Annotated in this window: 111 protein-coding genes, 2 tRNA genes, 1 other RNA gene and 2 pseudogenes; 58 read left to right on the forward strand and 58 right to left on the reverse strand. The window is 63.7% G+C overall.

The window, feature by feature from the left end; translation table 11 throughout:
* The 10 genes from JAO75_RS24660 to JAO75_RS04080 form a co-directional block, all read right to left on the reverse strand.
* On the reverse strand, positions 1–289 hold a 289-nt coding region (locus JAO75_RS24660), incomplete at its 3' end, for a hypothetical protein (RefSeq protein ID WP_210340162.1).
* Positions 290–296: 7 nt separating this feature from the next.
* Positions 297–1523, reverse strand: coding sequence for a phosphopentomutase (locus JAO75_RS04040; protein WP_199046897.1), 1227 nt, complete (start codon positions 1521–1523; stop codon positions 297–299).
* 41 nt (positions 1524–1564) lie between these two features.
* Positions 1565–2560: a cation diffusion facilitator family transporter gene (locus JAO75_RS04045; RefSeq protein WP_199046899.1), complete on the reverse strand. Its 996-nt coding sequence runs from the start codon at positions 2558–2560 to the stop codon at positions 1565–1567.
* Positions 2561–2577: 17 nt separating this feature from the next.
* A complete protein-coding gene (locus tag JAO75_RS04050) occupies positions 2578–4206 on the reverse strand; it encodes an ABC transporter ATP-binding protein (RefSeq protein WP_199046901.1) in 1629 nt (542 codons plus the stop codon).
* Complete coding sequence (locus JAO75_RS04055; RefSeq protein WP_199046903.1) at positions 4203–5366, reverse strand: ABC transporter permease; 1164 nt, start codon at positions 5364–5366, stop codon at positions 4203–4205. Before JAO75_RS04055 ends, JAO75_RS04050 begins: the two co-directional genes overlap by 4 nt.
* 1 nt (position 5367) lies before the next feature.
* Entirely contained in the window at positions 5368–6483 is a 1116-nt protein-coding gene (locus JAO75_RS04060; protein ID WP_199046906.1) for a microcin C ABC transporter permease YejB, read from the reverse strand.
* Positions 6483–6851 (reverse strand): DUF4260 domain-containing protein, encoded by a 369-nt coding sequence (locus tag JAO75_RS04065; RefSeq protein WP_199046908.1) that lies wholly within the window; start codon positions 6849–6851, stop codon positions 6483–6485. Before JAO75_RS04065 ends, JAO75_RS04060 begins: the two co-directional genes overlap by 1 nt.
* Before the next feature lie 39 nt (positions 6852–6890).
* Positions 6891–8756 (reverse strand): extracellular solute-binding protein, encoded by a 1866-nt coding sequence (locus JAO75_RS04070; protein ID WP_199046909.1) that lies wholly within the window; start codon positions 8754–8756, stop codon positions 6891–6893.
* Positions 8753–10597, reverse strand: a complete 1845-nt coding sequence (locus JAO75_RS04075) for an ABC transporter substrate-binding protein (protein ID WP_199046910.1) — start codon at positions 10595–10597, stop codon at positions 8753–8755. The genes JAO75_RS04070 and JAO75_RS04075 overlap by 4 nt, the downstream gene beginning before the upstream one ends.
* Before the next feature lie 262 nt (positions 10598–10859).
* A complete protein-coding gene (locus JAO75_RS04080; RefSeq protein ID WP_199046911.1) occupies positions 10860–11609 on the reverse strand; it encodes a c-type cytochrome in 750 nt (249 codons plus the stop codon).
* Positions 11610–11879: 270 nt separating this feature from the next.
* Between JAO75_RS04080 and JAO75_RS04085 the strand changes: the two genes are divergently transcribed.
* Genes JAO75_RS04085 through JAO75_RS04095 form a run of 3 tightly spaced genes read left to right on the forward strand, consistent with a single transcriptional unit; the run spans position 11880 to position 14004 of the window.
* Positions 11880–12623: a 3-deoxy-manno-octulosonate cytidylyltransferase gene (locus JAO75_RS04085; RefSeq protein ID WP_199046912.1), complete on the forward strand. Its 744-nt coding sequence runs from the start codon at positions 11880–11882 to the stop codon at positions 12621–12623.
* On the forward strand, positions 12620–13474 hold the full coding sequence (locus JAO75_RS04090; RefSeq protein WP_199046913.1) for a prephenate dehydratase: 855 nt from the start codon (positions 12620–12622) through the stop codon (positions 13472–13474). Before JAO75_RS04085 ends, JAO75_RS04090 begins: the two co-directional genes overlap by 4 nt.
* Entirely contained in the window at positions 13471–14004 is a 534-nt protein-coding gene (locus tag JAO75_RS04095) for a GNAT family N-acetyltransferase (RefSeq protein WP_199046914.1), read from the forward strand. Before JAO75_RS04090 ends, JAO75_RS04095 begins: the two co-directional genes overlap by 4 nt.
* Before the next feature lie 662 nt (positions 14005–14666).
* Here the strand turns inward: JAO75_RS04095 and nudC are convergent.
* A complete protein-coding gene (gene nudC, locus JAO75_RS04100) occupies positions 14667–15569 on the reverse strand; it encodes an NAD(+) diphosphatase (RefSeq protein ID WP_199046916.1) in 903 nt (300 codons plus the stop codon).
* 14 nt (positions 15570–15583) lie between these two features.
* Positions 15584–15994: an HIT domain-containing protein gene (locus JAO75_RS04105; protein WP_199046918.1), complete on the reverse strand. Its 411-nt coding sequence runs from the start codon at positions 15992–15994 to the stop codon at positions 15584–15586.
* Between the two features lie 243 nt (positions 15995–16237).
* Here JAO75_RS04105 and ffs point away from each other — a divergent pair.
* The 4 genes from ffs to recR all read left to right on the forward strand — a co-directional run bounded on the left by ffs (position 16238) and on the right by recR (position 19136).
* Positions 16238–16334: signal recognition particle sRNA small type (ffs, locus tag JAO75_RS04110), an RNA gene on the forward strand.
* A 29-nt stretch (positions 16335–16363) separates the two neighbouring features.
* The gene (locus JAO75_RS04115; protein ID WP_199046920.1) at positions 16364–18187 is read left to right on the forward strand and encodes a DNA polymerase III subunit gamma/tau; all 1824 of its coding nucleotides are present in this window, start codon (positions 16364–16366) and stop codon (positions 18185–18187) included.
* A gap of 15 nt (positions 18188–18202) precedes the next feature.
* Positions 18203–18523, forward strand: a complete 321-nt coding sequence (locus JAO75_RS04120; protein WP_199046922.1) for a YbaB/EbfC family nucleoid-associated protein — start codon at positions 18203–18205, stop codon at positions 18521–18523.
* Positions 18524–18530: 7 nt separating this feature from the next.
* Complete coding sequence (recR, locus tag JAO75_RS04125) at positions 18531–19136, forward strand: recombination mediator RecR (protein WP_199046924.1); 606 nt, start codon at positions 18531–18533, stop codon at positions 19134–19136.
* Here recR and JAO75_RS04130 read toward each other — a convergent pair whose 3' ends face one another.
* Positions 19137–20723: a sensor histidine kinase gene (locus JAO75_RS04130; protein ID WP_199046926.1), complete on the reverse strand. Its 1587-nt coding sequence runs from the start codon at positions 20721–20723 to the stop codon at positions 19137–19139.
* A gap of 152 nt (positions 20724–20875) precedes the next feature.
* Between JAO75_RS04130 and dapD the strand changes: the two genes are divergently transcribed.
* The 3 genes from dapD to JAO75_RS04145 all read left to right on the forward strand — a co-directional run bounded on the left by dapD (position 20876) and on the right by JAO75_RS04145 (position 23583).
* On the forward strand, positions 20876–21721 hold the full coding sequence (gene dapD / locus JAO75_RS04135; RefSeq protein ID WP_199046928.1) for a 2,3,4,5-tetrahydropyridine-2,6-dicarboxylate N-succinyltransferase: 846 nt from the start codon (positions 20876–20878) through the stop codon (positions 21719–21721).
* A 4-nt stretch (positions 21722–21725) separates the two neighbouring features.
* Positions 21726–22889 carry a succinyl-diaminopimelate desuccinylase gene (dapE, locus tag JAO75_RS04140; protein WP_199046930.1) on the forward strand — a complete coding sequence of 388 codons (1164 nt, stop codon included), beginning with the start codon at positions 21726–21728 and terminating at the stop codon, positions 22887–22889.
* A gap of 103 nt (positions 22890–22992) precedes the next feature.
* Positions 22993–23583 carry a hypothetical protein gene (locus JAO75_RS04145; protein WP_199046932.1) on the forward strand — a complete coding sequence of 197 codons (591 nt, stop codon included), beginning with the start codon at positions 22993–22995 and terminating at the stop codon, positions 23581–23583.
* Here JAO75_RS04145 and truA read toward each other — a convergent pair.
* From truA to def, 4 genes are read right to left on the reverse strand one after another with little or no spacing between them, the layout of a single operon-like run.
* The gene (gene truA, locus JAO75_RS04150; protein ID WP_199046934.1) at positions 23575–24324 is read right to left on the reverse strand and encodes a tRNA pseudouridine(38-40) synthase TruA; all 750 of its coding nucleotides are present in this window, start codon (positions 24322–24324) and stop codon (positions 23575–23577) included. The two genes, JAO75_RS04145 and truA, sit on opposite strands and share 9 nt — an antisense overlap.
* Before the next feature lie 2 nt (positions 24325–24326).
* Positions 24327–24821 carry a GNAT family N-acetyltransferase gene (locus JAO75_RS04155; protein ID WP_199046936.1) on the reverse strand — a complete coding sequence of 165 codons (495 nt, stop codon included), beginning with the start codon at positions 24819–24821 and terminating at the stop codon, positions 24327–24329.
* Between the two features lie 8 nt (positions 24822–24829).
* Positions 24830–25762, reverse strand: coding sequence for a methionyl-tRNA formyltransferase (gene fmt / locus JAO75_RS04160; protein WP_199046938.1), 933 nt, complete (start codon positions 25760–25762; stop codon positions 24830–24832).
* Entirely contained in the window at positions 25759–26277 is a 519-nt protein-coding gene (def, locus tag JAO75_RS04165; protein ID WP_199046940.1) for a peptide deformylase, read from the reverse strand. The genes fmt and def overlap by 4 nt, the downstream gene beginning before the upstream one ends.
* 198 nt (positions 26278–26475) lie before the next feature.
* Between def and JAO75_RS04170 the strand changes: the two genes are divergently transcribed.
* The gene (locus JAO75_RS04170; RefSeq protein WP_199046941.1) at positions 26476–27663 is read left to right on the forward strand and encodes a DNA recombination protein RmuC; all 1188 of its coding nucleotides are present in this window, start codon (positions 26476–26478) and stop codon (positions 27661–27663) included.
* 104 nt (positions 27664–27767) lie between these two features.
* Entirely contained in the window at positions 27768–28271 is a 504-nt protein-coding gene (locus tag JAO75_RS04175) for a YciE/YciF ferroxidase family protein (protein WP_199046942.1), read from the forward strand.
* Between the two features lie 60 nt (positions 28272–28331).
* Here the strand turns inward: JAO75_RS04175 and JAO75_RS04180 are convergent, their stop codons facing one another.
* The 8 genes from JAO75_RS04180 to rpmH all read right to left on the reverse strand — a co-directional run bounded on the left by JAO75_RS04180 (position 28332) and on the right by rpmH (position 35497).
* A complete protein-coding gene (locus JAO75_RS04180) occupies positions 28332–29072 on the reverse strand; it encodes a pyrimidine 5'-nucleotidase (RefSeq protein ID WP_199046943.1) in 741 nt (246 codons plus the stop codon).
* Positions 29073–29264: 192 nt separating this feature from the next.
* Complete coding sequence (argB, locus tag JAO75_RS04185) at positions 29265–30170, reverse strand: acetylglutamate kinase (RefSeq protein ID WP_199046944.1); 906 nt, start codon at positions 30168–30170, stop codon at positions 29265–29267.
* Between the two features lie 129 nt (positions 30171–30299).
* Complete coding sequence (locus JAO75_RS04190) at positions 30300–30668, reverse strand: DUF423 domain-containing protein (RefSeq protein ID WP_199046945.1); 369 nt, start codon at positions 30666–30668, stop codon at positions 30300–30302.
* Positions 30665–31330, reverse strand: a complete 666-nt coding sequence (yihA, locus tag JAO75_RS04195; protein ID WP_199046946.1) for a ribosome biogenesis GTP-binding protein YihA/YsxC — start codon at positions 31328–31330, stop codon at positions 30665–30667. The genes JAO75_RS04190 and yihA overlap by 4 nt, the downstream gene beginning before the upstream one ends.
* Positions 31331–31397: 67 nt before the next feature.
* Positions 31398–32924, reverse strand: a complete 1527-nt coding sequence (locus JAO75_RS04200; protein WP_199046948.1) for a CYTH and CHAD domain-containing protein — start codon at positions 32922–32924, stop codon at positions 31398–31400.
* A 133-nt stretch (positions 32925–33057) separates the two neighbouring features.
* Positions 33058–34917 carry a membrane protein insertase YidC gene (yidC, locus tag JAO75_RS04205; RefSeq protein ID WP_199046950.1) on the reverse strand — a complete coding sequence of 620 codons (1860 nt, stop codon included), beginning with the start codon at positions 34915–34917 and terminating at the stop codon, positions 33058–33060.
* Entirely contained in the window at positions 34910–35341 is a 432-nt protein-coding gene (rnpA, locus tag JAO75_RS04210; RefSeq protein WP_199046952.1) for a ribonuclease P protein component, read from the reverse strand. The genes yidC and rnpA overlap by 8 nt, the downstream gene beginning before the upstream one ends.
* Before the next feature lie 21 nt (positions 35342–35362).
* On the reverse strand, positions 35363–35497 hold the full coding sequence (rpmH, locus tag JAO75_RS04215) for a 50S ribosomal protein L34 (RefSeq protein ID WP_027314822.1): 135 nt from the start codon (positions 35495–35497) through the stop codon (positions 35363–35365).
* Between the two features lie 269 nt (positions 35498–35766).
* On the opposite strand from rpmH, the gene JAO75_RS04220 reads away from it, so the two are divergent.
* From JAO75_RS04220 to JAO75_RS04240, 5 genes are all read left to right on the forward strand, one after another.
* Positions 35767–36561, forward strand: a complete 795-nt coding sequence (locus tag JAO75_RS04220; protein WP_199046954.1) for a VTT domain-containing protein — start codon at positions 35767–35769, stop codon at positions 36559–36561.
* A complete protein-coding gene (locus JAO75_RS04225; RefSeq protein ID WP_199046956.1) occupies positions 36561–38015 on the forward strand; it encodes a dihydrolipoyl dehydrogenase family protein in 1455 nt (484 codons plus the stop codon). Before JAO75_RS04220 ends, JAO75_RS04225 begins: the two co-directional genes overlap by 1 nt.
* Positions 38016–38023: 8 nt before the next feature.
* Positions 38024–39460 carry a sensor histidine kinase gene (locus tag JAO75_RS04230; RefSeq protein ID WP_199046959.1) on the forward strand — a complete coding sequence of 479 codons (1437 nt, stop codon included), beginning with the start codon at positions 38024–38026 and terminating at the stop codon, positions 39458–39460.
* 105 nt (positions 39461–39565) lie between these two features.
* Positions 39566–39642 (forward strand) — tRNA-Arg (locus JAO75_RS04235).
* A 290-nt stretch (positions 39643–39932) separates the two neighbouring features.
* Positions 39933–40238: a YidH family protein gene (locus JAO75_RS04240; protein WP_199046961.1), complete on the forward strand. Its 306-nt coding sequence runs from the start codon at positions 39933–39935 to the stop codon at positions 40236–40238.
* A 59-nt stretch (positions 40239–40297) separates the two neighbouring features.
* Here JAO75_RS04240 and JAO75_RS04245 read toward each other — a convergent pair whose 3' ends face one another.
* The gene (locus tag JAO75_RS04245; RefSeq protein ID WP_199046963.1) at positions 40298–40465 is read right to left on the reverse strand and encodes a hypothetical protein; all 168 of its coding nucleotides are present in this window, start codon (positions 40463–40465) and stop codon (positions 40298–40300) included.
* A gap of 143 nt (positions 40466–40608) precedes the next feature.
* Here JAO75_RS04245 and JAO75_RS04250 point away from each other — a divergent pair, with 143 nt between their 5' ends.
* Positions 40609–40875: a GlsB/YeaQ/YmgE family stress response membrane protein gene (locus tag JAO75_RS04250; RefSeq protein ID WP_199046965.1), complete on the forward strand. Its 267-nt coding sequence runs from the start codon at positions 40609–40611 to the stop codon at positions 40873–40875.
* A 61-nt stretch (positions 40876–40936) separates the two neighbouring features.
* Here JAO75_RS04250 and JAO75_RS04255 read toward each other — a convergent pair whose 3' ends face one another.
* A complete protein-coding gene (locus JAO75_RS04255; RefSeq protein WP_199047365.1) occupies positions 40937–41188 on the reverse strand; it encodes a YgaP-like transmembrane domain in 252 nt (83 codons plus the stop codon).
* 148 nt (positions 41189–41336) lie between these two features.
* On the opposite strand from JAO75_RS04255, the gene JAO75_RS04260 reads away from it, so the two are divergent.
* Complete coding sequence (locus JAO75_RS04260) at positions 41337–41831, forward strand: YciE/YciF ferroxidase family protein (protein ID WP_199046967.1); 495 nt, start codon at positions 41337–41339, stop codon at positions 41829–41831.
* Positions 41832–41904: 73 nt separating this feature from the next.
* Here JAO75_RS04260 and JAO75_RS04265 read toward each other — a convergent pair whose 3' ends face one another.
* The 3 genes and pseudogenes from JAO75_RS04265 to JAO75_RS04275 all read right to left on the reverse strand — a co-directional run bounded on the left by JAO75_RS04265 (position 41905) and on the right by JAO75_RS04275 (position 43611).
* Positions 41905–42102 (reverse strand): hypothetical protein, encoded by a 198-nt coding sequence (locus JAO75_RS04265; RefSeq protein ID WP_199046969.1) that lies wholly within the window; start codon positions 42100–42102, stop codon positions 41905–41907.
* Between the two features lie 37 nt (positions 42103–42139).
* A pseudogene (locus tag JAO75_RS25455) lies at positions 42140–42780 on the reverse strand (acyl-homoserine-lactone synthase).
* 87 nt (positions 42781–42867) lie between these two features.
* On the reverse strand, positions 42868–43611 hold the full coding sequence (locus JAO75_RS04275) for a helix-turn-helix transcriptional regulator (protein ID WP_199046971.1): 744 nt from the start codon (positions 43609–43611) through the stop codon (positions 42868–42870).
* A gap of 98 nt (positions 43612–43709) precedes the next feature.
* On the opposite strand from JAO75_RS04275, the gene JAO75_RS04280 reads away from it, so the two are divergent.
* The 9 genes from JAO75_RS04280 (at position 43710) to JAO75_RS04320 (ending at position 49158) form a co-directional block, all read left to right on the forward strand.
* Positions 43710–44102 (forward strand): helix-turn-helix domain-containing protein, encoded by a 393-nt coding sequence (locus tag JAO75_RS04280; protein WP_199047366.1) that lies wholly within the window; start codon positions 43710–43712, stop codon positions 44100–44102.
* 99 nt (positions 44103–44201) lie between these two features.
* On the forward strand, positions 44202–44732 hold the full coding sequence (locus JAO75_RS04285; RefSeq protein ID WP_199046973.1) for a hypothetical protein: 531 nt from the start codon (positions 44202–44204) through the stop codon (positions 44730–44732).
* A gap of 11 nt (positions 44733–44743) precedes the next feature.
* Complete coding sequence (locus tag JAO75_RS04290) at positions 44744–45136, forward strand: phage holin family protein (protein WP_199046975.1); 393 nt, start codon at positions 44744–44746, stop codon at positions 45134–45136.
* A complete protein-coding gene (locus tag JAO75_RS04295; RefSeq protein ID WP_210340163.1) occupies positions 45133–45555 on the forward strand; it encodes a DUF3618 domain-containing protein in 423 nt (140 codons plus the stop codon). Before JAO75_RS04290 ends, JAO75_RS04295 begins: the two co-directional genes overlap by 4 nt.
* A 21-nt stretch (positions 45556–45576) precedes the next feature.
* Positions 45577–46305, forward strand: a complete 729-nt coding sequence (locus JAO75_RS04300; protein ID WP_199046979.1) for a hypothetical protein — start codon at positions 45577–45579, stop codon at positions 46303–46305.
* A 397-nt stretch (positions 46306–46702) separates the two neighbouring features.
* A complete protein-coding gene (locus JAO75_RS04305) occupies positions 46703–47056 on the forward strand; it encodes a response regulator (protein WP_199046981.1) in 354 nt (117 codons plus the stop codon).
* Positions 47057–47104: 48 nt separating this feature from the next.
* On the forward strand, positions 47105–48145 hold the full coding sequence (locus JAO75_RS04310) for an apurinic/apyrimidinic endonuclease family protein (RefSeq protein ID WP_199046983.1): 1041 nt from the start codon (positions 47105–47107) through the stop codon (positions 48143–48145).
* A 79-nt stretch (positions 48146–48224) separates the two neighbouring features.
* Complete coding sequence (locus tag JAO75_RS04315; protein WP_199046985.1) at positions 48225–48677, forward strand: response regulator; 453 nt, start codon at positions 48225–48227, stop codon at positions 48675–48677.
* A 184-nt stretch (positions 48678–48861) separates the two neighbouring features.
* Complete coding sequence (locus tag JAO75_RS04320) at positions 48862–49158, forward strand: SWIB/MDM2 domain-containing protein (RefSeq protein ID WP_199046987.1); 297 nt, start codon at positions 48862–48864, stop codon at positions 49156–49158.
* A 22-nt stretch (positions 49159–49180) separates the two neighbouring features.
* Here JAO75_RS04320 and JAO75_RS04325 read toward each other — a convergent pair whose 3' ends face one another.
* On the reverse strand, positions 49181–49795 hold the full coding sequence (locus tag JAO75_RS04325) for a hypothetical protein (protein ID WP_199046989.1): 615 nt from the start codon (positions 49793–49795) through the stop codon (positions 49181–49183).
* A 112-nt stretch (positions 49796–49907) separates the two neighbouring features.
* Between JAO75_RS04325 and JAO75_RS04330 the strand changes: the two genes are divergently transcribed.
* Together JAO75_RS04330 and JAO75_RS04335 are read left to right on the forward strand one after the other, a co-directional pair.
* Positions 49908–50771 (forward strand): D-amino-acid transaminase, encoded by an 864-nt coding sequence (locus tag JAO75_RS04330; protein ID WP_199046991.1) that lies wholly within the window; start codon positions 49908–49910, stop codon positions 50769–50771.
* A gap of 52 nt (positions 50772–50823) precedes the next feature.
* On the forward strand, positions 50824–51177 hold the full coding sequence (locus JAO75_RS04335) for a hypothetical protein (RefSeq protein WP_199046993.1): 354 nt from the start codon (positions 50824–50826) through the stop codon (positions 51175–51177).
* 5 nt (positions 51178–51182) lie between these two features.
* On the opposite strand, the gene JAO75_RS04340 is transcribed toward JAO75_RS04335, so the two are convergent.
* Both JAO75_RS04340 and JAO75_RS04345 read right to left on the reverse strand, forming a co-directional pair.
* Entirely contained in the window at positions 51183–52190 is a 1008-nt protein-coding gene (locus tag JAO75_RS04340) for a coiled-coil domain-containing protein (protein WP_199046994.1), read from the reverse strand.
* Positions 52191–52363: 173 nt separating this feature from the next.
* Complete coding sequence (locus JAO75_RS04345) at positions 52364–52966, reverse strand: DUF1134 domain-containing protein (protein ID WP_199046995.1); 603 nt, start codon at positions 52964–52966, stop codon at positions 52364–52366.
* A gap of 159 nt (positions 52967–53125) precedes the next feature.
* On the opposite strand from JAO75_RS04345, the gene JAO75_RS04350 reads away from it, so the two are divergent.
* Positions 53126–53773 (forward strand): HAD family hydrolase, encoded by a 648-nt coding sequence (locus JAO75_RS04350; protein ID WP_199046996.1) that lies wholly within the window; start codon positions 53126–53128, stop codon positions 53771–53773.
* On the opposite strand, the gene JAO75_RS04355 is transcribed toward JAO75_RS04350, so the two are convergent.
* Positions 53756–54589, reverse strand: coding sequence for a 3'(2'),5'-bisphosphate nucleotidase CysQ family protein (locus JAO75_RS04355; protein ID WP_199046997.1), 834 nt, complete (start codon positions 54587–54589; stop codon positions 53756–53758). The genes JAO75_RS04350 and JAO75_RS04355 overlap by 18 nt on opposite strands.
* Before the next feature lie 172 nt (positions 54590–54761).
* Between JAO75_RS04355 and chpT the strand changes: the two genes are divergently transcribed.
* Positions 54762–55403, forward strand: coding sequence for a histidine phosphotransferase ChpT (chpT, locus tag JAO75_RS04360; RefSeq protein WP_199046998.1), 642 nt, complete (start codon positions 54762–54764; stop codon positions 55401–55403).
* An 80-nt stretch (positions 55404–55483) separates the two neighbouring features.
* On the opposite strand, the gene ctrA is transcribed toward chpT, so the two are convergent.
* Entirely contained in the window at positions 55484–56185 is a 702-nt protein-coding gene (gene ctrA, locus JAO75_RS04365) for a response regulator transcription factor CtrA (RefSeq protein WP_114944720.1), read from the reverse strand.
* Positions 56186–56702: 517 nt separating this feature from the next.
* On the opposite strand from ctrA, the gene JAO75_RS04370 reads away from it, so the two are divergent.
* On the forward strand, positions 56703–57092 hold the full coding sequence (locus tag JAO75_RS04370; protein WP_199046999.1) for a flagellar export protein FliJ: 390 nt from the start codon (positions 56703–56705) through the stop codon (positions 57090–57092).
* Positions 57093–57144: 52 nt separating this feature from the next.
* Here the strand turns inward: JAO75_RS04370 and JAO75_RS04375 are convergent, their stop codons facing one another.
* Positions 57145–57768 carry a GNAT family N-acetyltransferase gene (locus JAO75_RS04375; protein WP_199047000.1) on the reverse strand — a complete coding sequence of 208 codons (624 nt, stop codon included), beginning with the start codon at positions 57766–57768 and terminating at the stop codon, positions 57145–57147.
* 173 nt (positions 57769–57941) lie between these two features.
* Between JAO75_RS04375 and JAO75_RS04380 the strand changes: the two genes are divergently transcribed.
* Complete coding sequence (locus tag JAO75_RS04380; RefSeq protein WP_199047002.1) at positions 57942–58955, forward strand: lysylphosphatidylglycerol synthase domain-containing protein; 1014 nt, start codon at positions 57942–57944, stop codon at positions 58953–58955.
* Positions 58956–58978: 23 nt separating this feature from the next.
* On the opposite strand, the pseudogene JAO75_RS04385 reads toward JAO75_RS04380, so the two are convergent.
* Together JAO75_RS04385 and sciP are read right to left on the reverse strand one after the other, a co-directional pair.
* Positions 58979–59164: pseudogene (locus JAO75_RS04385) on the reverse strand (helix-turn-helix domain-containing protein); the annotation flags it as partial.
* Positions 59165–59437: 273 nt separating this feature from the next.
* A complete protein-coding gene (sciP, locus tag JAO75_RS04390; protein ID WP_114187418.1) occupies positions 59438–59713 on the reverse strand; it encodes a CtrA inhibitor SciP in 276 nt (91 codons plus the stop codon).
* A gap of 354 nt (positions 59714–60067) precedes the next feature.
* Between sciP and mnmA the strand changes: the two genes are divergently transcribed.
* From mnmA to JAO75_RS04410, 4 genes are all read left to right on the forward strand, one after another.
* Positions 60068–61225 (forward strand): tRNA 2-thiouridine(34) synthase MnmA, encoded by a 1158-nt coding sequence (mnmA, locus tag JAO75_RS04395; protein ID WP_246742362.1) that lies wholly within the window; start codon positions 60068–60070, stop codon positions 61223–61225.
* 22 nt (positions 61226–61247) lie between these two features.
* Entirely contained in the window at positions 61248–61889 is a 642-nt protein-coding gene (locus JAO75_RS04400; RefSeq protein WP_199047004.1) for a class I SAM-dependent methyltransferase, read from the forward strand.
* A gap of 122 nt (positions 61890–62011) precedes the next feature.
* Positions 62012–62218, forward strand: coding sequence for a hypothetical protein (locus JAO75_RS04405; protein ID WP_246742363.1), 207 nt, complete (start codon positions 62012–62014; stop codon positions 62216–62218).
* A gap of 191 nt (positions 62219–62409) precedes the next feature.
* Positions 62410–62486, forward strand: a tRNA-Met gene (locus tag JAO75_RS04410).
* A gap of 204 nt (positions 62487–62690) precedes the next feature.
* On the opposite strand, the gene JAO75_RS04415 is transcribed toward JAO75_RS04410, so the two are convergent.
* A complete protein-coding gene (locus tag JAO75_RS04415; protein WP_246742376.1) occupies positions 62691–63134 on the reverse strand; it encodes a helix-turn-helix domain-containing protein in 444 nt (147 codons plus the stop codon).
* Positions 63135–63207: 73 nt separating this feature from the next.
* Here JAO75_RS04415 and JAO75_RS04420 point away from each other — a divergent pair, with 73 nt between their 5' ends.
* Positions 63208–64581 carry an MFS transporter gene (locus JAO75_RS04420; RefSeq protein ID WP_199047006.1) on the forward strand — a complete coding sequence of 458 codons (1374 nt, stop codon included), beginning with the start codon at positions 63208–63210 and terminating at the stop codon, positions 64579–64581.
* A gap of 57 nt (positions 64582–64638) precedes the next feature.
* Here the strand turns inward: JAO75_RS04420 and JAO75_RS04425 are convergent, their stop codons facing one another.
* Positions 64639–65694, reverse strand: a complete 1056-nt coding sequence (locus tag JAO75_RS04425) for an ornithine cyclodeaminase (RefSeq protein WP_199047007.1) — start codon at positions 65692–65694, stop codon at positions 64639–64641.
* A 3-nt stretch (positions 65695–65697) separates the two neighbouring features.
* Positions 65698–66648, reverse strand: coding sequence for an arginase (rocF, locus tag JAO75_RS04430; RefSeq protein WP_199047009.1), 951 nt, complete (start codon positions 66646–66648; stop codon positions 65698–65700).
* A gap of 124 nt (positions 66649–66772) precedes the next feature.
* Between rocF and JAO75_RS04435 the strand changes: the two genes are divergently transcribed.
* Both JAO75_RS04435 and JAO75_RS04440 read left to right on the forward strand, forming a co-directional pair.
* The gene (locus tag JAO75_RS04435; protein ID WP_199047011.1) at positions 66773–67210 is read left to right on the forward strand and encodes an Lrp/AsnC family transcriptional regulator; all 438 of its coding nucleotides are present in this window, start codon (positions 66773–66775) and stop codon (positions 67208–67210) included.
* 81 nt (positions 67211–67291) lie between these two features.
* The gene (locus JAO75_RS04440; protein WP_199047013.1) at positions 67292–67684 is read left to right on the forward strand and encodes a RidA family protein; all 393 of its coding nucleotides are present in this window, start codon (positions 67292–67294) and stop codon (positions 67682–67684) included.
* Positions 67685–67715: 31 nt separating this feature from the next.
* On the opposite strand, the gene JAO75_RS04445 is transcribed toward JAO75_RS04440, so the two are convergent.
* Positions 67716–69233, reverse strand: a complete 1518-nt coding sequence (locus tag JAO75_RS04445) for a sensor domain-containing diguanylate cyclase (RefSeq protein WP_199047015.1) — start codon at positions 69231–69233, stop codon at positions 67716–67718.
* A 292-nt stretch (positions 69234–69525) separates the two neighbouring features.
* Here JAO75_RS04445 and JAO75_RS04450 point away from each other — a divergent pair, with 292 nt between their 5' ends.
* The gene (locus JAO75_RS04450) at positions 69526–69714 is read left to right on the forward strand and encodes a hypothetical protein (protein WP_199047017.1); all 189 of its coding nucleotides are present in this window, start codon (positions 69526–69528) and stop codon (positions 69712–69714) included.
* A 60-nt stretch (positions 69715–69774) separates the two neighbouring features.
* Here JAO75_RS04450 and JAO75_RS04455 read toward each other — a convergent pair whose 3' ends face one another.
* Positions 69775–70509, reverse strand: coding sequence for a TerC family protein (locus JAO75_RS04455; RefSeq protein ID WP_199047019.1), 735 nt, complete (start codon positions 70507–70509; stop codon positions 69775–69777).
* Between the two features lie 338 nt (positions 70510–70847).
* Between JAO75_RS04455 and JAO75_RS04460 the strand changes: the two genes are divergently transcribed.
* Complete coding sequence (locus tag JAO75_RS04460; RefSeq protein WP_199047021.1) at positions 70848–71444, forward strand: hypothetical protein; 597 nt, start codon at positions 70848–70850, stop codon at positions 71442–71444.
* 74 nt (positions 71445–71518) lie between these two features.
* Here the strand turns inward: JAO75_RS04460 and JAO75_RS04465 are convergent, their stop codons facing one another.
* Together JAO75_RS04465 and JAO75_RS04470 are read right to left on the reverse strand one after the other, a co-directional pair.
* Entirely contained in the window at positions 71519–72124 is a 606-nt protein-coding gene (locus tag JAO75_RS04465; RefSeq protein ID WP_199047023.1) for a 3'-5' exonuclease, read from the reverse strand.
* A gap of 55 nt (positions 72125–72179) precedes the next feature.
* Positions 72180–72446 (reverse strand): hypothetical protein, encoded by a 267-nt coding sequence (locus JAO75_RS04470; protein WP_199047025.1) that lies wholly within the window; start codon positions 72444–72446, stop codon positions 72180–72182.
* A 171-nt stretch (positions 72447–72617) separates the two neighbouring features.
* Between JAO75_RS04470 and JAO75_RS04475 the strand changes: the two genes are divergently transcribed.
* Positions 72618–72998 carry a rhodanese-like domain-containing protein gene (locus JAO75_RS04475; protein WP_199047027.1) on the forward strand — a complete coding sequence of 127 codons (381 nt, stop codon included), beginning with the start codon at positions 72618–72620 and terminating at the stop codon, positions 72996–72998.
* 91 nt (positions 72999–73089) lie between these two features.
* Here the strand turns inward: JAO75_RS04475 and JAO75_RS04480 are convergent, their stop codons facing one another.
* Positions 73090–73590, reverse strand: a complete 501-nt coding sequence (locus JAO75_RS04480; RefSeq protein ID WP_199047029.1) for a lytic transglycosylase domain-containing protein — start codon at positions 73588–73590, stop codon at positions 73090–73092.
* Between the two features lie 221 nt (positions 73591–73811).
* Positions 73812–75026 (reverse strand): polysaccharide lyase family 7 protein, encoded by a 1215-nt coding sequence (locus tag JAO75_RS04485; RefSeq protein ID WP_210340164.1) that lies wholly within the window; start codon positions 75024–75026, stop codon positions 73812–73814.
* An 813-nt stretch (positions 75027–75839) separates the two neighbouring features.
* Between JAO75_RS04485 and JAO75_RS04490 the strand changes: the two genes are divergently transcribed.
* The 11 genes from JAO75_RS04490 (at position 75840) to JAO75_RS04540 (ending at position 95953) form a co-directional block, all read left to right on the forward strand.
* The gene (locus tag JAO75_RS04490) at positions 75840–77150 is read left to right on the forward strand and encodes a nucleotide sugar dehydrogenase (protein ID WP_199047033.1); all 1311 of its coding nucleotides are present in this window, start codon (positions 75840–75842) and stop codon (positions 77148–77150) included.
* Between the two features lie 55 nt (positions 77151–77205).
* Positions 77206–78663 carry a glycosyltransferase gene (locus tag JAO75_RS04495; protein WP_343234550.1) on the forward strand — a complete coding sequence of 486 codons (1458 nt, stop codon included), beginning with the start codon at positions 77206–77208 and terminating at the stop codon, positions 78661–78663.
* Positions 78664–78693: 30 nt separating this feature from the next.
* Positions 78694–79899 (forward strand): PilZ domain-containing protein, encoded by a 1206-nt coding sequence (locus JAO75_RS04500; RefSeq protein ID WP_199047037.1) that lies wholly within the window; start codon positions 78694–78696, stop codon positions 79897–79899.
* Positions 79900–79952: 53 nt separating this feature from the next.
* Positions 79953–81371: a mannose-1-phosphate guanylyltransferase/mannose-6-phosphate isomerase gene (locus tag JAO75_RS04505; RefSeq protein ID WP_199047039.1), complete on the forward strand. Its 1419-nt coding sequence runs from the start codon at positions 79953–79955 to the stop codon at positions 81369–81371.
* Positions 81349–85089, forward strand: coding sequence for a right-handed parallel beta-helix repeat-containing protein (locus tag JAO75_RS04510; protein WP_199047041.1), 3741 nt, complete (start codon positions 81349–81351; stop codon positions 85087–85089). The genes JAO75_RS04505 and JAO75_RS04510 overlap by 23 nt, the downstream gene beginning before the upstream one ends.
* Before the next feature lie 7 nt (positions 85090–85096).
* Positions 85097–86194 carry an alginate lyase family protein gene (locus tag JAO75_RS04515; RefSeq protein WP_199047043.1) on the forward strand — a complete coding sequence of 366 codons (1098 nt, stop codon included), beginning with the start codon at positions 85097–85099 and terminating at the stop codon, positions 86192–86194.
* Positions 86194–89124: a tetratricopeptide repeat protein gene (locus tag JAO75_RS04520; protein WP_199047045.1), complete on the forward strand. Its 2931-nt coding sequence runs from the start codon at positions 86194–86196 to the stop codon at positions 89122–89124. The genes JAO75_RS04515 and JAO75_RS04520 overlap by 1 nt, the downstream gene beginning before the upstream one ends.
* Before the next feature lie 72 nt (positions 89125–89196).
* On the forward strand, positions 89197–92049 hold the full coding sequence (locus tag JAO75_RS04525; RefSeq protein ID WP_199047047.1) for a tetratricopeptide repeat protein: 2853 nt from the start codon (positions 89197–89199) through the stop codon (positions 92047–92049).
* 58 nt (positions 92050–92107) lie between these two features.
* Positions 92108–93457: a tetratricopeptide repeat protein gene (locus tag JAO75_RS04530; protein ID WP_199047049.1), complete on the forward strand. Its 1350-nt coding sequence runs from the start codon at positions 92108–92110 to the stop codon at positions 93455–93457.
* A gap of 397 nt (positions 93458–93854) precedes the next feature.
* Positions 93855–94637, forward strand: coding sequence for a LuxR C-terminal-related transcriptional regulator (locus JAO75_RS04535; protein WP_199047051.1), 783 nt, complete (start codon positions 93855–93857; stop codon positions 94635–94637).
* A 578-nt stretch (positions 94638–95215) separates the two neighbouring features.
* The gene (locus JAO75_RS04540) at positions 95216–95953 is read left to right on the forward strand and encodes a response regulator transcription factor (protein WP_199047053.1); all 738 of its coding nucleotides are present in this window, start codon (positions 95216–95218) and stop codon (positions 95951–95953) included.
* An 84-nt stretch (positions 95954–96037) separates the two neighbouring features.
* On the opposite strand, the gene JAO75_RS04545 is transcribed toward JAO75_RS04540, so the two are convergent.
* From JAO75_RS04545 to JAO75_RS04570, 6 genes are all read right to left on the reverse strand, one after another.
* Positions 96038–97678 (reverse strand): GMC family oxidoreductase, encoded by a 1641-nt coding sequence (locus JAO75_RS04545; protein WP_199047054.1) that lies wholly within the window; start codon positions 97676–97678, stop codon positions 96038–96040.
* Positions 97679–97747: 69 nt separating this feature from the next.
* Entirely contained in the window at positions 97748–98668 is a 921-nt protein-coding gene (locus tag JAO75_RS04550) for a branched-chain amino acid ABC transporter permease (protein ID WP_246742377.1), read from the reverse strand.
* A 58-nt stretch (positions 98669–98726) separates the two neighbouring features.
* Positions 98727–99614, reverse strand: coding sequence for a branched-chain amino acid ABC transporter permease (locus JAO75_RS04555; protein WP_199047056.1), 888 nt, complete (start codon positions 99612–99614; stop codon positions 98727–98729).
* Positions 99615–99620: 6 nt separating this feature from the next.
* Entirely contained in the window at positions 99621–100328 is a 708-nt protein-coding gene (locus JAO75_RS04560) for an ABC transporter ATP-binding protein (RefSeq protein ID WP_199047057.1), read from the reverse strand.
* Positions 100321–101079: an ABC transporter ATP-binding protein gene (locus JAO75_RS04565; protein WP_199047058.1), complete on the reverse strand. Its 759-nt coding sequence runs from the start codon at positions 101077–101079 to the stop codon at positions 100321–100323. Before JAO75_RS04565 ends, JAO75_RS04560 begins: the two co-directional genes overlap by 8 nt.
* A gap of 125 nt (positions 101080–101204) precedes the next feature.
* Positions 101205–102413, reverse strand: coding sequence for an ABC transporter substrate-binding protein (locus tag JAO75_RS04570; RefSeq protein WP_199047059.1), 1209 nt, complete (start codon positions 102411–102413; stop codon positions 101205–101207).
* Positions 102414–102716: 303 nt separating this feature from the next.
* Here JAO75_RS04570 and JAO75_RS04575 point away from each other — a divergent pair, with 303 nt between their 5' ends.
* Positions 102717–104207, forward strand: a complete 1491-nt coding sequence (locus tag JAO75_RS04575) for an NAD-dependent succinate-semialdehyde dehydrogenase (protein ID WP_199047061.1) — start codon at positions 102717–102719, stop codon at positions 104205–104207.
* Positions 104208–104261: 54 nt separating this feature from the next.
* On the opposite strand, the gene JAO75_RS04580 is transcribed toward JAO75_RS04575, so the two are convergent.
* Positions 104262–105062, reverse strand: coding sequence for an HAD-IIB family hydrolase (locus JAO75_RS04580; protein WP_199047063.1), 801 nt, complete (start codon positions 105060–105062; stop codon positions 104262–104264).
* A 202-nt stretch (positions 105063–105264) separates the two neighbouring features.
* On the opposite strand from JAO75_RS04580, the gene JAO75_RS04585 reads away from it, so the two are divergent.
* Positions 105265–106518 (forward strand): glycerate kinase type-2 family protein, encoded by a 1254-nt coding sequence (locus JAO75_RS04585; protein WP_199047065.1) that lies wholly within the window; start codon positions 105265–105267, stop codon positions 106516–106518.
* Positions 106519–106537: 19 nt separating this feature from the next.
* Here JAO75_RS04585 and JAO75_RS04590 read toward each other — a convergent pair whose 3' ends face one another.
* The gene (locus JAO75_RS04590; RefSeq protein WP_199047067.1) at positions 106538–107218 is read right to left on the reverse strand and encodes a sensor histidine kinase; all 681 of its coding nucleotides are present in this window, start codon (positions 107216–107218) and stop codon (positions 106538–106540) included.
* A gap of 450 nt (positions 107219–107668) precedes the next feature.
* On the opposite strand from JAO75_RS04590, the gene JAO75_RS04595 reads away from it, so the two are divergent.
* Complete coding sequence (locus JAO75_RS04595; protein WP_199047069.1) at positions 107669–107845, forward strand: CsbD family protein; 177 nt, start codon at positions 107669–107671, stop codon at positions 107843–107845.
* A 44-nt stretch (positions 107846–107889) separates the two neighbouring features.
* Here the strand turns inward: JAO75_RS04595 and JAO75_RS04600 are convergent, their stop codons facing one another.
* Genes JAO75_RS04600 through JAO75_RS04610 form a run of 3 tightly spaced genes read right to left on the reverse strand, consistent with a single transcriptional unit; the run spans position 107890 to position 109885 of the window.
* Entirely contained in the window at positions 107890–108120 is a 231-nt protein-coding gene (locus JAO75_RS04600; RefSeq protein ID WP_199047071.1) for a sulfurtransferase TusA family protein, read from the reverse strand.
* Positions 108117–108746: a molybdenum cofactor guanylyltransferase MobA gene (gene mobA, locus JAO75_RS04605; RefSeq protein WP_199047072.1), complete on the reverse strand. Its 630-nt coding sequence runs from the start codon at positions 108744–108746 to the stop codon at positions 108117–108119. The genes JAO75_RS04600 and mobA overlap by 4 nt, the downstream gene beginning before the upstream one ends.
* An 11-nt stretch (positions 108747–108757) precedes the next feature.
* The gene (locus tag JAO75_RS04610; RefSeq protein WP_199047073.1) at positions 108758–109885 is read right to left on the reverse strand and encodes a P-loop NTPase; all 1128 of its coding nucleotides are present in this window, start codon (positions 109883–109885) and stop codon (positions 108758–108760) included.
* Positions 109886–109988 lie beyond the last annotated feature (103 nt).

A 109988-nucleotide genomic window follows, 5' to 3' on the forward strand; every position in this document is an offset into this window, starting at 1 on the left:
GTTCATCTGCAAAACCTGGCTCAAGGAGCCCAAACGCTTCAAACTTGATCCGGTCCATCAAATGCCGGGACTGAACATCTAGATGCCTTCGGGACTTGTTGAGAAACTCGCACCTGGCTATCTCCGAGTTCTCTTGCTTATAGGCAGCATGAGCCTTCCGGCTGTCCTGTTCGAAGCGCTTGCCCAACTCAAGGGCCTTGAGGCACTCCTGTTGCGTTGCTGCATGGGAGTAGGACGCTGCAAAGACGCTTACAGCCAAGAAAGCAATAAAGAAGACCAATCTGTTCATTCAGCAATCAATCCGGAAGCCAAGATCTCCCACTAATGTAATCTGCAACTTCCAGGTGATGCAATATCGTAGCTCCGATATCGGCAAAGCTTTCCCGCCGCCCGATGGAGCTTGACGGTATTCCCTCTCCGAAGCTCAGGATCGGGACGTGCTCGCGGGTGTGGTCGGAGCCGGGCCAGGAGGGGTCGTTGCCGTGGTCGGCCGTGATGACGACCATGTCGCCCTCCCGCAGGGCGGCCTCGATCTCCGGAATGCGACGGTCGAAGGCCTCGAGGGCTGCCGCATAGCCGGGAATGTCGCGGCGGTGGCCGAACTCGCTGTCGAAGTCGACGAGGTTCGCGAACACGAAGCCGCCGTCCGGTAGGCCCCCCATCGCGTCGATGGCCGCCGACAGGCAGGCGTCGTTGCCGTTGGGCTTGATCTCCAGGCCGGTGCCGCGATGGGCGAAGATGTCGCCGATCTTGCCGACGGTGACGACGGGGTGTCCTGCCTTGGTCAGCGTGTCGAGAATGGTGTCCGAGGGCGGCGGCGTGGCGTAGTCCTTGCGGTTGCCGGTGCGCCTGAAGCCCGTCTCGGGCGTGCCCTGGAAGGGGCGCGCGATCACGCGGCCGATCTTGTACTCGTCGCAAAGCTCGCGTCCGATCCGGCACAGCTCGTAGAGCCGCTCCAGCCCGAAGAACTCCTCGTGCGCTGCGATCTGCAGCACGCTGTCGATGGAGGTGTAGCAGATCGGCTTGCCGGTCCGCAGGTGCTCCACGGCGAATTCCTCGATGATTGCCGTGCCCGAGGCGTGCTTGTTGCCGAGAATGCCGGGCAGGTTGCCGCGCCTGATGAGTTCCGCCGTCAGCTTCTCCGGAAAGGTCGGGACCGTATTGGGGAAATAGCCCCAGTCGAATGTGACGGGGACGCCCGCGATCTCCCAATGGCCGGAGGGCGTGTCCTTGCCTTTGGAGGTCTCGACACCGTAGCCCCAGGCGCCTTTGAGTGCACCTTGCGGCGCAAGGTTCGGCGGCATGCGCCCCGTGGAGGCCTCGCAGGCGAGGCCGAGGCCAAGCGCCGCCATATGCGGCAGATGGAGCGGTCCCTGGCGCAGGCCGGCCCGGTCGCCGCGGCCTTCGGCGCAGGCCTCCGCGATGTGCCCGACCGTGTCGGAGCCGGTGTCGCCATAGGCGTCGGCATCCTCCGCCCCGCCGATACCGACGGAATCGAGCACGATGAGAAGAGCGCGAGGCATGGGTTCCAGTCCTTCAAACCACGGGAATCATGACTGATACGTCATTGCGGCGAAAGATGCGATGCCTCGTCGTGGGGGTGGTGCCCCTCATGGGTGTGCGCGTGTTGCTCCAGCGGGCATTCCGGGCCGTGGCCCTGGGAGCCGGGCCTGTGGATTTCGATCTGCAGGGTTGCGTGCCCGATGCCGAAACGCTCCTTCAGGTCATGCTGCGCCTCCGCCAGAAAGCCATCGCCCGGATGGCCGTCGGGCATCACGAGATGGGCCGTCAGCGCCGTCTCGGTCGTGCTCACCGCCCAGACATGAAGGTGATGAACCTGGGAGACGCCGGGCATCTGCTCGAGCGCCTTCCTGACCTCGGGCACCACGATGGCGCGCGGCACGCCATGAAGGGACAGGGTCAGGGACTGGTTCAGCAACCCCCATGTGCTCCAGAGGATGACGGCCGCGATGACGAGGCTCAAGGCCGGGTCGATCCAGTTCGCGCCTGTCCAGAGGATGGCGAGACCGCCGAGCACGACGCCCAGCGACACGGCCGCGTCCGCCACCATGTGCAGGAAGGCGCCGCGGATGTTGAGATCGTGCTGCCCGCCCATGAACAGGAAGGCCGTGAAGCCGTTCACGACGATGCCGATGCCCGCCACGATCATGACGGTGACGGCAGCGACAGGCGCGGGGTCGATCACGCGCTGCACGGATTCCCACGCGATGCCGCCGACGGCGATGAGCAGGAGCAGGGCGTTGAAAAGCGCCGCCAGGATGGAGCTTGAGCGAAGCCCGTAGGTGAAGCGTTCCGTCGGCGCACGTTTCGCCAGCAGCGCCGCGCCCCACGCGATGGCAAGGCCCAGCACGTCGCTCAGGTTATGCCCGGCATCCGAGAGCAGGGCCATGGAATCGGCCCAGAACCCGTAGGCCGCCTCGATGACCACGAAGCCCAGGTTGAGAGCGATGCCAATGGCGAAGGCGCGGCCGTGGCCTGCCTGCGGCGCATGAGCATGCCCGTGGTGGGGGCCGGCCGAATGATCGTGATGCGCTGCCATGATCCGCCGCCCGTGGCTTACTGGCGAACCGCGCCCGAAGCCGCCGTTTCGAGATTGAAGGCGGCGGCGAACAGAGCCCTGGTGTAGTCGGTGCGCGGCGCCTCGAAAATGCTCTCGGCCGATCCCTCCTCGACGATCTGGCCGTTCTGCATCACCACCACATGGTTGGCGAGCGCGCGCACGACCTTCAGGTCATGGCTGATGAACATATAGGCGAGGTCTCGCTTCTTCTGCAGATCGCGCAGCAGTTCCACGATCTGCGCCTGCACGGACATGTCGAGGGCCGAGGTCGGCTCGTCGAGCATGATGAATTTCGGCTCCAGGGCCATGGCGCGGGCAATGGCGATGCGCTGGCGCTGCCCGCCGGAGAACTCGTGCGGGTAGCGGTCCATAGTGGCAGGGTCGAGGCCCACATCGTGCAGGGCCTTCGCCACCACCTCGCGGCGCTGCGCGTATGACAGGCCCTTGTCCTGGACAAGCAGCCCTTCCTCCACGATCTCCGCAATCGACATGCGGGGCGAGAGGGAGCCGTAAGGATCCTGGAACACCACCTGCAGGTTCTTGCGCATGGGGCGGATGTCGTTGGCGCGCATGCCGTCGATGCGGTTGCCCAGGAATACTATGGGCCCTTCCGACTGCACGAGGCGCAGGATGGCGAGGCCGAGCGTGGTCTTGCCGGAGCCGGATTCGCCCACCACGCCCACCGTCTCGCCCCGGCGCACGCGCACCGATACGCCGTCAACCGCCTTCACATGGCCGACGGTCCGCTGGAAGAAGCCGCGCTTGATGGGAAACCAGACCTTGATGGGACCCGCCTCGACGATCACGGGTGCATCGTGAGGAACGGGATTGGCCCGGCCCTTGGGCTCGGCGGCGAGCAGGCGCTGCGTGTAGGGATGCTGCGGGTTGCCGAAGACCTCCGCGACCGTTCCATGCTCGACGATCTTGCCCTTGAACATCACGCAGACGCGGTCGGCGATCTTGCGCACGATGCCCAGATCGTGGGTGATGAAGAGCATGGACATGTTGAGCCTGCTCTTGAGTTCCGCCAGCAGCTTGAGGATCTGCGCCTGCACCGTCACGTCCAGCGCCGTCGTCGGCTCGTCGGCGATGAAGAGATCCGGCTCGTTGGCGAGCGCCATGGCGATCATCACGCGCTGGCGCTGGCCGCCGGAGAGCTGGTGCGGATAGGCGCCGAGCCGCGATTCCGCCTCGCGGATGCCGACGAGTTCGAGAAGCTCCAGCGTGCGGGCGCGCGCCTCGCGGTCGGAGAGGCCGCGGTGCAGCTTCAGGATCTCGCCGATCTGCCGATCGATGGTGTGGAGCGGGTTGAGCGAGGTCATCGGCTCCTGGAACACCATGGTGATGTCGTTGCCGCGGACTTTCCGCATCTCGTTCTCGTCCGCCGGGATCATGTCCTTGCCCTTGAACAGGATGCGGCCGGAGGGATGATGGGCGGAGGGGTACTGAAGAAGCTTGAGCACCGAGAGCGCGGTCACGGACTTGCCGGAACCGGATTCTCCCACCAGCGCCACCGTCTCGCCCGGCATGACATCGAACGACACCCGGTCGACCGCCAGCATGTCCTGCTCGCCCTGGCGGAAGGCGACGGAGAGGTCCTGAACGGAGAGGAGGGGTTCTGTCATCGGAACGTCTTCCGCGGGTCGAAGGCGTCGCGCACCGCTTCGCCGACGAAGATGAGAAGGCTGAGCATGATGGCGATCACGAAGAAGCCCGCGAGGCCGAGCCAGGGCGCCTGAAGATTGGCCTTGCCCTGCGCCAGCAGCTCGCCGAGCGACGGCGAGCCCGGCGGCAGGCCGAAGCCGAGAAAGTCGAGGGAGGTCAGCGTCGTGATCGAGCCGTTGATGATGAAGGGCATGAAGGTGAGCGTCGCCACCATGGCGTTCGGTAGCAGGTGCTTGAACATGATGGTGGCGTTGGAGAGGCCCAGGGCGCGGGCCGCGCGCACATATTCGAAGTTGCGCGCGCGCAGGAACTCGGCGCGCACCACGCCCACCAGCGACACCCAGGAGAACAGCAGCAGGATGCCGAGCAGCACGAAGAAGCTCGGCGTGATCACGGCCGAGATGATGATGAGAAGATAGAGCGAGGGGATCGCTGTCCAGATCTCGATGAAGCGCTGGAACAGCAGGTCCGTCCAGCCGCCGTAATAGCCCTGCACGGCGCCGGCGAGAACGCCGATGACCGACGAGATGCCGGCCAGCGTCAGGCCGAACAGCACCGAGATGCGAAAGCCGTAGATGAGGCGCGCGACCACGTCGCGCCCCTGGTCGTCCGTGCCAAGCCAGTTCCACTCAATGTCGTTGCAGCCCGTGCCGCCGTTGCGCTCCGCAATCGGTCGGCACTGCTCGTCGGTGAGCATCCAGGTGGGCGGCGCGGGAGCGGGAACGGGAAGGTCGAGGTTGTGCGTGTTATAGGAGAAGCGGACGGGCGCCCAGAGCAGCCATCCGTTGTCCTGGATTTCATTTCGGATGACCGGATCGCGGTAATCCGTCACCGCCAGGAAACCGCCGAACTTCTCCTCCGGATAATCCACGAAGGCCGGGTAGAGCAGCTCGCCCTTGTAGGAGGCAAGGATCGGCCGGTCGTTGGCGATGAGCTCCGCGAACAGGCTGAGCACGAACAGAACTAGGAAGATCCAGAACGACCAGTAGCCGCGCCGGTTCGCCTTGAAGTTCTCCAGCCGCCGCCGGTTGAGCGGCGAGAGCTTGATGAAGCCCTGGCGCGGCAGGGGCGGGGCGACGGGCGAGGAGGCCGGAGAGACGACGGGCACGTTCTCGTTCATCTCACGCCTCCCTTGTCTCGAAGTCGATCCGCGGATCGATCCAGGTATAGGTGAGGTCGGATACGAGGTTCACCGCCAGGCCGATCAGCGAAAAGATGTAGAGGTTGGCGAAGACCACCGGATAGTCGCGGTTGACGATCGACTCGAACGACAGGAGGCCGAGCCCGTCGAGGGAGAAGATCGTCTCGATGAGGAGCGCGCCGGCGAAGAACGCCCCAATGAAGGCGCCGGGAAAGCCTGCGATCACGATGAGCATCGCATTGCGGAAGACGTGGCCGTAGAGCACCTGCCGCTCGGACAGGCCCTTCATGCGCGCGGTGAGCACGTATTGCTTACGGATCTCGTCGAGGAAGGAGTTCTTCGTCAGCAGGGTCGAGGTGGCGAAGGCCCCGAGCGCCATGGCGGTGATCGGCAGAACCAGGTGCCAGAAGTAATCGGCGATCTGCATGTACCACGGCATGAGGGCCCAGTTCTCGGACGTGAGGCCGCGCAGGGGGAAGAACTGCCAAAACGAGCCGCCGGCAAAAAGCACGATCAGCAGGATCGCGAACAGAAAGCCCGGGATCGCATAGCCGATGATAACGATGGCCGAGGTCCAGATGTCGAAGGTGGAGCCGTCCCGCACCGCCTTCTTGATGCCGAGCGGAACCGAGATGGCATAGGAGATCAGCGTCATCCAGAGGCCGAGGCTGATCGAGACCGGCAGCTTCTCCTTGATGAGCTCCAGCACCGAGATGTCGCGGAAATAGCTCTTGCCGAAATCGAAGCGCGCATAATCCCAGATCATCTTGAGGAAGCGCTCATGCGCCGGCTTGTCGAAGCCGAACTGCGTCTCCAGCTGCTTGATGAACTGCGGATCGAGGCCCTGGGCGCCGCGATAGCGGGACGAGGAGGCATCGCCCGCGCCGCCGCCTCCGGCGGACTGGCCTCCGCCGGCCATGTCACCGCCGCCGCCGGTGATGCGCGAGGTGGCGCCTGAATCCTGCCCCTGGAGCTGGGCGATGATGCGCTCCACGGGCCCCCCTGGGGCGAACTGCACGAGCACGAAGGAGATGAGCATGATCCCCAGGATGGTGGGGATCATGAGAAGGATGCGGCGCGCGATATAGGCCAGCATCAAGCGCCTGCTGCTTGCCGGCCGATGCGGCCAAGATGGGTGTCCTTGAAGCCGGACGCGTATTTCAAGCCATATCCCAACATGCGGTCGAACCCGATATGCGCCGCCCAGACGGCCGCGATACCGAGCAGGATAGGGCTCTCCAGCAAAAGACCAAGCCCTGCGAGGAGCGCAGGCCCGAGGGTGGAGTGCAGGGCATTGTACGCCACCGCTCCGAACCGGGGGCCGGCCAAGTAGCCCGCAAAGCTCAGGTCGGGGCTGAAGAACAGGATGGCATAGAGCCACCAGGACGTCCCGGTGAAGGCGAAGGCCCAGCTGGCCAGGATGAAGAGGGCCAGACCCTCGAGGCGCAGAAGCAGGCGGGGCATGTCCGCCTCGTTACGTGTCCCAGCAGCTGTATCCAAGCCTTATCCTCGCCCGATCCGTTTCGCCTTCTCGGCATCGTACCACCAGGTTCCCGGCGCGCCGGAGGCGAAGCGCGGCTTCGTTGCCGGGCGCGAGAACTGGTCCCAGTAGGCGAGCCAATCGCTGGCCCTGTACCACATGGGCACCCAATAATGGCCCGAACGGAGAACGCGGTCCAGGGCGCGGGCCGCGATGGTGACTTCCTGGCGTGACTTGGCGGTGGCGATGGTCTCGATCAGCGCGTCGACGGCCGGATCGTCGATCCCGGCGATGTTCTGCGAGCCGGGCCGCTTGCCGGCGGCCGAGCCGTAGACCAGCCGCAGGCTGTCGCCCGGCGTGGAGGAGCCGCTCAGGTTCCGGCTCGCCATGTCGAAGTCGTATTCCTCCATCCGGCGCTGATACTGGGCCGCGTCCACGATGCGCGAGACCGCATCGATGCCGAGCCGCTTCAGGTTGGCCTGGAAGGGCTGCGTATGGGGCTGAAGGAAGGGCGAGGATTCGAGGAACTCGATCCGGAACGGCTGCCCGTTCGGCAGCTTGAGCACGCCGCCCTCGCGCTTGCAGCCGGCCTCGCGCAGCAGCTCGTCCGCGCGGCGCAGAAGGCGCCTGTCCTGGCCCGAGCCGTCGGAGACGGGCGGCACGGGAGGCTCCGCGAACACCGAAGCCGGAAGCTTGCTGCGAAACGGCTCGAGAAGCGCGAGCTCTTCCGGCGAGGGCGTGCCCACGGCCTTCATGTCGCTGTTCTCGAAGAACGAGCCCGTGCGGTTGAACATGCCGAACATGATGTTGGCGTTCGTCCATTCGAAATCGAAGGCGAGCCCGATGGCCTGGCGAATGCGCGGATCCTTGAAGGCGTCGCGGCGCATGTTGAAGTACCAGCCCTGGATGGTCGAGGGAGCGCCGCTCTCGATCTCCTCCTTCTTCACGCGACCTTCGCGCACGGCCGGAAAATCGTAGCCAGTCGCCCAGATGCGCGACGTGTATTCCTCGTTGAAGTTGAGCGTGCCGTTCTTGAAGGCCTCGAACGCGACCGTGCGGTCGCGGAAATATTCGTAGCGGATATGGTCGAAGTTGTGCTGCCCCACATTCACGGGCAGATCCTTGGCCCAATAATCGGGCACGCGGTCGAACTCGATGAAGCGTCCGACTTCGAAGCGGCCCACCTTGTAGGGGCCGGAGCCGAGCGGGGCCTCGAGCGTCGAGGCCCCGAAGTCCTTGCCCTGCCAGTAGCGCTCGGAGAAGATCGGCATGCCGGCAATGACGAGATGCAGATCGCGGCTGCGCTCCGGCGTGAACTGCACGCGCAGGACCTCGTCTGATTCCGCCTCCGCCGAGGCCAGCTGCGTCAGGAGCTGGGAGTAGAGCGGATGCCCCTTGGTCTTGAGAATGTTCAGAGTAAAGGCCGCATCCCTCGCGGTCAGCTTCGAGCCGTCATGGAAGCGCGCTTCCGGCCGCAGGGTGAAGCGATAGGTCAGCTTGTCGTCGGAGACACGCACGCTCTTCGCCACGAGACCGTAGAGCGCATCCGGCTCGTCGCCGGAGCCCACCATCAGGCTGTCGAAGGTGCTGCCCATGCCGGCGGCGCCGTCGCCCTGCAGCACGAAGGTGTTGAGCGTGTTGAACGTGTCGAAGTTCTGGTTGCCGTAGGTCTGCTTGATCTGGATCGCCAGCGTGCCGCCCTTCGGAGCCGCCGGGTTCACGAAGTCGAAATGCTTGAAGTCGGGCCCGTACTTCAGCTCGCCGAAGCTTGAGAGGCCGTGGGCTTCGGTGCCGCCGGCTTCCTGCGCCCAACCGGCACGCGGCAGCACCGCGAGGGCGGCGGTGGCCACTCCGGTCTGAAGAATGCGACGGCGGCTGAACTCTCTCATCGGGGTGCTCCGGTCTTGGCGGCCTTGGCCTCGTCGTACCACCAGATCGTCGGGAAGGCGGCACCGCCATATCGCGGCATATTGTCGGGATGGCTGTAGCGGTTCCACCGGGCGGTGCGCTGCTTGAGCGACGTCCATTGCGGCACCACGTAGTCGTGCGCCAGCAGCACCCGGTCGAGCGCCTTGGTGGCGGCCACCAGCTCCTCGCGGTCCTTGGCGAAGATCACCCGTTCGATCAGGGCATCGACGGCAGGGTCCGCGATGCCGGCGAGATTCTGCGAGCCCTCGCGGGTCGCGGCCTGCGATCCCCAATACTCGCGCTGCTCGTTGCCGGGCGACAGCGACTGGCCCCACAGGCCGGTGGTGATGTCGAAGTCGAAGGAGCGGGTGCGATTTGTGTATTGCACATCGTCCACCGTGCGCACCGTCGCGGCGATGCCGAGACGTTTGAGCGTGTCTGCATAGGGCAGGAACACGCGCTCCTCGTTGGGGCTGCTGCCGAGCAGTTCCACGCTGAAGACCTCGCCCTTGGCGTTCACGCGGCGGCCGTTCTTGATCTCCCAGCCGGCTTCCTTCAGCAGGCGGTCGGCCTCGCGAAGGTTGGCGCGGATCGCCTCGGGCGAGTCGTTGACCGGGTTCTTGTACGGCGTCGTGAACACGGAAGGCGGAACCTTGTCGCGCACGCTCTCCAGGATCTCCAGCTCCTTGCCCTCGGGCAGTCCGGACGATGCGAGGTCGAGCCCGTAGAAATAGCTCGAGGGCCGCTCATAGAGCCCGTAGAAGATCGTCTTGTTCAGCTCCTCGAACGGGAAGGCGAGATTGAGGGCCCGGCGGACGCGCTGGTCCTTGAACTGGTCGCGGCGGAGGTTCAGCACGAAGGCCTGCATCCGGCCGCTGGCCCGCAGCGGGAATTCCTCAAGCACGACGCGGCCTTCCTGGCGCGCCGGAAAGTCATATCCCGTCGCCCAGTTGCGGGCGCTGTTCTCATAGCGGAAGTCGATCCGGTCAGCCTTGAAGGCTTCGAGCAGAACCGTCGCGTCGCGGTAGTACTCGAATCGGATCTCGTCGAAATTGTTCTTGCCCACATTCACGTTGAGGTCTTCGCCCCAGTAGTCCTTCACGCGCTCGTAGGAGGCGGTGCGGCCCGGCTCGAAGCTCTTGAGGCGGTAGGGACCCGAGCCCAGCGGCGGCTCCAGGGTTGTCTGCGAAATGTCGCGCTTGCGCCCGTCCGGTCCGGTGCCTTCCCACCAGTGCTTCGGCATGACGAGGAGCTGGCCCATGATCTGCGGCAGCTCGCGGTTGCCCTTCTGGTTGAAGGTGAACTTGACCTCGCGCTCGCCCAGCTTCTCCGCCTTCGTCACGTTGGCGTAGTAGAACGCGTAGGTGGGGCTGTGCTCCTTCAGGGCGTTGAAGGAAAAGATCACGTCGTCCGCCGTCACCGGCTTCCCGTCGTGCCAGCGCGCCTCGGGGCGCAGGCGGAACGTCACGGAGGAGTAATCCTCAGGGTACGAGAACGCCTCGGCCAGGAGGCCGTAGGATGCGCTCGGCTCGTCGAGGGCGGATGTGGTGAGCGTCTCGTAGACGAAGCCCAGCCCCTGTTCGGGCGATCCCTTTACGCCGGCCACCACGATATTGAAGCTGTCGAAGGTGCCTTGTGCGCCCAGGCGCACCAGCCCGGCCTTGGGGGCGTCCGGGTTGACGTAGTCGAAATGCTTGAACCCGGCGGGGTACTTCGGCTCGTCCAACAGGGCCGTGCCATGCCGCCACGGCGCCTCCTGGGCTGCGAGCGGGCTGAAGGCGAGGCAGGCTGCCAGAAGGCCCGGCAGAAGGGTACGGATCACAAGGCGTCTCCTGAACGGTGAGGCGTCTGTCTGTTACGCATCGGGGCCGAAAGTGGATCCGCTTCCGGGATCCATCCGACGCTTCCTCATACGGGCGCATTCCGCGGCGCGGCCCATCCGGGCCCGCTTGATGCGCCAGCTACATTTTTGGACGCGGCGAGGCGAGCGCAAGGGATATGGGCCGAAAGGAGAAGCAGAACAAAAGAAAAAGCCGGGCTTTTCGGCCCGGCTCTCCTGAATGTGAACGTAGGAGCGATGCGCTCTACTGGGCCGCGGGAGCGGCGGGCGCTGCAGCGGCAGGAGCCGCAGGTGCGCCCCCGGCGGCAGGAGCCACGGGAGCAGGCGCTGCAGGAGCCGGAGCTGCGGGAGCAGGCGCTGCCGGAGCTGCAGGAGCAGCAGCGGGCGCTCCCCCGGCGGCGGGGGCAGCGGCAGGAGCCTCGGCATTGGCCGGGGCGGCAGCCGGAGGCGCTGCCTCGGCTGCGGGCAGCGGAGGAGCGCTGGGCGAGACCGACTTCAGGTAGGCGATGAGGTCCGCCCGCTCCTTGGCCTGGGCGATGCCGGCGAAGGCCATGATGGTGCCGGGAACGGCCTGCTTCGGGTTCTGGATGAAGGCGTTGAGGGCCTCGTAATCCCAATCGCCGCCCTTACCCTTCAGCGCTGCCGAGTAGTTGAAGCCGGCGTGGGACGCGAGAGCACGTCCGACGACCCCGTGAAGGTTCGGGCCGACCTTGTTGGCGCCGCCCTCCTCGAAGGTGTGGCAGGAGGCGCACTTCTTGGCCGCGGCCTGGCCCTTGGCCACATCGGCGCTGGCGAGAAGAACCGGCAGCGGCTCGGCCGGAGCGGCGGCAGCGCCCGCACCGGCGGCGGCGCCTTCCTCGGGGGCCGGGAGGTCATAGCCCGGGACAGCGGGCCTTTCGGGAGAAAACAGGCCGCCGGCGATGACGTTGACGCCGACCACGAAGAGAAGCGAGGCGAAAACGGCGCCCGCGATCTTATTGGTCTCGATATTCATAAGTGAGGCTCTCCTCGCCTTCGTAAAAGCGGCGAAACCAGCGCAGCAGAAAGGAACCGCAGGCGGGTGCCCGCGTCGGGGCGTTGCTTAGCCGTAGAGATGGGGGTTTGACAATGGGGTTTCCAGGAGTTTTCGCCGCTCTCGTGGTCGCAGCCCGGGTTTGCAACGCACATTCTTCGGTACCGGGTCCGCCGGGACGTGCACCGGGGCCCATGACAAAAGGTCCCTCCCTTGCTAAGCACGCGCAGCTTTCCCGTGAAAACCCGTGCCATGTCCGATCCCCTCGTCCTCATCCCGGCCCGCCTCGCCGCAACCCGCCTGCCCAACAAGCCCCTGGCCGATATCGCCGGCGAGCCCATGATCGTCCATGTGTGGCGCCGGGCCATGGAGGCGGGGATCGGCCCGGTGGCGGTGGCCACCGACGCGCCCGAGATCGCCGAGGCCGTGACCCGCGCCGGGGGGCAGGCGGTCATGACCCGGGCCGATCACCCCTCCGGCTCCGACCGCATCTTCGAGGCTGTGGAAAAGCTCGACCCGGAGGGCAGGCACGACGTGGTGGTGAACGTCCAGGGAGACCTGCCGACGGTCGATCCCGGGGCTATTGCCGCGTCGATCTCGCCGCTCGCCGATGCCGAGGTCGATCTGGCGACCCTCGTCGCGGTCATCGCCCGGGAGGAGGAGAAGACCAATCCCAACGTGGTCAAGATGGTGGGCAGCCCGGTCTCTCCGGGGCGGCTCCGGGCACTCTACTTCACCCGGGCAACCGCCCCGTACGGGGACGGGCCGCTCTATCATCACATCGGCCTCTACGCCTACCGGCGCACGGCGCTGCGGCGCTTCATCGGCCTTGCGCCGTCGCCCCTCGAGCTGCGCGAGAAGCTGGAGCAGCTGCGCGCGCTGGAGGCCGGCATGCGCATCGATGCCGTCGTCGTCGACGATGTGCCGCTGGGCGTGGACACGCCCCATGATCTCGAAAGAGCGCGCGAAATCATCGCGGCCCGGAGGACAGCATGAGCAGGCTTATTTCATTTCAGGGCGAGCTGGGCGCCAATTCGCACACCGCCTGCTCGGAGGCGCGTCCCGACTGGGAGGCTCTGCCGTGCCCGACCTTCGAGGATGCTTTTGCCGCCGTGAACGAGGGGCCGGCAGGCCTCGCCATGATCCCGATCGAGAACTCGATCGCCGGCCGCGTGGCCGACATCCACCACCTGCTGCCGGCCTCGGGCCTGCACATCGTCGGCGAGCATTTCCTGCCGATCCATTTCCACCTGATGGCCATTCCCGGGGCCGATCTCGGCACCGTCAAGAATGTCTACAGCCACGTCCACGCCCTGGGCCAGTGCCGCAAGATCATCCGCAAGCTGGGCTTGAAAGCGCATGTGGCCGGCGACACCGCGGGCTCGGCGCGCGAGGTGGCGGAATGGAAGGACCCGACCCGGGCCTCCCTGTCGCCCCGCATGGCGGCGGACATCTACGGCCTCAAGATCCTGGCCGAGAATGTGGAGGACGAGGCGCACAACACCACCCGCTTCGTCATCCTGTCGAAGACGCCGCAATGGGCGCCCGCCGGAAACGGCCCCACGGTCACGTCCTTCGTGTTCCGCGTCCGCAACCTGCCGGCCGCCCTCTACAAGGCGCTCGGGGGCTTTGCCACCAACGGCATCAACATGACCAAGCTCGAGAGCTACATGCTCGAAGGCGAGTTCCTGGCCACGCAGTTCTACGCCGAGGTCGACGGCCATCCCGAGGACGCCAACCTCAAGCGCGCGCTCGAGGAGCTTGAGTTCTTCTCCCGCGAACTGCGGATTCTGGGCGTCTACCCGGCCGATCCGTTCCGGGAGAAGATCAGGGAAGCGGCGGAGTGACGATCCGCATCCGCGACGCCGTTGAGGCCGATGTGGAAGGGATCGCCAGGACTCACGTTCAGGGCTGGCGCGAGTCCTACAAGGACTTCCTTTCACCGGAGGCCCTCGCGGGTCTATCCGTCGAGGAGCGGGTGCAGATGTGGCAAAGGGCACTGGCTGAGCCGGAGCCACGGGCCAGGCTTCTCGTGGCTGAAGCCGATGACGGCGAGATCGTCGGCTTCATCCGAGGCGGGCCGATCCGGGGCAAGGGGCCTGAGCTTCTCGGGACCGGGGCCGAAATCTATGCTGTCTACCTGCTCGACAAGGTCAAGCGGCAGGGCATCGGCCGCAGTCTGATGCGTGGTGTGTTCGACCATCTCGCCGCCCACGGCCTTCGTTCGGTCGGCCTGTGGGTCCTGAAGGACAATCTCGTGGCGCGCCGCTTTTATGAGGCGCTCGGCGGCACAGCCGGAGCCGAGCAGTCTTTCGACTTGCGCGGGCAGATGGTCACCGAGGTCGCCTATCGGTTCGAGTTGTCCCCGCAGGGCTGAGCTCGCTCCGCCAGCTTGCAGGAATGGCACCCTTGCAATCCCGATACTCTCCCCGTCATCCCCGGACTTGTTCCGGGGATCCACGTCTTTGCTGCCCACCCCTCGCCCTCATCCTGAGGAGCAGCCGTAAGGCTGCGTCTCGAAGGATCGTCCAGAGAGCACTGGAGCCTCCTTCGAGACGGCGCTGACGCGCCTCCTCAGGATCAGGGTGAGGCTTGTGCGATCCGTAGACGAGAATGGCGCGAACCCTCTCCCACAGAGGGGAGAGGGAAGGCGGTGCATGTTCTCTTTTCGTTCTTGACAGCGGCCTCAATCTTAGCTATAACGTTCCCTTAGATCTGCTCCTGTGAGGGGCGCGCTCGCGAGGCGTCGCAGTGTGGGAGCAGGCACGGTCCCGCCGCAGGGCTCGCACCCCTGTGATCGCGGGTGGCCGATCCTGGCTCAGACCAGGTCCGCTGAAACAAACCGTGCGCGAAGAGGCAGTCTGGCTCTTCCATTCACCATCACACAGCGAGCCGGGCTACCCGACGCGCCACCCTCGACAACCCTTCAGGCTCGCAGCGCAAGCTGCGGGCCCACAGGTGCTGGCTCTTTGACAGATAGGAGAGCGTCATCCCGGACGAAGCGTGAGCGCAGATCCGGAATGACGTTCTTCGAGGGGCCTATTCCTTCACCCATTCCCGGATCAGGTGGTTCGCGATCGCAATCGGGGCCGGCGCCAGGAACTGCTCGTGGGTGCCCTCCAGCATGCTGCGGATGTCGTCCTTCGAGAACCAGCGGGCGTCCTCCAGCTCCTCGCCGTCGAAATGGATGTCGTCGGTAAGGGCCTCGCCGATGCAGCCGATCATGACGTTCGACGGGAAGGGCCAGGGCTGGGAGGCAAGGTAGCGCACCGCGCCCACCCGGATGCCGGCCTCCTCGAAGGTCTCGCGGCGCACCGCGTCCTCGATGGTCTCGCCCGGCTCCAGGAAGCCCGCGAGGCACGAATACATCTTCTCCGGAAAGCGCGGCTGGCGGCCCATCAGGCATTTGTCGCCGCGGGTCACCAGCATGATGACCACCGGGTCGGTGCGGGGGAAATGCTGCGCTCCGCAGGCCGTGCAGTCGCGCCGGAAACCGGCCTGGGCTGCTTGCGTCGGGGCGCCGCAATTGGCGCAGAAGCGGTGGCGGCGGTGCCAGTCGAGCAGGGATTTCGCCGTGGCGAGAAGCCCGAGTTCCTCGGCCGGCACCAGGCCGCGCATGGCGATGGAGCGCAGGTCGGCGGTGGCGAAGACCGGATCGTCCTGGAACAGCTCGGCCGCCTCGGGCGGCGCCAGGGTCGCCAGCACCGGGCGGTCGTTCAGGGTGCCGAGGAAGATCTGTTCGTGATGGGCGGGCAGGCGCCCCAGGATCGCGGCGGGCAGGAGGCTCGTTCCCGGCTCGCCTTTCTGCAGGATGGGCAGGTCGCCGGCCAGAACCACCATGGCGGTCCAGGGGTTCGCCGCCGCATTGGCGATCGCCTCCGGGTCCCGCTCGGCGCTGTGGCGGACGAGCGGGTTCGTGATGTAGGCGATGGGTCGGGTCATGAATCGATCCTGGCTCAGGCCGCCGCGAAAAGAGTGGCGGCGCGCTCGATCAGGGCGCTGGCCGCATGGGGAGGGTAGGGATTCCGGGTGCCGTGCCCCCAGACGGGACCGGGCCAGGCGGGATCGGAGCGGAAGCGCCCGATCACATGGACATGGAGCTGCGCCACGATGTTGCCGAGCGCGCCCACATTTACCTTGTCGGGCTGCGAGAGCTTCAGCATCACCCCGGTGGCGATGCGGATCTCCTGCATCAGCTGGGCCGACTGCTCCTCGGAGAGGTCCGTCAGCTCGCTCACGCCCTCGATGCGCGGCACCAGGACGAACCAGGGAAAGCGTGCATCGTTCAGGAGCAGGACCGAGCAGAGGGCGAGGTCGCCGACCGGGATCGTGTCGGCTTCGAGCCGGGAATCGAGCTGGAATGTCATGGCGCTATCTAACCGAGCCCGCGGCATCCTGTCAGCCACTGTCGGCATGAACCTCGCGTGTCATCCTCAGGCCGAGCGAAGCGAGGGAAGGGGATCCACCTGCACGCTCAGCGCCATGGCTTCCCTTCCCCTCCGCTGCGCTCCGGCCGGGAATGACACTGAAGCGCTGTGGAGACCGGGGACGGCGGCCAAGGCGGTCGTTTCCAACTTGCGTTTCGAAACCGATGCCCTCATATAGCCGGTGGGAGGTTGGCGAGGGACGTCTCACTCGCCAACCGGGTCAGGTCCGGAAGGAAGCAGCCCTAACGAGACCGAACGGGTCTTCGTCCAGCCTCCCACCTAAAAAGTTTCTCCAAAGCCTTGCAGTCGATGGACGATACCACAGCCGGCACGCCCCTGAACGACGAGCCGGCCCTGCCGGGCTTCCCCGCCGCGCCCGCACCGGCGGCCGCGCCGTCCTCGCCCTACCGCGTTCTCGCCCGCAAATACCGCCCGCGCACCTTCGACGACCTGATCGGCCAGGAAGCGATGGTCCGCACCCTCTCGAACGCTTTCGAGACCGGCCGCATTCCCCAGGCCTGGATGCTCACCGGCGTTCGCGGCGTCGGCAAGACCACCACGGCCCGCATCCTGGCCCGCGGCCTGAACTACCAGAAGCCGGACGGCTCCGGCGCGCCCACCATCCACATGCCGGAACTCGGCGTGCATTGCGAAGCCATCATGGAATCGCGGCACGTGGACGTGCTGGAGATGGACGCGGCGTCGCACACCGGCATCGACGACGTGCGCCAGATCATCGACGGCATCCGCTACTCGCCGGTCTCGGCCCGCTACAAGGTCTACATCATCGACGAGGTCCACATGCTCTCGGAGAAGGCGTTCAACGCCTTCCTGAAGACGCTTGAGGAGCCGCCGCCGCACGCGAAGTTCATCTTCGCCACCACCGAAATCCGTAAAGTGCCCGTCACCATCCTGTCCCGCTGCCAGCGCTTCGACCTGCGCCGCATCGAGGCGGACAAGCTCGTGGCCCATCTCGGTCGCATCTGCGACGCCGAGAGCGTGAAGGCCGACCCGGAGGCGTTGGCCGCCATCGCCCGTGCGGCGGAAGGCTCGGCGCGCGATTCCCTGTCCCTCATGGACCAGGCCATCGCCCATGGCGCCGGCGTGGTCACGCCCGACACCGTGCGCGACATGCTGGGGCTTGCCGACCGCAGCCAGGTCATCGACCTGTTCGAGGCCATCATGCGCGGCGACGTGCCGGCGGCCTTCGCGGGATTGCGCTCGCAGTACGATGCCGGCGCCGACCCGGCCGTGATCCTCTCCGATCTTGCGGCCTTCTCGCACATCGTCACCCGCCTCAAGCTGATCCCGGAAGCCGCCAGGGATCCCGCGCTCTCCGAGATCGAGCGCGCCCGCGGCACGGATTACGCCGGAAAGCTCTCGGTGCGCACCCTGTCCCGCGCCTGGCAGATTCTCCTGAAGGGCATTCCCGAGGTTCAGTCGTCGAACCGGCCGATTGCCGCCGCCGAGATGGTGCTCGTGCGCCTCGCCTATGCGGCCGACCTGCCGACGCCCGACGAGGCCCTGCGCGCCCTGAAGGACGGGGCTCCGCTGCCCGCAGGCGGCCCGGCTCCCGCGCCCTCGCGGCCGTCCGGCCCCGCCACCTCCGGCACCATGGCGCTCGCGACTTCGCAGGCCCAGCCGCAGCCGCGCCCTCAGGTCCCGCAGGCAGAGCCGACCATGCGCCTGCGCCGCTTCGAGGACGTGGTGGCGCTCGCCGGCGAAAAGCGCGAGATCGTGCTGAAGGCGCAGCTCGAACGCGACGTGCGCCTCGTGCGCTTCGAGGAGGGCCGCATCGAGCTCAGCCTTACCGAGACCGGCAGCCGCACCATCGCCAACGATCTCACCCGCGCCCTCCAGCAATGGACCGGCGAGCGCTGGATGGTGGCGCTGTCTTCCGAAGAGGGGCAGGCGACCCTGCACGAGAAGGCCGTGGCCGCCGAGCGCGAGCGCAAGGAGGGGGCTGCCAACCATCCCCTCGTTCAGGCGGTTCTCTCCAAGTTTCCCGGCGCGCAGATCGTGAACGTCATCGAGCGTTCCGAGAAGGCGGGCGAGGATGCCGAAACCGAGATCCTCGGCGAGGAGGATGCCGCCGCGGCCCACGAAGCCGAGGAAGACGACGATCTCTTTTAAGCGAAGGATACGGTCATGAAGGACCTCATGGGACTGATGAAGCAGGCTCAGGCGATGCAGCAGAAGCTGCAGGACGCCCAGGCCGAGCTCGATACGCTGGAAGTCGACGGCACCGCCGGCGGCGGCGTCGTGACCGTGAAGGTGACCGGCAAGGGCAGTCTCAAGTCGATCAACATCGATCCTTCGCTCATGAATCCGGACGAGAAGGAGATCCTCGAGGATCTCATCGTCGCCGCTATGAACGATGCCAGGTCCAAGGCCGAGCGCGCCGCCCAGGAGCGCATGGAGAGCATCACTAAGGGCCTGCCGCTGCCTCCGGGCATGAAGCTGTTTTGAGACATCCATGGCCCAGCACGTTGCCGGTCCCGAGATCGAGCGCCTGATCCAGCTGCTCGCCCGCCTGCCGGGCCTGGGGCCACGCTCGGCGCGGCGCGCGGCGCTGCATCTCATCAAGAAGCGCGAGACGCTGCTCAATCCGCTGAGCGATGCCATGCGCATCGCCAACGAGCGCATCGTCGTGTGCTCGTCCTGCGGCAATGTGGATACGTCGGATCCCTGCACCATCTGCCGTGATGCCAAGCGCGATCTCTCCATCCTCGTCGTGGTGGAGGATGTGTCCGATCTCTGGGCGCTCGAGCGCTCTGGCGCCGTCAATGCCAAGTACCATGTGCTGGGCGGCGTGCTCTCGCCGCTGGACGGCGTGCGCCCCGAGCATCTGAACCTGGAGCGTCTCGTTGCCCGCGCTTCCGAGCCCGGCGTCTCCGAGGTGATCCTGGCGCTCAGTGCAACGGTCGATGGACAGACCACGGCCCACTACATCACCGAACTGCTCGCGCATCTGCCGGTGAAGGTGACGAAACTCGCCCATGGCGTGCCGGTCGGCGGTGAGCTCGACTATCTCGACGAGGGCACGCTCTCGGCAGCGATCCGCCAGCGCACCTCGTTCTGATCACGCCGGAATGTCGAGCCGGAACACCGTGCCACCATCGGCCGTGAGGCTGAACTGGCCGCCGAGCTGCTGGGTGAAGGAGCGGATGAGCTTCATGCCGAGCGATGAATCGCTCTCCGGCGCGCCGGTGACGCCTTTGCCGGTATCGCGCACGACGATCTCGATCCGGCCGTCGATCCGCCGCGCCGAAACGAGAATGCGGCCGCTCTCTCCCGGGCCGAAGGCGTGCTTGAATGCATTGGAGATCGCTTCTGTCACGGCGAGCGCCAGGGGAGCGCCGCGGTCGAGGTCGATCATGATCGGCTCGGCATCGAGGTCGACGCTGATCCCGCGTGCGTCCGCCCCATAGGTGGCGGACAACTCGGGAATGAGCCGCCTGAGATAGTCCTGGAGATCGATCGTTCCACCCGTGTCCCTTCGGTAGAGGATGTCGTGGATCAACCCGATGGAGCGCAGGCGATCCTGCGTTTCCTGAAAGGCCGATTTCACGCTCTGGTCCGGGAAGCGGCGGGCCTGCATCTGCAGCAGGCTTGATGTGACCTGCAGGTTGTTCTTCACCCGATGGTGGATCTCCTGCAGCAGCACGACTTTGTCGGAAAGCGCCTTGCCGAGGTTCTCGTTCGCCAGCTGCAATTCCTTCTGCGTGGCTTCGGTCTGGTGGCTGAGCCGCACTCCGATCCAGGTGAGCCAGCACAGCGCGACCAGCACGATGGCTGTGATCCCGGCGCTCCAGTAGAAGCCGGTCGTCCAGGCGGCGAGTGCCGTGGCCACCGGCACGCTGGCCGTAACGATGACGGGCCAGCGCTCCAGCCTGCGGAAGGAGATGATGCGCTCGACGCCGTCCCCCATATCGGCGGCGCGATAGGTCCCGCTGCGCTGCCCCTCCATCTCGTTGAACAGCGCCGTATGTCCAACTCCGGATTCGGTCTGGGTCGGCGTAAGTCCCGTGCGGGCAATGACGCGTCCGTCCCGGCCCCAGAGACCAAGAATGACGTTGTCGTCCTCGATGTCAGGCCTCGAGATCTCCTGCAGGAAGGCCGGACGCAGGGCGATCTGCGCCACGCCATCGAAGTCGCCGTTCAGGTCGGGGATGCGGCGGGAATAGGTGTAGATGACCTCCCGGGTGATCCGCCCGACGATGGCGCTCCCGACAACGGCCTCCGCACCGGCCTGGTGCGCCTTGAACCAGGGGCGATCGGCAAAGTTCACCGCATTGCCCGGCTGCGGCATCGACAGGCCGACCGGGTTGCCGTCCTCGTCGATGATCAGAAGCAGGTCGCTGGCAGAGGATTTCTGCGCCAGTCCGGCGAGGTATTGGTTGGCGTCGCTCGTTTCGCTCAGGGCGCCGACTCCGCCTCTCAGGCGAACATAAGTGATGATGTCGTTGAGGAGCAGGTCGCTCGTCTCGAGCGTCCGCCTGGCGTATTCCTCCATGAGGAGAGCGAGATCGTAGGTAGCAGCCTCGGCGCGATTCAAGGCGCTGCGGTACTCGAGCCACAGGAACGCTCCCCGGATCCCGATCACGGCGACCGCGAACAGGATTGCCGTCGCATAGAGAACGCTGCGCATATCGCGGACAGGAATCATGCGGCGGGAACTCAGGTCCGGGGCTGCGGGCGGAACAGGTGCACACAGGACCCTATGCCAGCGCGTCACCCGGTGTCCACAGATAGATCAGGTGACAGGCCCGAGCGCCGTTGCTAATCAGGCTGCAACGAAACCCTTGCTCCGAGCTGCTCATGTCCACCACCGACCTCGCCCAAACGATCGATGCCGCCTGGGAGGACCGGGCCAATGTGAACGCCTCCACGAAAGGGGCCGTGCGCGACGCCGTGGAAGAAGCCCTGCGCCTTCTCGATGACGGCAAAGCCCGGGTGGCCGAGAAGACGGCCGGTGGCGAGTGGCAGGTGCATCAGTGGCTGAAGAAGGCCGTGCTGCTGTCCTTCCGTCTCAACGACATGGAGGTCATCGGCGGTGGGCCGGGCGAGGCGACCTGGTGGGACAAGGTGCCGTCCAAGTTCGCCGGCTGGGGTGAGAACCGATTCCGCGCCGCGGGCTTCCGCGCCGTGCCGAACTGCACCGTGCGCCGCGGCGCCTATATCGCCCCCGGCGTGGTGCTGATGCCCTCCTTCGTCAATCTCGGCGCCTACGTGGACGAGAACACGATGGTCGACACCTGGGCGACGGTGGGCTCCTGCGCCCAGATCGGCAAGAACGTGCACCTCTCCGGCGGCGTCGGCATCGGCGGCGTGCTGGAGCCGCTCCAGGCCAATCCCACCATCATCGAGGACAACTGCTTCATCGGCGCCCGTTCCGAGGTGGTGGAAGGCGTGGTCGTGGGCGAGGGCTCCGTGCTTTCCATGGGCGTGTTCCTCTCCGCCTCGACGAAGATCATCGACCGCAACACCGGCGAGGTCTTCGTCGGCCGGGTGCCGCCCTACTCGGTGGTCGTGCCCGGTTCGCTGCCCGGCAAGCCGCTGCCGGACGGCTCCCCCGGTCCGTCCCTCTACTGCGCCGTCATCGTGAAGCGCGTCGATGCGCAGACACGGGCGAAGACCGGCATCAACGAGCTGCTGCGCGACTGATCCGATGGAACCCTCACCGCTGTTCCTCGCCCAATCCCTCCTGCGCTGCCCCTCCGTGACGCCGGAGGAGGGCGGGGCGCTCGCCTTCATCGAGGGCGTGCTCAAGGATGCCGGGTTCGAGGTTCATCGCCCGGTCTTCTCCGAGCCCGGCACGCCGGACGTGGAAAATCTCTATGCCCGCTACGGTTCGGGCGAGCCGTACCTGCTCTTCGCCGGCCACACCGATGTGGTGCCGCCGGGGGATGCGAGCCGTTGGACGCATGATCCGTTCAGCGGTGAGATCCATGGCGGCGAGCTCTACGGGCGCGGCGCGGTCGACATGAAGGGCGGCATCGCCTGCATGATGGCGTCGGCGCTGGACTTCATCCGGAGCAATCCTGCGTTCAACGGCTCCATCGGCTTTCTCATCACGGGCGACGAGGAGGGGCCAGCCGTCAACGGCACGGTCAAGCTCCTGGAATGGGCGAAGGCTCGCGGCGAGCGCTTCAACCACTGCATCCTGGGCGAGCCCACCAACCCGAACCAGCTCGGCGACATGATCAAGATCGGCCGGCGCGGCTCGCTCACCGGCCGGATCGTGGTTGAGGGCAAGCAGGGTCACGTGGCTTATCCGCACCTGGCGGAGAACCCGATCCCCGGCATGCTGCGCCTGCTCTCCGGGCTGACGAGCGAACCGCTCGACCGCGGCACCGAGCATTTCGACGCCTCGAACCTGGAGGTGACCACGGTCGATGTGGGGAATCCTGCCTCCAACGTCATCGCGGCCGAGGCACGGGCGACCTTCAACATCCGCTTCAACGATCTCTGGACGCCCCAGAGCCTGGAAGAGGAGATCGAGCGCCGCCTGCGCGAGGCCGCCGGCAACACGGTGCGCTACCGTCTCACGATGGAGCCGACCAACGCGGTCGCCTTCCTGACCCCGCCGAACGAATTCGTGGGCTTCATCGCCGGTGCCATCGAGGCCGAGACCGGCTGCAAGCCGAAGCTGTCCACCACCGGCGGCACGTCGGACGCTCGCTTCATTGTGAAGGACTGCCCGGTGGTGGAGTTCGGCCTCGTGGGACAGACCATGCACCAGGTCGACGAGCGGGTTCCGGTGGCCGATCTGGATCGGCTGACAGGGATTTACCGCAAGGTGCTCGACGCCTACTTCGCCGCCGCTCCCTGAAGGCCGAAGCCTGACTATTTAGACTAAAGTCGGAATGTCAGCGGAACGTTTTGGGACGTCCGTCCATTTTCGTGAGCAACCGTCTTCAAGGATGAGGCTGCTCATGATCGTCACGGCGGATGAGGTCAATCGCTCGTTCAGGGGAACGCTCGACCTGCTCAACAGCAGGGTCGAGGGCCTGAAGTCCTTCGACATGAGCGAGCGAGGCTTCTGGCGCTCCTTCATGGCGCTCTGGCTCACCCTTCCGGCCTACATTGTGTCCCTGGCCTTCGAGCGCCTGCGCCTCGGCCTGCTCCAGCCCGACCGGTCGCTGCTGGGCAATCTCTGGGTCGATCTCGTCGTGGCGCTCGGCCACGTGGCGGGTTTCCTCGCCCTGCCGCTTGCCATGATCTGGATCGCCCGCTGGTTCCGGCTCGAGAAGGCCTATGTGCCCTTCGTGATCGTCACGAACTGGATCTCCGTCATCGGCATGCTGGTGCTCTCTGTGCCGGCCATGCTCATGCTGGTGGGCTGGGCGCCCCCGGGGCTCGCCAGCCTTTTCAGCCTAGCCTTCGCGGTCATCATCGTCCGGATGCAGTGGTTCGCCACCAAATCCACGCTGGGGCTTTCAAGCATGCCGGCGCTGGGCATCGTCATCCTTGGCATCGTGCTCAATTCCTTCATCGGAATCGCCATGCGGGGCCTTCTAGGATAGCTCCGGATAATCCACGCCGATCAGGTAGAGGCCTGTCGGCGGCGCCATGGGCCCGCAGCGCCTGCGGTCGCGTGCCTCCAAAGCCTCCCGCACATCCTCCACCGACCAGCGTCCGGCACCGGCGCGCTCCAGGGTCCCCGTCATCGAGCGCACCTGATGGTGCAGGAACGAGCGGGCGGAGGCGTAGATGCGGATCTCGTCGCCGATCCGCTCCACGTCCAGCCGGTCGAGGGTGCGGACCGGGCTGTTGGCCTGGCATTCGGCTGCCCGAAAGGTGGTGAAGTCGTGCCGGCCGATCAGCGTCTGCGCGGCCTCGTGCATGATGTCCGCATCGAGCTGCCAGGCCACGTGCCAGACCCGGTTTGCTTCCAGCGTCGGCGGCGCTCGCCTGTTGAGGATGCGATAGACGTAATGGCGCTTCACGGCGGACAGGCGGGCGTTGAAGGTCTCGGGCACGATCTGCGCCGAGATGATCGTCACCGGAGCGGGTCTCACGTGGGAGTTGGTGGCATCGCGCACGGTATCCGGCCGCCACTCCTTCTCCAGGTCCACATGTACGACCTGATGGGTGGCGTGAACGCCCGAATCGGTGCGGCCGGCGCAGTGAATGCGCACGGGCGTGCCGGTGAAGTGCGCAATCGCATCCTCGACCGCCTGCTGCACCGAGAGGCCGTTCGTCTGATGCTGCCACCCGGTGAATGGCGTGCCGTCGTATTCTACGACAAGCTTGTAGCGAGGCATGTCTAGTTCAGTTCTGCAAAGGCCCTGGCGTAGGATACAGGGCCGTGGGCGCCTTTCCCGAGGTCGGAAAGCGCAAGGGCCTGGAGATAGGGTCCGTCATAGGGCGTTTTCAGCTTTTCCGCCAGCTTCGGATCGAAGCCGAAGCGGCCGTAATAGTGTGGCTCTCCCAGAACGACGACCAGATCGTAGCCGTCGCCCTTGAGCCGCTCCAGGCTGTGCTGGACCAGGGCCGCCGCGATCCCCTGCTTCTGAAAGGCGGGAGCGACCGCAAGTGGCGCCAGCACGCAGGCCTTTATCGCAGAGGTCTCGTGCAGAATCAGATGGGAATAGGCGATGTGCCCGGCCGGTTCTCCGTTGTAGGCGGTGAGAGAGAGGATCAGGTCCCCATCGCTGTCCATGTTTCGGACGAGGTCCGCTTCCGCCGATTGTCCAAAGGCCGCAACATAGATCGCATAGATCTCCTGCCAGTCGGCGGATTCCTTCAGACGGATCGTCATAGGCGGCCTCACCCGAAGCGGGCGCCCGGACCAATCCTCACGCCGCGCAGGAATTCCTCGAAAGCGACAGGCCCCTTGCCGGCTCTTTGAACCTGGATGAGACGGACAGCCCCGTCGCCGCAGGATATTATACCATTATTGTCCAGCATTGTCCCAGGGGAACCTGAGCCTTTTCCCAAAGCGGCGCGCAGCACCTTCACCCGCTCCTGCCCCTTGCCGAAATCGGCCGTGAAGTAGGCTCCAGGGAAGGGCGAGAGCCCGCGGATGTGGTCGTGCACCGCCTGGGCCGGCCGCGACCAGTCGATCAGGGCGTCCTCGTTCTTGAGCTTGTGGGCGTAGGTGACGCCCTCCTCAGGCTGCGGCGTGAAGCCCAGGCCCCCCCGGGAGAGGGCGGCGAGCGCCCGCACCATGAGGTCGGCGCCGAGCACCATCAGCCTGTCGTGAAGCTCGCCCGCGTTCATGTCGGGCTCGATTGCCACCCGCTCAGCCATGGCGACAGGCCCGGTATCGAGACCCTCCTCCATCTTCATGACGGCAACGCCGGTTTCCCGGTCGCCCGCCATGATGGCCCGCTGGATCGGGGCCGCGCCGCGCCAGCGGGGGAGCAGGGATGCGTGAAGGTTGAGGCAGCCGAGCTCCGGCGCCTCCAGGATCGCCTTCGGCAGCAGCATGCCATAGGCCACCACCACCGCCACATCGGCATCATGGCTGCGGAAGATCTCGGCGGCCTCCTCCGTGCGCAGGGTCTTCGGCGTCAGCACCGGCAGGCCGAACCGGTCGGCCATCTTGTGCACCGGAGAGGGCTTCAGCTCCATGCCGCGGCCGGCGGCGGCCGGCGGGCGGGTATAGACCGCCACCACATCGTGGCCCTGGCCGACGATCTCGGACAGGGTGGGCACGGCGAAATCGGGCGTGCCCATGAAGACGACGCGCAGGCTCATGCGCCGGCCTCGCGCTTGGCCGCCTTCTTGAACTTGGTCACCACCCGGTCCCGCTTGAGCTTCGACAGGTAATCGATGAACAGGACCCCGTTGAGGTGATCGATCTCGTGCTGGACACAGGTTGCCAGCAGCCCGTCCGCATCCTGCTCTATGGTCGCTCCTTCAAGGTTCATGTAGCGGAAGCGCACCCGGTCCGGGCGCTCGACCTCCTCGTAATATTCGGGGATCGAGAGGCAGCCCTCCTCATAGACCCGCTTCTCCTCCGAGGCCCATAGGATCTCGGGATTGATGAGCACCATCGGCTGGCGCTCATCCTCGGTTTTCGACACGTCCATGGTCACCATGCGGACCGGAATGCCGATCTGGATGGCGGCAAGGCCGACGCCGGGGGCGTCGTACATGGTTTCCAGCATGTCGTCCGCCAACCGGCGGATCTCGCTCGTGATTTCCTGTACGGGCTCGGAAACCAGGCGGAGCTTGGAATCGGGAATGATGACAAGGGGTCTGATGGTCATGATCGCGGGAGATAAGTGCTTGAGCGAGGATGGTCAAATCGTTCGTCTTAAGGATCAGCACCAAAAGTGGACCCACTTTCGGGGCTGATCCGATTCTTATCATTCATGAGTGCATCGTTTTCGCGGAAAAGTGGATTCCACTTTTCTGCACGAGGCACTTGTGTTCGGATGCATCCGTCAACCGGAACCTTGACCTTTATGAACGATGTCGTCCTGATCCTCGGCCAAACCTCCCTGACCTGGGGGCAGGCTGTCATGGGGATGGCCGGTCTCAGCCTTCTTCTGCTTCTCCTCGTCACCGTGCTGCTCCTGCGGACCCGTCGGGAGCGTGCCCTGGAGGCCGCCGTGGCTGCCGAGCGGGCGCGGGAGATGGACGACAGGGTTGCGGAACTCACCCGGATCCAGTCGGAGATGACCGGCCGGATGCGGACCATGGCCGAGGTGTTCGGCTCCCGCCAGAGCGACTTCGTGCGCATGATCTCGGAGCGGATCGACGGGCTCCAGCACCGGGTCGGCCAGGGGCTGGAATCCTCCACGCGCCACCAGTCCGAAAACCTGTCCAAGCTGAACGAGCGCCTCGCCGTCATCGACGCGGCGCAGCAGAACCTGACGAACCTCACCGGCGAGATTGTGGGCTTGAAGGATATCCTGTCCAACAAGCAGACCCGCGGCGCCTACGGGCAGGGGCGGATGGAGGCGATCATCCGGGATGGCCTGCCGCCCAGCGCCTTCGAGTTCCAGGCTACCCTGTCGAACCGCACGAGGCCCGACTGCCTCGTGCGCCTGCCGGGCGACGGGCGCGGGCTCGTGATCGACGCCAAGTTCCCCCTGGAGGGCTTCACCCTCTTCCGGGAGGCCAAGGGGGACGAGGCGCGCAGCCGGGCGGCCGCGAAGGTGCGCAACGACATGCTGGTCCATGTGAAGGACATTGCGGAGAAATACCTCATTGCCGGCGAGACCCAGGACATCGCCATGCTGTTCGTGCCGGCGGAGTCGATCTATGCGGACCTCGCCGAGCATTTCGACGACGTGGTGCAGAAGGCCCACCGGGCCCGCATCGTCATCGTCTCGCCCTCCCTCCTGACGTTGGCCATCCAGGTCATGCAGGCGCTCGTGCGCGATGCGCGCATCCGGGAGGAGGCGCGGGTGATCCAGGTCGAGGTGCAGAAGCTCCTGGAGGACGTGGAGCGGCTCGACTCCCGCGTGGCGAAGCTCGACGCGCATTTCCGCCAGGCACAGGACGACGTGTCCCAGATCAGGATATCGGCCGACAAGATCGTGAAGCGCGGCGAGAGGATCGAAGCCCTCGAGTTCGACGAAAGCGAGGCGGAGGCCCGGGCCGAGCTCCTGCGCCTTCAGGGCCGCAATCTCCGAGCCGTCGATTAGGAACCACCTTTTCTCCGCGACGTTCTCCCCAAGCTGCACGATGCGCCAAGCGAATGATGGCGCTCGCATGCAGGCACAGCTCAGAACTCGGGAAGGATTGCGCTATGGGCCTTTTGTCGAAGGACATCAAGTCGTTGGACGACCTCTTCATCCACACCCTGCAGGACATCTACTACGCCGAGCAGCAGATCACGAAGGCGCTGCCGCAGATGATCGAAAAGGCGAGCGACCCGCAGCTCAAGCAGGCGTTCCAGACCCATCTCGGTGAGACCCAGCAGCAGATCCAGATGGTCGAGCAGGTCTTCCGCATGCATGGCCACGACCCCAAGGGCGTGACCTGCCCGGCGATCGACGGCATCATCGACGAGGCGCAGGATATTGCCGGCGAGATCGCCGATCCGCAGGTTCTCGACGCCGCTCTGCTCGCCGCCGCTCAGGCTGTGGAGCACTATGAGATCACCCGCTACGGCACTCTCGTGGCTTGGGCCAAGCAGCTCGGCCGCGAGGACTGCGCCGGCGTCCTGCACCAGATCCTGGATCAGGAAAAAGCGACCGACCAGAAGCTCAACCGGATCGCCGAGAGCAAGATCAACACGAAGGCTGCGTAAGCTTTTCGCGTGACTTCGAACGGGAATGGCCTCCGAAAGGAGGCCATTTTTGTTAGGAAGCTATGACTTGGACTTCGCCGGCAATGCGTAAGCGCGCAGGAAATCCGCCAGGTCGTTGGTGATGTAGTCGATGTCCGGCGTCTTGACGGCTTCCTGCTCGAAGCTCTCCCGGAACGGGTCGAGGGTCTTGGGCACGATCAGGGTCGTGGTCATGCCGAGCTCGTGCGGCACGGTCAGGTTCTTGGCGATGTCCTCGAACATGGCCGAGCGGGACGGCTCCACTCCATGGCGCTCCAGGAATATCTCATAGGCGCGCCGGTCGGGCTTGGGTACGAAATTGGAGGCGGCGATGTCGAACACGTCCTCGAAATGGTCGAGGATGCCGATCTTCCTCGCCACGTTCTCGGCATGCTTGCGGGAGCCGTTGGTGAGGATGAGCTTGCGGCCGGGCAGCCGCTCGATCGCCTCGCCCAGGCTGTGGTTCAGCTCGATGTCCGTGTGGTCGATGTCGTGCGCGAAGTCGAGGAAGTCGTGCGGATCGATCTCGTACTCGTCGATCAGTGCCTTCAGGGTCGTGCCGTATTTGTGATAAAAATACTTCTGCAGCGCCTGCGCCGACAACCCGTCGAGGCCGAACAGCTCTGTGATGTAGAGGGTGATCCGCTGGTCGATCTGCGGCCAGACCCGCGAGGTGTGCGGATAAAGCGTGTTGTCCAGGTCGAACACCCACGTCTCCACATGCGAGAAGGGGCGGGACTCGGCCGAGGACAGATGGCTCTCGATGGCTGGCTTGGCGTTCATGGATTCCAAAGACGACAATGGGGCCGTGCGGCCCCACTGCTGTAAATATAGGCGTTCTCTGCCGCTTCGGAAAGGGTGGGCTCAGCATCGGACCCAAAAGTGGAACCCACTTTTGGGACCAATCCGATGCCCAATCTAGAGAGTGCGCATCGTGTGGATCGGAAAACCGAATCCACTTTTCCGCACGATGCGCTATCCGCGGCGGATCAGGGTGCCGGCGCCGTGGTCGGTGAACAGCTCCAGCAGCACCGCATGGGGCACCTTGCCGTCGAGGATGACAACCGCCTCCACGCCCTTCTCCAGGGCATAGATGCAGGTCTCGATCTTCGGGATCATGCCGTCCGTGATGGTGCCGTCGGCGATCAGGCGGCGGCAATCCTCGATGGTCATCTCGGGGATGAGGTTCTTGTTCTTGTCGAGAACGCCCGGAACGTCGGTGAGCAGGAGGAGGCGCTTGGCCGTCAGGGCACCGGCGATGGCGCCCGCGAAGGTGTCGGCATTGACGTTGTAGGTTTGGCCGTCCTGGCCGGTCGCGACCGGAGCGAGAACCGGAATCAGCTCGGCCTGGAGCACCTGGTCCAGGACCTCCCGGTTCACATGCTCGGGCTCGCCGACGAAGCCCAAGTCCACCACCTTCTCGATGTTGGAATCGGGGTCGATCGCCGTGCGGGTCACCTTGCGGGCCATGACCATGTTGCCGTCCTTGCCGGACAGGCCCACGGCCTTGCCGCCCTCGGCGCCGATCCAGCCGACGATCTGCTTGTTGATGGAGCCGGCAAGCACCATCTCGACCACCTCGACGGTGGCCGCATCCGTGACGCGAAGCCCGCCCTTGAACTCGGACTTGATGCCGAGCTTCTCAAGCATTTTCCCGATCTGAGGGCCGCCGCCATGGACGACCACGGGCTTGATGCCCGACTGCTCGAGGAGAACCACGTCCTCGGCGAAGTCCTCGGCGGCCGCCCGGTCGCCCATGGCATGGCCGCCATACTTGATCACCACCACCTGCTGGTCGTAGCGCTGCATGTGCGGCAGGGCCTGCACAAGCACCTCGGCCTGCACGTGGACGTCGGGAAGGGGCGTGGACGGATCGGACATGGACGGCTCCGGCGCGGTCATCGGGATCGAACGGCCTGCCTTCTAGAGCATCGGACCCAAAAGTGGAATGCACTTTTGGGATCAATCCGATGCTCCCTCCCTCAGACGGCGCTGCTGCAAACAGAGACTTCAGGCTCTCACACGGAGAAGGGCGGAGATGCCCACCAGCAACCACCCGATCATGAGAAGGATGCCCCCCGTAGGCGCGGCCCTTGGAAACAGCGCCACCCCCGAAAAGGCGCGGCGGGAAAGGTCGCCGCAGAACAGGACGAGGCCGAGCACCAGCACATAGCCGGCGATCTGCCCCATTGTCGGGCTCAAGGCGCCTGCTGCGACGAGGGCCACGAGGGCGAGCAGGGCAGGGGCGTGGAAGAGCAGGAACTGCGCCGCCGTCGTAAGATTGCCGCCCGTGATATGGGCCGCGGCGGCGGAGAGCCCTACGCCCAGGAGACCGGACAGGGAGGCCAGGACGATCAGGATCCTCAGCCCAAGGCTCATCCGGCGCCCCGCTCGCTCAGGAGCTTGGCGATCCCGGCGCGCAGATCGGGAATTCCGAAGCCCGTGCGGCTCGAGGTCGGCAGAATCTCAGGGTAAGCGGCGGCGCGCTTCTCGATCTTCGAAAGCGTATCGGCCATGCACTTGTCGAGCTCACCTGGCTTCAACTCATCCGCCTTGGTCAGCACGACCTGATAGGAGACGGCCGCCGTGCCGAGGGTCTCCAGCACCGCCTCGTCCACGGGCTTGATGCCGTGGCGGGCGTCGATCAGCACATAGACGCGGGCAAGGCTCGCCCGGCCGCGCAGGTAGTCGTGGATCAGCTGCGTCCAGGCCTGCACCTTCTGCTTCTCGACGGCGGCGAAGCCGTAGCCGGGCATGTCGACGAGGTGGAAGCGGTCGTTGATATTGAAGAAATTGAGCTGCTGGGTGCGGCCCGGCGTATGAGAGGTGCGGGCCAGGGTGTTACGGCCGGTGAGCGCATTCACCAGGCTCGACTTGCCCACATTGGAGCGCCCGGCAAAGGCGATCTCCACCTTGCTCATGGGCGGCAGGTTCTTCAGGGAGTTGGCGGCCCAGATGAAGTCCGCCTCGCCGGCAAAGAGCTTGCGGCCGATCTCGAGGAAGGGATCGATGTCCTGGTTCGGGGGAGTTGTCTCGGTCATGGGGCTCTTATCGGCGCTCGGAACGCTTTCTTCAAGGCACCTTTCCGATTTCCCGACGCTCGCGGGCTCACAGCCAGAACGGGTCGGCCTTGGCGAAGGCCGCGAGGGCGGCCTCGCTCCTGTCGAGAAGCTTTGCTCGCTGCCGCTCCAGGCGTTTGGGCGGAACCGCCGGCAGGTACAGGGCAAAGGAGCCGCCGACCGCAAGGTCGTTCAGGTCTCCCAGATTTTCCTGAAGCTCCTCCAGAAGAGAGGAAAATGCCTTGCGGCGCTTCTGCGCCTTGCCGGACTTGAACAGAGACGCGAAGAATTCGGTGCCGTAGCGCAGCTTCTTGATGCGGATCCGCAGTTCGTGGCGCTCCTCGTCGTCGACGTCCCGCAGGTGCTTTGCGAGCTTGCGGATGCGCTTGAAGCGGCGTGACAACTCGGCTTTCGCGAAATCCCGGGCAGAGTGCCGCCGGGCGGATTTCCGCCCGTTCTCGCCGGCAGCTCTCCAGGCTCCGTCCTCGATCCAGGCGGCCGTCTGCAGGATCACATCCATGAAGCGGCGGGATTCGAGGGTCTCGATCAGGTCCCTGTAGGCTTCCGTCCGGCGCCGCTCGATCTCCTCCATCTGCGACGGGTCCGGCGCGGCGTCCTCCAGGGAGCGCAGCCGTTCGATGAACACATCCAGATCCCTGGCCGCGCCCAGGGCCTGCCCGGCCCAGCGGAGATTGTCCCGGATTTCGGCGCTCTCAGAATCGGTCAGCAGCTGGGCTCTGAACAGGGAGATGGCCGCCCTCAGGCGCCGCAGGCCCACGCGCATCTGGTGCAGGGCGGCGGGTTCCTGGGTGAGCCGCACCAGGGATTCGTTCTGCACCATCTGGGCAAGGCAGGATCGGGCGATGACCTGGAACGCCTCGGCGCAGGTCGCATCCTTCGACAGCTTGATCTTCTCGGACCTGAAGGGACTAAGGGGTCCCCCGTCGAGAAGGCGGTAGCCGCGCTCCGATTTGGCCAGTGTCGAGAGGCGCAGGGGCGCGGCCTCGCTCAAGCGGCGGGCAAAGGCGAAGAGGGCGCCTGCGTCGCCCTGCCGAAGCTCCAGCTCGACCTCAGAAAAAGCCGTCGCCTTGTCGCCGCCTGTCGCCTTGGCCCGATCGAAGGCCATTTCGATCACGGCGCCGTCGAATTTGGCCTCGAAGGCCTTCCTGTCCGTCTCGACCCTGAAGGCCGGCTGGATTCTCGCCCGCAGAGCCTTGTCCGCGACGAGCTTCTCGAGAGGGGTGCCGGTCGCGGCGGACAGGTCGAGCTCGCCATCCACCGGGGTCTCCCACTCGCCGCGATCCATGGCGATGCCCTTGTGCGGGCCTTCGGCCTTGATGGTCTGGACGGCCTTGCCCTTCTTGCGACGGATGCGCAGGCTGATGCCCTCGCGATGCAGGGCATAGTCGTCCGTGTCGAAATAGACTGCATGGAGCTGGCCGCTCTGCTTGGGCAGCGGCCGCGCCTTGGCGAGGGCGGGATGCGCAAGCAGGTCCTCGGCCATGCCCGACGCGAGTTCCAGCTTCAGCTCGATCTCACGAGGCTCGTCCTGCTTCGGCTTTTGCTTGGCGCTCATTGTCCGTCACCGCATTTCATCGAGCACTGATATAGATGCGGCGCGCCTGGAAGAAATGACGGCGCCTGCGCCATCCTCAAAAGAAAATCCCCGGGACAGGCCCGGGGATGATCGCATTTCAGTCTGGCGCCGTTCAGCCCTTGGCGGGGCTGGCCTTGCGGCTGAAGGTCTTGCGCAGGTTGTCCCATAACTCGATCTTCACGCCGTTCTTGCGCATGATGAACGCCTGCTGGGTCACTGAGAGAAGGTTGTTCCAGGCCCAGTAGATCACGAGACCGGCCGGGAAGGAGCCCAGCATGAAGGTGAAGATCACCGGCATCCAGGCGAAAACCTGCTTCTGGACCGGATCCGGCGGTTCCGGGTTCATCTTCATCTGCAGCCACATGGTAATGCCCATGAGGATCGGCCACACGCCGAGCATGAGGAACGGACCCAGCACCGGCACCGCGCCCGGATTGTAGGGCAGCAGGCCGAACAGGTTGAAGATGGACGTCGGATCGGGTGCCGCGAGGTCGCGGATCCAGCCGAAGAACGGCGCGTGGCGCATTTCGATGGTGACGAAGAGCACCTTGTAGAGCGCGAAGAATACCGGGATCTGGATCAGCACCGGCCAGCAGCCTGCGACCGGATTGATCTTCTCCTTCCGGTAGAGCTCCATCAGCGCCTGCTGCTGCTTCATCTTGTCGTCGGCGAAGCGCTCGCGGATCGAGACCATCTCCGGCTGCACCGCCTTCATCTTCGCCATGGAGGCGTAGGACTTGCTGGCGAGCGGGAAGAACAGGATCTTCAGCAGCACCGTGACGAGCAGGATCGCAATGCCGAAATTGCCGAACAGGTGGAAGAAGAAGTCGAGCACCTTAAAGAGCGGCTTGGTGATGAAGTAGAACCAGCCCCAATCGATCAGGAGGTCGAAGTTCCTGATGTTGAGCGCCTCATGATAGGCGTCGACGGTCGCGACTTCCTTGGCGCCCGCGAACAGGCGCTGCGTCACTTCCGTGGTGGCGCCGGGCTGGAGCGTCTGTGCCGCGCCGAGCATGTTGGCCTGATAGATCTGGCCCGTCGGGCCCTGGCGCATGGTGAAGGAGCCCTGATAGGGCTGGGTCTGATCCGGGATCACCGCGGCGGCCCAGTACTTGTCGGTGATGCCGACGAAACCGCCGTTCACGCCCTCCCACACCTCGCCGACGGTATTCTGGCCGGCGGGAACCGGGTCTTCCTTGGCGATGGCGTCGTAGGTGTATTCCTGCAGGCCCTTGTCGCCCAGGACGCCGATCAGGCCCTCGTGGAGCACGTAATAGCCGAGCGTCGTCGGCTTGCCGTGGCGGGAGACGAGGCCGTAGGGGTGCAGAGTCGCCGGCGCGGTGCCGCGGTTCTCAACGGCATTCTTCACCGTGAACATGGACTTCCCGTCCACGGAAATCGTGCGCCGGAAGACGAGGCCCTGGCCGTTGTCCCAGGTGAGCGTCACCGGAGTCGAGGGAGTCAGGGTCGTGCTGTCGGCGGTCCACACCGTCTCGGCGGTCGGCACGGGGCCGTTCCCGGTCCCAACCCAGCCGAAGTCGGCGTAATAGGGGCTCTGGGTGCCAGCGGGCGACAGCAGAACGATGTTGGGGCTGCGCGGGTCGACGGTCTCGCGGTAGTTCCTGAGCGCCACGTCGTCGATGCGGCCGCCGCGCAGGTTGATCGAGCCGGCAATGGTGGGCGTGTCGATGGCCACACGCGGCGAGCGGGCCAGCGCCGCCTCGCGGGTCTCGACCGTGGGAGCCACCGGGGTAGCCGGCACCGTTCCCGGCACGGTGGGAGCAGCGCCCCCGGCCTGGCTCGGACTGGCCGGCGGGTTCGGCGCATTGGGATTGACCTGCGTGGATTGCTGCTGCTGGGAGGCCAGGCGCTGCCTTTCGGCCTCCGGGGCCGCAAAGAAGTACTGCCACCCTAGCAGGACCGCCATCGACAGCACGATGGCGACGATGAGGTTTTTGTTGTCATCACGCATGGGAATGTCCGCGACGCTCGCCGTTGGAGGGAGGTGAGGAGGAAGTGCGCTCTGCGGGAGGGGCGCTTTTCGGCTTGGTGACCGCCCGCAATGCGCGCCGAAGATCGTCGATGAGCACGTCGAACTCGGCGGAGAGGATGTCTCGCCGTCCGATGATGACGACGTCCGCATCGATGGTTGCGTAGTCCTGGCCTGCCGTCGGGATGGCGGCCCGGAGCCGGCGCTTGATGCGGTTGCGCTCGGTGGCGTGCCCGACCCGCTTCGTGACCGTGAGGCCGAAGCGCAGGCCGAGGCCGGTGCCTTCGCGCAATCGGGCCTGGACCGTCATCCGCTCGGTATGAAAGCGGCGGCCGGAGGCCGCCGCGACGAAGTCAGGTCTTTTCGTCAGACGCCCGAGGCTTGACGCGGCGCGAGGCTCGCGCATCGGGCTGTCCTTAGCGGCTGCTTACGCCGACAGGCGCTTGCGGCCATGGGCGCGGCGAGCGGCGATGACCTTGCGGCCGCCCTTGGTCGCCATGCGCGCACGGAAGCCGTGGCGGCGCTTGCGAACCAGCTTGCTCGGTTGATACGTCCTCTTCACGGCACTTCTCCGGTCGAATGGGGGCAGCGGTGCTCGAAGGCTCGCGCCCGTCTGGGTGTGATGGGGTTTCCCCCGAAACTGTCTCGAAAAAACGATCAGCGCCCCAAGAAGAGCGCTGTCAGCTTGCGGGCTTATGAAGGAACGGAGGGCCAAAGTCAACGCCGCTCTGGCCTTCGTGCGGCAATCCGGCCCCTCCTCACCAAGCTGTGACGGGCGCTTAGGCTTGACCTTACCGCGCCCTACATACCACACCGGTTTCAGGAGGACACGTGGCCGCAATACATCCGAAGCCGGAGAGCCCGCAGCAGGCAGGCCGATTCTGGCGCTTCGCGCCTCTGGCGCTCGTCCTGGCGGCGATCGGAGCCGTCTTCGCAACGGGCGTCCACCGCTCTTTCACGTTCGACACCTTCGTGCGCTATCAAGCCTGGCTGCAGGATCTCGTGGACGCCCATGGCCCGGCCATGCTCGGGCTGTACGGTCTGATCTATGTGGCGGCTGTGACCCTCTCGCTGCCGGCATCCGCCTTCCTGACCGCCATCGGGGGCTATCTCTTCGGCTGGCCTCTCGGGGGGGTCACGGCAAATCTCGCCGCGACGCTCGGGGCGACCAATATCTTCCTCATTGCCCGGTCCTCCCTGGGGCGCCCTCTGCTCGAACGGGCGGGCGCCCGCATCCAGGGCCTTGCGGCCGGGTTCAGGAAGCAATCCTTCCTCTACCTTCTGTCCCTGCGGCTGATCCCGGTGGTGCCGTTCTGGTTGACGAACCTGGCGGCTGCCTTCTTCGGCATGCGCCTGAGGCCCTATGTCCTGGCAACCCAGCTCGGCATGCTGCCGGCCTCGTTCGCCTTCGCCCTGGCCGGATCGGGGCTCGACGAGATCATCGCGAAGCATCACCGGCAGCGGGCCGAGTGCCTGGCCCTGGGGCGGGGCGATTGCCCCATTGATTTCAATGCCAGCAGCCTGTTGACCCCCGAGCTTATGACTGCTCTCGCTCTGCTCGGAATTCTGGCGCTGATCCCGATTGCGCTCAAGCAGTGGCGCCGTCGCGAAGCGAGCAGGAGCTGATGGTGAGTCGGGCAGACCAAGAGGGCAGGCCTCTCCTGCAGCCCGACCTGTGCGTCATCGGCGCCGGGTCCGCCGGCCTGTCGGTCGCCGCCATCGCGGCTTCCTTCGGCGTCTCGGTCGTGCTCATCGAGAAGAACAGGATGGGCGGCGACTGCCTGAATGTGGGCTGCGTTCCGTCGAAGGCGCTGATTGCCGCGGCGCTTCATGTTCGCAGCATGCGCGAAGCCGGAGATTTCGGCATCGGGGCAGGGGAGGCGGTCGTGGACTTCGCCAGGATCCATGCGCATGTAAAGGGCACCATTGCGGCCATTGCCCCGGTCGACTCGGTGGCGCGCTACCGGGCCATGGGCGTGCGGGTGATCGAGGGCGAGGCTCGCTTCACCGATGCTCATACCGTTGTGGCCGCAGGCCAGGCGATCCGGGCCCGCCGCTTCGTCATCGCGGCGGGCTCCCGCCCGGCGGTCCCGCCGATTCCCGGGCTCGATCAGGTCCCGTATCTGACCAACGAGACCGTTTTCGACCTGGTGGATAGACCTGGACATCTCGTGGTCATCGGCGGCGGAGCCGTGGGAGTCGAGATGGCCCAGGCCTACCGCCTCCTGGGCGTGCAGGTGACGCTTCTGGAGGCCGGCGAGCGGCTCCTGGCCCAGGAAGATCCCGAGATGGCGCATGTCGTCGATCGGGCCCTGCGCTCGGACGGCGTTGCCGTCCGGACCGGAGCCTCCATCGACCGGGTCGACCCGGCGGAAGCGGGCGTCGCAGTTGTCCTTCGTGGCGGAGAAAGAATCGAGGGGAGCCATCTGCTCGTGGCAACGGGCCGAAAGCCGGTTGTGGACGGGATGGGCCTGGAGGCTGCGGGAATCGAAACCGATCCATCCGGCATCCGGGTCGACCACGGGCTCAGGGCCTCCAACCGGCGCGTCTATGCCATCGGCGATTGCGCCGGCGGGGCGGGCGCGGGCGCCCGGTTCACCCATGTGGCGAATCACCATGCGGGCCTGGTGATCCGGAACGCCCTGTTCCGGCTTCCCGTCCGCGTCGGGAAAGCTCCCATCCCCCACGTGACCTACACGGCGCCGGAGCTGGCCTCCGTCGGGCTGACGGAGGCGCAGGCTCGGGAACGGCATGGAGCCATCCGCATCCTGCGCTGGGCTTTTGCCGACAACGACAGGGCTCGCACGGAGAGACAGACCGAGGGGCACGTGAAAGCCGTCGTCACCCCGCGCGGCAGGATCCTGGGCTGCTCCATCGCCGGCGCGCATGCGGGCGAGCTGATCATGCCGTGGGTTCTGGCCATGAGCCGCGGCTTAAAGGTTTCCGATCTGGCCGGGTTGATCTATGCCTACCCTACTTTCTCAGAGGCGACGAAGAGTGCGGCGGTGGAATTTCTCAGGCCTTCGGCTCAGAATCCCTGGGTGCGGCGGCTGGTGTCCCTGATGCGCCGCTTGGGGTGAAACCGGACATGACAGGTGGGCAGACCTCCCTTGCAGGGCGCATCATGAGCCAGTTCGGGCTCTCCGCGCGCCTGCTTCTGCTCACGGTGCTGTTCGTGATGATCGCTGAGGTGCTCATCTACGTGCCCTCCGTGGCCAATTTCCGCCTGACATGGCTGAACGACCGCCTCGCCGCGGCGCAGATTGCCGCCATGGTGCTCGATGCGGCACCCGAGGAAAGCCTTCCGGAGGATCTTGAGGTTCGCCTCCTTCAGGGGGTCGGCGCCCGGGCCATCGCCTTGCGGGGTGGGGGGCGCAGGAGCATTCTGGCGGCAGGCGACGTCCCCACGGAGGTGAGCAAGACCGTCGATCTGCGGGACGCCCGGTGGACCACCATGGTTCAGGATGCCTTCGATGTCCTGCTCAACCCGGCCGACAAGCCGATCCGGGTGATCGGGTCCGGCATGGGCGTCGACTTCGTCGAAATGATTCTCGACCAGCGGCCCCTGCGCCACGCCATGATCGAATTCTCGCGCAACATCCTGTTCCTGTCCCTGTTCATCTCCATCATCACGGCGGGTCTCGTTTATCTCACCCTGCAATGGGTGATCGTGCGGCCGGTGCGGCGCCTCACCGGCAACATCGCGGAGTTCTCCAGCAATCCCGAGGATGCCTCCCGGGTGATCAGGCCGACGCATCGCGTCGACGAGATCGGCCTTGCCGAGCAGGCCCTGGCCCGGATGGAGACAACCCTGGCCGACGAGCTGCGCCAGAAGCGGCGGCTTGCCCAGCTCGGTCTCGCCGTCAGCAAGATCAATCACGAGCTGCGCAACATGCTCACGACCGCTCAGCTCCTGACGGACCGCCTGGACCGCGTCAGCGACGACTCCGTGCAGCGGATCGCCCCCAGGCTGGTCAACACCCTCGACCGGGCGATTTCCTTCTGCGAGACGACCCTGGCCTATGGACGGGCGACCGAGCCCTTGCCGCAGCGGCGGCTAATCCCCCTGGCGCCGCTGATCGACGAGTTGTCGAACCTGACAGATCTGGCCCCCGAGGTCGGGATCGCCTTCGAGGCACAGGTTCCTGCGGATCTGATGATCGACGCGGATCCGGACCAGCTCTCCCGTGTCCTCGTGAACGTGGTCCGCAACGCGGTCCAGGCGCTCAGCCAGACCGGCTCGCCGGAAGGCATGCCGTGCATCCATGTCTCCGCCCGCCGGGAAGACGGCACGGTCGTCATCCTGATCAAGGACAACGGACCCGGCATCCCCGAGCGGGCCAAGGCCAATCTGTTCGCGCCGTTCCAGGGTTCGGCCCAGAAGGGCGGCACGGGCCTGGGGCTGCCGATCGCGGCCGAACTCGTCCAGCTCCACGGCGGAACCATCGTCCTCGACGAGGGAGAGGGGAAGACCTGCTTCAAGATCACGATCCCCGACCGGCTTTCAAGCGCGGAAGCCAGCTGACCTTTCCGGCAAAACTTGCGCACAAGAGGCTTGCCAACCGGGTCAGATCCCTTTATGTCACCGGCCTCGGCCAACGTTGCTTCCCGCAACGAATGAGCCGGTCAGGCGCCCGTAGCTCAGCTGGATAGAGCACCAGACTACGAATCTGGGGGTCAGAGGTTCGAATCCTTTCGGGCGCGCCATTTCCTTCAAGCACTTAGCTTCCGCAGGTTCAAAGCCTGCTTCCCAGAAATGCAAATCGGGAAGCCTATGGAAGCAAGGCAACAAAACCGATCCTCCCGGCCCCTTTCAAGATCCTAGCGCCCTGCCATGTGCCGCTCAGCGAAGGCCTAGGCGTGGGATACCTGCCGCTGCACCTGCGTTAAGCCCAGACGGTCTGCAGGAAAGGATAGCTCTCTTGGATTATAAACCTGCTGGGGCGAATGGAAACTCGGGTGCAGCGAACCGGGTCGATCTAGCTAATGATCGAACGATGCTTGCCGCCGAGCGCACCCTCTCGGCATGGTGGCGCACGGCCATGGCGGCGCTTGCCGTTGCGGTTGGCTTCGCTCGTCTCTTCGGAGATGTGCAACCGCAATGGCTCATCCGAGGCGGCGCCACCCTTCCGATCCTTCTGGCGCTCATCATCATCGGCTTCGCCTTCCGGCGCTACCGGCAGACATCCAAGAACATCAACAACCAGGACGTTCGCTCGATTTCCGCTCCGGCACTCGCACTGGGAACGGGTATTCTGGCTCTTGCTGCGGTTGTTGCAGGCATCGTGACATGGCTGCTTTGAGACGCCATGCCTCCTCTGGAGCAGCCGCCCTGAACGATGATTTTTTCGGGTTCCGCAGCTTACACTTCCGCCGCTGGAGTGATGCCGAGTTCGTCGAGCTTGGCTCGAACCTCCGTGATTGACCGCTTCAGCTTCAGGCTGATCACCGAGACCGGGATTCCCTCCCGGGCCAGACTCAGAAGGGTTTGGACGGATTCGTAGCTCCAGGAACCGCCGGAAGAATTCATGCTCGAGACCTCCCATCGATGAACGGCAAGCGTCATCTTTAAGTGCGGCGGGATCATGAAAAGGCAATCGGTACGGTGCTCCGCCGCAACCTTAGCCGAAGATGTGCGTTCCCAGTGGAGGCAACACTGACAGGGACTCTCTCATGAGCATCATCTGGACCATCATCATCGGCTTCGTGGCCGGTCTGATCGCGAAATGGATCATGCCGGGCCGGAACGAGCCGTCAGGCTTCATCATGACGACGATTCTCGGCATTGTCGGCGCTTTCGTCGCCACCTATCTCGGACAGGCTCTGGGCTGGTACCGGGCGGATGAGGGGGCCGGTTTCATCGGCGCCATCGTAGGCGCCATCGTCGTGCTCTTCATCTATGGCCTGATCGCCGGGCGCCGTTCGACCTCGTCGTACTGATCGCGCCGGAACCGACTTCAGACGTTAAGGGGCCACAGCGGACGCTGTGGCCCCTCTCGTTTCAGTTGTAATGCGCGAGGCGGCCGCTTTCCGAAGAGCCCGTCAGGGCCGCCTTGACCGGGCATTGGCCCACATAGCCGCGCCAGGCCAGATAGGACCCGCCCGCCAGCGCCAGGATGTTCAGGAGCGGATTGGGGCGGGGCTTGGCGGCTGCGGCCGCAAAGCCGAGGCCGGCCAGCATATAGACGCTGCGCTCCGTCGTGCTGAGATTGGGGTCGCCGTTCATCAGCGATCCGGCCTTGGCGGATATCATGTTCGACACGTCGTTTCTCCTTGATTGGCTTGGGGCCGAACGCGACCCGAAGCGGTGTTGTTCCCCTGTGAAAAAGAGTCCGGAAGAGGGCCGGAACCTCCAACCTTGGCCTCCGTTGAGTCCACGCTTCAACCAAGGAGTTGTCACCATGCCAGCCAAGGAAAAGACCTTAGAAGACCTGTTCCTTCATACCCTGAAGGATATTTTCTACGCCGAGAAGCAGATCCTGAAGGCACTCCCGAAGATGGCGAAGAATGCCGAGTCGGAGGAACTGCGAGAGGCGTTCGAAACCCACCGCGAAGAAACGCAAGGCCAGATCGAGCGCTTGGAGAAGGTCTTCGAGATGCTCGGCAAGCCCGCTCGCGGCGTGCAGTGCGAGGCCATCAACGGCATCATCGAGGAAGGCAAGGAAGTCATGGAAGACTTCGCCGAGAGCGAGGCTCTCGATGCCGGCATTCTGGCCGCCGCCCAGGCGGTGGAGCACTACGAGATCACCCGCTACGGCTCCCTGAAGACCTGGGCCGAGGAACTGGGCATGCGCGATGCCGCCAAGCTCCTGGACCAGAACCTTCAGGAAGAGAAGAAGACCGACCAGCTTCTGACCAAGCTTGCCGAGGCGCGCGTCAACACCAAGGCCGCCTGACGTTTCATCTCATATCGAAAACCCCGCGCCCGGGAGCGTGGGGTTTTCTTATGAGCCTCTGGAGGCGGGAGGCTCAGTGGCGATTGGCCGGGCAGGGCGTGACGGCCGTATCCAGGGTGAGCCGCATGGAGCCCGACGGGGTGATTTCGAGTGCGGCTTCCATGGCGGCCGGATCTTCGACCAGATGCATGAAGGCGAGGAGCCTCAGCCGCACGATCGGCGGCAGCTGTGAGAGGCAGGCCGCCAGCGTCTGGGTGGCTCCTTCAGCCATCTCTTCCTGAACGAAGGCGGTTACAGGAGGGATCCCGTCAGGCAGCGACATGGGGAGCCCGATCCAGAAGAAGGGAGATATGTGCCTGACGCACGAGGCTGGAGCCGCGTAGGCCGGCAAGGCTGCGAACGCGATCCAAGCTTTCCTCTGAAATCTTGATCGAAACAGCGATGCAGGGCTGTCCTTCAATCATCGTGGGCAACCCTAGGGGACGAACCTGGAAGCCAACCTGCTGCCAACGGGGCAGCCACCACATTTCGACAACTGCGGTGAGCTCCGTCACGCCTTCCTCAAGGCAGAATTGTTGAATAGCAGCAAGAAGTCGGCAATCCGTACGCCCCATTCTCCTCTCCTTGACCACGAAGTAGCGGGTCCATTCATAAATGTCGTGCGCTCTTGGGAGGCCTCGCTGGGCCATGTGGCCGAAGACTTCGCTCAACATATGGGGCAAAGAGTAGGATACAGACGTTGGCCTCCAACGACCCGATCCTGGTCTATGGCGAGCAGATAAACCGCGTTTTGGTTATCGTAAGCATCGATGTCCCGTCCGTCAGGTTGGTGTAGGTCGCGCCATTTTCGCTCATTGACGAAGACCTCATGCCTGAGGTGGAAGTATTCTTCTAATTTGTTCTTGTAGAAACCCTGATTATCGGCGGTGATAACATGGATCTGTGTCATCGTGCGCTGCTCCCCCAACCTTCATCAATACAGGGGTTTTCGCGCATCCGGACGCGGAGGGGTATTGTAGGAAGTTACAGGTAAACATCATAACCCTATCAGTCTGTACTGAAGGGCCCGCGCTACGGCTTGTGTTTTGTTGACCGCATCGAGCTTCTGACAGGCACTGGCGATGTGAGCCGTTACCGTACGTTCCGTAATGCCCAGAATATCCCCTGTATCGGCCGCGGATTTCCCTGCCGCTGCCCACATGAGAGTCTCGCGCTCCCGAGGTGTGAGGAGGCCTGAACTCCTGTATGGGCTAGGATCAAGCAATTGTCGGGCGCGCTCGAAGGCATACATGGCCATCAGGTGCAGGGCCGGCTTTGTTCGGGGGGAGAGGTCCAGATCCATGCCGCTCATGGAGAAACAGGCCTCGTACCCGTTAATCCCATGGATCGGCAGGCAGAAGCCCTTGCTCATCCGAAAATCCGTCGCACGATCCATGACCTCGGCAGCCTTTGGCTCCGTGTCCCGATTGTAGGGAGCTTCAGACCATTCGAAAGGTTGAGCTGTTGTCCTGCAGAGCCGGATGATTGGATCCGACCTCACGTAATCTTCTTTAGCATAGATGTCGTACCAGCCCTTGGGCCATTTCTTCAGCAAGACGACATGTTCGAATCTTTCTTTGGGGTTGGGGAGGCCTGTGATGATGAAGTTTTCGAACCCGAAGAGCATGAATGATTTCGCCACTGCATCCACAACATCCTCCGGCGTGGCCAATTGATCCAATCCATCTATGAAATCAAAGGCTTCCGTTGCGTAGTCGAAGTTGCGACCGCTCACTAGCATCTCCCAGTCGAATTGCGACTAAAAGGTGAAATTGATAAATATGCTACCAAAAGTTTGGAAAACGGCATAGACCGTCTAAGCTGAGCTAAAAGCAGGAGCTGCGTTTGCAGAAGAAGTCGCCCAACCACATCGACAGGCACATCGGCAGCCGGGTGCGGGCCCGGCGGACCATGCTCGGCATGAGCCAGGAACGGCTTGCGGACGCCTTGGGACTCACCTTTCAGCAGGTTCAGAAATACGAAAAGGGCGTGAACCGCATCGGGGCCAGCCGCCTGCTCCAGATCGCCGGCATTCTCGACGTGGGCATCGAATTCTTCTTCGAGGGCCTTCCAGGCCTTCGGACGGGCGGGTTCGCCGGCGACAGCCTCATGGCCGAGTTCCTGACCCGGTCGGAGAGCGACCGGCTGGTGCGGGGTTTCCTGCGCCTGAAGGACGACGAGGCGCGCAGAAAGGTCGCCGACCTCGTGGATTGGCTCGCCTCCGTCGGCTAGGCACACGGTCCGGCGGGCCCTGAAATCCCGGTTTCGAGGAGCATTCGGAACCTGCCGCGCTTCTAATGGTTACTCCCTCACGAATGAGAGAGGTTGACCATGGGCGTGGGACAGCAAAACACCAATAGGCAGCAGGATAACGGCAACGAGGAATGGGATGCGCTGAAAGGCGATGTCGGTGGCATGGCTGACGCCGCCGTGGAGCGCAGCCGCCATTTCATCGACACCGCTCGCGAACAGGCGACGGATTATGTCGACCGCCGCAAGGACGACGTCGCGCAGTCGGTCGCCGACTTTGCCACGACTCTGCGCGAATCCACACATTCCTTCGACGAGCGGCCCAACATCCGCGCCGTCGTCGACACAGCGGCCGAAGGGCTGGAGCAGCTGGCGGGCTCGATCCGCGATCGTTCCTTCGCTGACTTCTTCAATGAGTTCGAGGATGTGGTCCGGCGCCGGCCGGCGACCGTCGCGGCCGTCACGGTCGCCGTCGGCTTCCTGGCGGCGCGCTTCATCAAGAGCACGGCCGAGGAACTGCGCTATGACCACGTGAATTCCGGTCAGGCTCAGCGCAGTCAAGCGCAGGCTCGGCAGCAGGGCCAGCGCTCGCGCGCCAAGGCCAGCACCTGATGGAGGCTCCCATGCAGGGCAACGGCAATCAAACCATCCAGGGTCTCGTGGGTGAGGCGCTGCGGGAATCGACCGATCTTGCGCAGAAGGAGTTCACCCTCTTCAAGACCGAGGTTTCGCAGAACATGCGAACCCTGTTCATGGGTCTCGCCATGGTGGTCGTCGCGGCGGTCTTCGCAATCGCGGCCGTCATCCTTCTCACCGAGTCCCTGGTGGAATGGCTGGCGACCGTCGTCGAATCCGAAGCGCTCGCCGCACTCATCGTCGGCGGCGTGCTGGCCGTGATCGCCATCGGCCTCGGGCTGTGGGGACGGAGCGCCATGACGGCCTCGTCGCTGACGCCGCAGAGGACCATGCGCTCGCTCAAGCGCGATGCGGAAGTCCTGTCTGAAAGAGGTGCATGATGACGTCACAGAACCTGCATGAGCTGGAGAGGGACATCGAGCGCAGCCGCGCTCAGCTCGACCAGACTATCGATCGTCTCCAGGACAAGATGACCGTCTCCGGCGTCGTCGACGATGTGCTCGGAACTGCCCGCAACGGGCAGTACGGACCGCTCTACGACCGGGTTCTGGATACTGTCAGGCGTAATCCCGTGCCGGTGATGCTGATCGCCATGGGCATCGGGCTTCTCGCGTATCGCCTCGGCCGTCCGACCCGTCCTGTGCGGCAGGCGCGCTTGATCGTGGCCGAGGACGATCTCATCACGGAGGAGCATCTGCTGATGGAGGTGGAGGATCCTCGTCTGTATGGGACGGAAGCCGTTCCTCAGCCTGCGACGGACCCGATGTTCGAGCGGCCCGGCATGAATTCCCGCTACTGAAGAATCGAACAGGAGCTTTCGATGGCAAATACCAAGAACGAAACCGGCAAGCCGGGTGCGGACAAGCAGAGCGGCACCGATACTGCCGGCAAGGTGTCCGCCGGCACGTCGGTCGGCAATATCGGCGAGGCTCCGATGCCCCACGCCCACGATCAGAAGTCCGCTCAGAGCACCGGATCGACGACAGGCGGCACGCAATCTGCCGGCCAGTCCAAGGGCTCGTCGTCCGGTCAGTCATCGGGCCAGTCCTCGCAGCGGAATGCGCAGGACCAGGGCGGCATGACGGGAAAGGCGCAGCAGGCTGCCGACCAAGTGCGTGAGAAGGCCGGGGATGCCTATGAGGGCGCCTCAGATTGGGCGCGCGACACCTATGAGCGCGCCTCCGATTGGGCTTCAGGCACCTATTCGCAGCAGCGTCGTCGCATGAACAGGATGGGTGGCCGCTCCTCGCGGGCTTTCGGCCAGGCGCGCGGCGGCGTCCAGAGCTACGTGTCCGAGAACCCCATGGTGGTGGGCCTCGTCGGCCTGGCCACGGGTCTGCTCCTCGGCGCCCTTCTGCCTCGCACCCGCCGCGAGAACGAGATGTTCGGCGAATGGGCGGACGAGGTTCGCAATCAGGGTCTCCGCTACGCTCGCGATGCTGCCAGCCGCGGTCGTGAATATGTCGAGGAAACGTTCAGCGGCGATGACGCGCAGTTCAGCCGGCATGAGAGCGAGTTCGGCAATCAGCGCGACGCCAATCGCCACTGACGCAAGCATCGAGACGAACGCAAAGGGCGCCGGCAACAACCGGCGCCCTTTTGCTGTGGTTTCGCAGCAACCGTCGAGATGCTGGACCACCCTGCAGAAACGACAACGGTCACGGCGAGATGATGCGCGTACATCCGGCGTCATCATCTCGGCATCGTGACCGCTTCTGGTCGGCACGGATGCCGCCAGCGTGACCATGAGATGGGGTTGGCCTGCACCGGATTCAAGAGCTTGGTGAAGTTTCTTAACCCTGTCCCGCTAAATTCCTGACTCATCGCAGGACCTTCAGGAACGAGGCTCCTTCGAGTTTGTTGGCTTCGGCAGGGCCAAAATCTCCTATCGCGAAGGCTCTGCGCGAAAGGCGGTCCTCCTCAAGGATCGGTGATGGAGTTGGGGCATGCGTATTCTGATCCTGGAAGACGATCCGGCAATCGCATTCGACCTGCAGGCCATTCTGGAAGCCGACGGGCATGAGGTCGTCGACTCCGTCAGCTCGCTCGCCGAAGCCTACCAGCACCTCGATGACAGGTTCGATTGCGCGCTGCTCGACATCGACGTGATTGGCGGCAAGAGTTTCGGCGTGGCCGAGACCCTCATGGAGCGCCGTATTCCGTTCGTCTTCGTGTCCGCGTCCGCCCCGTCCGATCTGCCGCAGCTCCTGCAGCGGGCCGCCTTCGTGGCAAAGCCGTTCGAAGAGAAGGTGCTGCTGAAGACCGTCGAGCACGCGGTGCCCAATCTCCTTCACTGTTGACGATCCGCAATCGGAGGAACCTGCCGCCGCCCGGTGACTTCCCTCATCATGCAAGACTTCCGGTTCGGCTTCTGCTGCAAGTATATTCCCGAAGACGGCTCGGCGCAGGCGGCGCGCGCCATGAACACGACTACGGTCACGATGGCCTACCTGAGCCGTCTCGAGCCGCAGGCCGCTTACGACAAGCTCGCCGCCGTCGTCGCTCACAACCTCGAAGCCTTCCGTCTGCAGATCGAGCACGTATCGGAGCGGCCGAAGCTGGAACGTCTCCACCGCCTGTCCAGCGACCTGCTCCCTGGCTACACCCATCCGAGTTGCCGGGACCTCTATCGCGACCCGGATCTGCGCAACCTGATCGAGACGAAGCTCGCACAGGCCGGGCGTCTCGCCCGGGACAGGGACGTGCGCCTGAGCATGCATCCCGGCCAGTTCTGCGTGATCGCCTCCGCCAATCCTTCGGCGGCGAAGAACGGCATTGCGGAATTCGAGTATCACGCCGAGGTCATGGCCCTCATGGGCTACGGCCAGGGGTGGCATCCGCACGGCGCGCACATCAACATCCATGGCGGCGCAAAGGCCCTGGGCGCAGAAGGGATCAGGAGTGGACTTGCGCATCTGTCGCAGACCGCACGCAACCTGATCACCATCGAGAACGACGAGGTGAGCTTCGGTCTCGACGATCTCCTGCCTCTCGTGAACGACGTGCCGCTCGTTCTCGATCTCCACCATCACTGGATCATGAGCCAAGGTGAGTACATCGAGCCGGACGATCCGCGCATTGCCCTGATTATCGCATCCTGGCGCGATGTGAGGCCGGTGAGCCATGTGAGCGTGTCCCGGGAGGGTCTGCTTCCGGATCAGGACATTGGGGCTCTTCCGGATTTCAGGGCGCTGGTTGCGACGGGGATCAAACCGAAGGATCTGCGGGCGCACTCGGACCTGATGTGGAACGAGGCCGTCAACGATCTGGTGATGAGTCATCTCTCCTGGTCCGATTTCGAGATTGAGGCGAAGCTAAAGAACATTGCGACCGAGGGTCTGGCCAAGCACGTGGAGAAACGACAATCCACCTTGCGAGCAACAGGATAAAGTTTCGTCCATTTCGGGCCTATTGGAACCAACCCGATCAGGAGTCGTTGTTGCGTATTGCGTCATGAGTCACGAAGTGATGTTGCCTGGTCAGTCCACAGTTCTTCTGGTCGAAGACGAGCCCTTGATCCGTCTCTTCCTATCCGAGCTTCTCGAAGATGCCGGTTTCAGGGTCGTTGAGGCGGCCAACGGCGCTGAGGCGCTGGTGCTGATGGAGGCGGGGCTGCAGGTCGAAGTGCTTCTGACCGATGTGGACATGCCGACGAGCTGCAACGGCTTCAGACTGGCGCATCAGGTGCATGAACTCTGGCCTGGAACCGAAATTCTGATCATGTCAGGGCGGCAATTCCCCTCCGTCGGGGACCTTCCTCCCGGGGCGGCCTTCCTGGCGAAGCCATGCCCCAACGAGGTGATCGTCTCCCATGTGGTCTCCGCTGCGGAGCGCATGAAACGCCTGTCCCATGTTGCTGAAACCACACGGCAGCCCACGGAGAGAGATTCCAACATCCTGCCCTTTCCGAAAACAGCCTAAATTCCTGAACTCGATCTTGCTGACGGCGTTGAGCGGACATAAGCTCTGCCGGAATTGACCTTCATCAGGGGGCCGGGGTCTGTGAACACTCCTCGGAATGTCCGACTGAAGGTTGGTCAATATGCTTTTCGAGCCTGATCCAAGGCTGTAGACGAGCTTCCCCACGCCATTCCCGGAGGAATACATGGCCACCAAGACGACTGACGGAAAAGCCGGCGCGAAGAAGGCTGCCGGTTCCAAGCCCAATGCCCTTCAGAAGCCCTTGCAGCCGTCCAAGGAGCTGGCCGCCATCGTTGGCTCGAACCCGCTGCCGCGTGGCGAGGTCGTGAGCAAGATGTGGGACTACATCAAAAAGAACAATCTGCAGAACCCTGAGAACAAGCGCGAGATCCTGGCCGACGACAAGCTTCAGCCGATCTTCGGCAAGCCGAAGGTGACGATGTTCGAGATGAACAAGCACCTCGCCCAGCACCTGAAATAAGCGAAATTTCGCCTCAGGCTTATCAGGAGGCCTGCCGCCATTGATCGAGCGGCAGGATCTCCGGTCTCCGACCCGGGGGCTTCTTCCACGGGTCAACGGCCCATCCCTCACCGGTGCGCTTCTCCGCGATCACCGCCGTGAAATGCGGGTAGCGGCCATCGAGGAAGAACCCCCGCGATACCGGATGCTCCACCACATGATGGGTGAGGAGCCCGCGCTCCTGCAGAACGAGGAGCAGACTGGTCGTATTCGCGGTCTCATCCAGGCAGTCCATCTGCCCGTGAACGCCCGACATCTGGGCCGGCGACCCCGGAACATCGGGCTTCCCGCCCAGGGAGACGGACAAGTAAGCGGTGTATGATCCGATCACCTCGGCCAAAGCCCGCCTCTCCGCAGCCGGGGACCCCTGCGCCGCCCTCAGGATCCCGCGTGCCCGGCTCAGCAACCCTCCGTCGATCGAGAGCGCCAGCCGCCGCGTGCATCCATAGCCGTGACAGGCGATGATGCGTCCTCCCGCAGGCTCCACATAACCGCGCTCGTTGAACCATCTTTGGGCTGCCTGAGGACCGGCGCTGGCCGGAACGCTCAGGAACAGGAGCGGCAGAAGGTTTGAAATGAGAAGTAGCGCCGGTCTCACGATGGGGGTACCTATCGCCTTAGCTTGCAGGGTTCTTGGCGATATAGGTCGAGCGGCTCGGCTGCCCATCGGTTAAGCTTGGTTGAGTCGGGTTACGACTTTTGAGGTTTCCATGTCCCGCATCGTTTTCCTGAATGGTTCATTCCTGCCGATCGACGAGGCCAAGGTGCCCTTCATGGATCGCGGCTTCCTGTTCGGGGATGGGGTCTACGAGGGAATCGGCGTGCTCGACGGCGAGCTGATCGACAACGAGGCCCATCTCGAGCGTCTGGAGCGGTCGCTTGCCGAGGTGCGCATCCGCAACCCCTATTCGAGAGCCGAGTGGACGTCCCTCCAGCAAGAGATCGTTCGTCGCAACGGCATGACGGAAGGCTTTATCTACTTCCAGGTCACCCGCGGCGTGGCGGAGCGGGACTTCTTCTTCCCCGAGGATGCCGAGCCCACGGTCGCCATGTTCACCCAGGCCAAGGCCATCGCCGACGCTCCCGCGGCTCGGACCGGCATTGCGGTGGTGACCGTGCCGGACCAGCGCTGGGCGCGGCGGGACATCAAGTCGATCAACCTGCTCGCCCAGGTCCTGGCCAAGCAGGCGGCCAAGGAGGCCGGGGCCCAGGAGGCCTGGCTGGTGGAGGACGGCTTCGTGACCGAGGGCGGCTCGTCGAGCGGCTTCATCGTCACGAAGAAAGGCAGCATCGTGGTGCGTCCGCTCTCGAACGCGATCCTGCCCGGCATTACCCGCAAGTCCCTCCTGCGGCTCTCGGAAGAGGCCGGTATCCCCCTTGAGGAGCGCCGGTTTACGGTCGAAGAGGCCTATGACGCCGCTGAGGCCTTCCTCACCAGCGCCTCGAACTTCGTCCTGCCCATCGTGTCGATCGACGGGCGCCCCGTTGCCGACGGAAAGCCCGGTCCGGTCACGAAGCAGCTGCGCGAGCTCTACCTGTCCATGGCCCGCACCCCGGCCCTGGCCGCCGAGTAGCGCGGCCGGAACCGGCCATCGGGTCGCCCGTTGCCTTGCAAAGGAGCGACCCATGAACCGTGTTCTGGTCCTATCGACGATTCTGGCCGGCTGCCTCGGGACGGCAGCGCTCGCCCAAAATCCTCAGGTTCTGCAGCAGCAGGCACCCAATATGCCCGCGCCGCACCAGATGCCGGCCGAGAAGGTGGAGCCCGACAGTAACCTCTCCGGCGGCAACGGCCCGTCGACGACGGGGTCGACCAATACCTTGAGCGAGAAGCTCGAGCAGACTGACGGGGTGATCCGTCCGCCGGAGACTGCAACCCCGGACATCACCGTGCCGGCGCCCGTGCCCAACCCCGGCACCACGCCGGTCATCCGTCCGCCGGACAGCTTCGGCGGCAATCAGCAGATCGATCCGAAGTAAGGAGCCTACGAGGCGGGGAGCTGCTTGCCGACCGAGCGGCGCCGCTTGCCCTCGCGTGATTTCTTGTTCTCGCGGGGCCTGGCCTCGTTCGGGCGGGCGCCGGCGCCGTTCATGATCTGAGCGGCCACCTCCGAGATCTGGCGGCGCAGCTCATCGTTCTGGCCTCCGGAGACCTCCAGGTTCGCGAGCCGCTCCTGTGCCTCGTCACGCTCCGCTTCGATCTCGCGGATTCGCTGCTCCAGGATCAGGCCGCGCTCCTGCTCGGCGGCAACGCCCTTGGCGAGTTCCGCCAGGCGCTGGCGCTCTTCGGACAATTCGCTGTGCCGCTCGTTCAGGGCCCGCTCGAAGTCGTTGCCCCGGGCGGTCTGGGTCATGAGGCGGGTCTCGAGGTCCGAGATGGTGATGCGCCTGGTGTCGAGGTCGCTCAGGGCTACCGTGAGGCGGCGCTCCGTGTCGGCATGCTCTACCTCCAGGCGGGCCAGCTTCTCTTCCGTATGGAGGAGCTCCGTCTTAATCCTGGAGCGCTCCTGCTGGGTGAGCTCCAGTTCCATGCGGGTGTTGGACAGCTCGTTCAGGGTTGCCCGGTGTGCATTCTCAAGGGCGGCCAGGGTCTCGCGGGTGCTCGCCAGGAAGTTCCTGGTCTGTGCGAGATCGTCCTCGGTCGCTGCCAGCCGCGTATGGGTGCTGGCGAGATCGACGTCGAGCTGGGCCACCGTCTGGTCACGCTCGGCAAGGGTGCTCTCTAGGGCCTCGATGCGGATGGCCCGCCGGCCCAGTTCTTCCATGCTTTCGCGCTTGTAGGCCAGGGCTTCGTCTGCCTTGCGCTCGATCCGCCGCTGCAGAACGGCGAACTCCGCCCGCAGGTGGTCCTTCTCGGCCGTCAGTTCCGAGATCGACATGGGAAAGAGAGCCTCCGCCCGGCGACGGGCGAGACGTTCCGCACGGGCATTGACGGCAGGGATGATCAGGAGCGCGATCAGGGAGGCTACGACGAACCCCAACGCGAAAATCATGATTATTTCGATCACGCCGACGCCAACTCCAAGGTGCTTGACCTGTAACGCTCAAGCACCTTGCCTTGTGCCCGCGCCGCTTTCCAGAGACTTTAACGCTCCAGACGGCCCGTTGTAGCGCATCCGGGGGCGGTTTCCACTGCTTCGGAACTGGCGGCTGATCGTCCAGGATCCTAGAAGGGGTTCCAGGTCGGCTCGGAGGTGAACTTCAGGTAGCCGATATTGACGCCCAAACGGGCCCCGACGCCGGCCCGGATCGGCACCACGACCATCTCGTCCGCCGCCACGGCCGTCACGCCGAAGCCACCGATGAAATAGGCTGAGCCGTCGATTCCGACGAAGCGCTTATAGAGCGCATCCGTGAAAGGCATGTTGTAGACCAGCATCATGGTGCGGGCGCCGTCGCCACCCACGTCGAAGCCGAGGGAGGGGCCTTGCCAGAAGATGCGGCGGTCCCCGGCATTGCGGGTGAAGAGCTTGCCCTCGCCGTAACGCAGGCCGCCGAAAAACGCGCCGGAGGCCTCCTGGCCCAGGATGTAGCCGTTGGGCTCGCCCCAGCGGCGGATCGCCTCCTGAAGGGCCAGGGCGAGGCCGCGGGAGGCCGAGCCGAAGAACTGATGGCCGGACTGGACCAGTTCATCGGAATGGAAGGAATCCGGGCTGCCGGGATTGGCAACGTAGGCGCGCTGGACGGTTTGGGCGGAGGCCTGCGGGGGCAGGGCGCCGATCAGGGCGGCAAGGGCCGCAGCTGCAAGAAACGTGGACCGGGAGCGCATAGGCTATCTCCTCGCATGAGACAGGGGACAATCCGGCCGTCATGGACCGAAAGGCTGCTATCGAGGCTCGAACCTTACGGTGATCAACCCTAACAATCTCTGTACGGAATGCCCTTCAGGGCAATAGAGATGAATGTCGCCATAAGGGGAAGATCTTCTATGCGCCCGAAAATGCTGGTCTTCGACGTGGGTGAAACGCTGGTGAGCGAAGAGCGCTTTTGGACCTCCTGGGCCGAATGGCTCGGGATGCCGGCCGGCACGTTCTTCGCGGCCCTGGGCGCGGTCATCGAGCGGAGGGGCGACTACCGCGAGGTCTTCAGCGATGCCCGGCCCGGGATCGATCTCGTTCGGGAGAGGGAGAAGAAGGCAGAGGCGGGATTGCCGCCCGGCTTTCTGGCGTCGGACCTCTTCCCCGACACGATCCCGACGCTCCAATGGGCACGGGCTCAAGGATACCGTCTCGGCTTTGCCGGCAACCACTCCCGGGCAACGGAGGAGTTCCTGAAGGGCTTAGGGGTCGAGGCGGACGTGATCGGATCGGCGGAACGCTGGGGAGTCGCGAAGCCGGACCCCAGGTTCTTCGAGATCATCGTGGAGCTTTCAGGCTTCGACCCCAAGGGCATCGTTTATGTGGGCGATCGCATCGACAACGATGTGCTGCCCGCTCAGGCGCTCGGGATGCAGGCCATCCATGTGGAGCGCGGACCATGGGGCGTCATTCAGGCCCGGTGGCCGGAGGCCAGCAGCGTCCGGCTGAAGATCAAGACATTGTCCGACTTGAAAGCCGTCCTAGGCCACGGCGGCTGAAACCGGCAGGTCGAGGCGGGGCGCCAGAGCCGTGTCGCCGATAGCCGCGAAGGGGCCGTTCAGGTAGCCCCGGTCCTCGTGGCCGTAGGTGAGGGGCGCTCCCCCCGGTCCGACCACGCTGCCGCCGGCACAGGTGAGGATGTGGTCGCCCGCCGCCGTGTCCCATTCCATGGTCGGGCCGCAGCGCACATAGATGTCGGCCTCCCCGGAGGCGATGAGGCAGAACTTCAGGGCTGAGGAGGTCATGCGCCGCGTGCCGATCGACAGGACCGAGAGGCAGGCTTCCGTGGCGACGTCGCCGTGGCGGCGGCTCACCAGCGCCACGAGGTCTTTCTCGGGTGCGGGGCGCACCTTTGCTTCGCGCCACGCGAAGTCCGTTCCCTGGCCATCGGGCAGGGGGCTCACGCGGGCGGTTTCGCCGGCAATCCAGATCGACCCCATGGCCGGAGCGGCCACCACGGCCGCCATCGGCCGGTCACCCCGGATCAGGGCGATGTTGACGCTATACTCGCCGGTGCCGTGGATGAAGTCGCCCGTGCCGTCCAGAGGGTCGACCAGGAAGAAGTAATCGGCCGTCTGGGCCGTGCTGGAGGTTTCCTCCGCCACCACCGGAACGCCGTCCCAGGCCTCGTTCAGGCGCCGGATGATCAGTTGCTCCGCCGCCAGATCGGCGTCCGTCGTGGGAGTGCCGTCGTCCTTGATGCGCTTGTCGATCAGCGCGCTCTCCATGCCGCGCAGGACCCGTCCTGCTTCCCAGGCGATGTGAGCGAGCCTCAGGGCGATCTCGTCGGGGTTCTGTCCATCGAAGCGCATCATGAATTTCTGCCTGTTCCCATGCGGGCTGTCGATGTCTTTTTGCCCGCTTTCCAAAGAACTCGGAGCCGGCTATCCCGGTTCACGTTCTCTTTCCTGTTTGGCTGTATTCATGCGCCTCGAAATCTCGATTTCATGAACGTACAGCTGACTTTACGGTGCCTCCGGAGCCCTCATGGCCACGATCTCCCTCGATTCGCTCGATCTCGCTGCTCTCCTCTGCTCACGCGTCTGCCATGACGTGATCTCGCCGGTGGGTGCGATCGTCAACGGGCTTGAGGTCCTGGAGGACGACAGCGACGCCTCCATGCGCGACTTCGCGCTCGATCTCATTCAGAAAAGCGCCAGGCAGGCCTCGGCCCGCCTCCAGTTCGCCCGCCTTGCCTTCGGGGCGGCGGGTTCCGCCGGCGCCTCCATTGATCTCGGCGATGCCGAGCAGGTGGGCCGCGGGCTGTTCCTCGACGACAAGATCAGCTTCTCGTGGTCGTCGCCCAGGCTCCTGTTCCCGAAAAACCGGGTGAAGCTGCTCCTGAATCTGGTGATGATCGCCACCACGGCCATTCCCCGGGGCGGCTCGATTGCCGTGACCGTGACGGGAGACGCCGAGAACTGCGCCTTCACCATCGTATCCAAAGGCCTGAATGCCCGCATTCCCGCCCATTCCGAGGCGCTCCTCTCCGGCAGTTCAGAGACCGGCACGGTTGATGCCCACGGCATCCAGATCTATTACGCCGGCATGGTGGCGCGCGCGTCGAACATGACCATCGCCTTCTCCATCGAGGGCGACGAGGTGACGATCAAGGCTGCGACCGCTTAGGGCAGCCGGGCCTCCTCCAAGTGCACAAAAGAAAAGCCCGGCTCAATGCCGGGCTTTTTCGTTTCGGATCGGGCTTCGCGTCAGATCGCAATCCGCTCTTCCGCCTCGTTCGGCTCGCGCAACACGTAGCCGCGGCCCCAGACGGTCTCAATGTAGTTGCGGCCCTGGGAAGCGTTGGCCAGCTTCTTGCGGAGCTTGCAGATGAAGACGTCGATGATCTTCAGCTCCGGCTCGTCCATGCCGCCGTAGAGGTGGTTGAGGAACATCTCCTTGGTGAGGGTCGTGCCCTTCCGCAGGGAGAGGAGCTCCAGCATCTGGTATTCCTTGCCGGTCAGGTGCACCCGGGCGCCGCCGACTTCGACCGTCTTGGTGTCGAGGTTGACGATCAGGTCGCCGGTGGTGATCACCGACTGGGCGTGACCCTTCGAGCGGCGCACGATCGCATGGATGCGGGCCACCATCTCGTCCTTGTGGAACGGCTTGGTGAGATAATCGTCGGCGCCGAAGCCGAGACCCTTCACCTTGTCCTCGATGCCGGCCATGCCAGAGAGGATCAGGATCGGCGTCTTCACCTTCGCGACGCGGAGCGTCCGCAGAACCTCATAGCCCGACATGTCGGGCAGGTTCAGATCGAGAAGGATGATGTCGTAATCGTAGAGTTTGCCGAGGTCGATGCCCTCTTCTCCGAGATCCGTCGTGTAGATGTTGAAATTCTCGGACTTCAGCATCAGTTCGATGCTTTGCGCTGTCGCGCTGTCGTCTTCGATCAGAAGTACGCGCATGTTCAATCCCCAGCCCTTGCCCTTGAGCTTTGAAACAGCGGTAGGCTGTTCATCCGCCACCGGGCTTGCGACGGATGCTCTTTTGAACTGATTCGAAACGCTAGTACGGAATGGTTAACAAACCCTGATTCTGGGACGCAAGCGCTTAACGAACTTGACAGGCAGATCATCCGCCGAAGGCCATTATCCTGTGGATTCTGGGTAACCATAGGGAACCGCCTTACAACATCCCAAAAGCTTACTATCCAAGCGTTTCAGCCTTGTCCGGGAACGGACCCGAGGGAACCGCGACCGTGACAAGGGCAGTGTTAACGAAATCGGTAAACGAATGGTTTACGGGCCCGAAGAAGTGCAAGCCTGGAGCAAGGCTTCGCCCAGAGGATTGAGATCACAGGAATTTTTTGTTCGCGCCGGTAAGGAAAGCTCAACCTCCATCGGTGATGGTGTCGCATGTCTGGCGGATAACTGAGCGATCCGTGAGGCGAAATGAAACAGCGACGTGTGGAGTTGAATCAAGATGAAGTCGCGGGACACGCTCATCCGCCTCAAACGCTTTCAAGTCGACGAGAAACGTCGCCGTGTGGCGCAGATCGAGATGATGATCGCCGAGTTCGACCGCATGGCGGCTGACCTTGAGCGGGAAATCGCAGCGGAAGAGCAGAAGGCCGGTATCACCGACGCCAACCACTTTGCCTACCCCACCTACGCACGCGCTGTGGCCCAGAGGCGCGACAACCTGCGCCTCTCGGCTCAGAACCTGCACATCCAGCTTGACGACGCCAAGGCCGAACTCGGCGAGGCGTTCGAGGACCTGAAGCGAGCCGAGAGCCTCGAGGACCGCGAGCGCTCCCTGGACGCGGCGATCAGCCAGGCCGGCCAGGGCCGCGTCGTTCGCGCCACGGCCTGAACTCAACTGCACCAAGATCCGAAAGGGCGCGCCAACCTGGACGCGCCCTTTTTCATGCCGCAGGCGGCAGGAGCGGAACGTGGGGCGCCGCCTCCCGGGGGAGGAACCCGTGGAGACGCGGATCGTCCGCGACCTCGATCGCGCGCCGATACGGCGTGAATCCCGAGCGGATATAGAAGGCAAGGGCGCTGGCCGAGTCGAGTGTGCAGGTATGAACGTAGAAGCGCTGCGTCGGCCGGGCGAAGGCATGGCGGATGGCTTCGTTCATCAGGAACCGGCCTGCCCCCTGGCCGATGAATCCGGGCACGAGCCCCAGAAAGGCAAGCTCGACTTCGTTCTCAGTGCGGAAATCCAGTTCGAGCAGGCCCACATCGCCGGTGCCGTCATGGAGGGCGTAGGCCTCCACCTTCGGGTCGTCGAGGATTGCGGCGAGCTTGTCATCCGTCATCACGGCCCGGCTGAACCAGAGCCAGGGCTCCCCCACCGCCCGGAACAGGGACCGGTAGCGCGGCCGGTCATGATCAATGCGCTGGAGCGTCCAGCTTTCCGGCCGCTGGATCGAGGGCAGGTCGGGCGGTTCCCGCATTTCGAGATAAGTGACGACCGTGGCGATCTTGCCGGGAGGCAGATCGGTATAGCCGTTGAGGTTGAGAGCTGCGGCCGAAGCGCTCGTCATCGCGGATCGCCTTCATGGGGTCTTCAAGGACAAGGCTGCTTGATAAAGCGGTTGCTTCCCCGCGTCACGCTTCCCGCTTGGACTTTATGTCATGGATCTACCCGCCAATATCTCCTTGCGGACCAAGGGGATTGTGGGCACAGAAGAGCCAACGAGGGAGATGTGCCGGCTCGATGAAGAATGTGCGTGAGTTCATTTGGCCCGCGATCGGGCTGCTGGCAGTCGTCGTGTCAGGCTGGCTTCTCTACCGTGAACTTCGCGGCATGTCCCTGGACGATGTCTGGGACAGCCTGACTGCCGTTCCCCCCCACCGCTACGCTCTCGCCGGCTTCTCGACCCTCTTCGCCTACGCGGCGCTGGCTTGGTACGACAGAATTGCGCTGCTGCATCTGGGCGTCCGCCACATCTCCTGGCTGTTCGTGTCCGTCACGTCGTTCACGACCTATGCGCTTTCCCACAATATCGGCGCCTCGGTCTTCTCCGGTGCCGTCGTGCGCTACCGGGCCTATACGTCGAAAGGCCTGAGCGCCCCGCAGATCGCTGTGCTCGTGGCCCTGTGTTCCTTCACCTTCGGGCTCGGCACCATCCTGCTCGGCGGTGTGGTGCTGGTGGCCGACCCGACGCTCCTTCACAGGCTGGAGGAGCTTCTGCCCTCAATGCTGACCAACCCCGCTACGGCCCGCGTCGTTGGGCTGCTGCTGCTCGGCTTCGTGGCGCTCTATGTGGTCGGATCCATCCTGCACCTTCCGCCACTCGTCATCCGCAAGGCCAAGCTCGAATATCCGCGCCCGGCCATCATGGTGCGCCAGCTGATTGCGGCGCCTCTGGAACTCCTGGGGGCAGCCGGCATCATCTATTTCGTGCTCCCGGCGCATCTGGAGCCGAGCTTCATCGTGGTGCTGGCCGTGTTCCTGGCCTCCTTCTCGGCGGCCCTGGTGAGCCATGCCCCCGGGGGCCTCGGGGTGTTCGAGCTCGTCTTCCTCACGGCCATGCCGGACATTCCCAAGGCGGACGTGCTGGCGGCGCTCATCATCTTCCGCCTGTTCTATCTCCTGATCCCCTTCGGCCTGTCCCTGATCGTGGTCCTGCTCTTCGAGCGCGCACGGCTGGCGCAGGCCTGGCGCGGCCGTATGGTGACGGCCGACGGCTCCGTGCCGCCGCCGCCCCTGTCCTCTTCGGATAAGTAAGGGGCAGGAAAAGGCGCCGGCGTTCAGGCGGGGCGCTGGCCCGGCTCCGGCACGGCGATGCCGGCCTGCATGTATTCGTTGAGCTTGTTGCGCAGGGTGCGGATCGAGATTCCGAGGATCCGGGCCGCATGGGTCCGGTTGCCGAGGCAGGAGGCGAGCGTGTCGAGGATCAGGTGCCGCTCCACGTCGGCGATGGTCCGGCCGACCAGGATGTGCCTGAGGGCGCCGATGGTCTGGTCCGGGCCGGCAGGGGAGGGCGCACAGCCCGTCGCGTCGAGGGAGCCTTGCCGTTCCAACGGATCCTGAATGCCGAGCACGTCGCGAGCCTGCCTTTGGGGAAGTGATTTCAGGAGTTTATGCTCATGGTATGGTTAGGAAGCTCTTAACGGCCGAGCTTCCGCGCCGAACTTTCCAAAGACCCATCATGAGAAAAGGCGCTGGCTCGGGTGAGCAGCGCCTCATCGTCGGATCGGCCGGCGTGCTTACTGCCGGTACTGCTGGATGCGCGTGGTGCGCAGGCCGGCCAGGCCATGCTGATCGATGGACAGCTGCCAGCTCAGGAACTCTTCGGTGGTCAGCGTGTAGCGCTGGCAGGCTTCCTCAAGGCTGAGGAGACCGCCGCGAACGGCGGCAACGACCTCGGCCTTGCGGCGAATGACCCAGCGGCGGGTGCTGGAAGGAGGAAGATCGGCAATCGTCAGGGGACTGCCATCGGGCCCTATGACATACTTGACCCTAGGGCGGTGGGGTTCGGTCATGATACGCTCACACAAAAATTCAACGACCTCAGTGGCTCGAACCTACGCGACGGGGCTTAATGTTTTCCTAAGCCCGATCAGGCGGTTACGAGAGTGCCTAAGCTTAGCCATAAACGTTAACGTTGGCTTATTCCGGCGCACTTTCCCTTTAAGATTTGTGGCGCAGGGGCATCGGACCCAAAAGTGGAATGCACTTTTGGGATCCATTCCGATGCTCAATCCTTGAAGCGGCGCGTCGCGTTGAGCGGACCCAAAGGGCCGCGCCGTGAAAACGGGTCCACTTTTCCGCACGATGCGCTATAGAAGGGCTTTGGCCCCTCCCGTGCGCCGCCTTGAACGGCGCCTCTGGATGGAATGATGCTCAACTCACTCGACCTGCCTACAGAACCCTCGAAGACCCGCGTCGTGGTTGCGATGTCGGGCGGCGTGGACTCGTCCGTCGTCGCGGCCCTGCTCAAGCGCGAGGGCTATGATGTCATCGGCATCACGCTGCAGCTCTACGATCACGGGGCCGCCGCGCACCGCAAGGGTGCCTGCTGCGCCGGCCAGGACATCTACGATGCCCGGCGGGTGGCGGAGGCCATCGGCATCCCCCATTACGTGCTCGATTACGAGGCCCGCTTCCGCGAGGCCGTGATCGACCGCTTCACCCAGAGCTATCTGGCGGGCGAGACGCCGATCCCCTGCGTCGAGTGCAACCGCTCGATCAAGTTCCGCGACCTCCTGGAGACGGCCCGAGAGCTGGGCGCCGACGTGCTGGCGACCGGCCATTATGTGGCGAGCCGCCGTCTGCCCGACGGCCGCCGGGCCCTCCACCGCGCCGCCGACCCGGACCGGGACCAGAGTTATTTCCTCTATGCGACCACGCCGGAGCAGCTCGACCTGCTGCGGTTCCCCCTGGGCGAGCTGCCGAAGGACCAGGTGAGAGAACTGGCGCGCGAGTTCGGGCTCACCGTGGCGGAAAAGGCCGACAGCCAGGACATCTGCTTCGTCACGCAGGGCCGCTACAGCGACGTGATCGAGCGCCTGAAGCCCGGCGCCGTGCAGGGCGGCGAGATCGTCCATATCGACGGCCGGGTGCTCGGGCGCCACGAGGGCATCATCCATTACACGGTGGGGCAGCGGAAGGGCCTCGGCCTCTCCGTCGGCGAGCCGCTCTACGTGGTCCGGCTCGAGGCCAAGGAGGCCCGCGTGGTGGTGGGCCCCCAGGAGGCGCTGGCCACCCGGCTGATCCGCGTGACGGACGTGAACTGGCTCGGCGACGTGCCCCTCGGCTCTTTAAGCGAGAAGGGCATGGAGGTGGCCGTGCGCGTGCGCTCCACCCGCGAGCCGCGTCCGGCGATCCTGCGATCCACAGGAACAAGCACTACGGTCGAGCTGTTATCGGCGGAAGACGGGGTGTCTCCCGGTCAAGCTTGTGTCATCTATGAGAGCGATGCTCCGCGGGCACGTGTGCTTGGCGGGGGGACGATTGCTCGCACAATGGCCGAAGCCGCACCCGCCGCGGCCTGAGGCCTCGACCGAAGGGACCTTTATGACGGATGGAGCGACCACCGTCCTGATGCGCAAGGCTTATGCGCGTTGGGCGCCGATCTACGACCTCGTCTACGACAAGCTCACCGAGCCGGCCGCCCGGGCCGCCGTGAACGCCGCCGTCGCCTGCGGTCCCAAGGTGCTGGAGGCCGGCGTCGGCACGGGCCTGTCCCTGGGTTATTACCCCGCGCACGCCGAGGTCTATGGGGTCGATCTCTCGGAGGACATGCTCCGCCGGGCCCAGGAGAAGGTCGACAGGCGGGGCCTCACCCACGTGAAGAGCCTGCAGGTGATGGACGTCACCCGCCTCGGCTTCCCGGACGGGACTTTCGACGCGGTGACGGCCCAGTTCATCATCACCCTTGTGCCGGAGCCCGAGACGGCCCTGGACGAGTTCATGCGTGTGCTCAGGCCCGGCGGCGAGATCGTGCTCGCCAACCATTGGGGCCAGCCCTCCGGGCCCGTCGCCAAGGTTGAGGAGATGGTCTCGCCCATCGCCAAGGCCATCGGCTGGAGTTCGGCCTTCAAGGCATCGCGGGTCGAGAACTGGGCGCAGCGGACCGGGCGCATGGAGGTCGTGGAGCTGCGGTCCCTGTTTCCGAGCGGCTTCTTCAAGCTCATGAGAATCAAGAAGAAAGCCTGACAGTTCGGGGCGGCCGGATGAGCCATGCGCTGCCGGGCCGAGACGTGACTTTCGGGCTCAAAGCCCTATCTCCAGGGGCAGGGCAACTCCAGATCACGAAAGCACTTCCAATGCGCCTTTTCATGTTCACCTCCCAGGCCAAGGACGATCTTCACGCTTTTGCAGGTGATGAATCCGGCACCAAGCTCCCGGCCAAATACGCCCCCTGGGGGCTGACCGGCACGCTGAACTCACGCGAGACCCCGCCGCACAAGTTCTCCCGCAAGGCCATCGAGCAGGCGGTTTCGACCGAGGGCTTCCAGCTCTGGCGGATGAAGCCCAAGGGCTGACCGGAGCGACCCGCATTCAACCCTGGACGGCCGCGGCTCTTCGAGCGCATCCCGCCGAAATCCTGCCGTCCAGGCGCATGGCCGACGGGGTGGCGACAAATCCGTACTTTCCCTGCGGGTCTTTCTTGACACTGGGGGCGAACCTTCCCTATATCGCGCTTGCCTGACGCGGGGTCCGCCCCGCTGCCTGGGGCGGAGTAGCTCAGTTGGTCAGAGCAGAGGAATCATAATCCTTGTGTCGGGGGTTCAAATCCCTCCTCCGCTACCACCTATGACTTAAGTGACTGAAATAGATAAAAAAATTTATGTTTTGGCCTCGTGAGTGGTAGCGCCTCCCGCACGGAACGCTCAATAACTTCTGTTGCCTGAGCAGGCGGTTGTGTTGATTGCGAGCGTCTGCTTTTGATCCCAAGCAGAACTTCGTGCTTCCGAGAGGCTTTATTGGATCCGACGTCCAAAAGCTGTTCACGACCTATTCGCCAAGCCGGGAGCTTCCGCGGCGTCCGCTCCCGGATGCTGGACGGGTGACGCGTCTGCGGGTCTCTGCCTTCAGAAGCTTGCGGAATGTCGGGCATTCCAGATGCGACGGGGCTGGACATTCGGCCACGTGCCGAAGTGCATCCCGCAGCATCCGCAGGTCGAGCATCTGGCGCTGCAAATCATCCGCCTTTGCGTGCAACTGATCGCGGGGAATGTTGGGCCGGCCATCTTTGCCGAACATGCCCGCGATCTCGGTGAGGGAAAAGCCTGCCGTTTTTCCGAGCTCGATCAAGGACAGCTTCAAGAGGACGTCAGCATCGAATTGCCGCCGCAGCCCATGCCGGCTGATCGACCGGATCAAGCCGATCTCCTCATAGTAGCGTAGCGTCGAGGGCGGCACGCGTGATCGTTCGGCAACCTCTCCAATATCCATCATTCTTGTGCTTGACCTCAAGTTGACTTGAAGTCGTAGCCTCTCCCGAATCGTCAATTCGAGCAAGAGGCACGCTATGACCATCACCACGATCTCGAGGCAGACACAGATCTGGCAGGACCCGCGCGCCATAGCGCTCCTGATGGCTGCGTCGCTCACCACGATGGCCAATGCCACGATCAGTCCCGCTCTCCCCGGGCTCGAGCGCCTGTTCGCGGATGATCCGAATGCCGCGATGCTGGTCCGACTGCTGGTGCCCGCACCCTCTCTCAGCGTAGCCATCTTCGCGCCATTCGCCGGCCTCGTTGCTGATTGGTACGGTCGGCGTCATATGCTTCTTGCCGGGGTCATCCTCTTCGTGATCGCTGGATGCGCGGGGCTGTTCCTTCCCGACCTGCCCACCATTTTTGCCAGCCGTCTGATACTGGGGCTGGCCGTCGCCCTCATCATGACGGCGCAGACCGCGCTCATCGGGGACTACTTCACTGGGGACAACCGGAGCGCATTGTCAGGACTTCAGATATCGGCCCGAAACTTCGGGGGGCTCGTGTTCATCTCGCTCGCCGGATGGTTCGCTGCGGTCTCGCCGCGCCTGCCGTTTCTTATCTATGGAGTTGCCGCGGTCTTCCTGCCGCTGATGTGGAAGACCATCAAGGACACGTTACGGACCTCGTTCAATTCGAGTCCCAAGCTGGACGACCGCTCCCTCAAACCTTCTTCGTGGGCCCTCGCCTTCACGTTGCTCGTGGTTCTTCAGGCCGTAACGAACATGGTCTTTTTCGTCATGCCGACTCAGTTGTCGTTCTTCTTCGCAGCGGCAGGCTATAGCAGCCCAGTGATGACGGGTTCAGCGCTCGGCATCCTGATGCTCTCGGGCGGCAGCCTCGCGCTGCTATACGGCCGAGTGCAGAGGGTCATCGGCTACGGCGGCATCTTTGCTCTGGGCTATGGTGCGATGGCGCTTGGTTTCGCGTTGCTGGCCCTTGCGGCGACGCCTCTGGCTTGGTTCGCGGCAGCCGCTGCCATCGGTGCAGGCTATGCCTTGGTCTCGCCGAGCTTCGTGACCCTTGCCTTGAGGCTTGCACCGCCCCAGCGGAGGGGAGCGGCCGGTGGCATCCTGACCGCTTCCGTGTTCATCGGTCAGTTCTGTTCGCCCCTTCTGAGTACACCATTGATCGTGGCATACGGTTACGAGGAACTCTTCCAAATCACCTCATCGTTTGCCGCTGCGATGGCCGTTGCGGCGGTCTTGAAAGCCTCCGCGATGAGACTTCAGGCGTTGAAGCGCGGAGTCCCAACGGTGGAGTGGCGTCATACGGCCGAACATGGGCCTGCTCCGGACGGGGCTGTAGGGAATGACGCCTTTGGCACTAAGCTGACATTGCGCAATATTCAAATCTCAGCAAATGAACGCAAGCAGAACACAAAGGCTGGAGAGTGGGCGGATTGAAGGTGTCAGTCCTCTGCAACCACCTCAAATTCGCAATCCTGGAACCTTCGCAATCGATCACGCCGCATTCGGCGTGGCGGCCGCGCGCAACAGCATGCCGAACAGATCGCGGGGTTCGTCGGGGTCGGCCAGGAGGTCGAGTTCGTCGGAGAGGCCCGTCTGCTCGATCTGGCGCTTCACGTAGCGCAGGGCCGAAAAATCCTCGATGGCGAAGCCCACGGAATCGAAGAGGGTGATCTGGCGCTCGCCTTTGCGGCCGGGCTCAAGGCCGGCGATTACGCGCCACAGCTCATGGACCGGATAATCCGCCGGGAGCTGCTGGATCTCGCCTTCGATGCGTGTCTGCGGCGGATACTCCACAAAGATGTCGGAGCGCTTGAGGATGTCGGCGTGCAACTCGGTCTTGCCGGGGCAGTCGCCGCCGACCGCGTTGATGTGGAGCCCCGAGCCGACCATGTTGTCGGTGAGGATCGTGGCGTTCTGCTTGTCGGCCGTGACCGTCGTGACGATCTGGACGCCCTCCATGGCCTCCTCGATGGAGTCGCAGACGGTGATGCTAAAACCCATGCCGGCCAGATTGCGCACGCATTTCGTGCTGGCCGTGCGGTCGATGTCGTAGAGCCGCAAGGTATCGACCCCGAGGAGCGCCTTGAAGGCCAGAGCCTGGAACTCGGCCTGCGCGCCGTTGCCGATGATCGCCATGGCCTGCGCGCCCTTGGGTGCGAGGTGCTTGGCCGCGACCGCCGAGGTGGCGGCGGTGCGGAGCGCCGTGAGAATGGTCATCTCGGTCAGGAGCACGGGATAGCCGGTCGCCACATCGGCCAGCACGCCGAAGGCGGTGACGGTCTGGCGTCCCTCGCGGGTGTTCTTGGGGTGGCCGTTCACATATTTGAAGCCATAGACCTCGCCGTCGCTGGTCGGCATGAGCTCGATCACGCCCTCCCGGCTGTGCGAGGCCACCCGCGGGGTCTTGTCGAAGGATTCCCAGCGCCGGAAATCGGCTTCGATGCACTCCGACAACTCCAGCAGGAAGCGCTCCACGCCAATCGTGAGGACGAGCTTCATCATGTTGTCGACGCTGACGAAGGGGACGACGTTCAGTTTCAGGTTCATGGTTCAGTGCGCTTTCGGCGTGTGACGGTAGCTCTGGGTCGGGCGGTCGAGCACGCGCCGGCCCATGAGGCTCGAGACGAGGTCGACCATCAGAAGGGCCGTGCGTCCGCGGTCGTCGAGGAAGGGGTTGAGTTCGACCAGATCGATGCTCCGCACGAGGCCGCTGTCGTGAAGCATTTCCATGATGAGATGGGCCTCGCGGAAGGTGGCGCCGCCGGGAACGGTGGTGCCGACGCCGGGTGCAATGCCCGGATCGAGGAAGTCCACGTCGAGGCTCACGTGGAGAATGCCGTCGGCGGCGGCCACGCGCTTGAGGAAGGCGTCGAGGAGAGGTGCGACGCCGTTCTCGTCGATGGCCCGCATGTCGTGAACCGTCACGCCGGCCGTGGCGAGAGCGGACCGTTCCGCCGGGTCGACGCTGCGGATGCCCATCATGCAGACGTTCTGCGGATTGAGCGGGTTGGTAACATCCGGGAAGTAGCCCTCGAAGCCTTTCAGGCCCGTCGCATAGGCCATCGGCACCCCATGGAGGTTGCCGCTCGTCGTGCTCTCGAGGGTGTGGAAATCCGGGTGGGAATCGAGCCAGAGCACAAAGAACTCGCGGCCTTCCTTGGCGGCCCGGCGGGCCAGCCCCGTCATGGAGCCGGCGGACAGGCTGTGATCGCCGCCGATGAAGATCGGCATGCCGTCGCCGCCCGCCTGGTAGGCTGCCTCCGCGATGGATTCGGTCCAGGCCACCGTTTCGGGAAGCGCCTTGATGGCGTCGTTCGGGTGGCGCACTTCGCGCATGGGCGCAGGCGCGATGTTGCCGCGGTCCTCGACCGCATAGCCGAGATTGCGCAGCTCCGTGAGCAACCCGGCCGTCCGGAAGGCGCTGGGACCCATGTCGCAGCCGAGCCGGCCGGCGCCCTCTTGCACGGGGATCCCGAGCACGATGCACGTCGTCGAAGCCATTCATCTCTCCTTATCTCGCCGTCAAGCTACCGGATCTCCTTGGCATAATGAACAAGGTACTTTGACAAAAAGCGCAGAGCTTGTAATCATTCTGGTAAGTTCGGCTAATCACAATGGCACATTGATGGACGATCTCGACCAGCGCTTGATCACGCTCCTGCGGCACAACGGGCGGCGGAGCGTCTCGGACCTTGCGATTGCGCTCGGCGCCTCCCGCGCGACGGTCCGGTCCCGGATGGAGCGCCTGGAACGCTCCGGCGACATCGTCGGCTACACGGTGATCCTCCGGGCCGATGCCGTGGCGTTGCCCGTGCGTGGGATCATGCTGATCGAGGTGGAGGGCAGGGCCGGCGACCGAGTGGTGGATGCGCTTGGCGGCTTTCCGGAGGTGAGCGCCATTCACACCACCAACGGCAAGTGGGATCTCATCGTTGAACTCGGCGCCAGCAGCCTCTCGGATTTCGACGCCATCCTGCGGCGGGTGCGCCTGATCCCGGGCGTGATCGCGTCGGAAACCAATCTCCTGCTGGCAACGCCCCGCAGTACCCGGGCCAAGCTCTAGGAGCGCCTCCGCAAGAGCTCTTGGGGCTGGCGCGTCCGTCGTCATTCGCTACAGTGCGGGTTGTTCTCAAGAGGGCCGTTCATGTCCAAGGAAGTCGTCGAGGTTCCCATCCTGTCCGAAGGCGTGCGGAAGGCAGGTGTGCCGCTGTCCATGGTGACGAAGGCGAACGGGTTCGTGTTCGTGTCGGGAACGCCGCCGTTCAACATGGAGAGCGGCGGTTTTGTGAAGGGCGACATCGAGGTGCAGACGGAGGCGTGCCTCCGTGCGCTTCAGCACTGCCTGGAGAGTGCCGGCACCTCGCTCGACAAAGTGGTCATGGTGCGCATCTATGCGGCCAATGCCGGGTTCTACGGCGCCATCAACCGCGTCTATGCGCGCTATTTTCCGGTGAACCCGCCCTCGCGGACCTTCGTGCCGGTCGCGTCCTGGCCCATGGAGTTCGACATCGAGATCGAGTGCGTCGCAGTGGCGTGACCCTCTTGGTCGAACGCTCGGCTAAGCCATCTCAGGCGGCCGCATTCGGAAGCGATGCCCGGGACGGGACGAGATCCTCCTCGCCCGGGCTGCGAATGGCATTGCGACCTGCGGCCTTCGCCCGATAGAGGGCCTGGTCGGCGGCCTCGAGAAGGGTGTTCCTCTCGCTCCCGCGGGACGGCTGCGCCGAGGCGACACCGATGCTGACTGTTACGATGTGGTAAGGGCTGCCGTCGTGCACGATCGCCATCGCGGTGATGGTCTGACGAATGCTGTCTGCAATCCTCATGGCGCCGGTCAGATCCGTCTCGGGCAGGATGACGGCGAACTCCTCGCCGCCATAGCGGGCCGCGATGTCCCTCGGGCGCCGGATGCTGGCGTCGAGGGTGCCGGCAATCGCGCGCAGAACCTCATCCCCGCGGCCATGTCCGTAGCGGTCGTTGAAGCTCTTGAAGTAGTCGGCGTCGATGGAAAGTAGCGACAGGGCGGAGCCCGAGCGGACGGCCTGACGCCATTCCCGCTCGAAGGTCTCGCGGAACGCGCGGCGGTTCGGCAGGCCCGTCAGGTCGTCGGTTCTGGCAATTCGCCGGAGCTTGGTCTCGGCTCTCGTGCGGCGCTTCAACTCCCGCTGGAAGAGGAAGGTCAAGCCGACCACGGCGCAGCAGAGCACCAGCGTCACGAGGCTGAGGACAAGAGCTTTTCTCTCCCAGGCGGCGAAAACCTCGTCCATCGACAGCGCCACGGTGAGCACGAGAGGGTACTTCTCCAACCTGCCGAAGGAGATGATGCGGTGCACGCCATCGATAGGGGACACCGAGTCGAAGGTGCCGAACTTCTCCTGCAGGAGCCGCTGGACATGAGGAGAGCCGCCCAGGTCCTGGTTGATCTGGCTCTCGTCGAAGGGATAGCGTGTCAGCAGGACGCCATCGCTTCGGAAGAGATTGATGGCTCCATGCTGGCCGAGGCTCAGGTGCTCGAACCGCTGATTGATGGTGTTCAGGGCAATCGACCCGATGGCCACCCCGGCGAAACTGCCGTCGGCATCGGAGAGCCTCCGGCTGATCCCGAGGGTGAGATCGCCAGGGGGAGCTTTGCTCCGGTAGGGGCGGCTCACGTACAGGCCGAGGAGATGCGTGTTCTTGTGAGCCGTGAAGTACTCGCGGTCCGAGACGTTGAGCGAGCGCGAGGCGATCACCGGCCCTGCATCGGCAATCAGGTTACCGTCTCTGTCCACGAGCAGGAGCGCTGCCATGAAGTTTGCCGAAGCCGCGCGGTCGAACAGCATCCGGTATTGGAGGTCGGGGGACAATTGATGGGAGCTGAGGTGGCTCAGGCCCTCCATGGCTCCCTTCAATGATAGATCGAGCAGCTGAAGATTGTTGTCGAGGTCGCGGGCGATCGTGGTTAATACGTTCCTGGAGGACTTCTCGGCCTCCTGCCAGGTGCCGAGCCGATCCATCCAGAGCGTATGGGCGGAAATCCCAAGGATGCCGAGGGCGATCACGCCTGCGATCAGGTGCAAATAGACTTCCGATAACAGGCGCTTCATTCGGCAGCACAACGATCTTGTTTGAATTTATTCTATAGGGAAGACCATGGAATGAGCCAACAGAAATGTTGCCGATAGGATAATTGCCGCTGGTCTCCTGTGGAGACTGATTTTGTCTTGCAAAGAGAACTGGGTGCCTCTAGGGCATAGCCCAATGTATAATTTGTTATATTGTTAGATATTTAACCTGACGTTGGCAGATCTGCGTCTACTTTGCCGCTCAATCTGCGAAATCCGCCAAGGCAGGAGGGCAGCTATGTTCGGTCCTTCGCAGTCTCACAGAATCTGGCGCATGATGAACGCCTTGATCGATGCTCGACCGGAATGGGCCGATCAGGACGTCTTCGAGGCGGATCGTGAAAAGATCCTTCGGTATGGGACCTCCATCGGGCTCAGCGTGGAGGAACTTCTCCGGGTGACGGAACCGGATGTCATCCTCGGCCTCTGGACCGCAGCCGAGGCCGCGCAGGCCGAGGATTGAGCAGCCTGAGACGGTATGGATCGGGCGCGGCATGAAGGCTGCCGCGCCCGGTCGTTCCCATTACCGGACTTTCTTGGTGCGCCGCGAGAGCATGTTGAGGGCCTCGATGAGGGCCGAGAATGCCATCGCGGCGTAGATGTACCCTTTCGGCACATGAGCGCCAAAGCCTTCTGCAATCAGCACCATGCCGATCATGAGGAGGAAGCCGAGCGCGAGCATGACGACCGTCGGGTTCGCCTGGATGAAGCGCGCCAGCGGATTGGCTGCCAGCAGCATGACCGTCACAGCCACCAGAACCGCAATCACCATGATCGGCACATGATCCGTCATGCCGACGGCTGTAATGATGCTGTCGATGGAGAACACGAGGTCCAGCAGCAGGATCTGGACGATGGCGGAGGCGAAGCTCATCTGAGCCTTCTCGCCCTCGAAGAGATCCGGGCCGGGATCGGGATCCACATGGTGGTGGATCTCCTTGGTGGCCTTCCAGACCAGGAACAGGCCGCCTGCGATCAGGATTAGGTCACGCCACGAGAAGCCATGGCCGAATGCGGTAAAGAGCGGCTCGGTCAGCTGAACGATGATGGCGATAGTCCCAAGCAGACCCAGACGAAGAACAAGAGCCAGCCCAATGCCGATGCGCCGGGCTCTGGCCTGCTGATGAGCAGGCAGCTTGTTGGTCAGGATCGAGATGAAGATGAGATTGTCGATCCCAAGCACCACTTCCATGACGATGAGAGTCGCCAGGGCAGCCCATGCTGCTGGGTCCGCTGCAAGCGCAAATAGCTGGTCCATGAAGCCTTCCCGTAATTGCGACCTCTTATTTCGGTTATTGTAGAGCTTGGACAAGGGCTAAGCCCTTTTTCCCACCGGTTTTGCATCACGAATGGCCGTGTCAGTGACCTTGAGGACTGGAATCTTGAAAGGCGCACACCGCCAAGCTCAGATGCTGACCAGAGGGTTATATTTCTGAAATATTTGATCTATTCGAGTTGAAAGCCTGCATCTCACGGCGATGTGCTCATGTGGCTCCTGAATAAGGATGCGCCCGTGGAACCGGCAATGGCGGCACAAGCGTTCCTCTGTGACAAGAATGGAGTTGTGTGATGGCAGGGTCATCAGGACGTTGGCTATTGACGGCGTCGCTCATCAGCGTTCTGTCGGCGGCAGCGCCCGTGCTGGCCCAGTCGGGCCGTCCCTGGGTCGATCCTCCGCCGGAGAACGGCGCCACCCTGTCCTCGCCGCCGGCTCCTGCCCCTCAACCGCCCCAGGCCGCAGCTCCGGCGCCCGCGCCATCGACACCTCAGCCGTCCACGGCTTCTGCCCCCTCGCAGCAGCCCAGGGAAGAAGAGGCCGTTGCCGCACAATCGCCTCCTGAGGTCTCGCCGGCCAAAGAGGAGACGGTTGAGAAGGCCAAGCAGAAGACCGCCAGCGAGCGCAAGGTCCGCCGCTCATCGCAGCAGGCTCGCAGCGTCAAGCGGTCTCAGAAGCAGGAACGGCAGGCATCCCGTCGGCGTGAGCGGGGGTCGGAGGTTTCCCAGGTGCGTCCCCCCCGCAACGGGATCGAGCGGCGGGCTCGGGCAACACGCTATGAATCCGTTCAGGAGGGAATCGATGCAGGGCTCGAGGTGATGAGACTGCAGACAATTCAGCTCCCCGACGGCCGGCGCATCGAGATCCTGACCCGCCCCAATCGGAACATTGCAGGCGAGCTCCCGGACGGCTACTGAGTCAATGCTGCTCGAGAGGGGTCCTGATGCTTCGTTGAAGAAGCTCGACCCATGCGGCACGGACCGGCCGGATCCTACCCGGCTCCTGCAGACTGAATAGTCGTATCTCCCTGACATCCTGCTATCTCCCGGGTCCGGCGCCGGATATCGAGCCAGAGGCGCTGCTCCCGGCGGGCATCGGCAAGGGCGCGGTGCTCGGCAGGGCCGAGTTCGTCGTCCTTTCTCTGAGCCTGAGACAGAACCTTCTTCATGATGCCGTCATGAAGGTCGGCCGGTACGCTCATTCCGAGCAGGACCTCATGGATGGTCTGCCGATGAACCGCTTCCGTATCCTTCAGGCGCAGGGCATGCCGCGGGAGCCCGGCGGCCCGCAGCAGGCGGCTCAGCCACTTCCCATCCCATGACGGTGCGGTTGCATAGAGGGCATGGCCTGCGAGAGCGGACATCATCCGCTGTGCGACAACCGCCACGGGCGCCCCTTGCGCGCGCAGGCGCTCCTGCGAGAGTCCGTGAATGGTTTCTGCCTTGGTGTCCCAATCGGTCCAGGTTGGATCGGGGCGGATGAGGTGGCTCTCCTCCTCGCCGGTTGAGAGAACCCAGGCCACCTCGATGGGATATCCATGCTTGCCCAAGGAGGAGGCTTCGAAGTCGAGGAACGCGATCTTTGGTAAATCGGGCATTGGGGGGCTTTATCCTCCAGGCGTGCTCGTCACCACAGCCTTCCTTTGGATGCGGCTAAACCTGCGATGGCGACGCTTCCTCAGCCAACTGTGAATGGATCGCCTGCAGCAGGTTATCGTCGGACAGGTTAGTCTCCCAATCTTCGGCGAGTTCGAGGCGCACGGACTTGGCTCCTCCCGAGGGAGTGCAGACGATATGAACCTGGTTTCGTGCGCCATCGACGCGCGCGGCATCCTTCTTCTCCGGATCGTTGCCGAGACCGGCGAAAGCCTGGATGCAGGTCCATGCGATGCCGTCCGCATCGCTTACCTCGCGTGGCATGTCATCATCCTTTCAGGCATGTAGAAGTGCGCCTCCCGTCAACGCACGAGGTCTTCTGATGCTCCAAGATCCAGCTCATCGCACCGAGTGCTTTATGTTCCTTGACACAGTGCGCCCTCGGGCCGAGCCTTGCCCGGCTGCCATTTGGCAGAGCCCTGTGTGGAGAGGACCATGGCGAGAAACGTAAAGGATCTGCTGGCCGAAGCGAACGCCTCGGTGCCCAAACTGTCTCCCGAAGAGGCAGCCAAGAGGATGCGTGCGGGCGACGTGCTTGTGGTGGATGTGCGCGATCCGACAGAGGTTCAGCAGAGCGGGAAACTCAAGGTGGCGGTCAATGTCTCCCGCGGTATGCTGGAGTTCAGGGCCGACCCGGAGAGCCAGTATCACAACCCCGCGTTCCAGAAGGACAAAACCATTCTCCTGCATTGCGCTTCCGGCGGTCGCTCCGCTTTGGCAGGCAAGACCCTGCAGGACATGGGCTATACGGCAGTGTTCAACATCGGCGGCTTCAAGGATCTGGCGGAAGCGGGCATCGATACCGAGCCCGCCTGACGGCGAGCAAACGAGCTTTGGAGACGACGGCGCTCGGCCTGGATGCGGCCGAGCGTCGTGTAGAGGAAAATCATTGCGCCGTCCGGCTATGCTACTGAGCGTTGGCGGATGTGAAGGTGGAAGAGCGCACTGCGCCTTCAGCCGATGAGATGGAACCCGTCGAGACGGGATCGACGATGGCCGTGCTCAGGGCATGAAGCATGCCCTTGCGCTTCGCCTCATAATAATAGCCCCGCGCATAAAGGGCGACTGCCCGGTCGGCATTGCCGCCTGCAATTTTGTACGCGTTGGCAAGGTAAGGCACGGCGTAAGTGAGATTGGTGTTGGCATCGAGCAGCCCCGATGGGGTTCCTCGATATCCCATGCCGCGGGCCGTCGCATAACGGATCTGCATCAATCCGAAATTGCCTTTGCTCAACGCTCGCGGATTGTAGCTGCTTTCCCTTCTGATGACCCTGTGAACCAGAGCTTCCGGCACCCTGTGGACTCTGGCGTGGTGCGCAACGAGTGAGTCGATCGTTGCTCGATCCGATGCGGCGGCAGGCAGAGCGCAGGCGACCGCAGCGCAGGCAAGAAGAAGACGAGAAATCATGCATATCCCCTTGGTTGAGGAAATTTCTCATCATCAATCGTGGCAATAGGAGGTCAGCTTGGCTGTAAGAATCCTGAAAATGGCGCAACGGGAGGCTCACGAGCCAAAAGATCTGCTGTCTACCCCTTTCGGGAAACAGGTGCGTCGTCCGCTGCCTGCATGATGCACCAAGCGATAGGGGACATGCCCGCGCGACGTGCCTGGATCAGGCTGTTCTTCCTTCAGATGACCAGGAAGTCGGCTGCCTTCAACTTCAGGTTCTTATCGATCCTGGCAAACTGGATCGCGCGGATTTGGCCCGATCCGTCGGGATCATAGAACAAGCCGCCGGTCTTGTTGTTGTAGATGATCCGGTCCTGCGCATCCAATGCCTTGGCCCCGATGACGAAGCTCTCTGGCGACAATCTCCCGGACTGAAGCTTCGTGAACACGGTGTCGTTGAGGCGGATCGTATCATCCTTCACACTGAATTTCAGAATGACGTCGATGTTGTTGGATCTGGGCTTCGTATCGAACGTGAAGGAGTCCTTTCCGGACGACCCGACGAGGATGTCGTTTCCGCTCTTCCCCCAAATGATGTCGTTGCCGCCCTTGCCCTCGATCCTGTCGTTCCCGCTTGATCCCGTGAGCTTATCGCCTTTGCTTGTGCCGGCATATGTCTTTGAGGTCGAGGGGAGCCCGTTCGTCTTGAATGGGGCTTGAGATGTCTTGGCCGGGTGACTGAATTTCAGATCGTAGAAGGAGGTTTGGCCATAGCCTGATCCTTGCGTCTCGTTCACTCCAAGGTAGGTGCCTGCTTTGAAGTAGAAGGCATCACTCTTCCACGCCGAGTGGATTTTATCCGAGGCCGTGTAGGTCTGCCCGTCGGCCGAGACCGTCACTTTCACCCGTTCGGCCGTGACATTGATCGAATAGCTGAATTTCTCATTGAGGGAGATGTTGGGCTTGGAGCCAGCCTTGCTGGTCAGGGCAAATTTTGTCTCCCGCCCTGTAGCGCCTGCAATATCGTTCACGAAATAGAGCGTGCCTTTGTCCCAGTAGAGACGGGCGAGTTCTTCATCCTGTCCGTGAACTTGGCCTACGATGACGCGTCCCTTCTTGCCATTGAAGAGGGTCGGGGCTTGGTCGATTTCGAGGGTCGCCTTCATGGAGCCGCCCTGGTTGACGGCCCATGCGGCCCGCTCCGAACCATTCATCTCCCGAAGTTCAGAGCGCGCATACCGAGAACCGCTTGTCGTTGCTCCCTCCACGGGTGCTATGAAGACCATGGCGCCATCGGATCCGGTGTAGAAGTAGCTCGGGTTCACGTAGCCGCTGAGGTTCTTCACCTCACTGGCGGTGCCTAGGAACGTGCCGTTCCGATCGGTCGGAAGAGTGATCTTCCAATGCGTCAGGTTGAAATTGCGGCTTGGCGCGAATGACGAATTCAAAGTCATCTTCAATGCCCCAAAATGCTCTAAGCCTTTGACGGCTCGTTCCCACGAGAGACCAGGGTAATCGATACGTTATAAATAAGTCGTTCTGATATGATGCAGTCGAGAATCTTTGCTCATACTGATCTGAGCGATGACGGTCCTATATCGGCGGCACTGATGCTGTCAATTTTTCCTATTCTACGTGGTAAAAATTGCGATTCTCGATCCTCATCTGCACCTGCGGCATCTGCTGCGGCGACATCGAACAAGTTCAGCAGGCCTGACACCCTAAGCGGTTTGGCTTTCGCCTCGCTCAAAGGGGTTAGGTCGACCTAACCCCTATTAAAGTTGGCTCATGGCTGAAGCTGAAGGTCTTCAACTCGGCCCAAGGCATGTTTTCCGAAAATCTGACGCTCCCGACGCGCCAAAGAATGCATTCCGATGCTCTATGCCGTCCGTCGCCTGGGATCTTTCAAAGAACAACCTGATGAAGCCTGCTTTCTGAGGTGCTGAGGTGAGCAAAGTCTGCCTCGAAATTCTATCATTAGAATGCAAATATTTCTCAACACAGGCGCGATGCCGTAGAGTAGCTTTTGTAAATCCCAGTATAGTGCTCTGTGTGCGGTGCAGCATTATAATCAAGTGGGTATAGATACTCTTATGAGTTAAGGATGATCTATTGATGGGAGTAGTTCTCTACTTAACCCGTAGGGGGTATCTCTCCAGCCGAAATAGTGAAGCGCTTTTGAGTCAAGCAGGAGTATTTATTGGTCTGCACCCGGCGCATTTTTCTTTGGCGCCTCGATTCCACTGTTAGTCGGCAGGAACAGCCTAATGCAAATTAGTGTCTTTGGGATTGGCTATGTCGGAGCGGTCTCATCGGCGTGTTTGGCCAATGACGGCCATCACGTCATTGCGGTCGATCCGAACCCCCAGAAAGTGGGTCCTCTCAACGAGGGCATCAGCCCGATCGTCGAACCGGGATTGGGAGAGTTGCTCCAAAGTGGGATTCGCAACCGGCGCCTCATGGCGACCAGCGATGTTCGCGAGGCCGTTAACGGGACGGACATATCGTTCGTCTGCGTTGGAACGCCTTCGCGTCCAAACGGCTCTCTCGACACCTCCTATGTCAGTGCCGCTGCCGAGCAGATCGGCGCGGCGATCCGGGAGAAGAACTCCTTCCATTCGGTCGTCATGCGCTCCACCATCCTGCCGGGAACTATGGAGAGCATCGTTCTGCCTGCTCTTGAACGTGCATCCGGCCGGCAAGCCGGCGTGGGCTTCGGCGTTGCATATTACCCCGAGTTCCTGCGCGAAAGCACCGCTATCAGCGACTACTACGATCCGGGTGCCATCATCTTCGGGCGCCACGATCAGGCGACGATCGACCGGTTGCTCGAAATTCATAAGATTTTCGATGTCGAGCCGAGGATCGTGTCGATCCGGACTGCAGAAGCAGTGAAGTACACTAACAACGCCTGGCATGCCCTCAAGATCAGCTTTGCCAATGAGATCGGAAATATCTGCAAGGAAGCGGGAATCGACGGCCACGCCGTGATGGACGTGCTTTGCGCCGATACGCGGCTCAACATTTCCAAAGCCTACCTCAAGCCCGGCTTCGCCTTCGGCGGATCCTGCCTGCCGAAGGATCTGCGTGCTCTGCGCTCCGCAGCTCGAAAGCTGGATGTTCCGACGCCTATCCTCGATGCCACCATGGACGCCAATGAAGAGCAACTGCGGCGCGCATATTCCATGGTTGCCGCAACGGGCAAGCGACGGATCGGCATCATCGGATTGAGCTTCAAGCCCGAGACCGACGACCTGCGCGAGAGCCCGCTGGTAGAGCTTGCGGAGCGCCTTTATGGACGTGGATACGATATTCGCATCTACGATCCGAATATTCAGGTCTCCAAGCTCACCGGAGCGAACCTCCAGTTCGTAAAGGCGCACCTTCCCCATCTGACGTCGCTGCTGACGTCCGATGTGAACGAGGTCGTCGACCACGCCGAAGTGTTCGTCCTCGGGAATCGCGAGGAAGCCAAGCGCCTCCTGAGCGTCGTGAAGGATGAACGGCCACTCATCGATCTCGTCCGTATCGACCAAGCAAGGTGCTCAGGTGACTTCTATCAGGGAATCTGCTGGTAACGGCAGCGTTCGACTCTCGGAGTCGATAGGGGCGCATATCCTCTACGTGGTTGCCGTGGCGGCTTTTGCCGCCGCGCTTCCGCCTGGAGCATATGTCTCTGTCGGGGCCGGCGTGATCGGGGCCATCGGGATACTTGCGATCTGGCGCTACGGATGGGGCCTGCTGCACTTCATCCGTGCGCTCGTTTTCCGGAAGCTGGTCTTTCCGCGCCAGCGGAAGGCTGCCGACGAGGCGGTCAGGCGCGATCCTCCCAATGCGTTCCTTCTGGTGACGACGTTCCGGATCGACAGCGCCGTCACCACGCGCGTTTACAGAGCAGCCTTCGAGGCTGCATTGGCCGCGCCCGGAAAGGCCACCGTGGTTGCATCCATCGTCGAGGCTGGTGATCAGCGGCTCATCAAGAGCTTGTTTCAAGCGATCTGCGGCCACCAGGACAAGGTCGACCTGGTCATTGTCAGAATTGCGGGAACGGGCAAGAGGGATGCGCTCGCCTATGGCTTCAGGGCCGTAGCCCGGCGCGCTCCGGCTGCGGACGATGTGGTTGCCGTGATCGACGGCGACAGCATCGTCCCGCGCGATCTTGTCCGCAAGTGCGTCGGATTTTTCCAACTCGACCCTAAGGTGGGTGCGCTGACCACCGATGAGACGAGCGAAGTTCGTGGCAGTCGTATCTTTCAGGAGTGGTATGCCCTGCGGTTCGCACAGCGGCATACTCTGATGTCCTCCGTGGGGCTGTCGGAGCGCGTCCTGACCCTCACGGGCCGTATGTCGATGTTTCGGGCGAACATCGTCTGCAATCCGGAATTCGTCCGCCAGGTGGAGCTCGACTACATCGACCATTGGCGGCTCGGACGCTTCAAGTTCCTCACCGGGGACGACAAGTCGAGCTGGTTCTGGCTTCTGCGCAACGGCTACAAGATGATCTATGTGCCGGATGTCGTCGTTCTGACGGTGGAGGATCCGCCATCAGAGAACTTTGTCTCGGCCGCGGCCATGCTGATGGTGCGGTGGTTCGGCAACATGCTGCGCACGAACTCAAGGGCTCTTGCTCTCGGGCCTCGGAAGATCGGCTTGTTCACGTGGTGGTCGATCCTTGATCAGCGCATGTCCATGTGGACCTCGCTGGTCGGCTTCTTCGTGGCGCTTCTCGCAGGGATCTTCATCAGCGGATACGCACTCCTTCTTTATGCCATCTGGATCCTGACCACGCGCTACATTTTGACCCTCTCGCTCCTGGCTGCCCGCCCGAGAGTGTCGGTCTTCTATCCCTTCCTTCTCTACTTCAACCAGATCTTCGGATCGCTGATCAAGGTCCACGTGACGTTCCGCCTGGATCGTCAGAAGTGGACGCGACAGAAAACGACATCTGCGAATGTGGCGAAGCGCCCCCTGATCGCGAGCAACTTCATGTCGGCGTACATGCACAGTGTTGCGCTCATCGCATTCGTATCGGTTTTGGCCTGGGGCATGAAGGTCCTTCCGACGCCAAATCCCATGTTCTTTCTTCCTTGATGATAGCGGTGCCGCTTGGAGAACGTATCGATGACGAAAATTACGCATGAGGCCGAGGTTCAAAGGCAGCACCCACGGTACCGGCTGCCTGTGAAGTGCATTCACAATGGCACGCAACTCGCAGTCGTTGACGTCTCGGTCGGAGGCCTGGGGCTTCGGACAGGCTCGCTGCATGCCAAGCCCGGGCAGGTGCTCGACCTGACGCTCGCCTTTCCGTTCAGCGGCTATGAACTGACCCTGCCCATCAACGCCGAGGTCCGCTACGTGGCTGTCGAGCATAACAGGATCGGCCTTCGCTTCGTCGATGTCTCTCCGCGCCAGCATAACCTCTTACGCTTTGTGCTCGACGCCTATCTTTCCGGGGAGGTCGTGGAGGCTGGGGACGTGCTGGACGTCGTCTCCCGCCGCAACGAAGGGAAGACCCGGGAGGTTCCTCCGCGGCCTCAACCCCAAGGTGCCATGGCCAACCTCGTCCACCGTGGCCGGAGCGCTGCGGGCTACATCGGCATCGGCGCGGCGACTTTGCTTCTTCTGGCCTTCATCGGAACGAGCCTGTTCGACCGCCTCTACCTGATCCCGGCTCAATCGGCGCAGATCACCGCCGATCTGGTCACCGTGCCTGCTCCATCGAACGGCCAGCTCACCTTCGTGGCCGCTGGAAACGAGGTCAAGACCGGCGAGCCGCTTCTCACGATCCAGGGCACGCAAGGCAACAGCATCGTCATCGATAGCCCCTGCAATTGCGTGGTTCAGGCTCGGTACAGCCGGGCGGCCAATTTCGTCCGGGAAGGGGCGCCGATCCTGACCCTGCGGGAGAAGACCAGCAACCCCTACGTTACTGCCAGTATCCCGCAGGACCAGGCGTTGCGGTTCTATAAAGGGGCGAGTGCCGTGATCGAATACGCCGACGGCACGCGCGTGAGGGAGGCCAATATCGAGCGCCTGCCATCCTTTGAGGATCCGTCCCTTGCCGGACGATTGATCGTCAAAGTGGCTCCCGGCCGTGAACTCGGGGCGTCGACGATCGGCCAGCCTGTATCCGTGGTCTTCAATACGTTTTCCGGGTCTTCGATCGGGTCTGCCGTCAGCAGGCTCCAAACAGCAGTCAGCTGGGCAGGAAACAAGATTGCAGCTATCCTGTCTCATGACAGCGCGACGGCCAATGCACCAAAAAAGGCCACAGAGCCTCAAAGTGAGAATGGAAGGCGGCTAGCCGGGCTCAATTCTGGGGAATGAATGGGTCCGGGCCATAACCGGAGGACATCACTTGGATTTTCTGGAGATCAACAATGGACAATATCATTCCGGTTCTCATGTGCGGCGGCTCGGGCACCCGTCTATGGCCGATTTCGCGGTCCAGTGAGCCAAAGCAATTTCATGCACTGTCCGGCAACGAAAGCCTGTTCCAGCAGACGGTTCAGCGCTTTCGCTCGGAGCAGTACGCCGAGCCTCTGATCGTCGTCAACACCAACCATCGCGATCTCGCATTGCGGGAGATCGGGCAGCTGAGCAAGGGGACGGCTCGGCTCCTGGTCGAGCCATGCGTTCGCAGCACGGGCCCTGCCATTGCGGCCGCCGCGGCTCTGATTGCGGAAGAGGATCCGGACCGGCTGATGCTCGTCGCCCCCAGCGATCACGTCATCGAGCAGACTGAAGTGTTCACGCAGGCGGTATCGCGAGCCGCCATGGCAGCACGCCAGGGCCAGATCGTTCTCTTCGGTATCCGTCCGACCCATCCCGAAACGGGTTTTGGATATATCGAAGTCGGTGAGGCTTTCGACGAAGCCAGCTTCAAGGTCGCGGGCTTCGTCGAGAAGCCGAAGCAAGCCGCAGCAGAGGCGCTGGTGGCCGAAGGCCGTCATCTGTGGAACAGCGGCATCTTCATGTTCACGGCTCGGACCATTCTGGAGGAGCTCGAACGGTATGAGCCGGACGTCCTGGCCTGCGCCCGCCGGGCTCTTTCCACGGCCCACCGCGGCAACGACACGATCCGCCTCGCCGCCGATTTCGACACGGCTCCGGTCATCTCGATCGACTATGCCGTCATGGAGCGAAGCGACCGGCTGGTCTGCGTTCCTGTCGCGCCGGAATGGCGCGACCTCGGGTCCTGGTCGGCCCTGTGGGACGTGGGAGGCAAGGACGACAACGGGAATGTCTCCCGCGGAGACACGCTCCTGCACGATGTGCGCAACAGCTATGTCGCCGGAAGCTCCAGGCTTGTTGCCGTCATGGGCGTCGAGAAGGTCGTCGTGATCGATACGGCTGACGCCGTGCTCGTAAGCTCCCTGGACCAGGCCCAGAATGTCGGCCGGCTCGCCGCCGAACTTGCCGCTGCGAAGCGCCCGGAAGCCAACCTGCACAAGAGAGTGCGGCGTCCGTGGGGCTCATACGAGTCTCTTCGCGTCGGCGAGACATTCCAGGTGAAGCACATCATCGTCGATGTGGCAGGGCAGCTGTCGCTGCAATACCACCACCATCGCTCGGAGCATTGGACGGTCGTCTCGGGAACAGCCCGCGTCACGGTCGGCGAGAAGGTCTTCCTCATGACGGCCAACGAGTCGGTCTACATCCCGAAAGGCGACGTGCACAGGCTCGAGAATGTCGGCGACGAAGAGCTCCACCTGATCGAGGTCCAGTGCGGCACATATCTCGGCGAGGACGACATCGTGCGTCTGGAGGATCAGTATGACCGCATCGTCACGATCTGACGGTCGACGCCGGTTGCGTATTGCCCTCCTGTTCATGTCCATGGCGCTGACTCCCGGCGCCATGGCGCAGGGCGGCAATGAGGTCTCGCGCCTTGCGGAGGAGGCGCGTCAGGCTTTTCTTTCCGCTGATCAAAATGGCGCGAGCCTGAAGCAGAAGTCCGGGTTCTATCAGGTCGCAAGGGCCAGGGTGAAGCTGCTCGAGAAATTCGCCGGCCAAGACAATGCAGGCTCGGCGGAGCTGCGCGATGAAGCCCGTGCCGAACTCATGCGGCTCGCGGACGACGGATTGAGCCACGATATCCTCGGCTCCTTCCTTCTGCAGTCCTCCCTCGGTGACATTGCGGGCGCCACATCCACTGCGGATCGCGTGGAAGTCGGTGTGTTGCTTCATCAGCTTGCCAGCGAGCAGAGATCGCCCGCCTACCGATCCGCCGCTTTCGTCGATCTCGCTCAGGCCTATGCGAAGGCCGGCGCTCAGGATCGTGCACTGAGATATGCCTCCCTCGCCATGGAGGCGGCCGATCAGATTTCCGAGCCAGGCACGCAAGGGGGAGCCTACAAGGCAGCTGCCCGCGTCGCAGCGGGGCTGGGGCCGTCGGGCATGGTTCTTGCGGACCGGGCGGTCAATCGAATTGCTCTGTCCCGCGACCGCGCCCATGCGCGCCACGAGCTGGCGCGACTCCAGCTTAAAGGCAGCCCCTGGGAGAAGGCCGCGGACGCCAAGTTGGCGGCAGAGGCGAAGAGGCGTCTGGAGTCGGGAGATCTCTCCGGAAGCACCCTCATGGCCCTCTCCCTTCTGGACAGCAAGGCAAGGGACGAACTGCTCTCCAGCCTGGCCGAAGCTGCGATTTCCCGGCAGGATGACAGGGCGGCTCTTACAGCGGCCCAGGGAATGGTGAGCCCGAGCTCTCAGGAAAAGGCCATCGGCACGCTCGTCAGGAATTATGTCGATCGAGGCGTCGCCCTCAGGGCTTCCAGCATCCTCAACACCATGCAGGACCGCCCTGGCAAGGTTGCCATTCAGCTGAGATTGGCCGCCGACCTGAAGCAGGCCGGCTACGACGCCATGGCCGGTCAGCTTCTGACCGCAGGCACACGGCAAGTCGATGGCTATAGCGAAGCCCAGCAGCGTGCCGTACTTCCCAATATCATCAGCGCACTCACCCGATCCGAGCGCCTGGACGAGGCATTGCGCTATGCTGCGCGGGTCGGGTCCGACCTAGAGGGATCGTCCGCGCTCGGGGATCTGGCGAAGAAGCTGGCGGATCGCGGGCGGGTGGCCGATGCCGAGGTCCTGCTTCCACGCATCGTCGACAAAGACCATCGCTCGCATGCATTGAGCGGCATTGCACGGGCAAAGGCAAAGGCCGGAGACACTGCCGCCGCCATGCAGGTCATTCCCGACCTCACCGACACGAAGGATGCGGACCGTGTTCTCGCGTCTGTCGTCAACGCTCACGCCTGGTCCGGCGACTTCAGTCAGGTACTGCCGTTGGCCGAGCGTATCCAGAATGCGGAGGAAAGGCTTGCGGCTCTCTCTGAAGTCGCGCGTCAGGCGCGGCGGCAAGACAAGGGAGAACTGAGCGGTAGAGTCCTGGACGAAGCCGTGCGGGTAGCCGAGGGGCAGGAAGCAGGCGCGCGCGACAAGGCACTCCTGGAGATCGTCAGGTCTCTCGCAGTGGAGGTGAGCAAGGCTCGGGCGGGTGAAATCGCCGGAAGCATCGCCGACGGCGGCATTCGCACGCGCGCAGAACAATTGATCGTTGCAACCGAAGCAAGGGATCTGGTCGAAAAAAGGCGGCGTGGGGAAATCCCCGATGCTTTGCTGTTGCGTGGCATCAAGAAGGTCGAATCCGATGAGGACAAGGCGGAGATTGCGCTCGAACTCGCGGCTCTCCCGGGCGGTGGCATTCACGCAGCCGACCTGATCCGCTCGATCCAGGACAGGCGCCTTCGCCGGGCGTCTTTCCGGCGCTTGGCAGAATTGCAGACTGAACGTCTCGCGCGTCCTTCGGAAGAGGAGCGTGATAGTGGCGGACCGGAGGACGTGCAGACGGTCGCATCCGTTTCCGAAGAGCCTGAGGACGAAACCCAGGAGATCCAAACCCGAAGGGGCCTTGCGCTCCTGACGGGTGATGCCGGTCAGTCCAGAAGTGCGGTGGGGCAGCTCCCTCAGAGCTTCGTGACGGCCGAAACCATCAGGGCCGGCACGCCATGGCCCGCCGATGCAGTGGTCGGGAGCACCTTCGCGAACCACAATCCCTACATTGCGAAGTTCTTCGAGGATGACGAGCAGGGAGGTGCGCGCCTGGAGCAGGCGATCCGGCATCAGGGCCTGTCCTCGCCGCGGGTTATCGTGGTTCAGAGTGGTGTTGCGACCCTGGGAATGGTGGCTCGCCAGATGCAGGGCACCGACGCGCGGGACCTCATCGAACATGGCACCGACGCCGTGACGGTGCGTGCGCCGATTTTCGTCGCCCCCGGAGCCACGCTCATTCTGTCCCGTCTTGACAGCCCGGTCTATCGACTGAGTGCGGACGCCGGCGCCTTCATCGTCAATGCTGGCAATGTTCACATCGTCGACGCAGAAGTCGTCGGCTACGACGAGACGTCCAAGCAGCCCCTTTGGGCCGACACTGACGAGCCCGCAAAGTTCCGGCCTTTCCTCCTCACCTGGGGAGACGGGCGCATGAACGTGGCGTCGTCCACTCTCGTGGCGCTCGGATATGACAACGCCAACTCCTTTGGGTTGAGCTACTCGTCGGGACCGGAGCGGGTGGCGGAACTGCGCGACCAGGCGCGCCCCACAGGCGTGGTGGTGGACAGCGTGCTCCACAACCTTCACTTCGGCTTCCATGCCTATGAGGCCGAGCGCATCCAGGTTGTCGGCAACGAGTTCCGCGACAACGTCGTTTATGCTCTGGACACTCATGATCGCACGAGAGAGACCACGATTGCTCTCAACACGGTCTATGGCACGAAACAACGGCACGGCATCACTATCTCGCGTGAGGTCAATGACGGGCTGGTCATCGGCAATATGTCGTTCGACAATGCCGGGTCGGGAATTGTCCTCGACCGCAACAGCACGAATAATGTCATCCATGCCAACAGCTCCTTCCGCAACGAGCAGGACGGAGTGAGCGTGTTCGAGAGCTCCTGCAACATTCTCACCAACAACTATCTTGCGAGCAACAGGAGAGACGGGCTGAAGGTGCGCAACAGCATCGATGTGGGGGCCTACTCCAACCGCATCGAAGCCAATGCCAATTCCGGAGTCCGCGCCTACATCGCCAACATCCTGGCCCAGAAGGGTGGAGCAAGCCAGAATCCTGATCTCGCCGGCTATCTTCCGCTGACCAGCTTGTCTCTCAGGCACAACCGATTTTCGGCCAATGGCGTCGGCATCAACGCCCAAGGGGTGTCGAGCCTGTCGATGTCGTCGAACAGGTTCGTCAAGCAATCCCGTCGTCTTCTCGGTGGAGACATTCGTGGGCTGGAAGGTCAGATCCTGCGCCTTACTTCTCATTCCGATGTGGTCGTCGCAAGCACATGCCGCCCGGCAAAGCCCGTTTCGGTGTGCCGCCTAAGGGATCAAGGCTTCTTCGAGGGGGGCAGCGAGTTGCAGGTTTTTGGCCCTCAGGGAGGATCCGATTGCACCGATGTCGACGGAAGCATCCAGCATCGTGCCTTCTCCAGCACGCCTCAAGGCATATAGGAGCAGCATGAAACCGGTTCTCATCGTCCTTCTGCTGAATGTTCTGACGATCGGTTCCTCCTACGCTCAGACCAAGGGACACGGACTTTTCGACGTGGAATTTCGCAGAGCCGCACTGGGGCAGCCAGCTTTCACAAGCGCGCGCGCGGCTTGTCTTGCCGTGCCACGCGATCCTGCCTGGAGCAGCCTCAAGCCCGTTGAGAGCCTCAAGGCTACCCAGGGCTACGGCACAGACGGGGCTGCCAATGATTACGCCTGGGCCGTCATGGTGCTCACCGGACGGGCGCTTGCGGGCGATGCAGCTTCGGAAGCCGCCCTCCGTGATCTTCTGCTCACCTGGGCTAAATCCAAGGCTTTCGCCAACACCGAGGTCGAGCACGACGCCTATTACGCCTTGAAGCGCGTGCTTCTGCCGACCGTCGTGGCCTATTCCGTCCTGCAACGCGGGTTGGACGAGGGGCAGAAGCGGGAGCTGTTCGAGTGGATCGATCCACTGGTCCGCAAAACGGATCGGACTTTTGACGGCGTTGTCGACCGCAACAATCACCGCGATCTCGCAGACAGCCTGCTGATGACATGGGGATCCGTCAGCGGGGATGAGACCCTCTATGCAAAAGGCCATGACCGATACCGGAGCATCCTGGCGGAGGCGCGCAATGACGGAAGCCTTGCCCTGGAAACCAGGCGAGGCGCCAGGGCTCTCTGGTACATGCGCCAGTCTCTGTCGAGCCTGACCGTCATGGCGGAGGTGGCTGCCACGCGCGGCACCAACCTTTATGACCTTCGGGCCAAGGAGGCGAACTTCGACCGCATCCTGTCCTATCTCCTCAACGGCATCGTGGAGCCCAGCGTCGTCATGGCCTATGCGTCCGAGAACTACATCCCGGGCGGAGAGACGGATGCCCGTCGCCAGGATCTGGGCTTCATGACGAAACGCAGCCACGGGCGTCACTACATGGCGTGGACCGAACCCCTGGTGGCGAGGGATCGCACAGGTCTTGCGACGAAACGGCTGAAAGCGTTGTTCGTCCGCAACCTTCGTTCGGATCGGCCGCTCATCGATGAGTTCGTTGGCGGCAATGCCACATGCTTCTGGGGGCGTTGATGATGAGAACCAAATCGCTCCTCGCCGGCACTGTCGCGCTCCTGGCTATTCTGTCGGCGCCAGCCGTTCACGCTCAGGACTCGGGGAGCGCGGAACTCAAGGCCCGCTACCTTGCCGTGACGGCGAAGATGGAGGCGTTGAAGCAGCGGAGCGATCCCGAGGCTCTCGTCGAGCAGGCGCAGCTGCTCCAGGATGGGGTTCCAGTCAGCGAAACCAATCCTCTGAAAGTTCGCCGCCCCGAAGAGGCAGAGCGCCTCTACGACAAGGCGCTCGCAGTGCCGGGAGCCCACTGGCCTTCCGCAGCCGTGCGCCGCGCCAAGCTCATCCTGTCGCGCGACAAGGACCAGTCTTCCATTCAAAAGGCGATGGACCTCCTGCGCCGGGCTGCAACGATGCAGAACAACGAGGCGGCCTTCCTTCTGGCCGGCTTGATGGAATCCGGTGCTGGGGGAAAGCGCGACATCGAGGCGGCGAAAAATCTTTACCAGATCGCCCTGCGCTCGGAGCACGGGCCGTCGGGCCTCGCTCTCGCGCGCCTGGAGACCGATCCTGCCAAGTCGAACGTGTTCGCAACGCAAGGCCTGCGGGTGCTCTTCCAGGAGGCCAGGCAGGGATCGGCGGAGGCGGCGAGAACTCTGGCCGATCACTACCGGACGACGGGTGACGGGCCGGAGCGCCTGAGCGCCGCGGTTGAATGGTACCAGCGGGCCGTCGAACTCGGCGACGCTGAGGCCGCCCTGCGCTTGGGGCGTCTGCGTGCCGATCCGAAGGCGCCCCTGCGCCAGCCGCAGGAGGCCCGCAAGGCTTTCGAGAAGGCTGCCGAACGCGGCTCGGTCGAGGCTGCCATGATCCTGGCGGAAGATCCCTACAATGGGGCCGCTCTCGGCGTTCAGAACGGCGTCGCGGAACTGTGGCTCAACCGTGCCATCGAAACGAAGGCGCCCCGCGCGCTGGTTCTGGCAGCGGAGATCCGCAGCCAGTATGGCGATGAAGGACGCGCGGCTGCCAAGGGGCTCCTGCTCGAGGCGCTGCAGCGGGTGGAGGATGATGTCACGGCGCTCCTGGCTCTCGGGCGCCACGTTCGCGATGGCGTTCTAATCGACCGTGATGTGCCGCTTGCCCTCAAGCTCTTCGACAAGGCGGCGATCAGCGACAACACCACGGCCTATTACGAGTTCGCCCGTACCGCCCTGAGCCACCAGGAAGCGGTCACGGAAGCAATGCTCCGGTCGGCCATCGACCGTCTCAGAACTGCGGCCGAGCGTGGTCATGTCAAGGCAACCGTCGCCATGGGAGACGCGCTGATGCTGGGCCAAGGGGTTCCGGCGTCGCAAGATGCAGCCATGGAATGGTACCGGCGAGCTGCCGAGAGCGGATCTCCTGTCGCGTATATCCGCCTTGGCGATGTTTATGCTGGGCGTTCCGCAGGGCTCGAGGCACCGCGGGCCCTGGAATGGTACCGCAAGGCAGCGGAAGCCAACAGCGCCATTGCGATGGTCCGCCTTGGCAAGATGTTCAACGAGGGCAGGGGAGTGCCGCAGGACCAAGCGCTCGCTGCAACGTGGTTCAGCCGCGCGGCGGCGGCCGGCAGCGGTGCTGCCATGGTGGAGCTGAGCTCCCTCTACTCCCGCGCCGGAGGGCCGGGGCATTTCAGCCTGGCCCGCGATGCGCTGGAAAAGGCAATCCGCGCCGGCGATACCAACGCTCACATTGCCTTGGCAAAGCTCTATCTCGTCCGCGGTGAGCGAACGCTCGCCGAGATGACGCTCAAGAAGTCCGCGGACAGCGGCAACGCGGAAGCCGCCCTGAGCTTGGCGGAGCTCTATCTTTCCGGTCAGGCAACAGTGGAGCAGCAGAGCGCCGCGCGTCGGTGGCTCGCCTTTGCCGAAAAGGCCATGGCGAAGGACGACGAGCAGGCCAGCCGGATCGCTTCGATGTATCTGCGGCTTCCCGATGCAGGATCCATCGAGCACGGCTCTTCCACGCTGGAGGCACTGGTCCGGAAGAACAACGCCGAAGCCATGACGCTGCTCGCAACGGCGCTCCTGCAGGGGGGCGGCGTGCAACGCGACCCGGCGCGGGCCGAAGCCCTGTTCCGCCGCGCCATTCAGCTCGGGCACGACAGAGCGCGCTTCATTCTGGCCAAGGCCTATCGGGACGGTGACGGCTTGCAGCGCGATCCAACTCGGGCATTCGCCCTCTATCGTGAGATCTACAGCGAAGAGCCAGGTGACACCAAGATCCAGATCGCCTTGGGCGATGCCTATGCCCGTGGCGACGGCGTCGATCCGGACAGGCGTCTGGCCGCCGAGTTCTACGCCCAGGCCGCCCGTCAGGGAGATCCTGACGGACAGGTTCGACTTGGCACCGCATATCTCTACGGCGCCGGAGTGGACCGCGACAGCAAGAAATCCGACTACTGGTTTTCCCGCGCGGGCGAAGCCGGAGTGATCGAGGCGAAGGTTCAACTCGGCAGCGCGAAGCTGTCCGGCCTCGCCGCAACGGTCGATGCGGAAGGGGCGTTCGCATCCTATCTTCGCGCGGCGGAGGCAGGCTCACAGCCGGCGATGATCGAAGTAGCGCGCGCTTTGATGAAGGGCTTCGGCACCCTCGCCGACCCGGCTCTCGCCAAGGTGTGGCTGGAGCGGGCTGCCTCTCTCGGTTCGCCGGATGCGATGTTCGAGCTCCACCGTCTTCACGACATCGGCACGAGGCCGAATGCGCGCGAGGCCGAGCGGTGGCTCAAGCAGGCCGCGCAGAGCGGCCATGCCGCCGCCATGTACCGCCTCGCTGTCCGCCATCGGCAGGGAACGTCGGAGCAGGACAAGGCAGCCGCTCGCGAATGGCTCGAGAAGGCTGCGCAGGCCGGGCATTCGCAGGCGGCCAAGGCTCTTCAGAAGCTCGCCGTGTCGCCGGCCGAGCCAGGATGAGAGGTTGACGCTGTGGCAATGAGCATGAGGCAGCCGGCCTCGGGACAGGTTCAGGCAGAACGGAGCGTGACAATGACGATCCTCACCCGCTCTCCCAGCACGAAAGCAGGAAACGTCATGGTGCAATCCCTTGCGACTTTTGCCGGCACGGCATTGACTGCGCTCATGGTCTTCGCGGGCTCTGCCGGAGCCCAGGTCGCGCCTTCGCAGGCGCTGGCACCAACCTCGGATTTCAGTAAGATCTGCACACCGGCTCCCAAACCCTTCCTGACGCGGGATTGGAGCAAGTGGGACAAGTCGCAGCCGGTTGTCGATCCCGAAGAGATGTATGACGCGGCCGTGGCGTATGCGGAAGGCAGCGCTACTCTCAAGCGCGACCCGGTCACGGCGAAACGTCTGCTCGAAGACCTTTCGGAGCGGGCATGGTCGGGGCGAGGCCGGGCGCATTACCGCCTCGGCAAGCTGCTTCTCGACCCGATTGCAGGACCTGTCGATCCCGAGCGAGCCGCAGCACATCTTGCGACCGCCTCATCCATGCTGAACCTGGATGCGTCCGTTCTCCTGGCCGAGCTGCATGAGGAGGGCCGGATCGGGAATGCCAGTCTTGCGGAGGCGGAGCGCCTCCTTCGTGCGGCGTCCACGGCAGGCCATGTGGATGGCCTCCTCGGCCTGGCGCGGCTTCAGCGCAGCGGACGTCTCGGCACGGCGCCTCAGACCGCAACCAACGACCTCGTCAACCTTGCCCTGCAGTCCCTTCATGGCGACCTGAGCAGAGGCCGTTGCTCCGCGCTTTACCGTATTGGACTGATCCTCAGCGACGAAAGCCTCGTCCCTGGAGGCGTCCAGGAAGCGATCAAGTGGTTCGAGGCCGGTGCCCGCCAAGGCGACATCAACGCCGATTTGGCTCTTGCCGAGATTTATCTGCAGGAGCGCGCCAAGGCTGCCCCGGACCGCTTCATCTCTCATCTCGAGCGGGCCGCGGAAGGCGGAAAGCCGCGTGCCATGACGCTGCTCGGCGAGCGCCTCATGCTCGGAGATAAAGCGCCGAAGGATGTTTCGAAGGGCATCGCATGGCTGGAGCGGGCCGGCCTCAATGCCGATCCTGAAGCGTATAAGCTTCTTGCGCGGCATTATCGCGGAGAGTTCGGAGCTGGCCAAGATCTGCCGAAGGCTGCAGATGCCCTCCTGAAAGCGAGCCGGCTGCCGGGTCACAGCACAAGTGTTCTCGTCAATCTTGCGCGGCTCTATGCTGCTGGCGTGAATGGCCAGCCTGATGTCGGGTCGGCGCTGACTTATTATCGCCAAGCCGCCAATCGGGGCGATGTCGGCGCCCTGACCGACATGGCGAAGCTTCTGCTCAGCCATCCGCAGGAAGGGCGCCCCGAGGAGCCATTGCGGTTGCTCAAGGAAGCGGCTGCCCGCAACGATCCTGACGCCATGGGCGCTCTTGCGGATCTGTATGCCTGCAGCGCAATCGTTGCGCCCGATCCCTCTCAGGCGCGGGCCTGGTTGGACCGCGCAGCGGAGATGGGGCATATCCGCAGCATTCTGGCTGTTGCCTCTCAAGATGTTTCTGACGAGGCGACAGCCAGGAAGAGCGCAGCCTCCCTCCTTCGCGCCGCGGAGCGAGGCGACCGGGAAAGCATGGTTCTGCTTTCTCATGCCCTGCGCTCGGGCCAGGGTGTGAAGCAAGATCAAAAAGCGGCCGACCGTTGGCGGGATGCTGCGCTCGCGCCGGGGGAGGGACGATCCCGCGCGCTGCTCCTCATGGCTCGCAGGATCCTCAGCGGTGAAGAAGAAAATCAGGATGTCGGCGCGGCAAGGACGCTTCTCGAACAGGCTGCACGGGAGGGTGAGCCGGGCGCCCAGTTGGAACTCGGCCGTCTTCTGATCGGGCAGCGCGAGAACAGGGCCGATATGCTGCAAGGCGTGCAGCTTCTCCAGGCGGCCGCAGCCTCCGCCAATGCTGCAGCCATGCTGGCGCTTTCCGACGTTCCGGGCGAATTGCTCTCCCCGACCGGCAGGAGTGCGCAGGAATGGAAGAGAGCCGCTGCGGAGACGGGCAATGCACGGGCGGTCATCGCGCTTGCGTCTGCTGCGAAGGAGGATGCGGAAGCGGCACGCTGGCTTGCTCGCGCCGAGGCGAGTCCGGTCTGCGCAACGAGGGATATGATCGAACTGGCGCAGGCCTATCACAAGGCAGCCGGCCCCCGGCATGATGAACGTGCGCGACACTGGATGGAGAAGGCCATCGGCAATCTCCAGGGCGGCGCAAAAGATCCTGTAACGTCGTTCATGGCGGGGCGGGCCATGATCGACGGCGTTGGCGGATGGGCCGACAAAGAGGCGGCCATCGCCCATATCAGGTTCGCCGCCGATGCCGGGCGGGTCGATGCCATGCGGTACCTCGGACGCGGCTACATATCCGGTCAGCTCGGCGAGCGGAACATGCAGATGGCCGTTGAGTGGCTGTCGAAGGCTATGCACCACGGCGACGGCAGCGTGGCGGCCGATCTGTCCCGCCTTGCCGCCACCCCTGGCGGCGAGGGAGTCGCGGCCGTTGCCGCCCTGAAGAAGAGCGCGGAGGGCGGCGTTCCATCTGCCATGCGCGAGTACGGCCGCAGCCTGCAGCTCGGGTTGGGGACGTCGCCACAACCGGATGTCGGCGCCTCCTGGCTGCGAAAGGCTGCAGAAGCCGGTGACATTGCTGCGATGAAGGAGCTTTCGCGGGCCTATGCCTCCGGCTATGGCGTCGAACTTTCGGCCCGCTCCAGCACGGAGTGGCTGCAACGTGCCGCACAGGCCGGCGATGCAGAGGCCATGCAAGGCTTGAGCCTCGCCATGACCTTGGGCTTCGGAACGGATGTCGACCCCGTCGCGGCGCAGGAGTGGTTGAAGACGGCCGAGGGGGCGACCCGGAAGTGAGCCGACCCTTGGAACGCCCAGTGCATGCAGCCGTCTATACAGACCGTAGGAGAGACAAATGACGAGAGCAGCCCAGATTGTGCTCCTGAGCTCTTTGATCGCGGGCCTTGCGCCCGCGGCGATGGCGGCTTCCAGTTCGGGCAGCGGGTCGAAGCCGAGATCACCCCAGGCCGCCGTGCCGGCCGCGGCGCCGAGCCAGGCGCAACTCCGGGCCATGTCCACCGTGCGTCTGTTGAAGCTGGGGCAGAAGGCGCTGACGGCGGAGATGGAAACGCAGGACTTCGTGACAGGCCTCGATGCCGCCAAGATCGCGTCCGCCCGCGGAGACCGTGAGGCGACCCGCCTCATGGCCAAGATCATGGCTCGCCATCAGATCATTCTCGGCGATGCCGATCGCGCAAAGCTCGAACGGCGCTTCCGGTACGAGGCTCTTCGCGGTGCATCGAGTTCGGTTCTCGCTGTTGCCGCCATGTATGACCGCGGCGACGGTGTTCCGGCCGATACGAAGAAGGCGGCGGAATGGTACCTGTGGGCTGCACGAGTCGGGCACGAGCGAGGCATGGCACATGCGGCCTATGCCTATGGTACGGGACGTGGGCTCGAGCGCGACGAAGCGACAGCCCTGAAGTGGCTGGAAGGCGTGAATGAGGGGCGCCAGCGGAGCACCCTTCTCGACATCGGATGGGCTCTCGTACTGGGCACGGAAGGGGTAAAGGACATGCCGTCCGCTCTCCGGTTCTTCGAACGCGCGGCACAGATCAAGCCCAGCACTGTCTATCAGGTTGCTCTCGATCTCGAGAGAGGGACGCGCGGTATCCAGGATCGCGACGCTGCGGGCCACCTGATCCGGGTTGCCGCCGAGCGGGGCGACAGTGGCGCGGCCACTCATCTCGCCAATGCACTTTCCGGCAGTACGGATGTGGAAGATCGGCGGCGCGCGGTGCAGTGGTACAGCCTTGCCGCGCAGGACAAGGACAATGTTGCCGCTGGGCAAAGCCTCTCGCGTCTGCTTGCGCTGCGGCCGTCCGGAGAGCTCGTCTCCGAGATTGTCGCAGCCCTGGAGAAAGCGAGGGCGGCGGGAAACACCGAAGCTCTCATTGGCTTGGCGCATGCCTACTCGGAAGGAATCGGAGCCGATGCTTCGCCAGAGAAGGCGGCCGCCCTGCTGCAGGAGGCCTCAGATGCGGGGAGTCCCGAAGCGAAGTATAAGCTGGGACTCATGTATCAATCGGGGGTAGGCGTCACGGCCGATCTCGGCAAGGCCGTCGAACTCATGACGAGCGCTCGGGAGAGCGGCTATCCTCTCGCCGCCGTGGCGCTGAGTTCAATGACCGAGCCGGGCACGACGAACTCCGTCAAGGAGCCGGCCAAAGCCACGGACCAAGCAAGCGAAGCGACCGTGCAGTGATCTAGGTCCGCTAGAAAAACGGCTTGTGGCTATCATTCATTGAACCATGTGATGCAGCACATGCCGGATGCTCCGTGCTCGTTTCCGCATCAGGAACAGGCCTTTGCTCCCCTGCTAAAATGAACTGCTCTTTTTGAGCGAATGTTGTTTTATCCATGTAGATAGGGAGATGATCATCTCATTGAGAAAGTATGCAGATATAGAGTGTATTTATTGAGGTGCTGACTACAGAACCACTCCACATGCGACGATCAAGATTAACTTTGAACGGTCATCATGCCTGACCGATCTGCTTTTTCTACCTCCTAAGCATAGTTATTTACCTCTTTATCAGGGGTAGCTAGCAGGCCGCTAAATTGTAGAATTGGAGGTAATCTCTGCGGAAAAGGCACAAAACATGTCGAACCTGTTGCCGGTCACCACTGTCTTGGGCTGCAAGAACTCCATGCTCCGTGAAGGCTTGAAGCACGTTCTCTCAAGCACGCGCTTCAAGTTGCATTCGGAGAGTATGACGCGCGGCGAAATCGTTCTGGATCAGAACCTGCCGGGTTCGTCACTTCTCGTCATTCTCGATGCCAATCTCTATCCATCGAGACTGGCTGATGGGGTAGGCTCGATCAAAGAGCGGTATCCTCATGCACGAGTAGTCGTTCTCTCCGACAGCTTCGTTCTCGACGACATGACCTTGGCGTTTCAATCTGGGGCGGACGGCTATTGCCTCACGACGACAGGATGCGAGGCCCTGATCAAGTACCTTGATCTTGTCATGCTGGGCGAGGTGGTTTTCCCGTCGGCTGCATTCCTTCATGCCATCTCGGACGTCCGATCCGAGAATGATGCTTGGAAGGAGACGTCGGTGATCACGGTTCCTCCCACTCATGCGCCTGTGGGCTTTGAGAGCCACGAGTCGCCCATACGAACGCTTTCGAGCAGGGAAGCCGAAATACTTCAGTGCCTCATGCAGGGAGCGCCCAACAAGGTGATCGCGCGCAAGCTCGATGTCGCTGAGGCAACGGTCAAGGTGCACATCAAAGCTATCCTCCGCAAGATCCGGGTTGCCAATCGGACGCAGGCGGCCATGTGGGCCGTCAGTCATCTCTCCGGTGGTGCAGGTGACGACGCGTCGCTCCTTTCCGGTGACAAACTGTCGATACAAGGTGCTCGCTCGGGCGCATTCTAAACATGCGCGTTCATGGATGAAACTCATTGGAAAATGCCGGCACGATTGACTTGTCGTGCCAGTCCCTGAAGCTGTCGTGGTGGGGCCTCTCTGAGAGGAAATAGCACCGCGAGAGCGTAGCGCCAGCATGCCCTGCTGAACCGCATCCTGCGTGCGAGTGGGAGAACAGGCGGGCACTGGATTGCCTGAAGAGAGAGTGCCTTGTTTTGCACTAACGTGCCTAGCCCCTAAGGCGCCAGGCAGATCCCCTGCGGCTATAACATTCCTTAGCAGTTGATGGTCAGTACTATTCAGTTTCCCATGCCGCAAATCGTCGACAGGTAACTATGTAATACATGAATTACGTTACAGAATATCTATTTATACCTTTTGATGAATGATTGTTAAAAAGTTTTGAATGGGCATTGATTGCTTCTAATAAGATTATAAGCTAGATAACTTAAGGGAATATTTACTTTTTGCCTCACCGAATCAAGACCAGAAAGGCATCTGCAATGCGGAACAGCTACGATCTTGATAGCCTTCCTCATCCAGGGGCCTCTTCGGCCAAGGATGTTGCATATTCCAGGTATATGGAGTTGGCACGTTCGGTTGAGCCCTCATCGGCAGACCACGCTGCCATCAGACCTATCAGGACATTTCTCGTCGAGCCGAACGCCCTGTTAAGGGAGGGGCTGAGACGAATTCTGTCGGAAACGGTCTATGCCCCTTCGGTTGCGGCAGGAAGCCTCGATGAGGTCAGCTCCCAGTGCGGTCCCGACAGCGGTACGGTTGTTCTCATTGCCGATGCGAGCCGGGATCACGAGGAGCTTTGCCGCCAGACGAAGCTGCTGAAAGAGCAGAACCCGAACGCAAAAGTGATCATGCTGGTCGAACAATACGACCTAGCCAACGTGCTCACGGCCTTCCGTTCGGGTGCGGATGCCTACCTCAAGAAGACAATATCTTATGAGGTGCTCGTCAAGTCGCTGGATCTCGTCCTCCTGGGAGAGGCCATCTTCCCCGGTGCGATCCTCGATCTCCTGCGCGATCAGGAGGCTCGTGAGGAGCAGAGCAAGCAGGCTTCGGCCCCGGAAGGGCCGCAGGAGCTGAGCCCTCCGGCAAAGGGCCTGTCCGTCCGGGAGACCGTCATCCTGCGGTGCCTGATGGACGGCGACTCGAACAAGATCATTGCGCGCAAGTTCGACATCACGGAAGCGACCGTGAAAGTCCACGTCAAAGCCATCCTGCGGAAGATCCAGGCCAAGAACCGCACTCAAGCGGCAATCTGGGCTGCGAGCCACCTGTCTGCGAGCCGGGGGGCCACCGCCAGTTAGTGCGCTCGTAGCTCAAGAGAGTCGTTCAAGGGAGCCTCCGGCTCCCTTTCTTTTATGAGCGATCAAACCGGGATGTCCTGTGGCTCATGCCGAGCGAAGGACGGGAGCCTGATCCCTCGCCTGGTCCTCGAGGATCATGGCGGCTCCCTTGTCGGCAATCATCAGCGTGGGGGAGTTGGTGTTTCCGCTTGTGATCGCCGGCATGACGGAGGCATCGATCACGCGAAGCCCTTCGATGCCCCGGACCCTCAGGCGCGCATCCGTCACGGCCATGGGATCGCTGTCGGTGCCCATTTTGGCGGTGCCGACAGGGTGGAAAATCGTGGTGCCGATATCGCGTGCGCCGTTCAGCAGTTCGTCGTCCGTGGTGAGTTGAGCCCCGGGCTTGTACTCCTCGGGGCGGTACTTCTGCAGCGCCGGCATGGCCACGATGCTGCGGACGAGGCGCAGGGCATCCACGGCCACCCGCTGGTCCTCTTCCGTCGAGAGATAGTTCGGACGAATGGCCGGCGGCTCTCCCGCCTTGCCGCTGCGGATCCGAACTGTCCCGCGGCTGGTGGGCCGCAGATTGCACACGCTCGCCGTGAAGGCCGGGAAGGGGTGCGGATCCTCGCCGAACTTGTCGAGCGAGAGGGGCTGGATGTGGAACTGGAGGTTCGGGGTGGCGTAATCCGGCGAGGAGCGGGTGAAGGCCCCCAGCTGCGAGGGTGCCATGGTGAGCGGCCCCCGGCGAAAGAGGGCGTATTCGAGCGCCATTTGGCCCTTCTTGACCAGAGAGCGGTATTGCTCGTTGAGGGTCGGTACACCGCTGACCTTGTAGATGGGCCGTAGCTGGAGGTGGTCCTGGAGGTTCTCGCCAACCCCCGGCAGGTGATGGACCACCTCGATGCCATGCTCCTGCAGGAAGGCGCCGTTGCCGATGCCGGACAGCTGCAGAAGCTGCGGCGACGCGATGGCGCCGGCTGACAGAATGACCTCCTTGCGAGCCAGGATGCGCCGCGAGTGGCCATTCTGCCGGATCTCCACGCCGATGGCGCGCTTTCCCTCGAAGAGGATGCGCGTGGCATGGGCGTGGGTTTCCACCTTCAGGTTGGGGCGCGACAGCGCCGGTCTGAGAAAGCCCCGGGCCGCCGACCAGCGCCGCCCGTTCTTCTGGTTCACGTGAAAATACGAAATGCCCTCGTTGCTGCCGGTGTTGAAGTCGCTGACGCGCGGGATGCCGGCTTCCACCGCAGCCTCGATGAAGGAGTCCAGAATCTGCCATTTCATGCGGGGCGCCTCGACACGCCATTCGCCGCCCGTGCCGTGATGCTCGCCCGCACCCAGGTAGTGATCGAGATGGTGGCGGAAGATCGGCCTCACGTCATCCCAGCCCCAGCCCTCAAGGCCCATCTGGCGCCAGTTGTCATAATCCTCGCGCTGGCCGCGCATGTAGATCATGGCATTGATGGCGGAGCACCCACCCAGAACCTTGCCGCGGGGATAGTTCAGGATGCGGCCGTTCAGGCCGGTCTCGGCCTCGGTCTTGAACATCCAGTCGGCGCGGGGATTGCCGATGGCGAACAGATAACCGACCGGGATGTGAAACCAGATCCAGTTGTCCTTGCCGCCGGCCTCGAGCAGGCAGATCGCGTTGCGCGGATCCTTGGACAGGCGGTTGGCAAGAACGCAGCCGGCCGAGCCGGCACCGATAATGACGTAATCGAATGTTTCGCTGTCTGGCATGGTCCAGCTCAATAGAATGAGCCGGCGTTCTCTGCTGAGAGCGCCGGCAGGGTCCCGATGCCCCTGAAGTTACGCAGCGCCTTTGGGCTTGCGCTTCGTGAATTCCAGAATTTCACCGACAATCCCCCGGCGGAACAGCAGCACGCAGATCACGAAGATGATGCCGATCAGCACAGTCACAGGGAAGTTGGAAGCTGCCAGGTATTTCTGCAAGGCGATCACCAAGCCTGCGCCGATGACTGGTCCGATCAGGGTGCCGATGCCGCCGAGCAGGGTCATGAGAATCACCTCGCCCGACATCTGCCAGGCGACGTCGGTGAGGGTCGCGAACTGGAACACAATCGCCTTGGTGCCGCCGGCGAGGCCTGCCAACGCCGCCGACATCACAAAGGCGCCGAGCTTGTATCGGTTGACCCGGTAGCCGAGCGAGATCGCGCGCCGCTCGTTCTCGCGGATAGCCTTGAGGATGTTGCCGAAAGGCGAATGAACGATGCGCCAGATGGCGAAGAAGCCGAAGAGGAAGATCGCCAGGGTGACATAGTACATCGCCAGCGGCTGGTTCAGGTCGAGGATACCGAGGAGATGCCCGCGCGGCACGCCCTGAATGCCGTCCTCGCCGTGGGTGAAGGGCACCTGCAGGCATATGAAGGCGAACATCTGCGACAGGGCCAGCGTGATCATGGCGAAATAGATGCCCTGACGCCGGATGGCCAGGAAGCCCATGATGAGGCCCATGACGGCAGCGCCCGCGGCACCGAGCAGGATGGCGGACAAGGGCTCCCAGCCCCACACCTTGGCGGCATGGGCCGTGAAATATGCTGCGCCGCCGAAGAAGGCAGCGTGACCGAAGGAGAGCAGGCCCACATAGCCGATGAGCAGGTTGAACGCGCAGGCAAACAGCGCGAAGCAGAGAATGCTCATCACGAGGACGGGATAGAAGAAGAACGGAGCCGCCACCAGCGCCGCGATGGCGATTGCGCCCAGCACCATGGATGAGGTGCTCAGCTTGGGCTGTTCCGCAATGTATTCGGTTCCGACAGCCATGATGTTACTCCTCCCGCCCGAAGAGACCTGCCGGCCTGACGAGCAGAACGATGGCCATGATTACAAAGATAACAATGCTCGAGGCTTCCGGGTAGAAGACCTTGGTGAGGCCTTCGAGCACCCCGAGCACATAGCCGGTCACGATAGCACCCAGGATCGAGCCCATGCCGCCGACCACCACCACGGCGAACACGATGATGATGAGGTTCGAGCCCATGAGCGGGCTAACCTGATAGATCGGCGCCGCCAGCACGCCGGCAAAGGCCGCCAGCGCGGCTCCCAGGCCATAGGTGAGGGTCAGAAGCAGCGGCACGTTCACCCCGAAGGCCTGAACCAGCGTGGCATTCTCGGTCGCGGCGCGAAGATAGGCGCCGAGCCGGGTCTTCTCGATGAGAAGCCAGGTGCCGATGCACACCACGAGGGAGGCGACGACCACCCAGCCGCGGTAGATCGGCAGGAACATAAAGCCCAGATTGACGCCGCCCGTCAGCTGCGACGGCGCAGCATAGGGCTGACCGGCCGCTCCGAACCAGTGGCGGAACGCGCCTTCGAAAATGAGCGCGAGGCCGAAGGTCAGGAGAAGACCATAAAGGTGATCGACGCCATAGAGCCGGCTCAGCATGGTGCGCTCGATGACGACGGCGACAGCGCCGACGACCAGGGGCGCCAGGACAAGGGCGACCCAATAGTTGATACCGAGCCAGTTCAGGAGCAGGTAGGCCGCGAAGGCGCCGAGCATGTACTGCGCACCATGGGCGAAGTTGATGACGCGCAAGAGGCCGAAGATTACCGCCAGGCCGAGGCTCAGCATGGCATAGAAGGAGCCGTTGATCAGGCCGATCAAGACTTGGCCGTAAAGCGCCGGGGTGGGAATGCCGAAAATCGTATTCATGCTGCTCTACACCCCAAGAACTTCGTGCAGTTCGTCCATGCGCGCATCGAGTTCGTGCCCGGGGAACGAGTTCACCATACGCCCATCCTCCATGAGGTAGAAGCGGTCGGCCACCTTCCGGGCGAAGCGGAAGTTCTGCTCGACCAGGAGGATCGTCATGCCGCGCTCCTTGAGCGCCATCAGCACGTCGCCGATGCGCTGGACGATCACGGGAGCCAGGCCTTCCGTCGGTTCGTCGAGGAGAATGATCTTGGCACCCGTGCGCAGGACGCGGGCGATGGCGAGCATCTGCTGCTCGCCTCCCGAGAGCTTCGTGCCCTGGCTCGAGCGCCGCTCATGGAGATTGGGAAAGAGCTTATAGATCTCTTCCACGCTCATGCCGCTGTCCGACACGGTCGGCGGGAGTATCAGGTTCTCCGAAACGCTGAGGCTCGCGAAGATCCCGCGCTCCTCGGGCACGTAGCCGATCCCGGTTTGAGCGACCTTGTGCAGAGGCAGGCTCAGGAGATCCTTGCCGCACAGGCGGATCACGCCCTCGCGACGGCGCAGGATGCCCATGATCGCGCGCAGGGTCGTGGTCTTGCCGGCACCGTTGCGGCCGAGAAGCGTGACGGTCTCGCCCTCGCGGATGTCGAGATCGACCCCGTGCAGAACGTGGCTTTCGCCGTACCAGGCATTGAGCCCGCGGACTTCGAGGAGAGGAGCGCTACTCATGCTCGGTTCCCATATAGGCTTCGCGTACCCGCGGATCCTGGCTGACTTTGTCGTAGGACCCGTCGGAGAGAATCTCGCCGCGGGCCAGAACCGTGACGCGGTCGCACAGATCGGCGACGACGTTCAGGTTGTGCTCGACCATAAGCACGGTGCGGTTGCGGGCGATACGGCGGATCAGGTCGGAGATGCGACCGATATCCTCATGGCCCATGCCGGCCATGGGCTCATCGAGCAGGAGCATGGCCGGGTCGAGCGCCAGGGTCGTGGCGATCTCGAGCGCCCGCTTGCGGCCGTAGGACAGCTCCGAGGCGGTCAGATCCCGATAGGACGAGAGATTGACCGCATCGATCAGCTCCATGGCCCGCTCGTCGAGGGTGGAGAGGGCATTCGATGAGCGCCAGAACTGCGTCGCGAGGCCGGAGGGGCGCTGCAGAGCGACGCGCACGTTGTCGAGCACGGTCAGGTGGGGGAACACCGCCGAAATCTGAAACGAGCGCACGAGGCCGAGACGCGCGACCTCGGCAGGCTTCAGCCCCGTGATGTCGGCGCCCCTGAACGTGATCCGTCCGCGGGTGGGTGTGAGAAACTTCGTGAGAAGGTTGAAAACAGTGGTCTTGCCGGCGCCGTTGGGGCCGATCAGGGCATGGATCGTGCCCTCATTGACGGACAGGGTCACGTCGTTCACGGCCACGAAGCCGCGAAACTCCATGGTGAGCCCCGTGGCGCTGAGGATGGGTTGCGTACTGACCATAGGGTTCGGCCGCTACTCTCTGGATGGGGCGATGGTTGGATCAGGCATCGTGCTCTGTCCAGCCACCGCCGGACAACAATAGAGGTGGGGCGGCGTCATATGCCGCCCCACCTCGTTCGAGATGCTTACTGGGTGAGCTGGCAGCCGCTCTCGGCAGCCTTCATGTAGGCCGTGTCGCCGGGAATCTTGGCGAGCTGCTTGTACATGTCCCACTCGCCCTTGCTCTCTTCCGGCTTCTTCACCTGGAAGAGATACATGTCGTAGACCATGCGGCCGTTCGGCAGCACCTTGCCGTTCTTGGCGAAGACGTCCTGGACGGGCATCTCGTGCAGGAGCTTGGCGACCGGCTCGGTGGCATCCGTGCCGGCCTTCTCGATTGCCTTGAGATACTGCGTCACGGCCGAGTAGGTGCCCATGTGGATCATGTTCGGCATGCGGCCGGTCTTTTCCATGAACTTCTTGGCGAAGGCGCGGTTCTCGTCGCTCTGATCCCAGTACCAGCCCTCGGTGAGGGTCAGGCCCTGCGCAGCCTTGAGCCCTAAGCCTTTCACCTCGGCCAGGGTGAAGAGAAGCGCCGCGAGACGCGTGCCGTCCTGGGTGATGCCGAACTCCGCGGCCTGCTTGATGGCGTTCGCGGTGTCGAGGCCGGCATTGGCCAGCCCGATGACGTTCGCGCCGGAGCTCTGGGCCTGGAGCAGGAAGGACGAATAGTCGGTCGCCGCCAGCGGATGGCGCACGGCGCCGACCACTTCGCCGCCCTTCGACTTCACGAATTTCGAGGTCTGATCCTCGAGGGAGTAGCCGAAGGCGTAATCGGCGGTGAGGAAGAACCACTTGTTGCCGCCGTTCTCCACCAGCGCGCCGCCGGTGCCGACCGCGAGCGCATGGGTGTCGTAGGCCCAGTGGAAGCCATAGGGCGAGCACTGCTTGCCGGTGAGGTCGGTCGTGGCCGCACCGGTCGTCATGGTGATCTTCTTCTTGTCCTTGGACAGGCCCTGAACCGCCAGAGCCACCGAGGAGGTCGTCAGCTCCATGATGGCGTCGACCTTTTCCGTATCGTACCACTGGCGTGCGATGCTGGCGGCGACATCCGGCTTATTCTGATGGTCGGCGCTCACGACCTCGACAGGCGCGCCGAGAACCTTGCCGCCGTAATCCTGCACCGCCATGCGGGCGGCCTCGACGGAGTACTTTCCGCCGAAATCGGCATAGACGCCGGACTGGTCGTTGAGGATGCCGATCTTGACTACGCCGTCGGAGACCTGCTGCGCATGGGCAGAAGAGGCCAGAGCCGTGCAGCTGAGGGCGAACAGAAGCTTATTGAGAACGCGCATCGCTTTCCTTCCCTTTATTCTTGGCAGATTGATCTGCCTTTGCTGGAGCCGCAGCCTTGGCATGCGGGCGATGGTGTGAAAGGTACAGTCACTTCGGTCGCGATCAATGCAAAGGGCGGTCATCCTTAAGTCGCAGATCTCCTTGATTTTCGGCCTAATTTCGAGGTGCTGGCCGCCGATGCCCCCCAAACGCGGCTGTTCCCGAGGCAGTCCAGCCCCGCATCGCCTGCGGTTCACAAGTCCGGGGGCACGGCTTATATCTGCCTCGGCATTTTTCTCATGGAATTCTACGGGAGCTTCCTGATGACGGCGCAAATGAAACCTGTGGATCGGCGTGCATTAGAGTTACGCGATCCGTCGCTCCTGGTGGGGCAGGCCTATGTGGCGGGCGAGTGGGTGGATGCTCCCGACGGCCGCACCATACCCGTCACCGATCCCTTCGACGGGGCGCTCATCCTGGAGGTGCCCGATCTCGGGGCGGACGCCGCCCGCCGGGCCATCGACACGGCGCACGCGGTGCAGAAGGACTGGGCGAAGCGCACCGCCAAGGAGCGCAGCCAGATCCTGAGGAAGTGGTACGACCTCATCATCGCAAACGCCGACGATCTGGCCCTCATCCTCACCACCGAGCAGGGCAAGCCGCTTGCCGAGGCCAAGGGCGAGGTGGTCTCCAACGCCGCCTATATCGAGTGGTTTGCGGAAGAAGCCAAGCGGATCGACGGCGACGTCATTCCCGGCGCCAATCCCAGCCAGCGCATCGTGGTGCTCAAGCAGCCCGTGGGCGTATGCGCGGCCATCACCCCCTGGAACTTTCCCAATGGCATGATCACCCGCAAGGTCGGCCCGGCGCTGGCGGCCGGCTGCACCATGGTGCTCAAGCCCGCGGCCCAGACCCCGCTCTCGGCCCTGGCGCTCGCCGTGCTGGCCGAGCGGGCCGGGGTGCCCAAGGGCGCCTTCTCGGTGATCACCACGAACGACGCCAAGCCCATCGGCGAGGAGTTCTGCCGCAACCCGAAGGTGGCCAAGATCACGTTCACCGGCTCCACCAATGTGGGCCGCTGGCTCATGCGTGAGGCCGGCGACGGCATCAAGCGCCTGTCGCTGGAGCTTGGCGGCAACGCGCCCTTCATCGTGTTCGACGATGCGGATCTCGATGCGGCCGTGGAGGGCGCCATGCTGTCCAAGTTCCGCAATGCGGGGCAGACCTGCGTGTGCGCCAACCGCATCTACGTGCAGGAGAGCGTCGCGGAGGCGTTTGCCGCAAAGCTGGCCGAGAAGGCTCGGGGCCTGAAGCTCGGGCGCGGCACGGAGGCCGGCGTCACCATGGGGCCGCTGATTGACGATCGCGCCGTGGCCAAGATGGAGGACCACGTGGCCGATGCGCTGTCCAAGGGCGGCCGGGTGCTGGCCGGCGGCAGGCGCTCGGAGCTGGGCGGCACGTTCTTCGAGCCCACGGTGATGGCCGGGGTGACGCAAGCGATGAAGGTGACGAAGGAAGAGACCTTCGCGCCGCTGGCGCCGATCATCAGCTTCAAGGACGAGGCGGAGGTGATCGCGATGGCCAACGACTCGGAATACGGCCTGGCGTCGTACTTCTATGCCAAGGACATGGCCCGCGTCTGGCGGGTGGCGGAGGCCCTGGAGAGCGGCATGGTGGGGGTGAACACGCCGGCGCTCGCCAACGAGATGGCGCCGTTCGGCGGCGTGAAGCAGTCGGGTCTCGGCCGTGAGGGCTCCAAGTACGGCATCGAAGGCTTCCTCGAGATCAAGTACGTCTGCCTCGCAGGCCTGTAACGGCAAAAAGCCCGGCAATGCCGGGCTTTTTTTCTTGTCCGGCGGGTTCGAGACCTATGCGCCTCTTGCCCTGAGCAGCAGGCCGGCGAGTTCCGCGAAGCCGTCGCCCGAATGCCCGTTCGCGATATAGGCGGGCTTATGCTTCAGCCGGTGCGCGAAGGCCTGAATGTTGGCGACGCCTATGCTCATGGGGAAAGCCTCGAACATGGGCTCGTCATTGGGCGAGTCGCCCGCATAGACCACGGTTTTCCTCGCCTGCTCCCAATCCAGGCCGAACACGTCGGCCAGCAGGGTCTTGGCCATGCTGAGCTTGTTGTAGTCGCCGAACCAGCCGTTGACGTGGATCGAGCTGACCTTGGCCTGGGCTCCGGCCTTCTCGAAGATGGACACGATCCGGTCCACCTCCGCCTCGGGCAGGGCTGGCACGTCCTCGCAAAAGTCGATGGCGAGATCTGCCAGGCGATAGGCCTGGTCGCTCGCGAGCGCACAGCCCGGCACCGTTGCCAGCACTTCCCTTTCGACGGCATCGAGCCTCATCCGGTTCTGCTTCAGTTCCTCGGGGATGGCCCAGAAGCGCTGCTCCATCGTCTTCCGCTCGCGATCGTAGCGGAAGTAGAAGGCGCCGTTCTCGCCCACCACCGCATCCACCGGCCACATCCGGGCGATGTGATCGCACCAGCCTGCAGGCCGGCCCGTGACGGGGATGACGATGAAGCCCGCGCGGTGCAACTGCTCGAGGGCGCCATAGGCCTTTGCCGTGAGGATGCCTTCCGTGGTCACCGTGTCGTCGATGTCGGTCAGCACCACGCGAACGGAGCGCGCGGCCTCAAGCGGCAGCTGAGACAGAGGTGTCATATTCCGCACTCCGGAGTGCGGCAGGCGGGGGAGGGCCTGGACTGAGGCATCGGCAGAAGCTTCCTTGCGGGTGAGCGAGAGTGGTCGTCTGATGAGACGGCTAAGGGTGGTCTTTAAGCACGACCGAGGGGCAGGATCCAAGCGCCTTGAACCTTGAGCCCGGGAGGCTTCACGGGCGGGATTTCTCACGTAAAGTGACCGCATGCCAAACGATCACGACATCCTCCATGCCCTGTTCGAAGCGGCCCTGAAGGCGGCGCTTCCCGATGGAAAGTTCGACGGCTGCCTGCCGGGCAAGCCCAAGGGGCGCACCATCGTCCTCGGAGCCGGCAAGGCTTCCGCCCGCATGGCGGCCGTGTTCGAGGAAGCCTGGGCCGGAGCGGGCGGACGCTGCCAGGGCCTCGTAGTCACGCGCTACGGGCACGCGGTGCCGACGCAATCGATCGAGATCGTTGAGGCAGCTCATCCCGTTCCCGACGAGGCCGGGTTAGAGGCGGCCAAACGGATCCTCGCGCTCGCACAGGAGGCGGGACCCGACGATCTCGTGGTCTGCCTGATGTCGGGCGGAGCCTCCGCGCTCTTGTCGCTTCCCGCCGAGGGCGTGACATTGGCCGACAAGCAGGCGCTGAACCGCGCCCTGCTCAAGTCCGGCGCGCCCATCGGCGAGATGAACCTCGTGCGCAAGTCGCTCTCGGCCATCAAGGGAGGCAGGCTCGCGGTGGCGGCCGCCAGGGCGCAACTCGTCACCTACCTGATCTCGGACGTGCCGGGCGACGATCCGGCCAGCATCGGTTCTGGGCCGACGATCCCCGAGCGGGTCGACCCGGAGGTCGCCCTGGCGATCCTGCGCCGATACGGCATCGATGTTCCAAGCCACATCGTAGGGGCCATCCGGTCGAACGCCGTCACGGAGCCTGTGGAGGGAGGCGCCGTCCACATGCTGGCGACCCCCAAGATGGCCCTCGATGCGGCGGCTGCGAAGGCGCGCGAGCTGGGCTTGAACGCCCTCGTCCTCGGCGATGCCCTCGAAGGGGAGGCGCGGGAGATGGGGCGCGTCATGGCCGGCATCGCGCACTCCGCTCTGATGCACGGAGAGCCTGCCCGCGCGCCCTGCGTCCTGCTCTCCGGCGGCGAGACCACCGTGACGGTCCGCGGCCAGGGGCGGGGCGGCCGCAATGCCGAGTTCCTGCTGTCCCTGGCCCTTTCCCTGAAAGGGGAGGGTGGGGTCTCTGCCATTGCCTGCGACACCGATGGCATCGACGGGTCCGAGGACAACGCGGGAGCCTGGTTCGACAGCGGCTTGTTCGAGAGCGCCCGCGCAAAGGGCATCGACCTCGCTGCCCATTTGGAGACGAACGACGCCTACACGGCGTTCGCGCAACTCGACAGGCTCGTGGTCACGGGGCCGACCCTGACCAACGTGAACGATTTTCGCTGCATTCTCATCCGCCCGTGAGCGGCCGGCCAGATCTTCTTCAGATGGAGTAGCTGAGCCCGGTCGTGTTGGTTTCCGGCACCATCAGCGTCACCTTGGTGCCACGCTTCTCGCGGCTCTCCACCTCGAGGTTTCCGCCGTGGAGCTTGAGGATGTACCAGGCAAGACTCAGGCCCAGGCCGGTCCCCGGCAGCTTCTTGGCATTCCGGCCACGGAAGAAAGGCTGCAGGACGAAAGGCAGATCCCGCTCGGGGATGCCGATGCCGCGATCCTTGATGGTGATCCTGACCATGCCGTCTTCCCCGCGCGCCGTGACGTCGATCGGTTGATCCGGGCGGGAGTATTTCATGGCGTTCGAGACGACGATGACGAGAGCCTGCTCCAGCAGGATTGGATCCCCGACGATCGTCTCCGGCACGTCCTTGACGTCGAGATGAAATGGGCGGTCGGGCTCCTGGCCTCCCTGCTCGCGACAGACCCGCTTGATGAGCTCTGAGAGGTGGAACTCGCCGGGGTTGAGCATGATCCCGCCTGCGCTGGCGCGGGTGTAGGACAGGATCGTCTCGATGAGTTCGTCGAGCCGCAGGCTCGCGCGCCAGATCTTCTCGGCTTTGACCTGAACGTCGTGGGTGCTCAGCCGGTCGGCCCGCCGGATCAGGCCCTGAGCCAAGGCGTTGATCGTCGAGAGGGGCGTTCTGAGCTGTTGCGCGAGCAACGCCATGCGGTCCAAGGGAGGCGTCGTCCCGCGGGAAGCCGTGCGCGAAGCGGAGTGGCGGGTTGCCTTTGATGAGGACCGGGGTGGACGGGCGGCGGACACGAACGCTTACCTAACTTTATAACGTTTGTTTTCGAGCTTGGTCCGAACTAGTGCGGGAGTGCCGCTTGTCTATCCCTGCGTCGGAAAACCCCTGGAGAGGGCGCTATGGAAAGCTTTCCGGGCGTATTGCCCCGGCGCCTGCAAAGCAGAGGCGATGATGAAGGCGGGCCATAAGCAACGCCGTCCAGCATGCAGGCTGAATTTCTTCAGTCATGTGCTGGTCTTGTCCCTTCCGTCTGAACGGAAACGTGGGACAAAATGCGCCGTCTTCCAGGAGATAACTTCCGCTCTGCGCCGCAACCCATAACCTCTCCGGGCGTTTTCTTCTCAGATATCTCGTAAGGAGAGAGACACATGGATCATGATCGCACCGAAGGCAGCATGAAGAACATCAAGGGTCGCATGAAGGAGGGGCTCGGCAAGGCCCTCGGCGACTCGAAGATGGAAACTGAGGGCAAGATGGATAAGACCGAGGGTAAGATCCAGAACACCGTCGGCGGCATGAAGGATTCGCTCCGCAAGAGCACCTGACTCTGACGAAGCCCCCATGAAAGGCCCGGTACAGCCGGGCCTTTTTACGTTGAGAGTGCGGCCTTCCGGATCACGAAGCTGATTTTCGTGTTCTCCTGCCGCTGATCCTCCAGAATGTCGCCGGTTTCGCGGATCAGGTTGGGCACGTCGATCCCGGCCAGGGGATCGGTGCAGATCACCTTCAGGCGGTCGCCCGGTTGCAGGCCATGAAGGGCCTTGCGGGTGCGCAGCACCGGCAACGGGCATTTTAGGCCGGAGAGATCGAGTTCCGTCATTCCAAGCTTTCCTGCCGAGTCAAAGCCCTTGCGCGATCCAGGTCCTCGGGCGTGTTGATGTTGAAGAACGGATCCCAAGGCTCCGCTGGCCAGGAGGTCTCGGCATAGCCATGACGGCCGAGCCATTCCCTGATGCTGCGCACGCCGTCGTGGACGAGAGCCTGTCGCAGGTCGTGGCGCAATGAGACGGGCCAAAGGCCGATGGCGAAATGGGCCTGCGACGCCGATGCCGCGCAGGCGGTGGGCTTTCCGCTCTCCCCGCACGCCTGATGCAGCCGCCGCACCAGGTCCGTCGGGATGAAGGGCGTATCGGCCGGCACGCTCACCGCCCAGCCGAGGTCCGGCCGGTGGGCGGCGCACCAGTCGAGGCCTGCCAGGATTCCGGCCAGGGGCCCCGGGTGTCCGTCGATGGAATCCGGCGCCACGGGAAGATACATTTCCTCGAATCGCGAGAACTCCCGGTTGGCATTGACGATCACGCTCGCGCATTGCGGCGCGAGCCTCTCCGCGACGTGCTCCGCCAATGTCCGCTCTCCGAGGGTCAGGAGAGCCTTGTCGTTCCCGCCCATGCGCCGCGACAGCCCGCCCGCCAGGATCACCCCGAGGGTCGGAGGCGAGGGGCTCATGCCGGTCCTGCTCACTCGATGACGATGCGCGGGGCAGGGCGCGCAGCCGCACCGCCCGACAGGGCTGTCCAGACCTGCTGCGCCATGCTCTTGTAGATCCCGGCATGGGGGCCTTCCGGCTCCGCGACGACGACGGGGCGGCCCGCATCCGAGAGTTCGCGGATCGTCATGTTGAGCGGAATCTCGCCCAGGAAGGGAACGCCGAGGCGCGATGCCTCGTCCCGCGCGCCGCCGTGGCCGAAGATGTGCGAGCTCTGCCCGCAATGGGGGCACACGAAGGTGGCCATGTTCTCGACGATGCCGAGGATCGGGATCTCCACCCGCTTGAACATGGACACGCCGCGCCGCGCATCGATGAGGGCGAGGTCCTGCGGGGTCGAGACGATCACGGCGCCGGCCAAGGGCGTGGCCTGGGCCATGGTGAGCTGGGCATCGCCGGTGCCGGGCGGCATGTCGACCACGAGCACGTCGAGGTCGCCCCAGGCGACCTCCCGCAGCATCTGGGTGATGGCCGACATCACCATGGGGCCGCGCCAGATCATGGCGGCTTCTTCCTCCACCAGGAAGCCGATGGACATGACCTTGATCCCGTAGGCCTCCATGGGCTCCAGGATGCGGTTCTCCAGCAGGCGCGGCTTGCCATGGATACCCATCAGCTTCGGCATGGACGGGCCGTAGATGTCGGCGTCGAGCAGGCCGACCTTCAGCCCGAGGGTCTTGAGGCCGAGGGCGAGGTTGCAGGCGGTGGTGGACTTGCCCACGCCGCCCTTGCCCGACGCGACCGCGATCACGTGCTTCACGCCGGGAATGCGCTGGTTCTTGGGCTGGGCGGCCGAGCGGGGACGCTGGGGACCGCCGGGCGAGGAGGCCGGGGCGCCCGAACCGGCCGGCCGGTCGGCGGTGAGGCTCGCGAACACGCCCTTGACCGCCGGCAGGCCCTGCACGGCCGTGACGGCAGCCTGGCGCACGCGCTCCATGTTGGCGGCCTCCGACGGGTCGATGGTAATCGAGAACATCACGCGTCCGGCATCGTCCACCACCACGTCGGAAAGGCGTCCCGATGCCACGAGATCGGTTCCGCCCGCATCGACCGGCACGGTCGACAGGGCCTGCAGCACATGTTCACGGGTGATCGCCACTTTGTTATCTCCTGGCCGTTCGAGACGGATCTTGCGTGACATCTATAGGCTGGCGGGCGGTTCGTTAAGGCATTCCCGCCGAGAAGATGCGCTATTGCGAACC

The sequence above is a fragment of the Microvirga splendida genome, from assembly GCF_016427565.1.
In the GTDB taxonomy this organism is placed as follows: domain Bacteria; phylum Pseudomonadota; class Alphaproteobacteria; order Rhizobiales; family Beijerinckiaceae; genus Microvirga; species Microvirga splendida.

Coding starts and splice junctions, on each gene's coding strand:
- JAO75_RS04040 (WP_199046897.1), bottom strand. CDS start 1,523: ATGCCTCGCGCTCTTCTCATCGTGCTCGATTCCGTCGGTATCGGCGGG.
- JAO75_RS04045 (WP_199046899.1), bottom strand. CDS start 2,560: ATGGCAGCGCATCACGATCATTCGGCCGGCCCCCACCACGGGCATGCT.
- JAO75_RS04050 (WP_199046901.1), bottom strand. CDS start 4,206: ATGACAGAACCCCTCCTCTCCGTTCAGGACCTCTCCGTCGCCTTCCGC.
- JAO75_RS04055 (WP_199046903.1), bottom strand. CDS start 5,366: ATGAACGAGAACGTGCCCGTCGTCTCTCCGGCCTCCTCGCCCGTCGCC.
- JAO75_RS04060 (WP_199046906.1), bottom strand. CDS start 6,483: ATGCTGGCCTATATCGCGCGCCGCATCCTTCTCATGATCCCCACCATC.
- JAO75_RS04065 (WP_199046908.1), bottom strand. CDS start 6,851: ATGCCCCGCCTGCTTCTGCGCCTCGAGGGTCTGGCCCTCTTCATCCTG.
- JAO75_RS04070 (WP_199046909.1), bottom strand. CDS start 8,756: ATGAGAGAGTTCAGCCGCCGTCGCATTCTTCAGACCGGAGTGGCCACC.
- JAO75_RS04080 (WP_199046911.1), bottom strand. CDS start 11,609: ATGAATATCGAGACCAATAAGATCGCGGGCGCCGTTTTCGCCTCGCTT.
- JAO75_RS04085 (WP_199046912.1), top strand. CDS start 11,880: ATGTCCGATCCCCTCGTCCTCATCCCGGCCCGCCTCGCCGCAACCCGC.
- JAO75_RS04090 (WP_199046913.1), top strand. CDS start 12,620: ATGAGCAGGCTTATTTCATTTCAGGGCGAGCTGGGCGCCAATTCGCAC.
- nudC (WP_199046916.1), bottom strand. CDS start 15,569: ATGACCCGACCCATCGCCTACATCACGAACCCGCTCGTCCGCCACAGC.
- JAO75_RS04105 (WP_199046918.1), bottom strand. CDS start 15,994: ATGACATTCCAGCTCGATTCCCGGCTCGAAGCCGACACGATCCCGGTC.
- JAO75_RS04115 (WP_199046920.1), top strand. CDS start 16,364: ATGGACGATACCACAGCCGGCACGCCCCTGAACGACGAGCCGGCCCTG.
- JAO75_RS04120 (WP_199046922.1), top strand. CDS start 18,203: ATGAAGGACCTCATGGGACTGATGAAGCAGGCTCAGGCGATGCAGCAG.
- recR (WP_199046924.1), top strand. CDS start 18,531: ATGGCCCAGCACGTTGCCGGTCCCGAGATCGAGCGCCTGATCCAGCTG.
- JAO75_RS04130 (WP_199046926.1), bottom strand. CDS start 20,723: ATGATTCCTGTCCGCGATATGCGCAGCGTTCTCTATGCGACGGCAATC.
- dapD (WP_199046928.1), top strand. CDS start 20,876: ATGTCCACCACCGACCTCGCCCAAACGATCGATGCCGCCTGGGAGGAC.
- dapE (WP_199046930.1), top strand. CDS start 21,726: ATGGAACCCTCACCGCTGTTCCTCGCCCAATCCCTCCTGCGCTGCCCC.
- JAO75_RS04145 (WP_199046932.1), top strand. CDS start 22,993: ATGATCGTCACGGCGGATGAGGTCAATCGCTCGTTCAGGGGAACGCTC.
- truA (WP_199046934.1), bottom strand. CDS start 24,324: ATGCCTCGCTACAAGCTTGTCGTAGAATACGACGGCACGCCATTCACC.
- JAO75_RS04155 (WP_199046936.1), bottom strand. CDS start 24,821: ATGACGATCCGTCTGAAGGAATCCGCCGACTGGCAGGAGATCTATGCG.
- fmt (WP_199046938.1), bottom strand. CDS start 25,762: ATGAGCCTGCGCGTCGTCTTCATGGGCACGCCCGATTTCGCCGTGCCC.
- def (WP_199046940.1), bottom strand. CDS start 26,277: ATGACCATCAGACCCCTTGTCATCATTCCCGATTCCAAGCTCCGCCTG.
- JAO75_RS04170 (WP_199046941.1), top strand. CDS start 26,476: ATGAACGATGTCGTCCTGATCCTCGGCCAAACCTCCCTGACCTGGGGG.
- JAO75_RS04175 (WP_199046942.1), top strand. CDS start 27,768: ATGGGCCTTTTGTCGAAGGACATCAAGTCGTTGGACGACCTCTTCATC.
- JAO75_RS04180 (WP_199046943.1), bottom strand. CDS start 29,072: ATGAACGCCAAGCCAGCCATCGAGAGCCATCTGTCCTCGGCCGAGTCC.
- argB (WP_199046944.1), bottom strand. CDS start 30,170: ATGTCCGATCCGTCCACGCCCCTTCCCGACGTCCACGTGCAGGCCGAG.
- JAO75_RS04190 (WP_199046945.1), bottom strand. CDS start 30,668: ATGAGCCTTGGGCTGAGGATCCTGATCGTCCTGGCCTCCCTGTCCGGT.
- yihA (WP_199046946.1), bottom strand. CDS start 31,330: ATGACCGAGACAACTCCCCCGAACCAGGACATCGATCCCTTCCTCGAG.
- JAO75_RS04200 (WP_199046948.1), bottom strand. CDS start 32,924: ATGAGCGCCAAGCAAAAGCCGAAGCAGGACGAGCCTCGTGAGATCGAG.
- yidC (WP_199046950.1), bottom strand. CDS start 34,917: ATGCGTGATGACAACAAAAACCTCATCGTCGCCATCGTGCTGTCGATG.
- rnpA (WP_199046952.1), bottom strand. CDS start 35,341: ATGCGCGAGCCTCGCGCCGCGTCAAGCCTCGGGCGTCTGACGAAAAGA.
- JAO75_RS04225 (WP_199046956.1), top strand. CDS start 36,561: ATGGTGAGTCGGGCAGACCAAGAGGGCAGGCCTCTCCTGCAGCCCGAC.
- JAO75_RS04230 (WP_199046959.1), top strand. CDS start 38,024: ATGACAGGTGGGCAGACCTCCCTTGCAGGGCGCATCATGAGCCAGTTC.
- JAO75_RS04240 (WP_199046961.1), top strand. CDS start 39,933: ATGCTTGCCGCCGAGCGCACCCTCTCGGCATGGTGGCGCACGGCCATG.
- JAO75_RS04245 (WP_199046963.1), bottom strand. CDS start 40,465: ATGAATTCTTCCGGCGGTTCCTGGAGCTACGAATCCGTCCAAACCCTT.
- JAO75_RS04250 (WP_199046965.1), top strand. CDS start 40,609: ATGAGCATCATCTGGACCATCATCATCGGCTTCGTGGCCGGTCTGATC.
- JAO75_RS04255 (WP_199047365.1), bottom strand. CDS start 41,188: ATGATATCCGCCAAGGCCGGATCGCTGATGAACGGCGACCCCAATCTC.
- JAO75_RS04260 (WP_199046967.1), top strand. CDS start 41,337: ATGCCAGCCAAGGAAAAGACCTTAGAAGACCTGTTCCTTCATACCCTG.
- JAO75_RS04265 (WP_199046969.1), bottom strand. CDS start 42,102: ATGGCTGAAGGAGCCACCCAGACGCTGGCGGCCTGCCTCTCACAGCTG.
- JAO75_RS04275 (WP_199046971.1), bottom strand. CDS start 43,611: ATGCTAGTGAGCGGTCGCAACTTCGACTACGCAACGGAAGCCTTTGAT.
- JAO75_RS04285 (WP_199046973.1), top strand. CDS start 44,202: ATGGGCGTGGGACAGCAAAACACCAATAGGCAGCAGGATAACGGCAAC.
- JAO75_RS04290 (WP_199046975.1), top strand. CDS start 44,744: ATGCAGGGCAACGGCAATCAAACCATCCAGGGTCTCGTGGGTGAGGCG.
- JAO75_RS04295 (WP_210340163.1), top strand. CDS start 45,133: ATGATGACGTCACAGAACCTGCATGAGCTGGAGAGGGACATCGAGCGC.
- JAO75_RS04300 (WP_199046979.1), top strand. CDS start 45,577: ATGGCAAATACCAAGAACGAAACCGGCAAGCCGGGTGCGGACAAGCAG.
- JAO75_RS04305 (WP_199046981.1), top strand. CDS start 46,703: ATGCGTATTCTGATCCTGGAAGACGATCCGGCAATCGCATTCGACCTG.
- JAO75_RS04310 (WP_199046983.1), top strand. CDS start 47,105: ATGCAAGACTTCCGGTTCGGCTTCTGCTGCAAGTATATTCCCGAAGAC.
- JAO75_RS04315 (WP_199046985.1), top strand. CDS start 48,225: ATGTTGCCTGGTCAGTCCACAGTTCTTCTGGTCGAAGACGAGCCCTTG.
- JAO75_RS04320 (WP_199046987.1), top strand. CDS start 48,862: ATGGCCACCAAGACGACTGACGGAAAAGCCGGCGCGAAGAAGGCTGCC.
- JAO75_RS04330 (WP_199046991.1), top strand. CDS start 49,908: ATGTCCCGCATCGTTTTCCTGAATGGTTCATTCCTGCCGATCGACGAG.
- JAO75_RS04335 (WP_199046993.1), top strand. CDS start 50,824: ATGAACCGTGTTCTGGTCCTATCGACGATTCTGGCCGGCTGCCTCGGG.
- JAO75_RS04340 (WP_199046994.1), bottom strand. CDS start 52,190: ATGATTTTCGCGTTGGGGTTCGTCGTAGCCTCCCTGATCGCGCTCCTG.
- JAO75_RS04345 (WP_199046995.1), bottom strand. CDS start 52,966: ATGCGCTCCCGGTCCACGTTTCTTGCAGCTGCGGCCCTTGCCGCCCTG.
- JAO75_RS04350 (WP_199046996.1), top strand. CDS start 53,126: ATGCGCCCGAAAATGCTGGTCTTCGACGTGGGTGAAACGCTGGTGAGC.
- JAO75_RS04355 (WP_199046997.1), bottom strand. CDS start 54,589: ATGATGCGCTTCGATGGACAGAACCCCGACGAGATCGCCCTGAGGCTC.
- chpT (WP_199046998.1), top strand. CDS start 54,762: ATGGCCACGATCTCCCTCGATTCGCTCGATCTCGCTGCTCTCCTCTGC.
- ctrA (WP_114944720.1), bottom strand. CDS start 56,185: ATGCGCGTACTTCTGATCGAAGACGACAGCGCGACAGCGCAAAGCATC.
- JAO75_RS04370 (WP_199046999.1), top strand. CDS start 56,703: ATGAAGTCGCGGGACACGCTCATCCGCCTCAAACGCTTTCAAGTCGAC.
- JAO75_RS04375 (WP_199047000.1), bottom strand. CDS start 57,768: ATGACGAGCGCTTCGGCCGCAGCTCTCAACCTCAACGGCTATACCGAT.
- JAO75_RS04380 (WP_199047002.1), top strand. CDS start 57,942: ATGAAGAATGTGCGTGAGTTCATTTGGCCCGCGATCGGGCTGCTGGCA.
- sciP (WP_114187418.1), bottom strand. CDS start 59,713: ATGACCGAACCCCACCGCCCTAGGGTCAAGTATGTCATAGGGCCCGAT.
- mnmA (WP_246742362.1), top strand. CDS start 60,068: ATGATGCTCAACTCACTCGACCTGCCTACAGAACCCTCGAAGACCCGC.
- JAO75_RS04400 (WP_199047004.1), top strand. CDS start 61,248: ATGACGGATGGAGCGACCACCGTCCTGATGCGCAAGGCTTATGCGCGT.
- JAO75_RS04405 (WP_246742363.1), top strand. CDS start 62,012: ATGTTCACCTCCCAGGCCAAGGACGATCTTCACGCTTTTGCAGGTGAT.
- JAO75_RS04415 (WP_246742376.1), bottom strand. CDS start 63,134: ATGATGGATATTGGAGAGGTTGCCGAACGATCACGCGTGCCGCCCTCG.
- JAO75_RS04420 (WP_199047006.1), top strand. CDS start 63,208: ATGACCATCACCACGATCTCGAGGCAGACACAGATCTGGCAGGACCCG.
- JAO75_RS04425 (WP_199047007.1), bottom strand. CDS start 65,694: ATGAACCTGAAACTGAACGTCGTCCCCTTCGTCAGCGTCGACAACATG.
- rocF (WP_199047009.1), bottom strand. CDS start 66,648: ATGGCTTCGACGACGTGCATCGTGCTCGGGATCCCCGTGCAAGAGGGC.
- JAO75_RS04435 (WP_199047011.1), top strand. CDS start 66,773: ATGGACGATCTCGACCAGCGCTTGATCACGCTCCTGCGGCACAACGGG.
- JAO75_RS04440 (WP_199047013.1), top strand. CDS start 67,292: ATGTCCAAGGAAGTCGTCGAGGTTCCCATCCTGTCCGAAGGCGTGCGG.
- JAO75_RS04445 (WP_199047015.1), bottom strand. CDS start 69,233: ATGAAGCGCCTGTTATCGGAAGTCTATTTGCACCTGATCGCAGGCGTG.
- JAO75_RS04450 (WP_199047017.1), top strand. CDS start 69,526: ATGATGAACGCCTTGATCGATGCTCGACCGGAATGGGCCGATCAGGAC.
- JAO75_RS04455 (WP_199047019.1), bottom strand. CDS start 70,509: ATGGACCAGCTATTTGCGCTTGCAGCGGACCCAGCAGCATGGGCTGCC.
- JAO75_RS04465 (WP_199047023.1), bottom strand. CDS start 72,124: ATGCCCGATTTACCAAAGATCGCGTTCCTCGACTTCGAAGCCTCCTCC.
- JAO75_RS04470 (WP_199047025.1), bottom strand. CDS start 72,446: ATGCCACGCGAGGTAAGCGATGCGGACGGCATCGCATGGACCTGCATC.
- JAO75_RS04475 (WP_199047027.1), top strand. CDS start 72,618: ATGGCGAGAAACGTAAAGGATCTGCTGGCCGAAGCGAACGCCTCGGTG.
- JAO75_RS04480 (WP_199047029.1), bottom strand. CDS start 73,590: ATGATTTCTCGTCTTCTTCTTGCCTGCGCTGCGGTCGCCTGCGCTCTG.
- JAO75_RS04485 (WP_210340164.1), bottom strand. CDS start 75,026: ATGACTTTGAATTCGTCATTCGCGCCAAGCCGCAATTTCAACCTGACG.
- JAO75_RS04490 (WP_199047033.1), top strand. CDS start 75,840: ATGCAAATTAGTGTCTTTGGGATTGGCTATGTCGGAGCGGTCTCATCG.
- JAO75_RS04500 (WP_199047037.1), top strand. CDS start 78,694: ATGACGAAAATTACGCATGAGGCCGAGGTTCAAAGGCAGCACCCACGG.
- JAO75_RS04505 (WP_199047039.1), top strand. CDS start 79,953: ATGGACAATATCATTCCGGTTCTCATGTGCGGCGGCTCGGGCACCCGT.
- JAO75_RS04510 (WP_199047041.1), top strand. CDS start 81,349: ATGACCGCATCGTCACGATCTGACGGTCGACGCCGGTTGCGTATTGCC.
- JAO75_RS04515 (WP_199047043.1), top strand. CDS start 85,097: ATGAAACCGGTTCTCATCGTCCTTCTGCTGAATGTTCTGACGATCGGT.
- JAO75_RS04520 (WP_199047045.1), top strand. CDS start 86,194: ATGATGAGAACCAAATCGCTCCTCGCCGGCACTGTCGCGCTCCTGGCT.
- JAO75_RS04525 (WP_199047047.1), top strand. CDS start 89,197: ATGACGATCCTCACCCGCTCTCCCAGCACGAAAGCAGGAAACGTCATG.
- JAO75_RS04530 (WP_199047049.1), top strand. CDS start 92,108: ATGACGAGAGCAGCCCAGATTGTGCTCCTGAGCTCTTTGATCGCGGGC.
- JAO75_RS04535 (WP_199047051.1), top strand. CDS start 93,855: ATGTCGAACCTGTTGCCGGTCACCACTGTCTTGGGCTGCAAGAACTCC.
- JAO75_RS04545 (WP_199047054.1), bottom strand. CDS start 97,678: ATGCCAGACAGCGAAACATTCGATTACGTCATTATCGGTGCCGGCTCG.
- JAO75_RS04550 (WP_246742377.1), bottom strand. CDS start 98,668: ATGGTGCTGGGCGCAATCGCCATCGCGGCGCTGGTGGCGGCTCCGTTC.
- JAO75_RS04555 (WP_199047056.1), bottom strand. CDS start 99,614: ATGAATACGATTTTCGGCATTCCCACCCCGGCGCTTTACGGCCAAGTC.
- JAO75_RS04560 (WP_199047057.1), bottom strand. CDS start 100,328: ATGAGTAGCGCTCCTCTCCTCGAAGTCCGCGGGCTCAATGCCTGGTAC.
- JAO75_RS04565 (WP_199047058.1), bottom strand. CDS start 101,079: ATGGTCAGTACGCAACCCATCCTCAGCGCCACGGGGCTCACCATGGAG.
- JAO75_RS04570 (WP_199047059.1), bottom strand. CDS start 102,413: ATGCGCGTTCTCAATAAGCTTCTGTTCGCCCTCAGCTGCACGGCTCTG.
- JAO75_RS04575 (WP_199047061.1), top strand. CDS start 102,717: ATGACGGCGCAAATGAAACCTGTGGATCGGCGTGCATTAGAGTTACGC.
- JAO75_RS04580 (WP_199047063.1), bottom strand. CDS start 105,062: ATGACACCTCTGTCTCAGCTGCCGCTTGAGGCCGCGCGCTCCGTTCGC.
- JAO75_RS04585 (WP_199047065.1), top strand. CDS start 105,265: ATGCCAAACGATCACGACATCCTCCATGCCCTGTTCGAAGCGGCCCTG.
- JAO75_RS04590 (WP_199047067.1), bottom strand. CDS start 107,218: ATGGCGTTGCTCGCGCAACAGCTCAGAACGCCCCTCTCGACGATCAAC.
- JAO75_RS04595 (WP_199047069.1), top strand. CDS start 107,669: ATGGATCATGATCGCACCGAAGGCAGCATGAAGAACATCAAGGGTCGC.
- JAO75_RS04600 (WP_199047071.1), bottom strand. CDS start 108,120: ATGACGGAACTCGATCTCTCCGGCCTAAAATGCCCGTTGCCGGTGCTG.
- mobA (WP_199047072.1), bottom strand. CDS start 108,746: ATGAGCCCCTCGCCTCCGACCCTCGGGGTGATCCTGGCGGGCGGGCTG.